89 protein-coding genes, 1 tRNA gene, 2 rRNA genes and 2 pseudogenes (2 of these 94 only partly in view) are annotated in these 115,343 nt (G+C 69.4%); 27 read left to right on the top strand and 67 right to left on the bottom strand.

The genetic code is table 11. The features are described 5' to 3' along the window. Nucleotides 1–1,147, bottom strand: partial view of a citrate synthase/methylcitrate synthase gene (locus tag OG507_RS30185; protein ID WP_442811041.1) — the 5' portion only. It extends 14 nt beyond the left edge of the window; only the first 1,147 of its 1,161 coding nucleotides appear in the window; its start codon is at nt 1,145–1,147; its stop codon lies off the left edge, out of view. A gap of 124 nt (nt 1,148–1,271) precedes the next feature. Here OG507_RS30185 and OG507_RS30180 point away from each other — a divergent pair, with 124 nt between their 5' ends. Further along, complete coding sequence (locus OG507_RS30180; RefSeq protein ID WP_327370279.1) at nt 1,272–2,588, top strand: citrate synthase; 1,317 nt, start codon at nt 1,272–1,274, stop codon at nt 2,586–2,588. A 29-nt stretch (nt 2,589–2,617) separates the two neighbouring features. Here the strand turns inward: OG507_RS30180 and OG507_RS30175 are convergent, their stop codons facing one another. Next, entirely contained in the window at nt 2,618–3,637 is a 1,020-nt protein-coding gene (locus OG507_RS30175) for a LacI family DNA-binding transcriptional regulator (protein WP_327370278.1), read from the bottom strand. Nucleotides 3,638–3,734: 97 nt separating this feature from the next. Here OG507_RS30175 and OG507_RS30170 point away from each other — a divergent pair, with 97 nt between their 5' ends. Together OG507_RS30170 and OG507_RS30165 are read left to right on the top strand one after the other, a co-directional pair. Beyond that, the gene (locus tag OG507_RS30170; protein ID WP_327370277.1) at nt 3,735–5,411 is read left to right on the top strand and encodes a sensor histidine kinase; all 1,677 of its coding nucleotides are present in this window, start codon (nt 3,735–3,737) and stop codon (nt 5,409–5,411) included. Then, complete coding sequence (locus OG507_RS30165) at nt 5,408–6,091, top strand: DUF7342 family protein (protein WP_327370276.1); 684 nt, start codon at nt 5,408–5,410, stop codon at nt 6,089–6,091. Before OG507_RS30170 ends, OG507_RS30165 begins: the two co-directional genes overlap by 4 nt. Nucleotides 6,092–6,130: 39 nt before the next feature. Here OG507_RS30165 and OG507_RS30160 read toward each other — a convergent pair whose 3' ends face one another. The 6 genes from OG507_RS30160 to OG507_RS30135 form a co-directional block, all read right to left on the bottom strand. Next, nucleotides 6,131–7,723 (bottom strand): solute symporter family protein, encoded by a 1,593-nt coding sequence (locus tag OG507_RS30160; RefSeq protein WP_327370275.1) that lies wholly within the window; start codon nt 7,721–7,723, stop codon nt 6,131–6,133. Beyond that, nucleotides 7,720–8,172, bottom strand: coding sequence for a DUF485 domain-containing protein (locus OG507_RS30155; protein ID WP_327372153.1), 453 nt, complete (start codon nt 8,170–8,172; stop codon nt 7,720–7,722). Before OG507_RS30155 ends, OG507_RS30160 begins: the two co-directional genes overlap by 4 nt. Before the next feature lie 131 nt (nt 8,173–8,303). Beyond that, complete coding sequence (locus tag OG507_RS30150; RefSeq protein WP_327370274.1) at nt 8,304–8,981, bottom strand: response regulator transcription factor; 678 nt, start codon at nt 8,979–8,981, stop codon at nt 8,304–8,306. Then, nucleotides 8,978–10,141, bottom strand: coding sequence for a sensor histidine kinase (locus OG507_RS30145; RefSeq protein ID WP_327370273.1), 1,164 nt, complete (start codon nt 10,139–10,141; stop codon nt 8,978–8,980). Before OG507_RS30145 ends, OG507_RS30150 begins: the two co-directional genes overlap by 4 nt. Further along, the gene (locus OG507_RS30140) at nt 10,138–10,656 is read right to left on the bottom strand and encodes a DUF1453 domain-containing protein (RefSeq protein ID WP_327370272.1); all 519 of its coding nucleotides are present in this window, start codon (nt 10,654–10,656) and stop codon (nt 10,138–10,140) included. The genes OG507_RS30145 and OG507_RS30140 overlap by 4 nt, the downstream gene beginning before the upstream one ends. A gap of 128 nt (nt 10,657–10,784) precedes the next feature. Beyond that, complete coding sequence (locus OG507_RS30135; RefSeq protein WP_327370271.1) at nt 10,785–12,905, bottom strand: DNA gyrase/topoisomerase IV subunit B; 2,121 nt, start codon at nt 12,903–12,905, stop codon at nt 10,785–10,787. A gap of 434 nt (nt 12,906–13,339) precedes the next feature. On the opposite strand from OG507_RS30135, the gene OG507_RS30130 reads away from it, so the two are divergent. Then, nucleotides 13,340–13,573, top strand: coding sequence for a DUF7455 domain-containing protein (locus tag OG507_RS30130; RefSeq protein ID WP_024489001.1), 234 nt, complete (start codon nt 13,340–13,342; stop codon nt 13,571–13,573). 103 nt (nt 13,574–13,676) lie between these two features. Here OG507_RS30130 and OG507_RS30125 read toward each other — a convergent pair whose 3' ends face one another. From OG507_RS30125 to OG507_RS30075, 11 genes are all read right to left on the bottom strand, one after another. Beyond that, complete coding sequence (locus tag OG507_RS30125) at nt 13,677–14,507, bottom strand: S1 family peptidase (protein ID WP_327370270.1); 831 nt, start codon at nt 14,505–14,507, stop codon at nt 13,677–13,679. 132 nt (nt 14,508–14,639) lie between these two features. Continuing rightward, on the bottom strand, nt 14,640–16,187 hold the full coding sequence (locus tag OG507_RS30120; RefSeq protein ID WP_327370269.1) for an RNA polymerase sigma factor: 1,548 nt from the start codon (nt 16,185–16,187) through the stop codon (nt 14,640–14,642). Nucleotides 16,188–16,511: 324 nt separating this feature from the next. Beyond that, nucleotides 16,512–17,399: a FadR/GntR family transcriptional regulator gene (locus OG507_RS30115; RefSeq protein WP_327370268.1), complete on the bottom strand. Its 888-nt coding sequence runs from the start codon at nt 17,397–17,399 to the stop codon at nt 16,512–16,514. Nucleotides 17,400–17,559: 160 nt separating this feature from the next. Then, a complete protein-coding gene (locus OG507_RS30110; RefSeq protein WP_327370267.1) occupies nt 17,560–19,308 on the bottom strand; it encodes an ATP-binding cassette domain-containing protein in 1,749 nt (582 codons plus the stop codon). A 111-nt stretch (nt 19,309–19,419) separates the two neighbouring features. Continuing rightward, nucleotides 19,420–20,184, bottom strand: coding sequence for an NUDIX hydrolase (locus OG507_RS30105; protein ID WP_327370266.1), 765 nt, complete (start codon nt 20,182–20,184; stop codon nt 19,420–19,422). A 237-nt stretch (nt 20,185–20,421) separates the two neighbouring features. Next, nucleotides 20,422–21,738: a DUF4192 domain-containing protein gene (locus OG507_RS30100; protein WP_327370265.1), complete on the bottom strand. Its 1,317-nt coding sequence runs from the start codon at nt 21,736–21,738 to the stop codon at nt 20,422–20,424. 567 nt (nt 21,739–22,305) lie between these two features. Beyond that, nucleotides 22,306–23,769 carry an HAD-IA family hydrolase gene (locus OG507_RS30095; protein WP_327370264.1) on the bottom strand — a complete coding sequence of 488 codons (1,464 nt, stop codon included), beginning with the start codon at nt 23,767–23,769 and terminating at the stop codon, nt 22,306–22,308. A gap of 55 nt (nt 23,770–23,824) precedes the next feature. Further along, complete coding sequence (locus OG507_RS30090) at nt 23,825–24,901, bottom strand: ABC transporter ATP-binding protein (protein WP_327370263.1); 1,077 nt, start codon at nt 24,899–24,901, stop codon at nt 23,825–23,827. A gap of 3 nt (nt 24,902–24,904) precedes the next feature. Beyond that, the gene (locus OG507_RS30085) at nt 24,905–25,717 is read right to left on the bottom strand and encodes an ABC transporter permease (protein ID WP_327370262.1); all 813 of its coding nucleotides are present in this window, start codon (nt 25,715–25,717) and stop codon (nt 24,905–24,907) included. Next, nucleotides 25,705–26,601 (bottom strand): ABC transporter permease, encoded by an 897-nt coding sequence (locus OG507_RS30080; RefSeq protein ID WP_327370261.1) that lies wholly within the window; start codon nt 26,599–26,601, stop codon nt 25,705–25,707. Before OG507_RS30080 ends, OG507_RS30085 begins: the two co-directional genes overlap by 13 nt. Beyond that, a complete protein-coding gene (locus tag OG507_RS30075) occupies nt 26,598–27,755 on the bottom strand; it encodes an ABC transporter substrate-binding protein (protein ID WP_327370260.1) in 1,158 nt (385 codons plus the stop codon). Before OG507_RS30075 ends, OG507_RS30080 begins: the two co-directional genes overlap by 4 nt. 221 nt (nt 27,756–27,976) lie before the next feature. On the opposite strand from OG507_RS30075, the gene OG507_RS30070 reads away from it, so the two are divergent. After that, nucleotides 27,977–28,720, top strand: a complete 744-nt coding sequence (locus tag OG507_RS30070; protein ID WP_327370259.1) for a GntR family transcriptional regulator — start codon at nt 27,977–27,979, stop codon at nt 28,718–28,720. A gap of 110 nt (nt 28,721–28,830) precedes the next feature. On the opposite strand, the gene OG507_RS30065 is transcribed toward OG507_RS30070, so the two are convergent. Further along, nucleotides 28,831–30,990, bottom strand: a complete 2,160-nt coding sequence (locus tag OG507_RS30065) for a RecQ family ATP-dependent DNA helicase (RefSeq protein ID WP_327370258.1) — start codon at nt 30,988–30,990, stop codon at nt 28,831–28,833. 451 nt (nt 30,991–31,441) lie between these two features. On the opposite strand from OG507_RS30065, the gene OG507_RS30060 reads away from it, so the two are divergent. After that, nucleotides 31,442–32,077, top strand: coding sequence for a hypothetical protein (locus OG507_RS30060; RefSeq protein WP_327370257.1), 636 nt, complete (start codon nt 31,442–31,444; stop codon nt 32,075–32,077). Nucleotides 32,078–32,143: 66 nt separating this feature from the next. Here OG507_RS30060 and OG507_RS30055 read toward each other — a convergent pair whose 3' ends face one another. From OG507_RS30055 to OG507_RS30030, 6 genes are all read right to left on the bottom strand, one after another. Further along, a complete protein-coding gene (locus tag OG507_RS30055) occupies nt 32,144–32,764 on the bottom strand; it encodes a hypothetical protein (RefSeq protein WP_327370256.1) in 621 nt (206 codons plus the stop codon). A gap of 60 nt (nt 32,765–32,824) precedes the next feature. Continuing rightward, nucleotides 32,825–33,535, bottom strand: coding sequence for a ribonuclease HII (locus tag OG507_RS30050; protein ID WP_327370255.1), 711 nt, complete (start codon nt 33,533–33,535; stop codon nt 32,825–32,827). A 195-nt stretch (nt 33,536–33,730) separates the two neighbouring features. After that, entirely contained in the window at nt 33,731–35,422 is a 1,692-nt protein-coding gene (locus tag OG507_RS30045; protein ID WP_442811040.1) for a DUF4153 domain-containing protein, read from the bottom strand. Between the two features lie 217 nt (nt 35,423–35,639). Next, nucleotides 35,640–36,542, bottom strand: coding sequence for an ADP-ribosylglycohydrolase family protein (locus OG507_RS30040; protein ID WP_327370254.1), 903 nt, complete (start codon nt 36,540–36,542; stop codon nt 35,640–35,642). A 12-nt stretch (nt 36,543–36,554) separates the two neighbouring features. Continuing rightward, complete coding sequence (locus tag OG507_RS30035; RefSeq protein WP_327370253.1) at nt 36,555–37,214, bottom strand: histidine phosphatase family protein; 660 nt, start codon at nt 37,212–37,214, stop codon at nt 36,555–36,557. 110 nt (nt 37,215–37,324) lie between these two features. Then, nucleotides 37,325–37,930 (bottom strand): YdbC family protein, encoded by a 606-nt coding sequence (locus tag OG507_RS30030; protein WP_327370252.1) that lies wholly within the window; start codon nt 37,928–37,930, stop codon nt 37,325–37,327. A gap of 213 nt (nt 37,931–38,143) precedes the next feature. Between OG507_RS30030 and OG507_RS30025 the strand changes: the two genes are divergently transcribed. Continuing rightward, complete coding sequence (locus OG507_RS30025; protein WP_327370251.1) at nt 38,144–38,680, top strand: TerD family protein; 537 nt, start codon at nt 38,144–38,146, stop codon at nt 38,678–38,680. Between the two features lie 143 nt (nt 38,681–38,823). Here OG507_RS30025 and OG507_RS30020 read toward each other — a convergent pair whose 3' ends face one another. Continuing rightward, nucleotides 38,824–41,733: a vitamin B12-dependent ribonucleotide reductase gene (locus OG507_RS30020; protein WP_327370250.1), complete on the bottom strand. Its 2,910-nt coding sequence runs from the start codon at nt 41,731–41,733 to the stop codon at nt 38,824–38,826. A 162-nt stretch (nt 41,734–41,895) separates the two neighbouring features. After that, nucleotides 41,896–42,408 carry a transcriptional regulator NrdR gene (gene nrdR / locus OG507_RS30015; RefSeq protein WP_327370249.1) on the bottom strand — a complete coding sequence of 171 codons (513 nt, stop codon included), beginning with the start codon at nt 42,406–42,408 and terminating at the stop codon, nt 41,896–41,898. Nucleotides 42,409–42,916: 508 nt separating this feature from the next. On the opposite strand from nrdR, the gene lexA reads away from it, so the two are divergent. Beyond that, nucleotides 42,917–43,711 (top strand): transcriptional repressor LexA, encoded by a 795-nt coding sequence (lexA, locus tag OG507_RS30010; protein ID WP_327370248.1) that lies wholly within the window; start codon nt 42,917–42,919, stop codon nt 43,709–43,711. A 94-nt stretch (nt 43,712–43,805) separates the two neighbouring features. On the opposite strand, the gene OG507_RS30005 is transcribed toward lexA, so the two are convergent. Genes OG507_RS30005 through OG507_RS29985 form a run of 5 tightly spaced genes read right to left on the bottom strand, consistent with a single transcriptional unit; the run spans nt 43,806 to nt 52,052 of the window. Next, nucleotides 43,806–45,776 (bottom strand): ATP-dependent DNA helicase, encoded by a 1,971-nt coding sequence (locus tag OG507_RS30005; protein WP_327370247.1) that lies wholly within the window; start codon nt 45,774–45,776, stop codon nt 43,806–43,808. A 50-nt stretch (nt 45,777–45,826) separates the two neighbouring features. After that, on the bottom strand, nt 45,827–47,842 hold the full coding sequence (locus tag OG507_RS30000; protein ID WP_327370246.1) for an IucA/IucC family protein: 2,016 nt from the start codon (nt 47,840–47,842) through the stop codon (nt 45,827–45,829). 60 nt (nt 47,843–47,902) lie between these two features. Then, entirely contained in the window at nt 47,903–48,709 is an 807-nt protein-coding gene (locus OG507_RS29995; protein WP_327370245.1) for a GNAT family N-acetyltransferase, read from the bottom strand. Between the two features lie 44 nt (nt 48,710–48,753). Next, the gene (locus tag OG507_RS29990) at nt 48,754–50,637 is read right to left on the bottom strand and encodes an IucA/IucC family protein (protein WP_327370244.1); all 1,884 of its coding nucleotides are present in this window, start codon (nt 50,635–50,637) and stop codon (nt 48,754–48,756) included. Between the two features lie 29 nt (nt 50,638–50,666). Next, nucleotides 50,667–52,052 (bottom strand): diaminobutyrate--2-oxoglutarate transaminase family protein, encoded by a 1,386-nt coding sequence (locus OG507_RS29985; protein ID WP_327370243.1) that lies wholly within the window; start codon nt 52,050–52,052, stop codon nt 50,667–50,669. Nucleotides 52,053–52,381: 329 nt separating this feature from the next. Between OG507_RS29985 and OG507_RS29980 the strand changes: the two genes are divergently transcribed. Beyond that, the gene (locus OG507_RS29980) at nt 52,382–53,602 is read left to right on the top strand and encodes a trypsin-like serine peptidase (protein WP_327370242.1); all 1,221 of its coding nucleotides are present in this window, start codon (nt 52,382–52,384) and stop codon (nt 53,600–53,602) included. A 345-nt stretch (nt 53,603–53,947) separates the two neighbouring features. Here OG507_RS29980 and hflX read toward each other — a convergent pair whose 3' ends face one another. The 6 genes from hflX to miaA form a co-directional block, all read right to left on the bottom strand. Further along, nucleotides 53,948–55,465 (bottom strand): GTPase HflX, encoded by a 1,518-nt coding sequence (hflX, locus tag OG507_RS29975; protein ID WP_327370241.1) that lies wholly within the window; start codon nt 55,463–55,465, stop codon nt 53,948–53,950. A gap of 142 nt (nt 55,466–55,607) precedes the next feature. After that, nucleotides 55,608–57,062, bottom strand: coding sequence for a M1 family metallopeptidase (locus OG507_RS29970; protein ID WP_327370240.1), 1,455 nt, complete (start codon nt 57,060–57,062; stop codon nt 55,608–55,610). Nucleotides 57,063–57,161: 99 nt separating this feature from the next. Beyond that, entirely contained in the window at nt 57,162–59,318 is a 2,157-nt protein-coding gene (locus OG507_RS29965; RefSeq protein WP_327370239.1) for a RelA/SpoT family protein, read from the bottom strand. A 140-nt stretch (nt 59,319–59,458) separates the two neighbouring features. Further along, nucleotides 59,459–60,331 (bottom strand): diaminopimelate epimerase, encoded by an 873-nt coding sequence (gene dapF, locus OG507_RS29960; RefSeq protein WP_327370238.1) that lies wholly within the window; start codon nt 60,329–60,331, stop codon nt 59,459–59,461. A gap of 114 nt (nt 60,332–60,445) precedes the next feature. Continuing rightward, the gene (locus OG507_RS29955) at nt 60,446–60,883 is read right to left on the bottom strand and encodes a hypothetical protein (protein WP_327372151.1); all 438 of its coding nucleotides are present in this window, start codon (nt 60,881–60,883) and stop codon (nt 60,446–60,448) included. A 107-nt stretch (nt 60,884–60,990) separates the two neighbouring features. Further along, nucleotides 60,991–61,929 carry a tRNA (adenosine(37)-N6)-dimethylallyltransferase MiaA gene (gene miaA, locus OG507_RS29950; RefSeq protein ID WP_327370237.1) on the bottom strand — a complete coding sequence of 313 codons (939 nt, stop codon included), beginning with the start codon at nt 61,927–61,929 and terminating at the stop codon, nt 60,991–60,993. A 239-nt stretch (nt 61,930–62,168) separates the two neighbouring features. On the opposite strand from miaA, the gene OG507_RS29945 reads away from it, so the two are divergent. Next, on the top strand, nt 62,169–62,417 hold the full coding sequence (locus OG507_RS29945) for an antitoxin (RefSeq protein ID WP_327370236.1): 249 nt from the start codon (nt 62,169–62,171) through the stop codon (nt 62,415–62,417). A 99-nt stretch (nt 62,418–62,516) separates the two neighbouring features. Here OG507_RS29945 and OG507_RS29940 read toward each other — a convergent pair whose 3' ends face one another. Both OG507_RS29940 and miaB read right to left on the bottom strand, forming a co-directional pair. After that, entirely contained in the window at nt 62,517–63,230 is a 714-nt protein-coding gene (locus tag OG507_RS29940) for a class III extradiol dioxygenase subunit B-like domain-containing protein (RefSeq protein ID WP_327370235.1), read from the bottom strand. 66 nt (nt 63,231–63,296) lie between these two features. After that, nucleotides 63,297–64,790, bottom strand: a complete 1,494-nt coding sequence (miaB, locus tag OG507_RS29935) for a tRNA (N6-isopentenyl adenosine(37)-C2)-methylthiotransferase MiaB (RefSeq protein ID WP_327372150.1) — start codon at nt 64,788–64,790, stop codon at nt 63,297–63,299. A 145-nt stretch (nt 64,791–64,935) separates the two neighbouring features. Between miaB and OG507_RS29930 the strand changes: the two genes are divergently transcribed. Continuing rightward, nucleotides 64,936–65,934, top strand: a complete 999-nt coding sequence (locus OG507_RS29930; RefSeq protein WP_327370234.1) for a TAXI family TRAP transporter solute-binding subunit — start codon at nt 64,936–64,938, stop codon at nt 65,932–65,934. 12 nt (nt 65,935–65,946) lie between these two features. On the opposite strand, the gene OG507_RS29925 is transcribed toward OG507_RS29930, so the two are convergent. Beyond that, the gene (locus OG507_RS29925) at nt 65,947–67,341 is read right to left on the bottom strand and encodes a sensor histidine kinase (RefSeq protein ID WP_327370233.1); all 1,395 of its coding nucleotides are present in this window, start codon (nt 67,339–67,341) and stop codon (nt 65,947–65,949) included. Between the two features lie 15 nt (nt 67,342–67,356). Continuing rightward, entirely contained in the window at nt 67,357–68,049 is a 693-nt protein-coding gene (locus OG507_RS29920) for a response regulator transcription factor (RefSeq protein WP_327370232.1), read from the bottom strand. A 374-nt stretch (nt 68,050–68,423) separates the two neighbouring features. Here OG507_RS29920 and OG507_RS29915 point away from each other — a divergent pair, with 374 nt between their 5' ends. From OG507_RS29915 to OG507_RS29880, 9 genes are all read left to right on the top strand, one after another. Beyond that, a complete protein-coding gene (locus tag OG507_RS29915; RefSeq protein ID WP_327370231.1) occupies nt 68,424–69,209 on the top strand; it encodes an amino acid ABC transporter ATP-binding protein in 786 nt (261 codons plus the stop codon). Nucleotides 69,210–69,278: 69 nt separating this feature from the next. Next, complete coding sequence (locus tag OG507_RS29910; protein ID WP_327370230.1) at nt 69,279–70,124, top strand: glutamate ABC transporter substrate-binding protein; 846 nt, start codon at nt 69,279–69,281, stop codon at nt 70,122–70,124. Nucleotides 70,125–70,199: 75 nt separating this feature from the next. Continuing rightward, nucleotides 70,200–70,865 carry an amino acid ABC transporter permease gene (locus OG507_RS29905; protein ID WP_327370229.1) on the top strand — a complete coding sequence of 222 codons (666 nt, stop codon included), beginning with the start codon at nt 70,200–70,202 and terminating at the stop codon, nt 70,863–70,865. Further along, nucleotides 70,862–71,773, top strand: a complete 912-nt coding sequence (locus tag OG507_RS29900; RefSeq protein ID WP_327370228.1) for an amino acid ABC transporter permease — start codon at nt 70,862–70,864, stop codon at nt 71,771–71,773. The genes OG507_RS29905 and OG507_RS29900 overlap by 4 nt, the downstream gene beginning before the upstream one ends. 218 nt (nt 71,774–71,991) lie before the next feature. Continuing rightward, a complete protein-coding gene (locus tag OG507_RS29895) occupies nt 71,992–73,614 on the top strand; it encodes an FAD-dependent monooxygenase (RefSeq protein WP_327370227.1) in 1,623 nt (540 codons plus the stop codon). A gap of 32 nt (nt 73,615–73,646) precedes the next feature. Beyond that, complete coding sequence (locus tag OG507_RS40495; RefSeq protein WP_311307652.1) at nt 73,647–73,733, top strand: putative leader peptide; 87 nt, start codon at nt 73,647–73,649, stop codon at nt 73,731–73,733. A gap of 103 nt (nt 73,734–73,836) precedes the next feature. Next, nucleotides 73,837–74,436: a cysteine dioxygenase gene (locus OG507_RS29890; protein WP_327370226.1), complete on the top strand. Its 600-nt coding sequence runs from the start codon at nt 73,837–73,839 to the stop codon at nt 74,434–74,436. Then, on the top strand, nt 74,433–74,858 hold the full coding sequence (locus OG507_RS29885; RefSeq protein ID WP_327370225.1) for a rhodanese-like domain-containing protein: 426 nt from the start codon (nt 74,433–74,435) through the stop codon (nt 74,856–74,858). The genes OG507_RS29890 and OG507_RS29885 overlap by 4 nt, the downstream gene beginning before the upstream one ends. Nucleotides 74,859–74,944: 86 nt before the next feature. Then, complete coding sequence (locus OG507_RS29880) at nt 74,945–75,109, top strand: hypothetical protein (protein WP_327370224.1); 165 nt, start codon at nt 74,945–74,947, stop codon at nt 75,107–75,109. Nucleotides 75,110–75,267: 158 nt separating this feature from the next. On the opposite strand, the gene OG507_RS29875 is transcribed toward OG507_RS29880, so the two are convergent. From OG507_RS29875 to OG507_RS29855, 5 genes are all read right to left on the bottom strand, one after another. Continuing rightward, complete coding sequence (locus OG507_RS29875) at nt 75,268–76,056, bottom strand: ABC transporter permease (protein WP_327370223.1); 789 nt, start codon at nt 76,054–76,056, stop codon at nt 75,268–75,270. Then, nucleotides 76,053–77,072, bottom strand: a complete 1,020-nt coding sequence (locus tag OG507_RS29870; protein ID WP_327370222.1) for an ATP-binding cassette domain-containing protein — start codon at nt 77,070–77,072, stop codon at nt 76,053–76,055. The genes OG507_RS29875 and OG507_RS29870 overlap by 4 nt, the downstream gene beginning before the upstream one ends. 84 nt (nt 77,073–77,156) lie before the next feature. Beyond that, nucleotides 77,157–77,999: a DUF4097 family beta strand repeat-containing protein gene (locus OG507_RS29865; RefSeq protein ID WP_327370221.1), complete on the bottom strand. Its 843-nt coding sequence runs from the start codon at nt 77,997–77,999 to the stop codon at nt 77,157–77,159. Nucleotides 78,000–78,082: 83 nt separating this feature from the next. Beyond that, nucleotides 78,083–78,601, bottom strand: a complete 519-nt coding sequence (locus OG507_RS29860) for a toxin-antitoxin system HicB family antitoxin (RefSeq protein ID WP_327370220.1) — start codon at nt 78,599–78,601, stop codon at nt 78,083–78,085. A gap of 709 nt (nt 78,602–79,310) precedes the next feature. Then, nucleotides 79,311–79,493 (bottom strand): hypothetical protein, encoded by a 183-nt coding sequence (locus OG507_RS29855; protein ID WP_327370219.1) that lies wholly within the window; start codon nt 79,491–79,493, stop codon nt 79,311–79,313. Nucleotides 79,494–79,601: 108 nt separating this feature from the next. Between OG507_RS29855 and OG507_RS29850 the strand changes: the two genes are divergently transcribed. Further along, entirely contained in the window at nt 79,602–80,243 is a 642-nt protein-coding gene (locus tag OG507_RS29850) for a DUF6197 family protein (protein WP_327370218.1), read from the top strand. Between the two features lie 77 nt (nt 80,244–80,320). Here OG507_RS29850 and recX read toward each other — a convergent pair whose 3' ends face one another. Together recX and recA are read right to left on the bottom strand one after the other, a co-directional pair. Then, nucleotides 80,321–81,052 carry a recombination regulator RecX gene (gene recX / locus OG507_RS29845; RefSeq protein ID WP_327370217.1) on the bottom strand — a complete coding sequence of 244 codons (732 nt, stop codon included), beginning with the start codon at nt 81,050–81,052 and terminating at the stop codon, nt 80,321–80,323. A 3-nt stretch (nt 81,053–81,055) separates the two neighbouring features. Continuing rightward, nucleotides 81,056–82,180, bottom strand: coding sequence for a recombinase RecA (gene recA / locus OG507_RS29840; RefSeq protein ID WP_327370216.1), 1,125 nt, complete (start codon nt 82,178–82,180; stop codon nt 81,056–81,058). A 267-nt stretch (nt 82,181–82,447) separates the two neighbouring features. Here recA and OG507_RS29835 point away from each other — a divergent pair. Then, nucleotides 82,448–83,157: pseudogene (locus OG507_RS29835) on the top strand (SDR family NAD(P)-dependent oxidoreductase). Nucleotides 83,158–83,180: 23 nt separating this feature from the next. Here OG507_RS29835 and OG507_RS29830 read toward each other — a convergent pair. Beyond that, nucleotides 83,181–84,353, bottom strand: a complete 1,173-nt coding sequence (locus OG507_RS29830; protein ID WP_327372149.1) for an AI-2E family transporter — start codon at nt 84,351–84,353, stop codon at nt 83,181–83,183. Nucleotides 84,354–84,554: 201 nt separating this feature from the next. Then, a complete protein-coding gene (locus OG507_RS29825; protein WP_266357346.1) occupies nt 84,555–84,749 on the bottom strand; it encodes a DUF3046 domain-containing protein in 195 nt (64 codons plus the stop codon). 79 nt (nt 84,750–84,828) lie between these two features. Between OG507_RS29825 and OG507_RS29820 the strand changes: the two genes are divergently transcribed. Beyond that, the gene (locus OG507_RS29820; protein ID WP_327370215.1) at nt 84,829–85,743 is read left to right on the top strand and encodes a hypothetical protein; all 915 of its coding nucleotides are present in this window, start codon (nt 84,829–84,831) and stop codon (nt 85,741–85,743) included. Between the two features lie 223 nt (nt 85,744–85,966). Here OG507_RS29820 and OG507_RS29815 read toward each other — a convergent pair whose 3' ends face one another. The 3 genes from OG507_RS29815 to OG507_RS29805 are packed head-to-tail and all read right to left on the bottom strand — an operon-like array spanning nt 85,967 to nt 87,973. Continuing rightward, a complete protein-coding gene (locus OG507_RS29815) occupies nt 85,967–86,272 on the bottom strand; it encodes an AzlD domain-containing protein (protein WP_327370214.1) in 306 nt (101 codons plus the stop codon). After that, nucleotides 86,269–87,093, bottom strand: a complete 825-nt coding sequence (locus OG507_RS29810; protein WP_327370213.1) for an AzlC family ABC transporter permease — start codon at nt 87,091–87,093, stop codon at nt 86,269–86,271. Before OG507_RS29810 ends, OG507_RS29815 begins: the two co-directional genes overlap by 4 nt. Before the next feature lie 10 nt (nt 87,094–87,103). Next, entirely contained in the window at nt 87,104–87,973 is an 870-nt protein-coding gene (locus OG507_RS29805) for an AraC family transcriptional regulator (RefSeq protein ID WP_327370212.1), read from the bottom strand. Nucleotides 87,974–88,054: 81 nt separating this feature from the next. Between OG507_RS29805 and OG507_RS29800 the strand changes: the two genes are divergently transcribed. The 3 genes from OG507_RS29800 to OG507_RS29790 are packed head-to-tail and all read left to right on the top strand — an operon-like array spanning nt 88,055 to nt 94,387. Further along, nucleotides 88,055–92,737 (top strand): Lhr family helicase, encoded by a 4,683-nt coding sequence (locus OG507_RS29800; protein ID WP_327370211.1) that lies wholly within the window; start codon nt 88,055–88,057, stop codon nt 92,735–92,737. Between the two features lie 48 nt (nt 92,738–92,785). Then, a complete protein-coding gene (locus tag OG507_RS29795; protein ID WP_327370210.1) occupies nt 92,786–93,586 on the top strand; it encodes a DNA-formamidopyrimidine glycosylase family protein in 801 nt (266 codons plus the stop codon). A gap of 36 nt (nt 93,587–93,622) precedes the next feature. Next, the gene (locus OG507_RS29790) at nt 93,623–94,387 is read left to right on the top strand and encodes an SDR family NAD(P)-dependent oxidoreductase (RefSeq protein ID WP_327370209.1); all 765 of its coding nucleotides are present in this window, start codon (nt 93,623–93,625) and stop codon (nt 94,385–94,387) included. Between the two features lie 217 nt (nt 94,388–94,604). Here the strand turns inward: OG507_RS29790 and OG507_RS40490 are convergent. The 9 genes and pseudogenes from OG507_RS40490 to OG507_RS29750 form a co-directional block, all read right to left on the bottom strand. Continuing rightward, nucleotides 94,605–94,784, bottom strand: a pseudogene (locus tag OG507_RS40490) (hypothetical protein); the annotation flags it as partial. Between the two features lie 397 nt (nt 94,785–95,181). Beyond that, complete coding sequence (locus tag OG507_RS29785; RefSeq protein ID WP_018105285.1) at nt 95,182–95,565, bottom strand: helix-turn-helix domain-containing protein; 384 nt, start codon at nt 95,563–95,565, stop codon at nt 95,182–95,184. 109 nt (nt 95,566–95,674) lie between these two features. Further along, nucleotides 95,675–96,184, bottom strand: a complete 510-nt coding sequence (locus OG507_RS29780) for a CinA family protein (protein WP_327370208.1) — start codon at nt 96,182–96,184, stop codon at nt 95,675–95,677. Next, nucleotides 96,181–96,948, bottom strand: a complete 768-nt coding sequence (gene pgsA, locus OG507_RS29775) for a CDP-diacylglycerol--glycerol-3-phosphate 3-phosphatidyltransferase (RefSeq protein ID WP_327370207.1) — start codon at nt 96,946–96,948, stop codon at nt 96,181–96,183. The genes OG507_RS29780 and pgsA overlap by 4 nt, the downstream gene beginning before the upstream one ends. Then, nucleotides 96,945–98,414, bottom strand: coding sequence for a 30S ribosomal protein S12 methylthiotransferase RimO (gene rimO / locus OG507_RS29770; RefSeq protein ID WP_327370206.1), 1,470 nt, complete (start codon nt 98,412–98,414; stop codon nt 96,945–96,947). Before rimO ends, pgsA begins: the two co-directional genes overlap by 4 nt. Nucleotides 98,415–98,571: 157 nt before the next feature. Then, nucleotides 98,572–99,372: a helix-turn-helix domain-containing protein gene (locus OG507_RS29765; RefSeq protein ID WP_327370205.1), complete on the bottom strand. Its 801-nt coding sequence runs from the start codon at nt 99,370–99,372 to the stop codon at nt 98,572–98,574. A 204-nt stretch (nt 99,373–99,576) separates the two neighbouring features. Next, nucleotides 99,577–102,339, bottom strand: coding sequence for a DNA translocase FtsK (locus OG507_RS29760; protein WP_327370204.1), 2,763 nt, complete (start codon nt 102,337–102,339; stop codon nt 99,577–99,579). Between the two features lie 244 nt (nt 102,340–102,583). Beyond that, nucleotides 102,584–103,261: a response regulator gene (locus OG507_RS29755; protein ID WP_327370203.1), complete on the bottom strand. Its 678-nt coding sequence runs from the start codon at nt 103,259–103,261 to the stop codon at nt 102,584–102,586. Nucleotides 103,262–103,505: 244 nt separating this feature from the next. After that, on the bottom strand, nt 103,506–108,935 hold the full coding sequence (locus OG507_RS29750) for a HAMP domain-containing protein (RefSeq protein ID WP_327370202.1): 5,430 nt from the start codon (nt 108,933–108,935) through the stop codon (nt 103,506–103,508). A gap of 403 nt (nt 108,936–109,338) precedes the next feature. Between OG507_RS29750 and OG507_RS29745 the strand changes: the two genes are divergently transcribed. Beyond that, entirely contained in the window at nt 109,339–111,966 is a 2,628-nt protein-coding gene (locus OG507_RS29745) for a SpoIIE family protein phosphatase (protein ID WP_442811039.1), read from the top strand. An 87-nt stretch (nt 111,967–112,053) separates the two neighbouring features. On the opposite strand, the gene OG507_RS29740 is transcribed toward OG507_RS29745, so the two are convergent. From OG507_RS29740 to OG507_RS29730, 3 genes are all read right to left on the bottom strand, one after another. Then, nucleotides 112,054–112,126: transfer RNA gene (locus tag OG507_RS29740), tRNA-Thr, on the bottom strand. A 231-nt stretch (nt 112,127–112,357) separates the two neighbouring features. Then, nucleotides 112,358–112,474, bottom strand: a 5S ribosomal RNA gene (rrf, locus tag OG507_RS29735). 77 nt (nt 112,475–112,551) lie between these two features. Beyond that, nucleotides 112,552–115,343 (bottom strand): 23S ribosomal RNA (locus OG507_RS29730) (it continues 330 nt past the right edge of the window).

The following is a 115,343-nucleotide window of genomic DNA, read 5'->3' as shown; positions in this document are numbered from 1 at the left end:
CCGGCTGCGGCGGTGGCGTACCGACGTAACGGGCCGCCGGGCGGATGATCTTGGTGTCCTCCGCCTGCTCCAGGATATTGGCGCTCCAGCCGACCACCCGTGCCGCGCAGAACGTCGGCGTGAACATCTCGCGCGGCAGCCCGCACAGCTCCATGACGACCCCGGCGTAGAACTCCACGTTGGTGTGCAGCTCACGGCCCGGCTTGAGCTCGGCGAGGATCGCCTCGACCTGCCGCTCGACCTCGACGGCGAAGTCGACGAGCGGGCCGCCGAAGCCCTGGGCGATGCCCCGCAGCATGCGTGAGCGGGGGTCCTCGGTGCGGTAGACGGGGTGTCCGAAGCCCATGATCCGCTCGCCCGCGAGCACCCGTTCGCGGATCCAGCCGTCGATGCGGTCGGGGGTGCCGATGGCGTCCAGGGTGTCGAGGGCGCGGCTGGGCGCTCCGCCGTGCAGGGGCCCCGAGAGCGCGCCGACGCACGCCACGAGACAGGCCGCGACATCGGCGCCGGTGGAGGCGACGACGCGGCCGGTGAAGGTCGAGGCGTTGAAGCCGTGGTCGATGGTGGAGATCAGATACTGCTCCACGGCCCTGACCCGTGCGGCGTCCGGCAGGGAACCGGTGAGCATGTAGAGGTAGTTGGCCGCGTACGGCAGATCGTCGCGCGGCTCGACCGGTTCGAGGCCCTGACCGAGCCGGTGCAGGGCCGTGAGCACGGTGGGGACGGCGGCGCAGGCGGCCAGGGCGTCGCTGCGGCGCCGTTCGGCGTCGATGTCGTACACCGGCCGGAAGCCGGCCGAGGCGCCGAGGAGCGAAAGGGCGGTGCGCAGACCGGCCAGGGGTCCGGATACGGCTCCCGCCCGGGCTATGGCGGGCAGGGCCTCGCGTACGTCCGCGGGCAGCCGGCGCAGGGGAGCGGTGCGGGCGGTGAATTCGGCACGGGCTGTCGCATCGGGGAGCGTGCCCTCGGACATCAGGTACCAGACGTCCTCGAAGCTGCGGGTCCGTGCGAGTTCGATCGCCGAGTACTGCCGGTAGTGGTAGAAGCCCTCGCGTCCGCGGACATCGCCGAGGGCCGTGTCGGTGACGACGACGCCCGCGAGTCCTCGGGGTACGTCGAGCGGGGTCCTGCTGGTCATGGTCGGCATCTCTTCCCTCTGTGAGCGTCCCGTGTGAGCGTTCCGACGGGTCTCATCAACATTGATGCGACCATCTATGATTGACTTCAATCCTGTCAACGTTGATTGAATCAATATGGATACGGTTGGCGACATGAAGGATCAAGCAGCTCCCGGTGACGGCCCCGGCACGACGGCCCCGCAGCGGCTCAGCACCCGGGAGACGGCCGAGCGGCTCGGCGTGAAGCCCGAGACGGTGTACGCCTACGTCAGCCGGGGCCAGCTGAGCAGCAGGCGCGCCCCCGGCGGACGCGGCAGCACGTTCGACGCCGTGGAGGTCGACGCGCTGGCCCGGCGTACGGGCCGCCGGGAGCCCTCCCCGGCCACCGGCGATCTGGTCTTCCGTACCGGCATCACGCTGATCGAGAGCGACCGCTACTACTTCCGCGGCGTCGAAGCGACCGAACTGGCCATGCGGTACGGCTACGAGGAGGTCGCCGAATGGCTCTGGACCGGCGATCTGAGGCCCGGCATCCGCTTCGCCGCGCCTGTCGAGACACTGGCCGCGGCGCGCCGGGCGGTCGGCGCGCTGCCCGCGCACAGCGGCTCGACGGACCGTCTGCGGGTGGCCGTGATCGCGGCGGCGACCGCCGATCCGCTCCGCTTCGACCTCTCGCGCGAGGCGGTGCTCGCCAGTGCGCGGAGCCTGATTCCGACCCTGGTCGAAGCGCTGCCCCTGGCCCCGGGTACACCGTCGACGCGTAACGAATCCGCACAAATGACGAACGGGAACGGGGCCGGGCTGGCACGGCGGCTATGGCCGAAGCTCAGCGCCCGGGCGGCCGACGAGCCGTCGGTCGCCGCGCTGGACACCGCTCTGGCCCTGCTGATCGACCACGATCTCGCGGCGTCGACACTGGCCGCCCGGGTCGCCGCATCCGCCCGCGCCCATCCGTACGCGGTGGTCTCCGCGGGCCTCGGAGTCCTGGAGGGTCCGCTGCACGGGGCGGCGAGCGGTCTGGCACACCGGATGCTGACCGAGGTGCTGGAGCGGGGCAGCGCGGTCCCGGTGGTCGCGGACCATCTCCGTACCGGACGCCGGGTGCCGGGGCTCGGTCACCGCCTCTACACCGCGCAGGACCCGCGGGCGCGGGCGCTGTTCGCCCTGCTCTCGGACGTCCCGCAGGCGGCTGAGGCGCTCGCCGCGGCTCGCGACGTGGTCACCACGACCGCCCGCCATGCGCCCCTGCACGCCAATGTCGATCTGGCGCTCGCCGTGCTCTCGGTCTCCTCGGGCATGGCCGCCGATGCGGGCGAGACGGTGTTCGCGGTGTCGCGAACGGCGGGCTGGATCGCACATGCACTGGAGGAATACGGGGAACGGCCGCTGCGTATGCGCCCCAGTGGCCTGTACGGAGGCCCCCGCCCCCCTCAGCCGCTGCCCACTGCCACGAGTGAGTCACCGCAATAGACAGTCCGTACAACGCAAAATCGCGACGGTCAGCGGGAGGCGGTGCGCGGCGGCTGGGCTGTGGAGCCCCGCACCACCAGTTCCGGTTCGAAGAGCAGTTCGTCGGACGGTACGGCATGCCCTCCTATCTGCACGGAGAGCAGCTCGACAGCGGCTCGCCCCATGGCTTCGATCGGCTGGCGGACCGTGGTCAGCGGAGGCTCGGTGCAGTTCATGAAGGCCGAATCGTCGTAACCGACGACGGAGACATCGGCGGGGACCGCGAGACCGCGGCGGCGCGCGGCGCGCACGGCTCCGAGGGCGAGCGGGTCGCTGGCGCAGATGATGCCCGTGATGCCCTGGTCGAGCAGCCGCATGGCGGCGGCCTGCCCACCCTCCAGCGAGAACATCGCCCGGGCCACCCACTCGTCCGGCACGGTGGTGCCCGAATCCTTGGCCATCGCGCGGGCGGCGGCCAGCTTGCGCTGCGAGGGGACGTGGTCGGAGGGGCCGAGCACCAGGCCGATGCGCTCGTGGCCGAGCGAGACGAGATGGCGCCAGGCCTGTTCCACGGCGACGGAGTCGTCGCAGGAGACCCCGGGGAAGCCGAGGTGGTCGATGGCCGCATTGATCAGGACGACCGGGATCCTGCGGTCGGCGAGCACCTTGTAGTGATCGTGCGGGGCGTCGGCCTGGTGGTAGAGCCCGCCGGCGAAGACCACGCCCGACACCTGCTGCTGAAGGAGCAGCTCGACATAGTCGGACTCGGAGACGCCGCCCTTGGTCTGGGTGCACAGCACCGGGGTGAGGCCCTGCTGGGCGAGCGCGCCGCCGACGACCTCGGCGAAGGCGGGGAAGATCGGGTTCTGCAGCTCGGGCAGGACCAGCCCGACCAGCCGGGCCCGCTCGCCGCGCAGCTGGGTCGGGCGCTCGTATCCGAGGACGTCGAGCGCGGAGAGAACGGCCTTCCGGGTGATGTCGGAGACGCCCGGCTTGCCGTTGAGCACCCGGCTGACCGTGGCCTCGCTGACTCCCACCTTCTGCGCCACCTGAGCAAGTCGTCGAGTCATGCACGCAAGATTAGCGCAAGAAGTGCAAGTGGATTGCGTGGATGTGGAAACGAGGAGAATTTCGGAAAGCACCGGAATGCCCTCTACCGTTCATACGATGAGCGCCCCACCGCCCACCGCCAGAAGAGCACGCCGGCTCGGATGGCCGCAGCGGGTCTTCTCTCAGGTCCTGCTGATGCAGTTGGCCATCGCCGCCGGCGTCACGGTACTCGCCACCGGCCTGTTCCTGGCACCCCTCAGCGCCCAACTCGACGATCAGGCGATGCGCCGTGCGCTCGCCATCGCCCAGAGCACGGCGGCCCAGCCGCAGATCACCGAGTCGTTGCTCGCCACGCCACCGGCGCCCACCGGGCCCGTACAGACCGCGGCCGAGCGGATCAGACGCGCCACCGGCGCCGAGTACGTCGTCGTCATGGACCGGCGCGGGGTGCGCTGGTCGCACACCGACAGCGACCAGATCGGCAAGGTCGTCTCCACCGACCCGAGCGACGCGCTGTCCGGCCGGGACGTCATGGAGATCGACAGCGGCACGCTCGGCCGCTCGGCCCGCGGGAAGGTACCGCTGCGCGACGAGACGGACCACATCGTGGGCGCGGTCTCCGTCGGAATCGCGTACGACAGTGTCCGCGCCCGGCTCCTCGCGACGATTCCCGGACTGTTCGCCTACGCGGGCGGCGCGCTCGCCGTCGGGGCGCTGGCCGCCTATCTGATCTCCCGACGCCTCCAGCGGCGGACCCATGACCTCGCCTTCTCCGATATCTCCGCGCTGCTGACGGAGCGCGAGGCGATGCTGCACGGCATCCGGGAAGGGGTCGTGGCACTGGACCGGAGCGGCCGTATCCGGCTCCTGAACGACGAGGCACAACGGCTGCTCGGGCTCGGCCCCGATGCCGCGGGCCGCCCGCTGGAGGCCGTGCTCGGCAAGGGGCGGACGGCCGATGTGCTGGCCGGGCGTGTGGTCGGTGACGATCTGCTGACGGTGCGGGGCTCCCGGGTCCTGCTCGCCAACCGGATGCCGACCGACGACGGCGGCGCCGTCGCCACTCTCCGCGACCGCACCGAACTGGAACACCTCGGCCGCGAGCTCGACTCCACCCGCGGCCTGATCGACGCACTGCGGGCCCAGGACCACGAGCACGCCAACCGTTTGCACACCCTCCTGGGGCTGCTGGAGCTGGACATGCACGAGGACGCGATGGAGTACGTCACCGAGGTGGTCGGCGTCCACCGGGCGACGGCCGAGCAGGTCACCGAGAAGGTGCACGACCCGCTGCTGGCCGCGCTCCTGGTCGGCAAGGCCACGGTCGCGGCGGAGCGCGGTGTCGCACTGCGCATGGCCCCCGGATCCCTGCTCCCGGACCGGCTGGTGGATCCTCGCGGGCTGGTCACCGTCGTCGGCAATCTCGTGGACAACGCGCTGGACGCGGCGGCCGGGGCGGAGGGCGCCCTGACCGAGGTGGGCCTGCGCGCCGAAGGCCGTACGGTGGTGCTGCGGGTCCGAGACAGCGGCCCCGGAGTTCCACCGGGGCAACGTGAATCGATCTTCACGGAGGGCTGGTCGACGAAGGAGCTCCCGGCGCACGGCAAGCGCGGCCTGGGCCTCGCACTGGTGCGGCGGCTGGCGGAACGGCAGGGTGGCAGCGTCACTGTCGGGAATGCGGTGGGCGGTGGCGCCGAGTTCACCGTCGTACTGCCGGAGGCCCTTGCCGACGCGGACGTGACGGACGCGGACATGACTGAACCGAAGACCGGCACAGTGGGAGAAGCTCAGTGATCGAGGTCCTGGTCGTGGACGACGACATCCGCGTCGCGAAGGTCAATGCGGCCTACGTCTCACGGGTGCCGGGATTCCGCGTGGCCGCCCAGGCGCACTCCGCTGCCGAAGCCCTCGCCACGATCGAGGAACAGCGCGTGGATCTGGTCCTGCTGGACCACTACATGCCCGACCGCAACGGTCTGACGATGGTGCGTGAACTGCGCAGGCTCGGTCACCACACCGACGTGATCATGGTGACGGCGGCGCGCGACGTCGCCACCGTCCAGGAGGCCATGCGTCACGGCGCGCTGCAGTACCTGGTGAAGCCGTTCACCTACGCGGGGCTGCGGACCAAGCTGGAGGCGTACGCCACGCTGCGCCACACCCTTGAACGCGGCGGCGAGGCCGAACAGGGCGAGGTGGACCGGCTCTTCGGCGCGCTGTGGGCAGCGGGCGAATCCGACCTGCCCAAGGGCCACTCACCGACGACGGCGGAGCTGGTCAGGCAGGCGCTTCGAGGCGCCGAAGGGCCGCTCTCCGCGCAGGAGATCGCGGAGAGCGCCGGGATGAGCCGGCAGACCGCCCAGCGCTATCTGAAGCTGCTGGAGAGGACCGGCAGGGTGCGGCTGACGCTGCGGTACGGCGAGACGGGCCGCCCGGAACACCGCTACACCTGGTCCACCGGCGGGCAGGCCTGAGCGGTCCGGCGCGTAGGTCCGTACGGTGCCGACGCGCCGCTACACGGCCCCGGCCCCGGTCAGCGCACGAACCTCGGTCTCCGCGTGCTTGGCGGCGTCGGGCGGCTCGGTGGAGGTGACCGTTCCGACCCAGCCGGCCAGGAAGCCCAGCGGGATGGAGACCAGGCCGGGATTCTCCAGGGGGAAGAGCTGGAAGTCGGCGCCGGGGAAGAGCGAGGTGGGGCTGCCGGAGACGACCGGGGAGAGCAGCACGAGCAGCACGGCGGGGATCAGCCCGCCGTAGACGGACCAGACCGCTCCGCGGGTGGTGAAGTTCTTCCAGAACAGGGAGTACAGCAGCACCGGGAGGTTGGCCGATGCGGCGACGGCGAAGGCGAGCCCCACCAGGAACGCCACATTCAGATCCTGGGCGACCAGGCCGAGCCCGATGGCGGCCACCCCGATCCCGGCCGCGGCGACCCGGGCCACGGTGACCTCGCTGTACTGCTTGGAGCCCGGGCGCCTGAGCGAGGCGTAGAGGTCATGGGCCACGGAGGCGGAAGAGGCGAGGGTGATCCCGGCGACGACGGCGAGGATGGTCGCGAAGGCGACGGCGGCGACCACGGCGAACAGGATCGTCCCCCCGGTGGATCCTTCACCGCCGCCCAGCTCCAGGGCCAGCAGCGGAACCGCTGTGTTCCCCGCGGGATTCGACGCCCTCACTTCGGCCGAGCCGACCAGTGCCGCCGCTCCGAATCCGAGCGCGATCGTCATCAGGTAGAAGCTGCCGATGAGCCCGATGGACCAGACGACCGAACGGCGGGCGGCGCGGGCGGTGGGCACGGTGTAGAACCGCGACAGGATGTGCGGCAGACCCGCCGTACCGAGTACCAGGGCCAGGCCCAGACTGATGAAGTCGACGCGCGACGTCCAGGTTCCGCCGTACCGGAGACCGGGCGCGAGGAACCGGCTTCCGTGCCCGCTCCGTTCGGCGGCGGAGTTGAGCAGGGCATTGAAGTTGCCGTGGAAGTGGACCAGGACGAGCACTGTGAGCACGACCGCTCCCGCCATCAGCAGGACGGCCTTGACGATCTGGATCCACGTGGTGGCGCGCATTCCGCCGAGCGATACGTAGATCACCATGAGCGCCCCGACACCGATGACGGTCCAGGAGCGGGCGGCGCCGCTCGTACCGCCGAGAAGGAGCGCGACCAGGCTGCCCGCGCCCACCATCTGTGCGACCAGATAGAGCACGGAGACGGTGACGGACGAGGTGCCGGCCGCGATCCGGACCGGGCGCTGTGCCATCCGCGCCGCCACCACGTCCGCGAGTGTGAACCGGCCGCAGTTGCGGACCAGTTCGGCGACCAGCAGCAGGACGACGAGCCAGGCGACGAGGAACCCGACCGAGTAGAGCATGCCGTCGTAGCCGAAGAGGGCGATCAGGCCGGAGATGCCGAGGAACGACGCGGCCGACATGTAGTCGCCGGCGATGGCGAAACCGTTTTCCATGGGGGAGAACAGCCGGCCGCCCGCATAGAACTCCTCGGCGGAGCCGTGTCTGTTACGGCTCACCCAGGTGGTGATGGCGAGCGTCACTGCGATGAAGGCGCTGAACAGCACGAGCGCCAGGGTCTGGTGGTTCCCGTTCACTGCCCGATCCCCCGCGTCATCTCCTGTGTCTCCCAGCGCAGATCGAGCGCGGCGCGGTCCCTGCGCAGCCGTGCGTGGCGTGCGTACGCCCCGGTCAGAAGGAATGTCGTGAGGAACTGGCCGAGCCCCGCAACCATCGCGACATTGACCGCTCCGGCCACCGGACGGGCCATCAGCCCGGGTGCGGTGATCGCAGTGACGACATAGGCGAGGTACCAGACGAGGAAGGCGAGAGTGGCGGGGATGACGAACCGCCGGTACCGGCGGCGCACCTCCTGGAAGGCCTCGCTGCGCTGCACCTCCAGATAGATGTCGGCCGCGCTGTGGCCGCGCTGCGGGTCCGCGGGCCCGGGGGGTCCAGGGGGTCCGGCGGGAGCGAAGCTCCCCGTGCCGTCCAGCTCGCCCCATCCGGAGGCCAGCGCGTCGTACCACGGGTCGTCGAGCCGCATCGCTGCGGCCTCACGCCCTGCTTCCTTCTCCACCGAACAACTCCCCTTGTCCACGGACCACTTCGGCCGCGTACCCAAGAATGGGCAGATCGGGAAGATCCAGGGCACTTCATTCGCCGGTCTTCACCTCTTCAGGTGAAGGTTGATCCGGGCGGCTGTGCGAGGCCCCGAACGTACGCATAGCGAACGGCTTGTGCCCGGTCGCGCACTCCAGCCTTCGCGAAGAGGTTGTTGATGTGGCTCTTCACGGTGGCCTGCGAAATATGCAGCTTGCGGGCGATCTCCAGGTTCGACAGCCCCTCCGCGATCAGGACCAGCACTTCCAGCTCACGTGGCGTCAGGCCGTCGGGAAGCTGTGGCTCGGCCGCCGGGCCCGACGGCAGGGGCTGTGCGGTGACGCGCTCCAGCAGACGGCGCTGCACGGAAGGCGAGAGTCCGGCCTCGCCCGACAGCACGGCCTGGATGGCCCGCACGATCTCGTCGCCCCCGGCGTCCTTGGTGAGATAGCCCCGGGCCCCCGCCTGCAGGGCGGGGAAGAGTGAGTCGTCATCCGCGAAGGTCGTGAGCACCACCACCTGCGTTCCCGGATACTCCTTGCGGATCCGCCGTGTCGCCTCCGCCCCGTCGCAGCGGGGCATCCGCAGATCCATCAGAACCACGTCGGGAGCCAGCTCCGCCACCAGCGCGACGGCCTCTTCACCGTCCTTCGCCGATCCGACCACCTCGATTCCGGGCAGCAGCCCCAACAGCATCACGATTCCTTCGCGCACCACCGACTGGTCATCGGCGACCACGACCCGCGCGTTCACGCGGGCACCCGCAGACTCACCACGAAACCCTCCTCTCCGGGACCGGCCTCCAGCGTCCCGCCCATCAGCTCGGCCCGCTCCCTCATCCCCAGCAGACCGTATCCGGAGCCGCTGGTGGCGAGTTCGCCCTCAAGGCTGTGTCCACCCGAGTCCCTGACCTCCAGGGCGATTTCGTCCGGCAGATACTCCAGCCGTACGAGGACCCTGGCCCCCGGCGCGTGCTTGCGCACATTCGTCAGGGCCTCCTGCGCCACCCGCCGGACGGTCTGCGAGGCCTCCGCGGTGAGCCTCCGCTGCTCACCCGTCACACTGACCTCGGCAGGCTCCGCGGCCACCAGTTGCCGCAGGAAGTCCTCCACCGGGGACACCTCCCCCCGGAGCGCCGATAGAGCCTGGCGAGTCTCCGCAAGCCCCTCACGCGCCATGGAGCGCGCCGCCACCACCCGCTCCAGCACCCGGTCCCGGAACTCCCCCGCGGGCTCCCGCTCGATCAGCAGCCGCGCCGCCTCCAGATGCACCAGCTGCGCCGAGAGGCTGTGGGCAAGCACATCGTGGATCTCCCTGGCGATCCTTGCCCGCTCGTCCAGCACGGCCGTCCTCGCCTCCGCCACGCGGGCCGCCCGCTCCTGCGCGAGCAGTCTCTGGGCACTGCCACGGGCCTCCGCATCCAGCCTGATCACGTAACCCGCCAGGGAGAGGCCCGCTGTGGTCATGGCCGTGCTCAGCCAGTTGTCGGTGTTGACGGCGACGTACGCACCGAGCGCGACAGCCGTGGCCGGGAGGCCCGCCACGAGCGGCAGCCTTTCCAGCGCGACGACCGCGCAGCCGCACCAGAGGACCACGGCGGGCACACTCGCACCGGCCTGCTGCGCCCCGAGCGCCGCCACCATCAGCAGCGCGAGAAGTCCCAGTGACGGCCACAGCCGGTGGTCAAGGCTGGTCCGGAAGAACGCCCAGGCGGCGACCGCACAGCCCAGCACGCCCACCAGTCCGAGCGCGATCTCCCAGGGCCCGAACCGTCCGCCGGTGAATGTGCCCCAGAGCATGGCGGTGAGCAGACCCAGCCGGACGGACCAGGTGATCACCGCCCGCGGGCGGGTGCGGCTGGCTGCCAAGAGTGCTTCCCTGGACGGCCAGCTCGTCCAGATCGTGCGGGTCACACGCGGTCCTTCCACGCCGACTGCGACGGCATCCCGTCGCCACAGCCACCGTACGCCGGACGCATCTGCCTGGCCCGCCACATCAGCACACCGCTGCGCACCGCCAGCGTCACCGCGAGAGCCGACAGCAGCGCGGCACTGCCCTGGTGTATGCCCGTCAACGCGGCAGCCCCGTAGAGGGCGGTCCGCAACGCCAGTCCCCCTGTCCAGACGAGGACGGTGGCCTTGGTGCCCTTGCTCCACAGCGAGCCGTCCGCCTCGCGCCACAGCCGGGAGGTCCAGCCCCAGCCCGCGCCGGTCACCAGCGCCACCGCCAGCTCCGCGCCCAGGACCACCACGGACAGCACTTCGTGACGCGGATCCACCAACCCGGGCTCGCGCAGCGATATGACCAGGAGGATGCCCGGCAGGATCCACCAGCGCTTGTCGTCGGAGATCCGCCGTGCAGAGCACTGGCGGACCACGACGACAGTGATGACGGCGACGATCACCAGGGCGTTGACGAGCCCGGACATGGCTGCCTCCGAGATGCGGGAAGACTGAACGCCTTCGACGCTACGGAAACGGCCGGGCCGTGAGATCGGCTCAGGGGTTGATCATGGGTGGAGTCGCCGTCTCCACCCGCGGGTGGAGACGGCGTCGCTCAGACGTCGATGCGCGAGCGGTCCAGGGTGGCGGCCGAGCTGGTGATGAACTCCTTGCGCGGCGCCACCTCGTTGCCCATCAGCAGATCGAAGACCTGCTCGGACGATTCCAGGTCGCCGATGTTGATCCGCCGCAGCGTGCGGTGCCGGGGGGCCATCGTGGTCTCCGCCAGCTGGTCGGCGTCCATCTCGCCCAGACCCTTGTAGCGCTGGATCGAGTCCTTGTACCGGACGTTCTTCTGCTGGAGCTCCAGCAGCCGCTGACGCAGCTCGCCGTCGGAGTAGGTGTAGATGTACTTGTCCTGGCCCTTCTTGGGCTGGACGAGCTCGATCCGGTGCAGCGGGGGTACGGCGGCGAAGACCCGGCCTGCCTCGACCATGGGCCGCATGTAGCGCTGGAACAGCGTCAGCAGCAGGATGCGGATGTGCGCGCCGTCGACATCGGCGTCCACCAGCAGGACGATCTTCCCGTAGCGAGCGGCGTCGATGTCGAAGGTCCGCCCCGATCCGGCTCCTATGACCTGGATGATCGCACCGCACTCGGCGTTCTTCAGCATGTCCGAGACGGACGCCTTCTGAACATTGAGGATCTTGCCCCGGATCGGCAGCAGCGCCTGGAACTCGCTGTTCCGCGCGAGCTTGGCCGTACCGAGCGCGGAGTCGCCCTCGACGATGAAGAGCTCGCTGCGGTCCACGTCGTCACTGCGGCAGTCGGCGAGCTTCGCCGGCAGCGAGGACGACTCCAGCGCTGTCTTGCGGCGCTGTGCGTCCTTGTGCTGGCGGGCCGCGATGCGGGTGCGCGCGGCTGCCACCGCCTTGTCCAGGACCGCCCTGGCCTGGGCCTTGGCATCGCGCTTCGTCGAGGTGAGGAACGCCTTGAGTTCCTTGGCCACGACGTTGGCGACGATCCGGTTGGCGGCGGAGGTGCCGAGCACCTCCTTGGTCTGGCCCTCGAACTGCGGCTCCGCCAGCCGTACGGTGACGACCGCGGTGAGGCCTTCCAGCGCGTCGTCCTTGACGATGTCGTCCTCGGCGACGCGGAGCAGCTTGGCGGAGCGCAGCGCCTCGTTGACCGTCTTGGTCACGGAACGTTCGAATCCGGTCACATGCGTGCCGCCCTTGGGGGTGGCGATGATGTTGACGAAGGACTTGAGGTTGGTGTCGTATCCGGTGCCCCAGCGCAGGGCGATGTCGACGACGAGTTCACGGGTGACCTCGGTCGCCGTCATGTGTCCGCGCTCGTCCAGGACCGGCACGGTCTCCTTGAACGTCCCCTGCCCGGTCAGGCGCAGGACGTCGCAGACCGCCTTGTCCTGCGCGAGGTACTCGCAGAATTCGCTGATCCCGCCGTCGAAGCGGAAGGTCTCCTCGGTCTTGCCCTCGCCGTCGAGACCGCGTTCGTCGCGGACGACGATCGTCAGGCCGGGGACGAGGAAGGCCGTCTGCCGCGCGCGCTGGTGGAGCGTCTCCAGGTTGAGCTTGGCGTCCTTGAGGAAGATCTGCCGGTCCGCCCAGTACCGCACCCTGGTGCCGGTGCGCGCCTTCGGCACCCGCTTGCCCTTGAGCAGGCCGTTGGCCGGGTCGAACGGGCTGTCCGGCCCCTGCTCGGTGAACATCCCGGGGACTCCGCGCCGGAAGCTGATCGAGTGGGTCGCGCTGTTGCGGTCGACCTCGACGTCGAGCCGGGCGGAGAGCGCGTTGACCACGGAGGCGCCCACGCCGTGCAGGCCGCCCGACGCGGCGTACGAGCCGCCGCCGAACTTTCCGCCGGCGTGCAGCTTGGTCATCACGACTTCGATACCGGACAGGCCCGTCTTGGGCTCGACATCGACGGGGATGCCGCGCCCGTTGTCCCGGACCTCCACGGAGTTGTCGTCGTGGAGGATGACCTCGATGTGATCGCAGTAACCACCCAGGGCCTCGTCGACGGAGTTGTCGATGATCTCCCAGAGGCAGTGCATGAGGCCGCGGCTGTCGGTGGACCCGATGTACATCCCGGGGCGCTTGCGAACCGCTTCGAGCCCCTCAAGTACGAGCAGGTGCCGCGCGGTGTAGTTGGAACCGTCTCGGTCTGCTCCGGTCAGCAGCGCAGTGGACGGCACGGACGTATCGGCGGTCACGCGGTTCGCTCCTCGCTGAATTTCATTTGGGGCCCAGTGGGTAACGGGCTCGGCTTCGGTCGCCGCTGAGAGGGTACCGAGGCCTGGTAGAGCGGTTGTAACGCCACCCACCGAGAACCCTCACACTAGTCCAGCCTCGTATACACGTTCGATCCCTCGTACGAGTGAAGCGCACATCACGTTCCCTTCCAGGCATGAACCATTTAGGCTCCGGGCACGTCCTCATGAACAAACCGGCAAGCCGGCCGGGAGGATCCACCAAGACAAGCAACGCGAAACCGTAGCGCTACGCAATACGGCACATTCGCCGCCAATCGGCAACAGACAGCCATCTTGAGAAGAAGTTTCGAAGAAAAGCCACGAGCGGGAACGTTTTCGGCCTGGTTGGATGTTGACCCTGGTACGACAGCTCGTCGAGCTAGAGAAGAGGCGACGTGACTACTGTTCTGACCCCCGCGAGCCCGCTGACCGCAGCAGACCGCTGTGACCGTTGCGGCGCCCAGGCATATCTGCGCGTCGTCCTCATCAGCGGCGGTGAACTGCTCTTCTGCGCCCACCACGGGCGCAAGTTCGAGCCGGAACTCAAGAAGATCGCCGCGGAAATACAGGATGAGACGGACCGACTGACGGCCGTACAGGCCCAAGCCGCCGAAGAGGAACAACACTGACACCTCGCATCCACGACGAGCCAGGGTCAGGTCCCGGACCTGACGGCGGGCGGCTTCCCGGAGGGGGAGCCGCCCGTTCTCGTACAACTGCGTGGTGAAAGCGTCAGCCGCTGCCCGGCATCCAGCCGATCGCAGCGGAGATCCGCGTGTACACGCCGGGGCTTCCGACCCGGCCGCAACCGTTCCCCCAGGACACCAGGCCGATGAGCCGCCCACGGGCCACCAGCGGTCCCCCGCTGTCCCCCTGGCATGCGTCGTGCCCGCCCAGCAGTTCGCCCGCGCAGAGCATCGCTGAGGCGTCGTACGTACCGTCTGTGCCGCCCGGGTAGGCCTGTCGGCACAGGCTGTCCGGCAGAACGCTCACTTCTGCGGAGCGGAGTGACGACGCGTAGTCGCCGCCGCCGCTCGTGTCACCCCACCCGTATACGACGGCGCCGGTACCCGGCTGATATGCCGCGTCACCGGATTCGGCCATCGGGATCACGCTCTGCGCGGGCAACGCCTCGGCCAGAGTCAGTACCGCCAGATCCCCCGTGTTCGTTGTGGGATCAAAACCGGGGTTGCTCCATGCCTCCTGTACCGGTGTCTCCTGCCCGTCGGTCCCGCGCAGAGCGTCCCGGCCGGAGATGACCCGCAGATCGCGCAACTTGCCCACATCGACACCGAGAGCCTCCCGGCTCAGGCAGTGTGCGGCGGTCAGAACCTTCTTCGGGGCGACCGCGACCCCGCCGCAGAACTGTCCGGCGCGGGTGTCTCCGAACCGGTCACGGCTGGACAGTGCCACCACCCAGGGGCTGTCCTTGACGTGTGCGGGCTGACCGCCGATGACGATGCTGTCCGCAACAGCCGGGGCGGGGACTCCGAGCGGTATCGCAACCGTGGCGGCAACCAGAGCGAGCACCCCGGTCATGGCACGGAAGACGGTACGGGACATGCGCACTCCTGACTCTGTGGTGAACCATTCCCACCCAGAGTCATGCCGCTCATCGCCCACCGCACCCTCAGATAGGCCGAGGGCCCGGATCCTCCACGGGATCCGGGCCCTCGGCCTGTGTACTCCTACGACCTAGTCGAGGTAGTCGCGCAGCACCTGCGAGCGCGACGGGTGGCGCAGCTTCGACATGGTCTTCGACTCGATCTGACGGATGCGCTCGCGCGTCACGCCATAGACCTTGCCGATCTCGTCCAGCGTCTTCGGCTGACCGTCGGTGAGACCGAAGCGCATCGAGACCACGCCCGCCTCACGCTCGGAGAGCGTGTCGAGCACGGAGTGCAGCTGCTCCTGGAGGAGCGTGAAGCTGACCGCGTCGGCCGGCACGACTGCCTCGGAGTCCTCGATCAGGTCACCGAACTCGCTGTCCCCGTCCTCACCCAGCGGGGTGTGGAGGGAGATCGGCTCACGACCGTACTTCTGGACCTCGATGACCTTCTCGGGGGTCATGTCGAGTTCCTTGGCCAGCTCCTCCGGCGTGGGCTCGCGGCCCAGGTCCTGAAGCATCTGACGCTGTACTCGGGCGAGCTTGTTGATGACCTCGACCATGTGCACCGGGATACGGATGGTGCGGGCCTGGTCGGCCATGGCGCGGGTGATCGCCTGACGGATCCACCAGGTGGCGTACGTGGAGAACTTGTAGCCCTTGGTGTAGTCGAACTTCTCGACCGCGCGGATCAGACCGAGGTTGCCCTCCTGGATGAGGTCCAGGAAGAGCATGCCGCGGCCGGTGTAGCGCTTGGCCAGCGAGACCACGAGACGGAGGTTGGCCTCCAGCAGGTGGTTCTTGGCGCGGCGGCCGTCCTCGGCGATGATCTCCAGCTCGCGCTTGAGCTTCGGCGCCAGCTTGTCGGAGTTGGCCAGCTTGTCCTCGGCGAACAGACCGGCCTCGATGCGCTTGGCGAGCTCGACCTCCTGCTCGGCGTTGAGGAGGGGAACCTTGCCGATCTGCTTCAGGTAGTCCTTGACCGGGTCGGCGGTGGCGCCGGCGACGGCGACCTGCTGCGCAGGCGCGTCGTCCTCGTCGTCGTCGGAGAGGACGAAGCCCTTGTTCTCGCCCTCGCCCTCCTCTTCCTCGCCCTTGCCGGCCTTTACTTCCTCGGCCGCCTCGTCGCCGTCGAGGAGGTCGTCGTCCTGCTTTCCGGACTTCTTCGTAGCTGTCTTCTTGGCCGCCGTCTTCTTCACGGCGGTCTTCTTGGCAGCCGTCTTCTTGGCTGCCGCCTTCTTCGCAGGGCCGACCGCGGCAGCGTCGTCAGCCACCACGTCCACGGTCTCTGCCGACGGGGCGGCAGTGGCCGCAACGGTCCTGGTCACGGTCGTCTTGGCCGCGACAGTCTTGGTGGCGGTGCGCTTGACCGGGCTCTTTGCTGCGACGCTCTTGCGGGCACGCTTTGACGGCTCCGCGGCACTGACCATCAGCGTCACACCCTCTTCCTCGAGGATCTGGTTGAGGCTGCGCAGAACATTCTTCCACTGGGTTGGCGGAATCTGGTCAGCCTCGAAGGCCCGACGCACGTCATCGCCGGCGATCTGCCCATCAGCCTTTCCCCGCTCGATGAGCGCCATCACAGACTCGGACTCGGCGATCTCCGGCGGGAGCGTACGGGATGTGCTGGCCGACACGAACAACCTCTCGGAACGATGGAAACGGCTTCCGGCCCGGCCCTGGAGAGGGCTGGTGCCGACGACCGTCGGGCTGGGAATGTACCGACGGCGCGGGTATCGCCTCAGAACTGCACAGCGCACTTAATGGCTGCTGTATTCCTTCCGCGACGGTCACCTCTTAAGTCATCGCACTGTTTCGAGGAGTGTTACGCCCAATCCGCGTGGCCCGAGTCACACCTCAATTGCGACGAACGTAACCATGGGTGCCATCCCACCACAATTGTGCCGCCGGACCACTGGGGCCCGGCGACACATGGTTCGTACACCCTGGCCGTGCCGCGCTCAGTGCTCGCGGGGCGCGGGCACCACTCGCTCCACCTCGTGGTGGACGACGAGCAGTTGGCGCATGGCGGCTTCGGCGCCCGCCGAGTCACCGGATGCGAGCGCGTCGACGATCCGGGCATGGTGGCCGAGGGATGTCTCGCTGGGACGGTCGCAGCCAGTGACGGGACCGCCCGAGACCTGCAGGGCCGCGGAGACGATGCCGGAGAGGTGCTCGAGCATGCGATTGCCCGCCGCCTGGATGAGCAGGGAGTGGAATTCCGCGTCGGCCCGGGAACAGGTGATCCCGTCGCCCTGCCCGAGCGCGTGCCCCATGATCTCGACCATGTCGCCGAGGCGCTGCTGAATGTCCTCGCGGCCGTGGCCCGCGGCGAGGCGGGCAGCGAGCGGCTCGATCGTCCACCGGAGCTCCCCCAGCTCACGGCGCTGATCCTCACGCTGAGGACCGAAAGCCCGCCATTCGATGATGTCGGGGTCCAGCAGATTCCAGTCACTGACGGGACGAACCCGGGTGCCCACATTGGGCCGGGCGCTGACCAGGCCTTTGGCCTCAAGGACGCGCAGCGATTCGCGTACGACGGTACGGGAGACCTCGAAGCGCTGACCGATCTCTTCCGGCACGAGGGGGCGGTCGGCGCCCAGATCGCCGGAGACGATCATCTGACCCAGCTGCTGAACGAGTTGGCCGTGGAGGCCGCGGCCCCGGCTGGCTGAGCCCCGTCGGCTCGCGCGGCCGAGCTCGGCATCGGGGCCGTCCCAGGAACGAAGAGCGGCACGCTCGCCGGCCGGCGCCTCCGCGTACGGGTAGCGGTCGAGTTCACCCGGGCCGGCGTGGCCGGAATCGGCGGAGCGGGCGGCGGTCATCATGGTGTGCGCAAGGGTACTCACGCATCCTTTGTCGGCGCAGCCCAGCCGCCCCTTGAGGTCTTTGGTGAAAAGCACACGAAAGGGTGATCGGCACCCACCCCCCAATTGACGCGTTATTGGTTGAAATCGGGCATGCCGAAGGAAGTTGCGCGGCTCGGGGCGATCCGTCACCGCCCTCTGATCACCAACGGACTCTGCCGCGAACGCCGGTGAACAGATACGCGCAGATCAGGACCGACAACGACAATGACAACGCGGCCCCCACGGGGTGCGCCACCACATGCACGACAGCTGCCACCCATCGGTCCACCTCCTGCGGCCAGCGCGGCCACACCAGCCCGCGCAGCCCGGCAGGAAGCCCTGTCGCCGGACGGGAGGCCGGGCCGGTCGGCAAGCTCCGGACGAGTGGAACGACGAGCACGGGAATGGCCAGTACCGCGGCAACACCGGCCGCAGTCACCCTGAAGACCCCGGCAGCCAGGAGGCCCGCCCAGGCGCAGCCCACGGTCAGCCCTGCCCAACTCGCGCCCAGGTGCACCGAATTCGATGGAACCTTGATCAAATCATTGCCGTACACCAGATGAACGGCCTCGGCCGAGGCCAGCACGACGACCAGAGCGAGCACCAGGCCGACGCACGCCGACACCACCAGCTTGGCGAGAAGCAGACCCAGGCGGCGGGGGACGTTGCCTCGGCCCGCCGCCAGCGCGGGATAGCGGAACTCGTCGCCGAACGAGAGCGCACCGATCACTCCGGCTCCGACCGCCGCGGGCGGCAACGGCAGCACCGACGGCCAGGCCGTCAGCACCTCGGTCAGCCGAGCGTGACCGGAGCGGGCAAGGAGGACGGAGAGCCCGACCGAGACGACCAGAACAGCAGCCATGATCAAGGTTGTTGTTCTGACACCGAGGAGGCGGCGCAGTTCGTATCGCAGCGGGTGGAGCGGGCCACGGGATGGGCGACGTCGGATCGGCGGCAGCAGTTCCGAGCCGGACGCCCGCGCCCGCGAGGCCGGACGCGGTTCGGCTTCCGCTTCACACACAGCAGGGCCGGTGTCGCCGGTGTCGCCGACCTCGTCGGCGAGTTGGTGCACTGGGAGCCTGTGCCGGAATGCCGCGTCGCCGATCTCCGCACAGGTGGAGCCGTACACGGAGAGACGGCCGCTCGCTTCGGTGACCACCTCGACCGAGCGTCTGGCCGCTCGGGCCTCGCGGCTGACGACGGCTGCGAGGCGGGCCGCGTGCGGGGTGCGGACGGCGACCCGGGGGCGTAGGCGGGTCCGGGAGAAGTCGCCGGAGCTCTGGTCGGCGACGAGGCGTCCGCCGTCGATGGTGACGACATGGTCGGCCGTCCGCGCGGCCTCCTTGGGATCGGTCGTGGTGTACAGAACGGTCCCGCCCTTGGCGGCATGGGCCTGCAGCAGCTCGTGCAACCAGGCCGCCTCGCGCGCGGAAAGACCTTCTGCGGGGTCGTCGAGGATGAGCGTGTGCGGGTCGCCCAGCAGCGCCGAAGCGAGGGCGAGCAGGCGGTCCATGCCGAGCGAGAGCGTGCCGATGCGCTGGTCCCGGAGTCCGGCAAGGCCGACGGCTTCGAGCAGCTCGTCGGCCCGGGACGCCGGTACGCCGGCGGCCGCGCACAGCATGCGGAGCTGCCCTCGGACGGTACGGGCGGGATGGCCCGGCACCTCCCCAAGGAGCACGCCCACCTCACGCGCGGGGTGCGGAATGCGGTGCAGCGGTCTGCCCCGGAAGTGGGTGACCCCCCGCCCCGGGTCGAGTTCGAGCATCAGGCGGAGGGCCATGGTCTTGCCCGACCCGGAGGCACCCAGAAGTACGGTGACGCCACCGGGCCGGGCTTCGAAGGTGAGATCGTCCACGGCGGCCGGAAGGCCACGGCGGCGGGCACTGGTGAGTCCGATGGCCTGGAGCATCGCTTCTCTCGCGGAAGGTGAGACCGCTCGGCGGCAGGGCGGGTACCGCAGCAAGATAACGCGACATGTCCGACTTTTTGCGCAGCGCCGACCTTGCGGGCGTTCCGCAGGTCAGACTTCCGGCCTCAGCATCGGCGGGTTGAGAACCGTGGCCGCACCGGCCCGGAAGAGCTGGGCGGGGCGGCCTCCCTGTCGAGTGGTCGTTCCCCCGGCAGGCACCAGGAAGCCGGGGGTGCCTGTCACCTTGCGGTGAAAGTTCCGCGGGTCGAGAACCACGCCCCACACCGCCTCGTACACCCTCCGAAGCTCACCGACCGTGAACGCGGGCGGGCAGAAGGCCGTGGCCAGCGAGGAGTACTCGATCTTGGAACGTGCCCGCTCGACGCCATCGGCCAGGATCCGCGCATGATCGAAGGCCAGCGGGGCCTGGTTTTCGCCCTCATGGCCGAATCCGGCCTCCGGTCCGAGCAGATCCCCCACAGGCGCCCAACGCGCGCTGTTCGCATCGCCGCCCGCCCGCGGGGCCGGAAGATCGGGGGCCAAGGCGAGGTGAGCGACGCTGACGACCCTCATCCGCGGGTCACGCCCCGGGTCGCCGTAGGTGGCGAGCTGTTCGAGATGGGCGCCGTTGCCGACCGCCGGGGCTGCCGGATCCTGGGCACACAGGCCGGTCTCCTCGACGAGCTCGCGCGCTGCTGCGGCTCCGAGATCCTCATCGGCTCTGACGAACCCGCCGGGCAGCGCCCATCGCCCCTGGAACGGCGGCTCACCGCGGCGTACCACCAGCGCGCAGAACGCATGACGGCGCACCGTGAGCACGACCAGGTCGACGGTGACAGCGAACGGCGGGAAGGTCGACGGGTCGTAGGGCGGCATGCGGTGATCATAGTCGTCTGCCTGACGATAAACACTCCCTTCGCCGTGCTCTTCGTCCGTCGTTACGCCGGACTCCTTGTGCGGCCCGGGCTGCCGCTCCCCAGGTCTGTCCCGGGCGGTCGGCCACCGATGCCCTGGAGATCACCAGGCCGCGCACCATGACTCCGACGCCGGCCCCCGCCAGAAAGGGAGGGCGCTGCTGAATTCGGAGCGACGAGGTAGCGACGAGGTGTGGAGTCATCGGCCGCTCCTGGACCCGCGCCGGCTGGGGAAGGCCTGCCCGGAGCGTCGCCGGGCAGCGGCCGTTGCGGGGCGGGCGGAGCCGGATGGCGCCTTCCTTCGCCGAGGGCCGGTAGGGCGCCGAGCAACGGCCGGGCGTGCCCTCCGGGGCCGCGTGTCCGGGTCCGTACGGTGGTCGTGCGGGCCCGTCCTGGCACTGCGCTCACCCCGCAGACAGCGGCGCAGGGTCTCCGGATCAAGGCCTTGGTTGCACGCCTCGTGAAGGAGTTGAGCGAAGGTGTACCCGGGATCCACCCGCAGGGCGAGACCGAGCGCGACCCGTGCAGCCGGTTCGTCGCCCGTCGACCACGAGACCCACCCGGCCAGCGTCAACGGCGCCGCGGCATGCTCCTCGTACGGCGCGACGCAGCGACGGGAGAGCGCCCGCCAGAGCCGCAACGCGGATTCGGCTTCGGGGCCCTCCATCCATTCCGCGGCCTTGTCACGGGTTTCCCTGTCCTGCAGGCCGAGGATGACCGCGGCGGCCTCGTCATGGCTGATCAGCCGGTCGTCACTGAGGTCCGACGCGGAGGGCGCCGTCACCGGCGCCTCCCTGAGGCGTTTCATGAGCCTTCGGGCAAGCTCCAAGGTCTCACGGGCCACGTACTTGCGCCCCGTCTCGTCGAGGATCTTCGGCACCAGCTCGGCCCCGGCCGAGTCGAGTGCCCGTTGCTGCTCTGCAGCCACCGTGGTGTTCAGGGGTGCGAGCCTGGCCTCCATCTCCCGCAGCGTTCCCCGTACTTGAATGCCCGCGTATGCGGCGGCGGCCGCCATCACCGAAGTGCCGGGCAGCGCCAGCTGGTTCCCCTCGGCCGGGCAGCAACGCTCGTCCGGGCAGCAGTAGGACCAGTACCGGCCGTCGGAGATGCAGAGCGCTTCGAGCACGGGCACGTCGAGCGCGCCGCAGGCCGTACGCAGCCGCTGGGCAAGGGGACGCAGCCGCTCCATGACCTGGCCGCCGCTCTCGCCCTCGGCGGGATCCTGGCAGAGGAAGATGACGATCGCGTCAGGACGCTCCCCACGTCGCTCGCTCCCCTTGATCAAACACTCGGCAAGCTGCTGGGCGACGGGTGGCCATTCCTGGGGTGCCTGTGGGATGCCGAGCCTGAGCCTCCCGCCGAAGCGGCCCCGGCCGCCGTGCAGGGCGACCATGACCACACTGTCGTTCGGGTGGAACCCCATGAGATACGGGAGGGCATCGGCGAGTTCGGCAGGCCCCCGCAGGGTGATCTGCTGCTCGTCGACCGGACCGGTGGATTCGTGGTGCTGGTTCATTGCACGACCGTCCCGCAGGCGGCGAAAATCCGCGACCCCTGTGGATAACGTTATCCACAGGGGTCGCAGGGCCGTTCGCGGTTTGTCGTAGCCATCGGGTTGCATGAGGTCATGACCGACGACGACTCGTGCAGAGTTCGGGGCTTCGGCCGGTATCGGGTGCCGCTGATGGTCACCCTGTCCGGCTTGCCGAAGTGCGGCATCGGTCGGCCGTGCTGCAACTCACCGTATTCGACCATGAGTTGGCGACCGGGCCGGTGGTCGCCGACGGGCAGCCTGGCGCGCCGCCCGGTCGCCCCCGGGTCTCCCGGAAGTCAGTCGAACTGTGCTGCGTCAGGACCGTTTCACCGAGCACCTGCGTTTCACCAAGCACCTGCGTTTCGCCAAGCACCTGACTGCGCAGGCCGACGACGTACGCCTCGTCACTGTCGTCGCTGTTCCCCAGGATCGGGTATGGCGCCACCTGCCGCTGGCAGTCAGGCGCCCGGTTCCGTAGGCACAGTCCCGGGAGTGCCGGGCCGGAGCATCGGCTCTCTGAGCGGACGGGTGGACGGTGGACGCCGCGGGTCACTCCACCCGGCCCAGGGTGAAGGTCGTGAGCACCGCCGCGTGGTCCGACGGCCAGTCGTTGCCGGCGACGTCGGGCCAGGCACGCGGAGTGCCGGTGACGACGGTGCGGGAGTCTAGGACTCCCAGGCCCCGGCCGTTGTGGAGGACGTAGTCGATGCGGTCCTGCGGCTCGGGGCGGCCGCTGCCGTCCTCGTGTTCGGCGTGGATGGGGGACCAGGTGTGGCCGGGGTCGGCGATCGGGTCCGGGTGGGCCTCGCGGTAGGAGTCGCGCAGGCCGGCCTCCTCGGCGGCTCTCGTCACCGGCCAGGCGACGTCCGGCCGGTCCAGGTGGGAGGGCGCGTTGAAGTCCCCGACGAGCACCACGGGCGTCGTGGCGTCGGACGCCTCGGCGATTCGCCGCAGCGCGTCCCGCATCTGCGCGAGCCGCACCTCCTCGTGAGCGATCAGCTCGGCCGCCGGGAGTCCTTCGAAGGCGGCCTCGTAGGGCCCGTACGGCGTGTAGTGGAGGTGGGCGGTCCACACGTCCAGCTCGTACGCTCCGTCGATGCGGATGCGGACGCCCGCCGCTCCGTAGAAGCCGACGTCGGGGTCGCCGAGGCGAGTGATGACCGGGTGGCGGCTGATGATGCCGAGGTTTTCGCCCGCCCGGTGGTGGTACCAGCCGAGCGCCTCGGCGAGTTCCTGGGCCGCGGTGCCGCCGGTCTCCTGCAGTCCCACGACATCGGCCTCGGCGTCCAGGATGACCTTGAGCTGTTTGGACCGGTGGTCCTCGACCATCGTCCCGCCGTGCCAGAGGTTCCAGCTCAGCACGCGCAGCCGAGGGGCGACCAGGGCGCGCAGCTGCTCGGGAGTGACCCCTTCCAGGCTGGCCAGCACCGTCCGTCCCGCCGCCGTCTCGATCGGCGCCAGTGACGGGACCGCGAGCACCGCGCACCCGGCCGCCTCGGCGGAGTCGACGCCGGTCCGGGTGTCCTCGACCGCCACGCAGCGGGTGGGGTCGGCGCCGAGGGCGCTGCAGGCGGCCAGGTAGGGGTCGGGGGCGGGCTTGGTGCGCTCGGTGTCGTCGGCGGTGACGGACACGGCGAACCGGTCGGCGCCCAGGGAGGCGAGGACGATGTCCGCGACGGCCCGGGAGGAGGCGGTGACCAGCGCGGTGGGGGTCCCCTCTGCGGCGAGGGCGTCGAGGAGGGCGAGTGCACCCGGGCGGGCAACGATGCCGGTACGGACGCGGTCGGTGAACTCCCGGTGCAGTGCGGCGGCGACGTCCGCGAACGGCCTACCCGTGGCCGCGCCCAGCCACGCGGCGGTGTGCTCGACCGGCCGGCCGAGCACCTCCGGCTGGTCCGCCTCGGTCAGGGAGCGCCCGGCGACCTGTTCCACCGCCTCCCACCACAGCCGCTCGGTGTCGACGAGTGTGCCGTCCATGTCGAACAGCACGGCCTGGAGTGGGGGTCGGGTCACGGTGCGCTCTTTCACGTGGGGTGGGTTCTGTCTCGTGCGTGAGGGGTTTGGGCTGTCAACGCGTGCGTTCGGCCACCAGCACCGGACGCTGCGGCAGTGACACGCTCACTGCGGCCCCGGAGCCGAGTGCGGCGGCCTCGTGCGTCGGCAGGTCGGCCTTCACCTCCGTGCCGTCGGCGAGCCGTACCGTGATCCGGGTGGCCGCGCCGAGGAACGCGGTGGCGACCACGCGCGCGTCCCCGTCGCCGTCGGCGCCTACCTCCACGGCCTCGGGCCGCACCAGGACGTCCACTTCGGTCGCCGTCGGCGCCTGCCCGTCCACCGGCAGGCGCTGCCCCAGCACCTCGACGGTCCCGTCGGCCAGCCGTCCCGGAATCCGGCTCATCGTGCCCACGAACTCGGCGACGAAGGCGGTGGCGGGACGTCCGTACAACTCGGCCGGGGCGGCGCACTGTTCGAGCCGGCCGGCGTGCATCACGGCGACCCGGTCCGCCGTGGACAGGGCCTCCTCCTGGTCGTGGGTCACGAACAGCGTGGTGATGCCGAGCTCCTGCTGAAGCCGCCGGATCTCCTCGCGGAGCGTCAGCCGTACCTTGGCGTCGAGCGCGGACAGCGGTTCGTCGAGCAGCAGGACGCGCGGGCGCAGCGCGAGGGCGCGGGCCAGGGCGACACGCTGCTGCTGGCCGCCCGAGAGCTGGTGCGGAAACCTCCCGCCCTTGTCGGCAAGGCCGACGAGCTCCAGCAACTCGCCGGCGCGCGCCCGCCGTTCGGCCGTGCGCACTTTGCGCATGCGCAGCCCGAAGGCCACGTTGTCGAGCGCGTCGAGGTGCGGGAAGAGGCTGTACGACTGGAAGACCATCCCGGCGTCGCGGCGATGGACGGGGATACGGCTGACGTCCTCGCCGTCGACCAGCACGGCACCGGCATCCGGCTGTTCGAACCCGGCGAGCATGCGCAGCGCGGTGGTCTTGCCGCAGCCGGACGGACCGAGCAGAGCCAGCAGCTCGCCCGGCCGCACGGTCAGGTCGAATCCGTCGAGAGCGAGCGTCGGCCCGAACTCCCGGCGCACGCCCTGGAATTCGACGGTGGCCGCCTTCTCGCCGGCCTTCTTCTCAAGCGTGGTGACGGTCATGGTTCATCCCCGGGAAGTGGTACGGGAACGCCCGCCGACACCGGCGAGCGCGAGGAGCAGTGCCCAGGTGACGAGCAGGCTGAGCACGGAGACGGCAACGGAGAGCTGGGCCTGCGAGCCGCTGACGTTCACGATCCACACGGCGAAGGGCTGGAAGCCGAGCAGCTGGGCGACGGTGAACTCGCCGAGGACCAGGGCGAGGGTGAGGAAGGAGGCGTTGAGCAGTGCGCCGCGCAGGTTGGGAAGGACGGCCTGCACGAGTGCCTGCGGCCAGCCTGCCCCGCAGCTGCGGGCAGCCTCGACGAGGGTGCGTACGTCGACGGCGCGCAGGCCCGCGTCCAGGGCGCGGTACACGAACGGCAGCGCCATCACGACGTACGCCAGGACGAGGATCACGGGAAAGTCCGGGTTCTGGATCGCCACGAACGTCTGGAACAGCGGTGTGCGCGAGAGGTGTTCGGGCCCCCACTTCAGGACGGTGCCGATGCCGGCGACGAACGCGATCGGCGGCACGACCAGCGGCAAAGAACACACCACTTCGACGACCGGCCGCAGCCGGGGCGCGCCGAGCCGCAGCGCGACCATGGCGGGCACCATCAGCAGCAGGACGACGGCGATCGTCGCCAGGGCCAGCTCCAGCGAGAGGAGCAGACTGGCGCCGAAGCCGTTCGTGGAGAAGATCCGGCTGTAGGCGTCGAAGGTGAGGCCCTGCCCGGGCACGTCGACCGTGAAGACCACGGACGCGGCCAGCGGCACCAGGAAGTACAGTCCGGCGAGGCCGAACACGCCCCACCGCCACGGGTTCAGGCGAGCCATCGCGCGCTCCGTCGTTGCAGGGGCAGGTACACGGCCATGACCAGGCCCGCCACCAGGACCATGTCGAGGCTGAGGGCGAGCGCCACGTTCTCCTGGCCGACCAGCACATTGCCGGAGATCGCATCGGCTATCTGCAGGGTGACCAGCGGGATGGAGCTGCCGACCATGGCGGCGGCGGTGGCGTACGCGGCGAAGGCGCTGCCGAAGAGCAGCACCAGACCGCCGAGGAGTGAGGGCGCGAGGACGGGCAGGGCGACGTGCCGCCAGTACTGCACCGGAGTCGCGCCGTTGTTCTGCGCTGCCTCGCGCCACTGGGTGCGCAGGCCCTCCAGTGCGGGGGTGATGGTGAGGACCATCAGCGGGATCAGGAAGTACAGGTAGACGATCACCAGTCCCCAGAAGCTGTAGAGGTCCCAGCCCTTGTCGGTCAGGCCCAGGTGCCGGGTCAGCACACCGGCGTTGCCGAGTGTGGCGACGAAGGCGAAGGCCAGCGGGACACCGCCGAAGTTGGCCAGGACCCCGGACGCGGTGAGCACGGCCTCGCGCAACGCGCGGAAGCGGGAGGTGACGACGGCCTGGGCGAGGGGCAGTCCGAGGAGGGCCGCGAGGGCGGCGGAGACCGCGGACAGCTTGACGCTGCCGATCAGCGCCGTCAGGTACGCACCCTGCAACGACAGGGTCAGGTTGGCCGTGCTGTAGGAACTGGTCCCCGTGGCCTGGTTCTTGACGGTGAAGGCGCCGTCCAGGATGGCCCAGGCGGGCAGCCCGAAGGCGAGCGCGGTGAAGGCGAGCAGCGGGACGACGGCGAGCGGGCCGAGCGGGCGGCGCCGCCGCTTCACAGGAGCGGCGGTCGCCGTGTCGACCCGGGTGAGGGTGTCCGTCATTCGGAGACGGCCTTCGCCCAGCCCTCTCCGAGGACCGTCTTGGCCTTGCTCTGCTGGGCCTCGGTCGGGAAGGTGGGCGTGCCGGAGACCTTGGGCAGCTTGGCCGCGGCCGTCTTGTCGAGGGTGCCGGCCTTCTCCATGGAGGTCATCAGGGCCGGGCGGGCGTAACCCTTGAGCCACAGGTTCTGGCCCTCGGTGCTGTAGAGGTACTCCTGCCACAGGCGGGCAGCCGCCGGGTGCGGGGCGTCCTTGTTGACGGCCTGGGAGTAGTACTGGGAGAACTGGCCGTCACTGGGCACCGACACCTTCCAGTCCACGCCCTTGGACTCGAACTCGTCGGCGTAGCCGGCGTTCAGGTAGTCCCAGTCGATGCTGATCGGCGTCTCGCCCTTCTCCACGGTGGCCGGAGTCGACTCGACGGGCGTGTAGTTGCCGTTCTTCTTCAGCTTCGCGAAGAAGTCGAGGCCGGGCTGGATGTCGTCGAAGGAGCCGCCGGACGCGAGCCCGGCCGCGTACACCCCGCCGAAGGCCGAACCGGACTTGGTGGGGTTGCCGTTGAGCGCAACCTGGCCCTTGTACTGCGGCTTGAGCAGGTCCGCGAAGGTCGTCGGGCACGTCTTCACGCGCTTCGCGTCGCAGCCGATGGAGATGTAGCCGCCGTAGTCGTTGTACCAGCGCCCCTGCGCGTCCTTCTGCCCTTCCGGGATGTCGCCGAACGCGGTCACCTTGTACGGCGCGAGCAGCCCCTGCTGGGCGGCGCTGAGCGCGAAGGAGCTGCCGAGGTCGAGGACGTCCGGCGCGCGGTTCTGGCCCTTGCGGGAGGTGACGGCGTTGATCTCGTCCTGGCTGGAGCCGTCCGGGTTCTCGACCTCGATCTTGATGCCGTACTTCTTCTCGAAGCCGTCGATGAGAGCGCCGTAGTTGGCCCAGTCGCGGGGCAGCGCGATGGCGTGCAGCGTGCCCTCCTTCTTCGCGGCGGTGACCAGTTTCTCCATGCCGCCGAAGTCGGCGGCGGAGGTGGCGGTGGCGGCGCTCTTGCCGTCGGCGGTGGTCGACGCGTTGTCGGGGGCGGCGCCGCAGGCGCTCAGGGCGAGCACGGCGACGACGGCAAGGGAACCGCTGAGCACGGCTGCTCGCGGAAGGGACACGGTCACGACTGCTCCAGGGGAGACGGGAGGGATGCAGAACAGACATAGATTGCACATAACTTGTCTGAACAAGTTGGCCCCAGTAGGCCCGCCTCAGATGTCGTTCTCGTGAACTCCGGCAAAATGATGCCTCTAGATTTCCCGAGGAATCGCACCCGGAACGCAGCACCGCCGGATCTCGATTAGGCTGCTCACGCTGTGCACAGCGACAGACTCAGAGGGGAAGCATGCCGGCGCGACACGAACAGATCGCCGATGAGCTGCGGCGGGCGATCGACCGCGACGAGTACACAGTCGGCAACCGATTGCCTTCGGAGACGGAGCTCGCCGCCCACTACGGCGTCTCGCGCGGCACCATCCGTCAGGCCGTCGCGGCCCTCACCGCCGAGGGACTCATCGGCTCCCGACAGGGCGCCCGCCGCGTGGTGCTGGCCAGCCGCCGCAGCCAGAGCTTCGCCGAACTGCACAGCTTCGCCCAGTGGGCGCGTGCGATGGGGCGGGAGGCGACCGGACGCGTCATCGCCCAGGAGTATCGCCCAGCGACCCAACAGGATGCGGCACGCCTCCAACTACAGGCGAGTACGCATGTGTTGCACGTTCTGCGACTGCGCGGCCTGGACGGCGAGCCGGTATTGATCGAGCGGACCGTGTACGCCGACTGGATCTCCCCCGCCGTGGCGACGATAGAGCCCGACTGCCCCTCCGTCACCCAGCGGCTCTACGACGACACGGGCCTGGTCTTCGCCTACGGCGAGCATGTCATCGACGCGGTGGCGGCCGGAGCCCAGGACGCCGAACTGCTCGCCATCCGCCGTACGAGCCCACTCCTGCGCATCCGTCGGCTCACCACGACACGCGAAGGGCGGCCGGTGGAGTGGTCGGACGACCGCTACCGCCCGGACGCAGTGAGCTTCAGCGTGCACAACTCGACCGGGAACAACGCGCTGGCCCGCGAAACAGCCGATCAATAACGGAGCGCCTGTGGATCCCGCGGCCAGGAAGGCGATGCAGAGTCCGGCGTGCCACGGCTGCAAGCTCGGCAAGTCGCAGCACAGATCGCCTGGTGGCCGGCGGGAGTCACCTACCCGGCCAGGGCAAGGACGAACGGGAGCACTTGGTCGGCCCCGCTCTGGCGCAGCAAGCGCGCGCCTACGGCCAGGGTCCAGCCGGAGTCGGAGTAGTCGTCGACGAGCAGGACCGGGCCCGGAGTGGCGGCCAGGGCTGCGGCGAGCTCGTCGGGCACAGTGAACGAGGCGGCCAGGGCGCGCAGCCGCTGGGCGGAGTTACTGCGGTACGCGGCATGCTCGTCGGCCTGCGGGGTGTAGGCGAGGCTGCCCAGCAGCGGGAGCCTGCCGACACGGGCCAGGCCCCCGGCCAGTGAGGCCACCAGCTGCGGGCGGGTCCGGGACGGCATGGAGACAATCCCCACCGGCCGCGCCACCGCGTCGGGAGAGGCACCGGCCCAGCCACCCGGCGAGCGTGCCCAATCGGCCACCACCGTCACGACGGCAGCCAGCACGTCGTCCGAAACCGGCCCGTCCGCCGCCTGCGCCGACAGGATCGGCCGCAGGCGGTTGCCCCAGCCGATGTCCGACAGCCTTCCCAGCGCACGCCCGGTGACCGCCAGCTGGCCCGCAGGGATGCGGCCCTTGAGGTCCATTCCGACCGCGGCGAGTCCGGTCGGCCACATCTTGCGCGGCTCGACCTCGACTCCCGGGCGGTCCAGCTCGCCTGTCGCTGCCGCGAGGGCTCCGGGAGAGACGGCGGGATCGAGCCACGGTCCGGCGCAAGAGTCGCAGCGACCACACGGGACCGCCTTCTCGTCGTCCAGTTGCTGCTGCAAGAACTCCATCCGGCACCCCGCGGTCGCCACATACTCCCGCATGGCCTGCTGCTCCGCCTCGCGCTGCCGGGCCACCCACACGTAGCGCTGCGCGTCGTACGCCCACGGCTGCCCTGTCGCGGTCCAGCCCCCCTTCACGCGCTTGACCGCCCCGTCCACGTCCAGGACCTTCAGCATCGTCTCCAGACGCGAACGCCGAAGATCCACCAACGGCTCCAGCGCCGGCAGCGACAGCGGGCGACCCGCCTGCTCCAGAACCTCCAGCGTGCGCCGCACCTGTTCCTCGGGAGGGAAGCCCACCGAAGCGAAGTACGCCCAGATCGCCTCGTCCTCCCGCCCCGGCAGCAGCAGCACGTCCGCGTGGTCCACACCACGCCCCGCGCGCCCCACCTGCTGGTAATAGGCGATCGGGGACGACGGCGAACCCAGGTGCACCACGAACCCCAGGTCCGGCTTGTCGAAGCCCATGCCCAGCGCCGAGGTCGCCACCAGCGCCTTCACCCGGTTCGCCAGCAGATCCTCCTCCGCCTGCAACCGATCGGCGTTCTCCGTCTTCCCCGTGTAGGAAGCCACCGGATACCCGCGCTGCCGCAGGAACGCCGCGACCTCCTCCGCCGCCGCCACCGTCAGCGTGTAGATGATCCCCGAACCAGGCAGATCCCCCAGCCGCTCACCCAGCCACGCCAGCCGATGCGCCGCGTCCGGCAACTCCAGCACCCCCAGCCGCAAGCTCTCCCGGTCCAGCGGCCCCCGCAGAACCAAAGCGTCCCCGCCCCCCGTGCCCAACTGCTCGGCCACATCCGCGGTCACCCGCGCGTTCGCGGTCGCCGTCGTGGCCAGCACCGGCACGCCCGCCGGCAGCTCCGCCAGCATCGTGCGCAGCCGGCGGTAATCAGGCCGGAAGTCGTGCCCCCAGTCGGAGATGCAGTGCGCTTCGTCGACCACCAGCAGACCGGTCGTGGCGGCGAGCTTGGGCAGCACCTGATCGCGAAAATCAACAGAATTAAGACGTTCCGGACTTACGAGGAGAACGTCGGTCTCACCGCGCTCCACCTCCCCGTAGATCGTTTCCCACTCCTCCGGGTTGGCCGAGTTGATGGTGCGCGCCTGGATACCGGCCCGCGCCGCCGACTCGACCTGGTTGCGCATCAGCGCCAGCAGCGGCGAGATGATCACCGTCGGTCCGGAGCCACGCCGACGCAGCAGAGCGGTGGCCACGAAGTACACCGCCGACTTGCCCCACCCGGTCCGCTGCACCACCAGCGCACGCCGCCGCTCCTCGACCAGAGCCGCCACCGCCTGCCACTGGTCCTCGCGCAGCCGCGCCGAACCCCCGAAGTCGCCGACAAGCTCAGCAAGGATGGCATCGGCTTCAGTGCGGAGCTCCAGGTTGTCCATGCCCCCATGCAACCCGATGACAAGGACAATCGGCCACTTCACCCCGCGTGACAACCGACTCACAAACGGTCCGCAGGTCACGCGCCATCGAGGATGCAGGAGGCGGATCCTGGTCCCGTACTGCTCGTGGACGATCTCCCGGACACCGGCCGGACCCCGGCCGTGGCGGTACGGCTGTCGCGCCGGGCCGGGGCGGAAGGGGTGTTTCCGCTGGTCCTCGCCGTTCAGGCGTGACCTGAGGCGTCATTCGGGCACGGCGTGGGCAGGGATATCAGAGTCATTCCGGCTGATTCCCGTCAGCTGCGCCAATTGCTCGTTGCCGCCTGCCGATACGCCAGGAAGAATTGGACTCGCTCCCCGCACGGTCCTTTCGCGGCCCGGAAGGGCTGTGCCGCGGTGCGCCCCCACCCGACCCTGCCCGCACCGTGGGCGCGTATGCGAAGGGAGGATCGTGACCTTCGGATTCGCTCCGTCCGCAGCCACTTCGATATCGGCGGCCTCATCCGCCGATTCCGCCAACCGCCTTGCCAGGATGCTCGAACCGGCCGAGTGGGCCGAAGCGGGCATACCGTTGCTGCGCAGCCCCCGCGAGGTCGTCAGCGGTCTGCACGCCCGGCACCGGCCGACCCCGGCGACGGCTGTCATCGCCGTGCTCGACCACGAGGAACGCCTCACGGCCAGCGCCTCGTTCGCCCGCCGCGCCATAGCAGCGGACGGCTGGGAGTTCCGCAACGCGCTGCTGGCGCATTTGCGCCGGGTCATCCCGCACGACCTTCGACGCCGCACTCCTGTCCGTACCGCGGTGCTGCTCTACTGCCGCGAGGGCGACGAGCGTTGGACGGAGGAGGACGGAGCGTGGATGTGGGGCCTGCGGGACGCCTGCACCTTGCACGGCCTCCGGTGCGGCGCGTACATCACGCTGACCCGCGGCGGCTGGCAGGTGCTGGGCGAGGGCCGGGGCGGGCGCCGGCCCAGCTCCGTCTCGCAGCCGTCCGATCTCGCCGACACGGCGCTCGACCATGATCCGGTGCCGCTGCGCACCGGCGGCGGTGCGGCTCAGGCGCTGCGCCGCACCGCGGCACGCTGACCCGTGACACGGGCCCGGCCGCCCTCTCGGGCAGCCGGGTCACCACGGTCCGGTGTGCTCTGCGACTCAGACGCCGGCGCCGAGCACCGCGTTGATCCGCTGCGGGTCCCCGCACACGATCAGCAGGGCGCCGGCGCGTTCCCGGGCGTCGGACAGCGCACCGGCAACGGCGTCGTCGCCGTCACCGTTGACAGCGACGATCACCACGGGCCGGGACTTCATCCGGTCCATGGCCGCAGCACCGGCGAAGAAGACGTCGTCACCGGCTTCGTGCTGCGCCCAGTAGGCGGTCTCACCGAAGGAGAGTTCGTGCGCGGCCCACGGGTGCTGCTCACCGGTGGTGAGCACCAGGATGTCGCCCGGTGCGCGTCCGGAGTCGAGCAGCAGGTCCACCGCTTCGTCGGCGGCGTCGAGTGCGCCGGCGGCCGAGGCGGGGATCAGCTGGATCTGCGGTGCGGAACGATTCTCCGGCCGGGCCGCCTGCGGCTGGCCGGAGGTGGAGTGCGGGCGCTGCGCCGGGGGCGCGGGCCTCGCGGGGCCGGGTCCCGGACGACCGGGGCGCGGCATGGCCGCTGAACGCGGACCGGGTACGGGACGGGGGGTCGACGCGGTGCGGCCTGTGGCCGGGGTGACGCGGGGACCCTGGGCGCTCTCGTGAATCTGAGGCTCCTCGGGGATGAGAGGCATGAGTGGTTGTCTATCAAACGCCGACACGCGAGGCATCAGCGGGTGGGTGCATGTGCGCGATCAGAAGTCGAAGCCGAGTTGGCCCCCGCTTTCCAGTGCAGCCGCCTCGGCGGAGAAGCGGACCTTCTTGAGGTGCTGCCACCTGGGCAGCGCGTCGAGGTAGGACCACGAGAGGCGGTGGTGGGGTGTGGGTCCCCACTCCTCCAGCGCGGCCCTGTGCACGGGCGACGGGTAGCCGGCGTTGGCGCCGAAGGCGAAGGCGGCGTACTCGCCGCAGTCCCCGCCCAGTTCGGCCATCATCGTGTCCCGTCGCACCTTCGCGATCACCGAGGCAGCCGCGACCGCGATACAGGACTGATCGCCCTTGATCACGGTGCGGACCTGCCAGGGCTGTCCCAGGTAGTCGTGTTTGCCGTCGAGTATCACCGCGTCGGGCCGCACGGGCAGGGCTTCGAGGGCACGCACAGCGGCGAGACGGAGCGCGGCCGTCATCCCCAGGTCGTCGATCTCCTGAGGAGAGGCATCGCCCAGACCGAACGCGGTGACCCAGCGCTCCAGCAGCGGGGCCAGCTCCGCGCGGCGCTTGGGGCTGATCAGTTTGGAGTCGGTGAGTCCGGCGGGAGGTCTGCGAAGGCCGGTGACGGCCGCACACACAGTGACCGGTCCCGCCCACGCTCCGCGTCCGACCTCGTCGACACCGGCGACGGTCTTGGCACCAGTGGTAGCGCGAAGCGAGCGCTCGACGGTGTGCGTGGGTGGTTCGTACGGCATGGCGCCTGTCAGCGTACGCCGATGGGGACGCCGACAACACCCCGGGGCACCCACTGACGAAGACGGTGCCCACAGAGGGCCGTTCCTGCGCCAGGAACGCGCTTGCGGATTCGTGAAGCACGGAAGGGAGCACGCAGCAGGTGCGGACCGCCCCGCGGGTGGCAGTACGGCCCGCGCCTGTGCGGCTCAGCCCAGTCAGTACGGGTCGTAGGGGTCATACGTTTCGTCGCGGTCGCTGTCTCCGCCCCCATTGCCTGTGCGCGAGGCACGGCATGCCTGCGCCAGATCGTTCGAGCTCCGCTTGCTCAGAATGTCCCGGGCCCGCGCCTCTCCCCAGCTGGTGGCGTACCAGGGGTCGTCGGAGTCCCGCAGCGATCGTTCGATGTCCATGAGGGCGCAGGAGCGCAGTGGCTCGGGCAGCGTGTCCAGGGCCGGTACGGCGTCGGCCGAAAGGCCCCGGAGGTAGGCGATGTCGATCGAGTGGTCGTTGCGGTACCGCTGGACGTTCTGCTCCGCGACCAACGCGTCCGGCGAGATCAGTCCGAACGCGAGCACGGCGACGGCGGCGCTCGCGGCGACGGCACGCGGCAGCAGGCGGGCGCCGAACGCTCCGGCCGCCATGATCAGGACGAGCACCACGCCGAGCCAGAGCTCGACCGCGGCCACGGATATCCGCAGTCGGGTCAGGCCGTACGCGTCGACGTACAGGTCCATGCGCCTGAGTGCGGACGCCACGACGATGAGGGTGAGCAGGCACAGCGCGCCGAGCACGCTCCGTACGAGAGTGCGGTCGCTCGACCGTCCGCGAGGCGCCCAGCGCAGGGCGAGGGCGATCACCAGCAGCGTGAGGAGTGTGGCCCAGAGAAGCTGCCAGAAACCCTGCCGGGCGTATTGCGAGTAGCTGAGATCGGTCTCGGCCATCACCTTGTCGTATCCGCCGAGCAGCACCGTGAGCTGGATGGCGATGAAGGCGGCGAACAGCAGATTCAGCACGATGAGCGGCAGCGCCCATTCCAGCCGTCCGCGGGCCCTGCCCGGACGGACTGCGATGCCGTCCCAGCGCACGGGGGCGGCCGCGGTGTACGCGGCGGCGAGCGCTCCGACCAGGCCGACGACGAAGAGGAACACGCGCCAGGGACTGTCGCCCAGGGACACATCGGGGATCAGGTTGCCGAGCACATCGGCGAAGGCGGCATCGGCGCTCGCGAACAGCGCCCCGAACACGATGAGCAGGACAGCCGCCACCGCGGTGGTGCGGAACGCGGTACCCAGCCGGCCCCTGGAGCCCGCCATGCGCTCGCGCACGCCTCGCCCGCCCCAGGCCAGCCCTTCGGCGATGGAGCTGAACAGGCCCAATGAGCCGAGGAACACCCCGAGCCAGCCGCGGCTGCCGTGCAAGGCGAGCGAGCCCAGTGCGACGGCCGACACGACGGCGAGGAAGGTGGGCCATCCGGCATCCCTCAGGGCCGGGACGACGAGGAGCGCCAGGCCACCGACCGCCCAGACAGCCGTCCACGGTCGGAGACGGCGACCGGCCGCCTGTGCGGCGAAGTAGGCCGCGAGCACCGCGGGCGCCGCGACGATCAGCAGATTCAGGCCGAGGCCGTCACCCAGCAGCAGGGCGCTCAGTAGCGCGGTGGCGAGGACGCAGTAGAGCGTCGCGCTCCGAATGGTGGCGGGCTTGGCAGGGCGCAGCCGCGAGAGGGCGGGGGCCTGGGCCTGCGCCTGGGGGCTGCCTTGCTGCCAGGGGTTGGGCGCGTGCTGCTGCGTGCCTTGTTGCGCGTACGTCGGCACTTTGGGCGGCTCGGGGGCATCCTCCGGCCGGGGCGCTTCTGACGTGTGATCGGACAATGGGACCCCTCCCCCACCGGGGTCTGCACGCACCACCGCTGGGCGGCGCAGGGGACCCCGGAGTCTCTTTTCGGTGCACGCCCGTCAGGATGATCACCGAGGGCGGCGTGGCCGAAAGAGTAGCTGCCCCCTACCGCCTCCGACCGCGTGGGAAAGGGCTGTGGCAGTACCGTGACAGTCGAAGGGCCCGGCCGGCGCGCGCTTCATGAGTTGCGCGCGCCGCTTCGTGGGCGGCGCTGTCCTCGCCTTCGCCCTAGCGCGGGAGCCAGCCCGGCAGCTTCTCCGTCTGCCCCGACCAGTCGGCAGGCGGTGTGCCCGACTTGGCCCCTGCGACGATCCCGCCGACGATCGCACAGGTCGTGTCGACATCGCCGCCGGCCTGAGCCGTCACCCAGAAGGCCTGCTCGAAATCGCCGAGGCTCCGTGCCGCCGACCAGAGGGCGAACGGAACGGTGTCATGTGCACTGGTACGCCGGCCGTTGCCGAGGACCGCGGCGACCGTCCCGGCATCGTCGTAGTCGAGCATGTCGCGTGCCCGGCGCAGTCCGGCACCGACCGCGCTGCGCGGTACGAGCGCGATCACGCCGTCGAGAAGCTCTGCCGGGGTGGGCGGCCCCGTGGTGGCCGCCGCGAGCGAGGCGGCGGCCGCGACCGCCATCGCGCCCACGACCGCCTCGCGGTGCTGGTGCGTGGTGTACGAGGAGATCTCGGCCTGGTGTGTGGCCTGCTCCGGGTCGTCCGCATACCAGGCGCCGAGCGGCGCGATGCGCATCGCCGAACCGTTGCCCCAGGAGCCCTGGCCCTTGAACAGTGCCGACGCCAGCTCGCGCCAGTCGCCGCCTTCCCGCACCAGCCGGAGCAGCCGGTTCACGGCAGGACCGTAACCGCGGTCGAAATCATGATGCTCGGCGAAGGAGCGGGCGAGTGCGTCCTGGTCGATGCGCTCGTGCCCCACCAGCACGACCAGCACGGAAGCGGCCATCTCGGTATCGTCCGTCCACTGCCAGGGGCCGGGTGGCAGCGCGCGCTGCTTCAGCAGCGGATAGTTGGCCGGCACAAAGAACTGTGAGCCCAGTGCGTCACCGACGGACAGCCCTCGCAGGCTGGCCAGGGCGCGTTCGAAACGTTGGTCGGAAGCGGAGTCAGCGGTTGTCATCGCCCCTCCACTCTATCCGGTGATGCCGTACGGCTCAGGGGTACGCCAGCGCTCGAACGGCCGGTCAAGGGTGTAGCGCCCGTCCTCGCCGAGTATCAGCGTCCTGGTCTCCCCGTTGCCCGGATTGGACAGCGATTCGAACTCGGCCACCGACCAGTGGAACCAGCGCATGCAGAACAACCGCATGGTCAGTCCGTGCGTGACCAGCAGAACGTTCGGCGGGTGGTCGGGGTCCTCGAAGCTCCGGTACAGACTCTCCAGAAAGGCTCCGACCCTGTCGTACACATCGGCCCCGGACTCCCCCTGCGCGAAGCGGTAGAAGAAGTGACCGTACGCATCCCGGTAGGCCTTCTGCAGCCTCACATCGTCCCGGTCCTGCCAGTTCCCCCAGTCCTGCTCCCGCAGCCGCGGCTCCTCCCTCACCCTCACCCGGTCGAGGTCCAGCCCGAGGGCCCGGAATGTCTCGTGGGTGCGGCGGTAGGGCGAGACGTACACGCTGACCCGCTCGCCGTCGAACACTTCGCGCAGCCGCGCACCGGTGTCCCTGGCCTGCCGCAGCCCTGTCGTGGTGAGCCTCAGCGCGTGGTCCGGTTCGCGCTCGTACACCGTGTCATCGGCGTTGCCCTCGGACTCCCCGTGCCGGACGAGGACAATGCGTTGCGGTCGTGCCATGTACCGACCCTAGATCGGCTATGTCTCATTCGAGCAGCTGTCCGGACTCCATCCGACGGATGTCGCCGGTGCAGCGGCCCGGGCGAGCGTCTTTCCTTCGTCGCGGCCGGTCACACCGTCCAGGACGGTTCGAGCTGCACGACGTCGCCCGTCACAGCCGCCACATCGTCCTCGGTCTGTGCCCGCTGTGTGAGCCGCTCGATGCTCCCCGCCCGGTACTTGCCGCGCTCGGCGCTCGACTGCCACATGGACAACACGAGGAACTCATGCCCCGGCGCCTCCCCGAACACCCCGCGCAGCATGCCGGGCGACCCGGCCATCGCCGGATTCCAGACCCTCTCCTGCATCAACGCGAAATGCTCGACCCGGTCCTCGTGCACCTTGCTGTGCGCCACCCTGACGACGTCCGCGTCGGTGAAGCGCGGCTCGAAGCCGGTCTTCACATCGAAGCGGTACTCGAACAGCTTGACCTGGATGCTGCTGTACGTTCCGGACTGTGCGGCAGCCAACTGGTCATGGGCGCGCGCCATGAACGAGTCGTAGAAGACACGGTTCTCCCAGAAGGCGAAGACGTGCGCCACTTCCGGACGCCCTCGGCTCCACCCTCCGCCCTGTCCCCTGAACCCCGGCTCACCCAGCAGCCCCGCCCACTTTCGCTGTCCCCGTTCAAAACCTCGACGGTCCACCACGGTGCAACGAATCCACTTGACCAGCACCGCGCCATCGTACGGCGCCGAACGTGGCGCGGGTCACGCTCTGGTGGAGTGCGCCCGAATTCACGGCCGGGAAGCACGAAAGCACCGAACCGACAGTGGCCCGATTCCGTCGCTGCCCGCCAAGCCGGTTGGATCCACGGCCGGTTACGGACATGATCGGGTGGCATGAACAGCCCGACGACGGCCCAGCGGCAAGCCAGGGAGGCAAGTCCGATGAGCACGCCCAACAAGGACATCGAGAAGGTCGAAGTCAGGCTCAAATGGGATCCCAGTCCTCAGGGTGCCCCGGCCCATGACCTCGACATCATCGCGGCGACCTACCTCGCGGAGGCGCCGTACGGCAGTCCTGCGTATCTCGTGCACTTCGACAGCCGCTCACCGGACGGCACCATCACCCTCAACCGCGACAGCAGGACCGGACTGGGCCTCGGCTTCGACGAGGTCATGACTCTGGAACTGCACCGTCTGGCGCCCAGGTACACCCGGGTCGTCGTCGGAGTCGCCATTCAGCAGCGCGACGGCCGCAGGACATTCGCCGAAATAGCGCACACCGGCGTCCAGGTCCGGGAGGGCTACACGAATCTCGCGGAGGACAACTTCTCCGCCGTCGGCGCCGCCACCGCGGCAACGGTCGCCGAGTTCATCCGCGACGCCTCCGGCGCCTGGGAGTTCCGCAGTGCGGTCCGGGGCTTCGACGGTGACCCCGGTTCGTTCGCCGGAGCGATGGGAGGCCGCACGCCCGGGGCCTGACGCGTCGCAGAAGACGGCCCCGCCATCGCGGCACGACGAAGGGGACCGACCGTCGGTCGGTCCCCTTCGTACTGGCTCAGCTGCTGATCAGCCGGGCGCGCAGGCTACGTCAAAGCGTCGTCTCCCACGCGACTGGCCCGAAATCAGCTGCAACCGCTGGTCGAGCCGCAGCCCTCGCAGATGTAGCAGGATCCGGCGCGCTGCATCTTCGTACCGCAGGAGAAGCAGAGCGGCGCGTCCGCGCTGATGCCCAGCTGCATCTCGACGAGCTCCGCCGAGGTGTGCGCCGTCCTCGGGGCCGGCTTCTCGGCCTCCTGCACGGGGGCGACCGCCTTCAGCGGCTCCGTACGCACCGGCGCGGACTGGGCCAGGCTTTCGACGTCCAGCTCCTCGTCCTCCAGGGAGGGCTCGTACGAACCGGTGTCGAGGTGACGCTGGCGCTCCTCGGCCGAGTGGATGCCGAGTGCCGAGCGGGTCTCGAAGGGCAGGAAGTCCAGCGCGAGGCGGCGGAAGATGTAGTCGACGATCGACTGTGCCATCCGTACGTCCGGGTCGTCCGTCATGCCGGCCGGCTCGAAGCGCATGTTGGTGAACTTCGAGACGTACGTCTCCAGCGGGACGCCGTACTGCAGACCGACCGAGACGGCGATGGAGAAGGCGTCCATCATGCCCGCGAGGGTGGAGCCCTGCTTGGACATCTTCAGGAAGACCTCGCCGAGACCGTCGTCCGGGTAGGAGTTGGCGGTCATGTAGCCCTCGGCGCCGCCCACCGTGAAGGAGGTGGTGATGCCGGGACGGCCCTTGGGGAGGCGCTTGCGGACCGGGCGGTACTCGACGACCTTCTCGACCGCACTGCGGATGGTCTCCTCGGCCTTGGCGGTGACCGCGGCCTTCTCCTTCTCCTTCTCCTTGGTCTTCGCGGAGAGGGGCTGGCCGACCTTGCAGTTGTCGCGGTAGATGGCGAGCGCCTTGACGCCCATCTTCCACGCCTCGAAGTAGACCTCTTCGACGTCCTCGACGGTGGCCGTCTCCGGCAGGTTCACCGTCTTGGAGAGCGCGCCGGAGATCCACGGCTGGATCGCGGCCATCATGCGCACGTGGCCCATCGCGGAGATGGAACGCTCGCCCATCGCGCAGTCGAAGACCTCGTAGTGCTCGGTCTTCAGGCCGGGGGCGTCGATCACGTTGCCGTGCTCGGCGATGTGGGCGACGATCGCCTCGATCTGCTCCTCCTGGTAGCCCAGGCGGCGCAGGGCCTGCGGGACGGTGCCGTTGACGATCTGCATCGAGCCGCCGCCGACCAGCTTCTTGAACTTGACCAGGGCGAGGTCGGGCTCAAGGCCGGTGGTGTCGCAGGACATCGCGAGACCGATGGTGCCGGTGGGCGCGATGACCGAGGCCTGCGCGTTGCGGAAACCGTTCTTCGCGCCGAGGCGGATCACATCCTGCCAGGCCTCCGTCGCGGCGGCCCAGATCGTGTTGTCCAGGTCGTCCATGTGGACGGCCGCGGCGTTTGCGTCGGCGTGCTGCTTCATGACGCGCTGGTGCGGCTCGGCGTTGCGGGCGTAGCCGTCGTACGGGCCGACGACCGCGGCGAGCTCGGCGGAGCGCTTGTACGAGGTGCCGGTCATCAGCGAGGTGATGGCACCGGCGAGGGCGCGGCCGCCGTCGCTGTCGTACGCGTGGCCGGTCGCCATCAGCAGGGCGCCGAGGTTGGCGTAACCGATGCCCAGCTGACGGAAGGCGCGGGTGTTCTCGCCGATCTTCTGCGTCGGGAAGTCCGCGAAGCAGATGGAGATGTCCATCGCGGTGATGACCAGCTCGACGACCTTGGCGAAGCGCTCGGACTCGAAGGACTGGTTGCCCAGGCCATCGTCCTTGAGGAACTTCATCAGGTTCAGCGAGGCGAGGTTGCACGAGGTGTTGTCCAGGTGCATGTACTCGCTGCACGGGTTCGAGCCGTTGATCCGGCCGGACTCCGGGCAGGTGTGCCAGGCGTTGATGGTGTCGTCGTACTGGATGCCGGGGTCTGCGCAGGCCCAGGCCGCCTCGGCCATCTTGCGGAAGAGGGACTTGGCCTCGACCTCTTCGATGACGTCACCGGTCATCCGGGCACGCAGCCCGAACTTGCCGCCGGACTCGACGGCCTTCATGAACTCGTCGTTCACGCGGACCGAGTTGTTGGCGTTCTGGTACTGGACGGACGTGATGTCGTCGCCGCCCAGGTCCATGTCGAAGCCCGCGTCACGCAGGGCGCGGATCTTCTCCTCCTCCTTGACCTTGGTCTCGATGAAGTTCTCGATGTCGGGGTGGTCGACGTCGAGAATGACCATCTTGGCCGCGCGGCGGGTGGCGCCACCGGACTTGATCGTTCCTGCGGAGGCGTCGGCGCCGCGCATGAAGGAGACCGGACCGGAGGCGTTGCCACCGGAGGAGAGCAGCTCCTTGGAGGAGCGGATACGGGAGAGGTTCAGGCCTGCGCCGGAGCCGCCCTTGAAGATCATGCCCTCTTCCTTGTACCAGTCGAGGATCGACTCCATGGAGTCGTCGACGGACAGGATGAAGCAGGCGGAGACCTGCTGCGGTTGGGGCGTACCGACGTTGAACCAGACCGGGGAGTTGAAGCTGAAGATCTGGTGCAGGAGGGCGTACGCAAGCTCGTGCTCGAAGATCTCGGCGTCCGCGGGAGAGGCGAAGTAGCCGTTGTCCTCGCCGGCCTTGCGGTACGTCGTCACGATCCGATCGATCAGCTGTCGCAGACCGGTCTCGCGTTGCGGGGTGCCGACGGCCCCGCGGAAGTACTTGCTGGTGACGATGTTGACCGCGTTCACCGACCAGAAGTCGGGGAACTCGACGCCACGCTGCTCGAAGTTGATCGAGCCGTCGCGCCAGTTGGTCATGACGACGTCACGGCGCTCCCACGCCACCTCGTCGTACGGATGCACGCCGGGGGTGGTGTGGATGCGGTCGATACGCAGGCCCTGCTTGGTCGCAGTCGACTTGGATCCCTTGGCTCGGGAACCTCGTGCCGGGCCGCTCGCCGTCTCTGTCATGCCGCCTCCCATATGTGGGCAAAAACGCCCTGAAGTGCCCAGAACTTCCCGGGGCACAGTCTGTCTCTGATGCTTCGGGCGCCACGCACAGCGCCCGGAGCGGGTCTATATGCAGCCGCCCTGTCGCCGATCCACGGATCTGTGTCGATCGGCCGGTGTCGCTCAGTCGGCGGCGACCGCGGGAACGGGGACCTCAAGGGTCTCGCCGGTCCCGCGCTCCTCCACGGGAGGCCGCCGTTCGCGGAGTTCCGCGATGGCGGTCTCGAAGTCCTCAAGTGTGTCGAACGCCCGGTACACGGACGCGAAACGCAGGTACGCGACGAGGTCGAGTTCCTGCAGGGGGCCGAGGATGGCCAGACCCACGTCGTGGGTGGTCAGCTCGGCGCTGCCGGTGGCACGCACCGCCTCCTCGACCCGCTGGCCGAGTTTGGCGAGGGCGTCCTCGGTGACCGGCCGCCCCTGGCATGCCTTGCGCACGCCGGAGATGACCTTGGTACGGCTGAAGGGTTCGGTCACGCCGCTGCGCTTCACCACCATCAGCGAGCAGGTCTCCACCGTCGTGAAACGGCGGGAGCAGTCGGGGCACTGCCGACGGCGGCGGATCGACGTGCCGTCATCGGTGGTGCGACTGTCGACGACCCGGCTGTCGGGGTGCCTGCAGAAGGGGCAGTGCATGGCTCCCAACCCTCCTTCACAGCACGACTGAATAGCCTCTTCAGGGCCCGCCAGGGCCCCTCGAAGCAGTCACAAGCATAGGCGATCGCCGCATCCCCGGTGGACCGGGGACCACAACTTCTGGGCGGCTGGAACAATCCAACCACTAGATCTTGGGTTTGGCCGCGCATTCGGCCCTAGCGCGTGTCGCGCAGCGCGGGCGGACCGCAGGCAGCCTACGGCCGACGACGAGGTTACGGGAACCGCGCGGCTGCCAGGATCGCGGGGCCCCCGCTGTCAGACTCCGACAACGGCGCGAAGGCACCCCGCGTGGCGGGGCCGCGCCGGCGGACGCTACCGTAATAGTCCGAATTGAGCAGGACCCCGACCGCTCCGGCCATCACGCATACACCCGGCAGTGAACACACGACACACTTTTATTCGTTTTTCACTCGAACGTGTGTTTGGCGCAACCTTTCGAAAGCTACTACCGTTGTCCAGCTAGGGAGACCATTCGAGAGGGGCCGACGTGACCACCACCGCAGACAGTGCCACCATCACTGCCCAGGACCGCTCCCAGAGCCGACTCGAGCCGGTGCATGCCATGAACGACTCAGTCACGAACACGGAGGGGCCGGAGCCCGTGCGTCCAGCGCGCTCGTTGCCCGGCCGACCTCCAGGCATCCGGGCGGACAGCTCGGGGCTCACGGACCGGCAGCGGCGAGTGATCGAGGTGATCCGGGACTCCGTGCAGCGGCGTGGATACCCGCCCTCGATGCGGGAGATCGGCCAGGCGGTGGGCCTGTCCAGCACGTCCTCCGTCGCCCATCAGCTGATGGCCCTGGAGCGCAAGGGCTTCCTGCGCCGCGACCCCCATCGCCCGCGGGCGTACGAGGTCCGCGGTTCGGACCAGCCCACCTCGCAGCCCACCGATACGACAGGGAAGCCCGCGGCGTCGTACGTGCCGCTGGTCGGCCGGATCGCGGCCGGTGGCCCGATCCTCGCCGAGGAATCGGTCGAGGATGTCTTCCCGCTCCCCCGCCAGCTGGTCGGTGACGGAGAGCTGTTCGTCCTCAAGGTCGTCGGTGACTCGATGATCGAAGCGGCGATCTGTGACGGCGACTGGGTCACCGTTCGCCGCCAGCCCGTCGCGGAGAACGGCGACATCGTGGCGGCCATGCTGGACGGCGAGGCCACGGTCAAGCGCTTCAAGCGGGAGGACGGCCATGTATGGCTGCTCCCCCACAACTCCGCGTACCAGCCGATCCCGGGCGACGAGGCGACGATCCTCGGCAAGGTGGTGGCAGTGCTGCGGCGGGTGTGAAGACTCGCCGGTTCCGACCGGGCCCCGGGATCCGCTGCGCCGATCCCGGGGCCCTGCTTGTGCCGTGCCGGTGCCTCCGGGCCCGGGGGCGGGGCTACTGATCGTTGGCCTTGGCCGCCGCGTCGATCGCCGCCAGTGAGCGCCGCGCCTGGTTGCCGTCGGTGGTGTACCAGAAGTCGGGCAGCGAGGCGCGCAGATAGCTGCCGTACCTGGCATTGGCCAGCCGGGGATCGAGCACCGCGACCACGCCCTTGTCGCCCGTGGCCCGTACGAGCCGGCCGGCGCCCTGAGCCATCAGCAGCGCGGCGTGCGTCGCCGCAACGGCCATGAACCCATTGCCTCCCGCCTCCTCCACCGCCTTCTGGCGTGCGCTCATCAGCGGGTCGTCGGGGCGTGGGAACGGAATCCTGTCCATGACCACCAGCTGGCAGCTGGCTCCGGGCACATCGACGCCCTGCCAGAGCGACAGCGTGCCGAACAGACAGGTCTCGGGGTCGGCCGCGAAGTTCTTGATCAGCTCTCCGAGGGTCTCCTCGCCCTGCAGCAGGATCGGCTTTTCGAGGCGGCCGCGCAGCTCGTCGGCGGCGGCCTGGGCCGCCCGCATGGACGAGAACAGTCCGAGGGTGCGCCCGCCCGCCGCCTCCACCAGTTCGGCCAGCTCATCCAGCATGTCGGTGCGGGAGCCCTCCCGGCCGGGCGTGGCCAGATGCCTGGCGACGTACAGGATCCCCTGCTTCGGGTAGTCGAACGGCGATCCGACGTCGAGCCCCTTCCACTGCGGGATGTCATCCCCCGCAGTGCCTTCGGGAGCGAGTCCGAGCGATGCACCCACCCCGTTGAAATCCCCGCCGAGCTTGAGCGTGGCAGAGGTGAGGACGACGGACCGGTCGGCGAAGAGCTTCTCGCGCAGAAGTCCGGAGACGGAGAGCGGGGCGACCCGTACAGAGGCGCCGAAGCGGTCATGGCGCTCGTACCAGACGACGTCGTACTCGGAGCCCTGGGTGATGCGCTCGGCGACGCCGTGGATCGTCTCCACCGATGCGAGTGCCTGCTTGCGCACGGCGTCCTCGTCCTGGACGGACTTGTCACGCGTGGCGCCCAGCGCCGAGATCACCGTACGCGCGGCGTCGCGCAGCGCCAGCAGTGCGTAACCGAGGTCTTCGGGGACCTCTTCCAGACGGCCGGGGAGCGCCAGCTCCATGACTCGCTCGAAGCCCTCCGACGCCGTCTGCAGGGCGTCGGCCGCCTTCTCGTTGACCAGCTTCGCCGCTCGGCGCACCGCGCGGTTGACCTGACCGGGCGTGAGCTCCCCGGTGGCCACTCCGGTGACCCTGGAGACCAGCTCATGGGCCTCGTCGACGATCAGTACCTCGTGCTGCGGGAGCACCGGGGCGCCCTCGATCGCGTCGATGGCGAGGAGGGCGTGATTGGTGACGACGACATCGGCGAGCTTGGCACGCTCACGAGCCTGCTCCGCGAAGCACTCCGCGCCGTACGCGCACTTGCCGGCGCCCAGGCATTCGCGGGATGAGACGGAGATCTGCGCCCAGGCACGGTCCGAGACGCCCGGGGTGAGGTCATCACGATCGCCGGTCTCGGTCTCGTCCGACCAGTCCCGCAGCCGCAGCAGATCCTGACCGAGCTTGCTCGACGGGGCCGCGGCTTCGAACTGGTCGAAGAGGCCCTCCTCCTCTTCCTGCGGCACTCCTTCATGGAGCCGGTGCAGACAGAGATAGTTCGAGCGGCCCTTGAGCATGGCGAACTGGGGCCGTCGGCGCAGCAGCGGATGCAGGGCGTCGACCGTACGCGGAAGGTCGCGCTCCACGAGCTGGCGCTGCAGTGCCAGGGTCGCCGTCGCCACCACGACGCGCTCCCCGTGCGCCAGCGCGGGCACCAGGTAGCCGAGGGATTTGCCCGTGCCGGTGCCGGCCTGGACGAGCAGATGGGCATTGTCGTCGACGGCCTCGGCAACGGCCTCGGCCATGGCGGCCTGGCCAGGCCGTTCCGTACCGCCGACGGCGGTCACGGCGGCGTGCAGGAGCTCGGGGAGGGATGGCTTTGTCATAGCCAGACCACCCTACGGGGCACCACTGACAACGGCGATCACTCCCGGACTCAGGCGGAGGGATGGAGCGGGTTGGGCACGGTCCCGTGGATGGCGGCGTGCGGGCGCTGTGGGCGGTCCCGGTAGCCGTCGACATGCAGGCGGTTGCGGTTCAGACAGAGACGTTCGATGCGTGGCGTCAGCATGTCGAACATCTCGAACCGCTCCTTGAGCTCGGGAAAGCGCGCGTGGTGCCGCAGGATCTCGGCCCGTACGAGTGACCAGAAATCGGCCTCCGGAACCCCCAGCTGTTCCTCGCACAGCGGCGACAGAAATCGGAAGACACCGATGAACAGTCCGGAGTGGATGAACTGGGTGAGGAAGGAGGGCTCCTCGGTGAGCAGGATGCGGCGTACGTCCTGCGGCATCGACGCGTGCTCAGGCAGCGGCTGGGCGCTGACGTTCACATCGTCCACGAAGTCCTTGATCGCCAGGCGCACCGGTACGTCCTGCTCGTCGAAGACGACGATGGCGTTCTCGCCGTGCGGGGAGAACACGGTGCCGTAGCGGTACAGGAAGTGCAGCAGCGGCGGGAGCAGTGCGGCGAAGAGCCGGGTCAGCCATGCGGTGGGCGTCAGCCCCGAGCGGGCGACGAGCTCGGCCGTGAAGGCGCGGCCCCGGGGATCGGTGTGGAGCAGCGAGGCCAGGGTCCTGGCCCGTTCGCCCGGCGCGAGCCGGGGCTGGAGGGGTTCTCGCCAGATCGCTCCGAGGATTTCCTTGAACTGGTACGGGGCCTCCGGGAGTCGGTCGTAGAGCGGATGCTCGACGGTCACCGAGGCCACCTCGCCGAGCAGGATGACCTCGCAGGTGTCGCGCAGAAAGGCGTCCCGGTCGCGCAGACCCTGGACCCAGGTGGTGACGGCGGGGGCCGCGAGAGTGCGCTCGGTCGGCAGGCCCCGCCAGACCAGTGTGTTGAGGATCGACAGCGGCAGCTTGACGGTGTGCCGGTCGGGACGGGCCACATTGGCGAAGGAGCGGATGGACTGCTGCGGCAGCCGGAGGTCGGCGTCGCTGTGGAGCGGAACGATGTCGCCCGCGGCGATGGCCGGGGCGAAGACCGGAACGATCCATTCGTCCCACTGCCAGGGGTGCACGGGAAGGCAGAGATAGCCGGCGGGGTCGAGACCGCGGGCACGGAGCACAGCGGCGAAGGAGTCGCGGACCGACGGGTCGAGTTCCTGTGCGTACAGCTGCTCGGGCGTGGCCAGGCCTGCCACGCCGCGGTAGGCGGCGATCCTGGTGGAGACGGCGATCCACGGCAGTCTGACCGGCTTGCGGGCCTCGGGTGTGTAGCGGGAGGCGTCGGTGGCGGAGAAGCCGAGGCGCCCCTTGTTGGCGACGAGCCAGGGGTGTCCCGTCTGGTGCCCTTCCAGCTCGGCGTAGTCGAGGTCGGCCAGCCGGGCGGCGGAGAGCGCGGTGTGATCGAGCCGGGCATCGGCGGCGAGGGTGGTGGTGACCTCGCGGATGAGGTGGCCGAGGGTGGCGCCGTCGATCCCGAGAAGATGGCGGGCACGGGCGAGGAACTGCAGTGGGTCGCGGAAGGGGACGACGGCATCGACACCCCCGCCGCCACCCCGCAACGGCTCGGTGCCCCGGTCACTGCCCTGCGGCGGCTCGACAGGTGCGCCTCGGTCACTGCCCTGCGGCCGCTCGGCGCGTGCACCCTGACCGCTGTCCCGCAGTGACTCAGCCCGTACGCCCCCGTCACCGCCCCGCATCGATTCGGGCGGTGCCTCTCGGGCGCTCCCGGATGTTTCCCGGATCGAATCGGGGGCGACGTGCCAACCGCCGTACACGCCGCGCCGGGCGCTGAAGCTCAGGGTTCCGTCGTCGTCGAGCCGGAGGCTGTACGTATCGGCCCCGTCGGCCTGCCGGACCGGCTCGATGACTTCCTCGTAGGCGAACTGACCGAGCATCTTCGCGAGAAGTCGGGCGGCGGCCGCGTCCCAGACCATCCCGTTCAGTTCTGGCGTCCTGAGCAGGGCGGCAGACTCCGCTGAATCATGGCTCGCAGGATATTTCGGCACGGGGACTCCTCGGGATGGAACCGATGGGGTTCGAGCGGTGTACGCAATACAGCAGATCGTTCACAGCTGGCCACGGTGGATTCGGTCGCGGACCATCAGGGCGGCTCGTTTGTCGGGGAGTTCGATTTCGGCGGAGAAGCGGAAGCCTGCGCTCAGGAAGGCGGAGACGGAGGGGGTGTTACGCAGGTCGGGCTCTGCCACCACCCGCGCGCACAGGGGGCGGTTGTCGAGTACAAGATCGGAAACGGCCCGGAGCAGGGTGGTGCCGACCCCACGTCCGCGGTTGTTCACACCACCGATGAGGAGGTGGATTCCGGTGTCGTGCGGTCGGGCGGGGTAGTGGCGGGCCAGCGGATCGAGATCCGCGCGGTAGATCTCCCAGTAGCTCATGGGGATGCCGGCCAGCACTCCCAGGCACGGGACGCTGCGTCCGTCGCCGTCGAGTTGGGGGCGCAGATGGTCGGCGGTGACGGCTTCGGGTCCGGCGAGTTCCCAGAAGGCGGCGACCGCGGGATCGTTCATCCAGTGGCTGATCACGGCGAGATCGCGTTCCACTCGTACAGGGACGAGCTGGAACACTCCGGCCGGGGTGGTGACCGGCCCCCAGTCGCCCGGGTGGTCGAGCAGTTCGGAGTCGGCAGGCATTTTCATGGCTGCCCGACCGGCCACGGCCGGGCCCGCGTCGTCCGGTTCGGATGACGCGGACGCGTCCGTGGACAGGGGATGTTTCGCGGTGACCGGTGCGTCCTCGCCGAACAGGGCGAGGACTTCTTCGGAGAGCGGCAGGTCCAGGGTGTCCTCGGCGCCCGTGTCGGCCTGTGCGGCGGGGCCGGTACCGGCGTCGGTGTGCGCATCGGCGGGAGCCACGGTGTCGCTCTCCTCTCGGCAGTTCAGGCAGTGGTCATGTTCCCTCAGGCACACAGGGGGTTGGCAATGGTGACGTAGACGGACTGGGTGTCGACCGGACCGACGAGTTCATCGAGGCCGTGCAGACGGGTCAGCAGATTGGCCTTGCACCGCAGGTGGGAGTTTTCCAGCAGATGCGCGGGCAGCGGGGAACCCAGCGCGGTGGCCGAGCCGAGGAATCGACGGAACGCGGCGATGAGCACGTGCTCGTCTGCGAGGTCCTGGGCACCGAATGCCCCGATCAGTCCGAACACATTGTTGATGCCGAGGTAGTAGGCGAACCGCTCGTCGGTGACCGCGTCGGAGACGAAGGTGTCGCTGGCCGATCCGATGCCGGGGAGCCGGCGCTCCAGTGCCGCGCGGTGGGACTCGCGGAAGTAGTAGCCCTGGTTGTCACGGTAGCGGCCGCCGACGGGCCAGCCGTGGGGGTCGAGCAGCACGAGGGTGTTCTGCTGGTGGGCTTCGAGTGCCACGCCCGCGTGGGCGTCGAGCCAGAGCACGGGGCGTACGACGCGGTCGAGGTAGCGCAGGAACCACTCGGTGGCGACGGCTCCTACGGCCCTTCCGGTGGCGGCGGCCAGGGAGAGAACGATCTCGGCGAGGCGTGAGTGCACGCCCGTCCGGCCGGGCCAGGGGCGCGGGGCGGTGAGCGCGGCGATGCAGACCGCGTCGTCGTACGGGCCGAAGGGGTTGTGACGCAGCATCACGTCGAGGCCCGCGACGGGTTCGCCGTCCGGGCCGTCGACGGCGAGCCAGGCGGGGTCGCGGACGATGTCGAAGCCGGGGTGGGCGGCGTGCCACTGCGCGGCGAGTCCGCTGCGGAGCAGCCGGTGGACCTCGACTCCGCGGTGGAGTTCCTTACGGAGGTTCTCGCGACGGGAGTTGGTGATGCGGACGCCCAGGGAGAGCTTGAGCATGACCTCGGCGCCGGGCCGGTGCACGGTGCGGACGGAGGAGGTGGGGTGCCAGTGCTTCCCGTGCGGCCCTAGGTCGTGGAGGAGTCCGGCGTCCAGCAGGGCGGCGGTCTCGGGCCGGTGCCCGAGTTCGCGGGCCTGCCAGGGGTGGAGCGGAATCGGTGCGGTGTTGTCGGGGAGGCGCAGACCTTCGGTGTGGGAGACGACCAGTTCCGTGGCGGGCACGGGGCGGCCTCCGTCGGTCCAGGCGGAGTCGGTGGCCAGCAGGGAACGGTCGACCGCCATCCAGTGCAGCGGGAAGGAGCCGTGCAACTCGGGTGAGTAGAGGCGGGATTCGGAGTCGGAAAGGCCTTCGCGGCTCTTGGGGGTGGGGTGGAGCGGGTGTCCGAGGAGCAGTGACTGCTCGGCGGTGAGGAAGAAGTCCGCTTCGGCCGGGGCTTCGGGGGTGCGACGCCGCTCGGCGATGAAGCCGGCCGTTCGCCGTACCGAGTCGGCGACCCTGGCCACCATGTCGGCGCCTTCATGGCGGTCGGCCTCGCGGCCCAGGAGGGCGGCGACGGTGACGGCGTCGGCGGGCGGCGCTCCTTCGGGTGCCCCCTCCAGGGCAGGCATGCCGAAGCGGTGCCAGCCCGTGGCGGACCAGTAGTGGACGGGGACGAGCAGTGCGGTTCCGCTCGCGGGGAGGGAAATGCGGAGGGTCTCCCCGTCCGGCCGGGGCAGGTCGCTCTCCCGCGCCCAGCAGCGGAGCAGATTCTCGACGCCCGCCATGTCGGCGGCCCGCAGCGGGTCCGGGTGATCCAGGAGGTCGGCCGATGCCGCGCGGGTGGCCTTCGGGGTGTACCGCCCCTCGCCCGGTGCCGCCTTCTGGCGGGGCACGGTGGTCTGCTCGACGACGAGGTTGCCGGTGTGCCCGGCCTCTCCTCGCTGCTGGGCGGGGGGAGGGCCGTCGGCCCGGGGCGCGGGGGTGGTGTTCACGGCGGTCTTCCTTGTGAGGGTGTCCGGGGTCAGCGGATCGACCCGGTCGTGGTCCGGCGGTGCGGCAGCGGCAGGCGTTCGGCCGCTGCCAGGGCATCGGCGAGGCGGTCCACGACCGCTGTTGCCTGTTCGTCGGTGAGGGTGAGGGGCGGGAGGAGGCGTACGACGGTGGAGTGGCGTCCGCCCAGTTCGACGATGAGTCCGCGGCGCAGGCATTCCTGCTGGACGGCGGCGGCGAGGACCGGGGCGGGCGGTGGCTCGGGGCTGTCGCCGCTCGGGGCGGCTTCGGGATCGACGAGTTCCACCCCGATCATCAGGCCCCGTCCGCGAACGTCTCCGATGGACGGGTGGTCCGTGGCCAGCGCCTGGAGCCGCGCGACCATGCGGGCGCCCAGGGTGGCGGCGCGCTCGGCGAGGCGGTTCTCCCGTACGAAGGAAAGGGTGGCCGTGCCGGCCGCCATCGCGAGCTGGTTGCCCCGGAAGGTACCCGCGTGGGCGCCCGGCTGCCAGGTGTCGAGTTCGGAGCGGTAGACGATCACCGCGAGCGGGAGGGAGCCGCCGATGGCCTTGGAGAGCACCATCACATCGGGCACGATCCCGCTGTGCTCGACGGCCCAGAAGGCACCGGTGCGGCCGACGCCCGTCTGCACCTCGTCGGCGATCAGGGGGATGGACCGGCTCCGGGTGATCTCTCGCATCCGGCGCATCCAGGTGTCGGGGGCGGGGTTCACACCGCCCTCCCCCTGTACCGGTTCGAGGATCATCCCGGCCGGCGCGGGGGCGCCTCCCTTGGGATCGTCCAGGAGGTTCTCGGTCCACCGCGCGGCGATCTCCGCGCCGCGCTCACCGCCGATACCGAAGGGGCAGCGGTAGTTCTGCGGGAAGGGCAGCCGTGTCACGCGTACGTCCTCGGCACCGCCCGAGGCGGCCAGGGCTCCGGCCGACATCCCGTGGTAGGCGCCGGTGAAGGCGAGGAGTCCGCCGCGGCCGGTCGCGGCGCGGACCAGCTTGAACGCCGCCTCGACGGCGTCCGTACCGGCGGGTCCGCAGAACTGGATCCGGGCGTTGTCGGCGAACTGCCGCGGCAGGGTGGCGAACAGCTCCGTGGTGAAGGCGTCCTTGACCGGGGTGGCGAGGTCGAGCACTTGCAGCGGTGCGCCCGAGTCGATCACCTTCTTGATCGCCTCCAGCACCACCGGATGGTTGTGCCCGAGCGCCAGTGTGCCCGCCCCGGAGAGACAGTCGAGATATCGCCGCCCGTCCGCGCCCTCGATGGTCATCCCACGGGCCCGTACCGGCACGATCGGCAGTGAACGCGCGTAGGTACGAGCGGCGGATTCGCGCAGCGACTGGCGGCGCAGGATCCCCTCGTGCACCGTCGGTGCTGCCACCGGAGCTGATTCGGTCACGGCCACGGCTGTTGGTCCTCCCGCTGTAACAGTTGCGTTGCACGTCAGTACGTTGACGCACGGACGGACTGCGGGGATGAACGCTGTCCCCGAGTCCCTCGTACGTACCAACGACGCCGGGCGCATTGGATCACGGGTAAATCCGAAGATCCTTGCGGGGGCGGAACCATGGCCCTGCCGCGGACCGTCCCCATCGGCACCGGCATAGTGGGGGCCGCACGGAGGGATCGGACAGCTTTCCGGAAGTCCGCTGGGCGTTCGGAACAGATGGCTCGCAAGAGTACCCAAGTGCAGTACAGAAGTGTTGAGTTACGAAGTCCCAGGGGGATCACCACATGCGACTCATTCGACCAGTTCTCACCGCACGTCAGGGGAGCGCACGTCGCACGCGTTCCTCGGCGCTCGCCGTGGCCTCGGTCACCGCGGTCCTCGCGCTCACCGCCACTGCCTGCGGTCCGGGCGAGGACAACGCGAGTGACAAGCCGACGAGTTCCGCGGGCCAGTCCTCGGACGGCAAGATCACCATTCCGGACGATCTGAAGGACCGGCTCAAGGAACACGGGATCGACCTCGACCAGTGGAAGGACGGCGAGTGGAAGAACTGGGACAGGGACAAGTGGCTGCGCGAGGCCAAGGACTTCGTCAACCCGATCATCGAGGGCCTCTGGGACCCGGACCGGATGCGGGATGCCGACAAGTCGCCGGAGAAGCCGGTCGACAATGACATCTCGGGCGATGCGGGCGTGACGGACCCGACGCCGGTGCCCGTGCGGGCCGCCGGTGTCCGGACGCCGTACCACGCCAACGCCGCGGAGTCCGGGAAGCTGCTCTTCGACAGCCCCGAGGGCTCCATGGTCTGCTCCGCGACCGTGGTGAAGGACCCGGCGCACCCCGGAAAGTCCAACCTGGTGTGGACCGCCGGACACTGTGTGCACGCGGGCAAGAAGGGCGGCTGGTACCGCAACATCGCCTTCGTGCCGTCGTACAACAACGGCGGCCTGTCGACGGCCGAGCTGCAGAAGGCGACCAAGCAGGAGATCGCCCCCTACGGCGTGTGGTGGGGCCAGTGGGCCCAGACGTCCGAACAGTGGATCTCGCAGGGGTCCTCGGTCGGCGGGCTTGGCGCCCCGTACGACTTCGCGGTGCTGCGCGTCACGCCGGAGAAGGGTTCGACGGGCAAGTCCCTGGAGGAGACGGTCGGCTCCGCGCTGCCCGTCGAGTTCGACGCCCCGGCCGTGCCGAAGATCGCCGCCATGACGGCCACCGGCTTCCCGGCCGCTCCGCCGTACGACGGGCAGAAGGCGTTCCAGTGCACGGACAGGCCCGGCCGGCTCTCGCTGACCGCGCAGGATGCCACGATGTACCGCATCGGCTGCACCATGACGGGCGGTGCCTCCGGCGGTGGCTGGGTCGCGGCGGGCCGGGACGGCAAGCCCGCGCTGGTCTCGAACACCTCCATCGGCCCGGTGACGGCCGGCTGGCTGGCCGGGCCGCGCCTGGGCAAGGAGGCCGAGGGCATCTACGAGTCGGTCAGCAAGAAGTACGCGGGACAGTGACGACGGACCGTCACCCGGCGTGATTCGGGTGACGGTGACGGCACATCAGGGCCCCGGTGCGGCAGTTGCCCGCCGGGGCCCTTCCTGCGCCCCCGGATCGGCCGCGCCCGTGCGGCAGCAGGAGGCAGGGTCCGCACCGTCATGGGGTGGCCCCGCGCCTTCGGTGGCCGTTGGCCAGGCCACCGTTTCGCACGACACGTCCATGGCAAGTACAAGGGCGCGCAGGACGTCTTCACCGCGATGAGCGACAAGGCCGGCGGCCGGTAGCAGCGGCCGCCGGAACGCCCGAAGGCCCGCTCCGACGAGGGAGCGGGCCTTCGGTCCGTACTGGATACCGCGCCGCGGTCAGTGCGCCACGGGGACGAACGAGGAGAGGTCGGCTGCCAGTTCCTCGTGTACCCGCGCCTTGAGCAAGGTGCCCTCCGACGTGTGCTCCTCGGAGATCACCTCGCCCTCGGCGTGCACCCGGGAGACGAGGCCTCCCCGGGTGTAGGGCACGAGCGCCTCGATCTCGACCGAGGGCCTGGGCAGTTCGGAGTCGATGAGTGCGAGCAGCTCGTCGATACCGGCACCGGTACGCGCCGAAACGGCGATCGCATGCTTCTCGATGCGCAGCAGCCGCTGCAGCACCAGCGGATCGGCCGCATCCGCCTTGTTGATCACCACGATCTCGGGCACGTCCACCGCGCCGACGTCGCGGATCACCTCGCGCACCGCCGCGAGCTGCTCCTCCGGCACCGGGTGCGAGCCGTCCACCACATGCAGGATCAGATCGGATTCACCGACCTCCTCCATGGTGGAGCGGAACGCCTCGACGAGGTGGTGCGGCAGATGCCGTACGAACCCGACGGTGTCGGCCAGGGTGTAGATCCGGCCGCTCGGCGTCTCGGCCCGGCGCACGGTCGGGTCCAGGGTGGCGAACAGCGCGTTCTCCACCAGGACGCCCGCACCGGTCAGCCGGTTGAGGAGCGAGGACTTGCCCGCGTTGGTGTAGCCGGCGATGGCGACCGACGGCACCCTGTTGCGCTTGCGCTCCTGGCGCTTGATCTCGCGGCCGGTCTTCATCTCCGCGATCTCCCGGCGCATCTTCGCCATCTTCTCGCGGATCCGACGCCGGTCCGTCTCGATCTTGGTCTCACCGGGGCCACGCGTTGCCATGCCGCCACCGCCGCTGGAACCGCCGCCGCCCATCTGACGGGAGAGCGACTGACCCCAGCCGCGCAGCCGCGGCAGCATGTACTGCATCTGGGCCAGGGAGACCTGCGCCTTGCCCTCTCGGGACTTGGCGTGCTGGGCGAAGATGTCGAGGATCAGGGCGGTCCGGTCGACCACCTTGACCTTGACTACGTCTTCCAGATGGATCAGCTGGCCCGGGCTGAGCTCACCGTCGCAGACGACGGTGTCGGCTCCTGATTCGAGGACGATGTCACGCAGCTCCAGTGCCTTGCCCGAGCCGATGTAGGTGGCCGGGTCCGGCTTGTCACGGCGCTGGAATACGGCATCGAGCACCTGGGCGCCCGCCGTCTCCGCGAGTGCGGCCAGCTCCGCGAGGGAATTCTCCGCGTCCTGCGCGGTCCCCGACGTCCAGACACCGACCAGCACCACACGCTCCAGGCGCAGCTGTCGGTACTCGACCTCGGTGACGTCCTCGAGCTCGGTGGAAAGTCCTGCCACACGCCGCAGCGCGGCGCGCTCGGAGCGGTCGAACTGCTCGCCGTCCCGCTCTCCGTCGATGGCGTGGCTCCAGGCGACGTCCTCTTCCATCAGGGCGTCGGCCCGAAGGCTCTCTGTGAGGCTCTCGGTGACATTCTCCGTAGCGCTCTGCGCGTCCTGCGCGTCCTGGGGAAGAGAAGAGGAGGTCATTGGATCCTTACGTCGATGGAAGTCCGTTACGTCAGTCACAACGCGTGACCTCTCCCGATGATTCCCGCTGTCGGGAACCCGGTCCGGCCGCCGCGGCGACCCCGTCGATAGTGGCATGGTCCGCCAGGCCCGTCATCCGGGTTTATCGCTGCTTCGCGGGCTTGTCACTGTGCCAATCCGGATGTCCCGGCATCGGCGGAGTCTTCTTCTTGTACAGCCAGCCGTCGAAGAACGGGGTCAGGTCGCGGCCCGCGGTCTGCGACGCCAGCCGGACGAAGTCCGCGGTGGCCGCGTTGGAGTCCCGGTGCTTGCTCACCCAGCTGCGCTCCAGCCGGTCGAAGGCACTCTTGCCGATCTCCTGGCGCAGCGCGTAAAGGATCAGTGCGCTGCCGTCGTACACCACCGGCCGGAACAGGCTGAGCTTCTGTCCGGGCGCCGGAACGCCGGGGCGGGCCGGCGGGCCGCCCGCCGCACGCCAGCCGTCGGACCTGATGTATGCCTCACGCATCCGGCGTTCCAGCGGCTGGTCGGCGTGCTCCTCGGCGTAGCGGGCCTCGTACCAGGTGGCGTGTCCCTCGTTGAGCCACAGATCGGACCATGTCCGCGGGGTGACGCTGTTGCCGAACCACTGGTGGGCGAGCTCGTGCACCATGATCGAGTCGACGTACCACTTGGGGTAGGCGGTATTGGTGAACAGGGTCCGTTCGAAGAGCGAGAGCGTCTGGGTCTCCAGCTCGAAGCCGGTTTCGGTGGCGGCGACCAGCAGCCCGTATGTCTCGAAGGGGTAGGGGCCCACCTGCTTTTCCATCCATTCCAGCTGACCTGATGTCTTGCTGAGCCAGGGTTCCAGCTGCTTGCGGTCGGCGCTCGGCACCACATCGCGTACCGGCAGTCCGTGCGGCCCGGTCCGTTTCAGGACGGTGGAACGGCCGATGGTGACCTGAGCCAGTTCGGTGGCCATCGGATGTTCGGTCCGGTAGGTCCAGGTGGTCTGGGCGCCGTGCCGGGCGGTGCCGGCAGGCAGGCCGTTGGCCACCGCCGTGAGGTCCTTGGGCGCGGTGATCCGGAAGGTGAAGTACGCCTTGTCGGCGGGGTGGTCGTTGCTCGGGAAGACCCGGTGTGCGGCATCGGCCTGGTTGGCCATGGCCAGGCCGTCGGCGGTCCGCAGCCAGCCGCCGCTGCCCCGGTCTCCGCCCGGTTCGCTGGTGTGCCGGACGGTGATGCGGAGCGGCACTCCGGCGGAGAGCCGGCCGGGGGGCTTGATGACCAGGTCCTCGTCGGCCATGGCGAAGCCGGCGCGCTGACCGTTGATTTCGACCGCGCTGACGGTGCCCCGGGTGAAGTCGAGGTTGATCCGGTCCAGAGGCCCGGTCGTCCGCGCGTCGATCGTGGTGACGGCGTCCAGTGGCTTGCTGTTGCTGCCGTGGTAGGTCAGGCCGATGTCGTAGGAGAGGACGTCATACCCGGGGTTACCGAGATGCGGGAAGAGTGGATCGCCGATGCCGAGCGGCACGGGCGAGGGGAGGGCGGCGGCGACGAGGGTGGCCGATGCGGCGGCCAGCAGAGCGGCCCGCAGTCGGCGGGAGATGAACGGCATGAACTACCGCTACCAGCGACTCCCGTCCGGGCAGGGCGCGGCGCGCGCCGCGCCACTCGAACGAGATCGCTGGGGCAGATGGCGCTGCGTGCGGCGGGATCAGACGGTGGTGGCGGGGTGCTGGGCGCGGCTCACGTCGTACACACCGGGTACGTCACGCATCGCGCGCATCAGCGCCGGCAGTCCGGCCGCGTCGGGGAGCTGCAGTGTGTAGGTGTGCCGGACCCGCTGTTCGCTGGGCGGTTCGACGGTGGCGGAGATGATCGCCGCGTCCGCCGTCGCAATCGCCTCGGTGAGGTCGGCGAGCAGCCGGGACCGTCCGAAGGACTCGGCGACCAGGGTGACCCTGCACCCGGCCGTGTCGCCCCAGCTCGCCGAGACCGGCACCCGGCCGACGGCCTGCATCCGGGCTACCGCGGGACATTCCAGCCGGTGCACGGTGACGGCGCCGCCTCGCACGACGAATCCGGTGACGGCGTCCGGTGGTACGGGGGTGCAGCAGCCCGCGAGACGTACGGCGGCGTCCGGCCGGTCCACCACGGCGCTCGCGCCGCGTCTCCTGGGCCGGGCGGGCCCGGGGTCGGCGCTCTCCTGGGGCTGTGGTTCGGGCCTGGGCTCCGCGGGCCTGCCGCTGTGCGCGCCCTGGGCGTCCTCGGGGTGGGCGTCCAGCCAGCCGGTGATGGCGATGCGGGCGGTGGGTGTCCGGGCGTGGTCGAGCCAGTCGGGCGAGGGGCCGGATGCGGCGTCCTCGGCGAGCAGCAGCTGCACGGTGTCGCCGTCGCTCAGTACGGTGCCGAGGGTGGCCAGGCGGCCGTTGACCCGGGCGCCGATGCAACTGTGCGCCTCGTCGCCGTACTGCGCGTAGGCGGCGTCGACGCAGCTGGCTCCGGCGGGCAGTCCGAGTGTGCCGCCGTCGGTGCGGAAGACCGTGATCTCCCGGTCCTGGGCGAGGTCGGCGCGGAGCGTGGTCCAGAAGGTGTCGGGGTCCGGGGCGGCCTGCTGCCATTCGAGGAGCCTGGAGAGCCAGCCGGGCCGGGTCGGGTCGGCGCGCTCTCCGTCCGCGGGCTCGTCGGACTGGAGGGCGCCGCCGCTGTCCGCGGTGTACGGATTACCGAGGGCGATGACACCCGCCTCGGCGACCTTGTGCATCCGGTGCGTACGGATGAGGACTTCGGCGACCGCGCCGTCGGGGCCCACGACCGCGGTGTGCAGTGACTGGTACAGGTTGAACTTGGGGGCGGCGATGAAGTCCTTGAACTCGGAGATCACCGGCGTGAAGCAGGTGTGCAGTTCGCCGAGGACGGCATAGCAGTCGGCGTCCTCGCCGACGAGGACCAGCAGCCGGCCGAAGTCGGTGCCGCGCAGTTCGCCGCGTTTGATCCTGACGCGGTGCACGGAGACGTAGTGGCGGGGCCTGATGAGGACTTCCGCGGGAATGCCGGCCTCCCGCAGCACCGCTGCGACGCTCTCGGCGATGGCGACGAGCGGGTCCTGGGCGGCCGCGGCGCCGGAGGCGTCCGGCTGCGCCGACGCGGTGGCGATCAGCGCGCGGGTGTGTTCGTACTCCTCGGGGTGGAGGATCGCGAAGACGAGGTCCTCCAGCTCGGTCTTGAGGGCCTGTACGCCGAGCCGTTCGGCCAGCGGGATCAGCACGTCACTGGTGACCTTGGCGATCCTGGCCTGTTTCTCGGGGCGCATCACACCGAGGGTGCGCATGTTGTGCAGCCGGTCGGCGAGCTTGATCGACATCACCCGGACGTCGTCCCCGGTGGCGACCAGCATCTTGCGGAAGGTCTCGGGTTCGGCCGCCGCTCCGTAGTCGACCTTTTCGAGTTTGGTGACGCCGTCGACGAGGTAGCAGACCTCTTTGCCGAACTGCTCCCGTACCTGATCGAGGGTCACCTCGGTGTCCTCGACGGTGTCGTGGAGCAGCGAGGCCGTGAGTGTCGTGGTCTCGGCGCCGAGTTCGGCGAGGATCAGTGTGACGGCGAGGGGGTGCGTGATGTACGGCTCGCCGCTCTTGCGCATCTGTCCGCGGTGGGAGGACTCCGCGAGTACGTAGGCCCGGTGCAGGATGGAGAGGTCGGCATCCGGGTAGTGGGCACGGTGGGCCTCGGCGACATGGCCGATCGCGTCGGGCAGCCGGTCGCGGGAGACGGGGCCGAGTAACGCGACGCGGCCGAGCCTGCGCAGATCGATCCGGGGACGGCTCCGTCTGCGGATGGGAGCACCCGAGTTGGTGGCCTCTGCACTCATGGGGCACCTCCGGCGACATTGACCGGCGGTGGGGAGGTGCGGTCGCGCCTCCGGGCCGGTGCTTGATGCTACCGAGCCCACCACGTGGCGGAGTCCGGCTCTCGCTCAGCGTGAAACGGATCACCCATTCGAGCGAAGCTCTAGCCGATCGCCGTTTCGAGCCAGGCGGAGTCGATCACACCTTCGGCGACGATCACGGCGGCTCCGGTCATCTCGACCTCGCCGTCCGGCCGCTCGGTGATCACGAGAGTGCCGCCGGGGAGATCCACCGTGTACGTGACCGGGGTGCCGGTCTCCGTGGGGTCGGCGCCGTCCCTGCGGGCCGTGGCGACGGCCACGGCGCAGGCGCCCGTGCCGCAGGAGCGGGTCTCGCCGGAGCCGCGCTCATGGACGCGCATGGCAACATGGCGCGGTCCGCGGTCCACGACGAATTCGATGTTGACGCCGTCGGGGTAGACGGCCGGGGGGCTGAACGGCGGTACGGATCGGAGATCACCGGCGTGCGCCAGGTCGTCGACGAAAGCGACCGCGTGCGGATTGCCCATGTTCACATTGCGGGCGGCCCAGCTGCGGCCGTCCAGGGTGACCGTGACGCCGCTCTCGGGGAGGATCGCGCGCCCCATGGAGACCGTGATGTCACCGCCCTTGTCGATGTGCACCTGCTTCACGCCGCCCCGGGTCGCGACGGCGAGGTCGCCCTCCTCGACGTGCCCGGCACGCTGCAGATAGTGGGCGAAGACCCGTACGCCGTTGCCGCACATCTCGGCGATCGAACCGTCGGCGTTGCGGTAGTCCATGAACCACTCGGCCTCGCCCGCCATGGCCCGCGCCTCCGGATGCGCGGCGGACCGTACGACGTGCAGCAGCCCGTCACCACCGATACCGGCCCGGCGGTCGCACAGCCGGGCGACGAGGGTGGCGGGCAGGTCGAGGGCGTTGTCCGGGTCGGGAACGATCACGAAGTCGTTCTCGGTGCCGTGACCCTTGAGGAAGGCGATCTGCGAGGTGCTCACAGAGCAACTGTACGAGGCACCACCGCCACCCGCCGAAACCGGGCCCCGCGCCGGACGCAGACCCGGCATCGTGTCCGGCGGGGCCGCGTAGCAGTGGTGGGGCCGGCTCGTTCGTCAGCGAAGGCGTGCCACGCGCCAGACCGCCAGGGCGACCAGGGCGGCACACACGGCGACGTACAGGGCGATCACGCGCCAGTCGGACCGCTCACCCGCGCCCCTCTGCGGCAGCCCGGGCCAGGTGTATCCCACGCGGCGGGCGGCCATCATGCCCCAGCCCGCGGCGCAGCAGCTGATCAGCAGGCCCAGCATGGCGACGACCGCGCCGCCGTCGCCGAACTCGAAGGCCAGCGGGAACGCGAACATCAGCGATCCCACTGCGGCGAGCATGACGATCGGAGCGAGCTGCCAGACGCGCAGACGCCGTGCGGGCCGCAGCTCGACCTCGACCTCGGGGGTCACTTCGAGCTCATCGGGCCCGTCGGGGCTCAAGCGTCCTGCCTCGTGCAGCGTGTCCGGTGCGTCTTGTTCCGTGTCGCGAGGGCCGGCCTCCATCGCCACGCGCCCTCCCAACTCGGACTCCACTGGTCGATCGATGCTCGATGATGGCACGCCCCCGGTCACCGAAATGACGGGCAGGGCGTCCCGATGCCATCACGTGATCAGGCTGTAACCGCTCGTTCGACCAACGCCAGCGCCCGTTGCGGAAGTTCTCCGCGATGCTCCGCGGCACCATTGAGCCAGTGGACCCGGGGGTCGCGGCGAAACCATGAGTCCTGACGGCGCGCGAATCGTTTGGTGGCGCGCACGGTCTCGGCGCGCGCCTCTTCCTCGGTGCATTGCCGGGCCAGCGCGGCAAGCACCTGCTGGTAGCCGAGCGCCCTGGCCGCGGTCCGCCCCTCGCGCAGACCGTGCGCCTCCAGGGCGCGCACCTCGTCGACGAGTCCGGCCGCCCACATGCGGTCGACCCTCAGGGCGATGCGTTCGTCGAGTTCTGGGCGGGCCACGTCGACGCCGATCTGGACGGTGTCGTACACCGCATCGTCACCCGGGAGGTTGGCGGTGAAGGGCTTGCCGGTGATCTCGATGACCTCCAAGGCCCTGACGATGCGGCGGCCATTGCTCGGCAGGATGGCCCGGCCCGCTTCGGGGTCGGCGGCGGCGAGCCGGGCGTGCAGCGCTCCGGAGCCGCGTTCGACCAGCTCCTCCTCCAGCCTGGCCCGTACGCCGGGGTCCGTGCCGGGGAACTCCAGGGCGTCGATGACGCCCTTCACGTAAAGCCCGGAGCCGCCGACCAGCACGGGAGTACGGCCCGCGGCCAGCAGCCGGTCGATCTCGGCGCGGGCCAGCCGCTGGTACTCGGCGACGCTGGCCGTCTCGGTGACGTCCCAGATGTCCAGCAGGTGGTGCGGAACGTTCCCTCGTTCGGAGAGCGTCAGCTTCGCGGTGCCGATATCCATCCCCCGGTAGAGCTGCATGGAGTCGGCGTTGACCACTTCGCCGTCGAGCTGCTGAGCTAGAAATACCCCCAGATCGGACTTTCCGGCTGCAGTGGGACCGACGACGGTGATGACCCGCGGCGCGGGAGCTGTACTTCTCACCGCCCCAGTCTCGCAAACCTCCGGCCTTCTTCCCGAACGAGTGAGGTGTCCGGCCCCGGCGGGGAGTCGTTCGCCGCCCCGGGCGGCGCGGATCATCGCCCGTGCCGGTAGAATTCATTAGTGAATACGGGCGTTTTTTCACGGTTTGCCGTTCACCATCAGGGCTGCCTGCCAAGGCCGCCGACAGCAAGGCCGGGGAGGGCGCCCGACCCCAGTCCCCCCAGCAGGGAAGGTGCCCGATGGGCTTCCTGGACAATTTGAAGGCCAAGCTGAGCCCCGCCAAGGAAAAGGTCGGCGATCTCGCGCATCAGCACGGGGACAAGATCGACCAAGGGCTCGACAAGGCCGCACGGACGGTCGACCAAAAGACCAAGGGCAAGTACAGCGACAAGATCGAGTCCGGCACGAGGAAGGCCAAGGACGCGGTCGAGCGCCTGACCCACAAGCACGAGGGTGGTACGCCGCCGGGTACGCCTCCCACTTCCTGAACAAGAACCGATCAACGGCCGTGGAGCGAAGACGCTGCACGGCCGTCATCCGTTTACGCCCGGCTACGGCTGCGGCTCCACGACTGCGGACAGGGAGGCTCAGGACCAGGCGGCGACCAGGTAGCCCACGCCGTACGGCGCGTCCTCGTACAGCAGCTGCCCGCCCAGGCGCGCCCCCTCGGCCGCGCCGGCAAGCACCTGCCAGGGTGCCCGGCCCGCCGCCTTGAGTTCGTACGCCAGCGACTCGTCCAGTGCGATCAGCGCGTCGAGATCCGCCGCACCCAGCGCACGGGCGGCCGCAGCGTCGAACGCTTCGGCGCGGTCGTCCAGATAGCCGGGGGCCTTGACCGTGCGGCAGGCGCTGGCGTCGCCCATCACCAGGAGCGCGACCCGGTCCGCCCCGGCCGCCAGGTCCCGTCCGGTGCTCGCGCAGCGCTCGGTGCCGAGCGGCTCTCCCACGCCGAGCCCTTCGACCGGCGCGCCGGCCCATCGGGCGCGGGTGAGCAGCCAGGCACCGACGGCCAGGGACGGCGGAAGCCGGCGGTCCGCCACCGGACCGAGATCGCGCCCCAGCCGTACGCCGAGGCCGACCCCGAAGCCCTCGAAGGTGCCGGTGGACCCCTCGGGGTGCGGGCCGCGCCCCGCCTCGTCCGCGGGGCCGATCACGATCAGCAGATCGGGCCGGGCGGCGGCCAGCACGCCCAGGGCATCCGCGCAGGCGTTCCGCAGGGCGTCGAGCTCGGGCGCGGCGCCGGCGGCGACCTCGGGGACCAGCAGGGGCGGGCAGGGGCAGACAGCGGCGGCGACAAGCATGGTGGGCAGCGTACTGCGTACGCCCGCTGCGGCCGTCGGCTGCCGTCCGCGTCCTTCCGGTGCGGGTCAGTCGCAACCGCAGCCGGGGGCCGCGGCGGCCGCCAGCGGCGCCGGGGCGCCGATACCGGGCAGTCCCAGCATCACTCCGGCCGGCTTCGCGGCCTCGGCGGTGGTGCGCTTCTCCCAGGCGTCACCGGCCCGGGTCCGGCGTACGCCCACCGGAGCACCCTCGGCGAGGAGGTGGTGCGGGGCCGCGTAGGTGACCTCGACGGTCACCACGTCGCCCGGGCGCACGTCCTCGTCCGGCTTCGTGAAGTGGACCAGGCGGTTGTCGGGGGCGCGACCGGAGAGACGGTGGGTGGCGCCGTCCTTGCGGCCCTCGCCCTCCGCGACCATGACCTCAAGCGTCCGGCCGACCTGCTTCTTGTTCTCCTCCCAGGAGATCTCCTCCTGGAGGGCGGACAGGCGCATGTACCGCTCCTGGACGACCTCCTTGGGGATCTGCCCCTCCATCTCGGCCGCCGGGGTTCCGGGGCGCTTGGAGTACTGGAAGGTGAACGCGTTGGCGAAGCGCGCCTCGCGGACCGCGTGCATGGTCTGCTCGAAGTCCTCCTCGGTCTCGCCGGGGAAGCCCACGATGATGTCGGTGGAGATGGCGGCGTCCGGCATCGCGGCGCGCACCTTCTCGATGATGCCGAGGAAACGCTCCTGCCGGTACGAGCGCCGCATCGCCCTGAGGACCGTGTCCGAGCCCGACTGCATCGGCATGTGCAGCTGGGGCATCACATTCGGCGTCTCGGCCATCGCCGCGATCACGTCGTCCGTGAAGTCGCGGGGGTGCGGCGAGGTGAAGCGGACCCGCTCCAGCCCCTCGATCTTCCCGCAGGCGCGCAGCAGCTTGGAGAAGGCCTCGCGGTCGCCGATGTCGGAGCCGTACGCGTTCACGTTCTGGCCGAGCAGGGTGATCTCCGAGACGCCCTCGGCGACCAGTGCCTCGATCTCGGCGAGGATGTCGCCGGTACGGCGGTCCTTCTCCTTGCCGCGCAGCGCCGGGACGATGCAGAAGGTGCAGGTGTTGTTGCAGCCGACGGAGATGGAGACCCACGCCGCGTAGGCGGACTCGCGACGGGTGGGGAGCGTGGAGGGGAAGGCCTCCAGGGATTCGGCGATCTCGATCTGCGCCTCTTCCTGGATACGGGCGCGCTCCAGCAGCACCGGCAGCTTGCCGATGTTGTGCGTACCGAAGACGACGTCCACCCAGGGAGCCCGCTGGACGATGGTGTCGCGGTCCTTCTGCGCCAGGCAGCCGCCCACGGCGATCTGCATGCCCGGCCGCTTGGTCTTCATCGGGGCGAGCCGGCCGAGGTTGCCGTAGAGCTTGTTGTCGGCGTTCTCGCGGACCGCGCAGGTGTTGAAGACGACGACGTCGGCGTCACCGTCGGAGCCGTCGGCGGCACGTACGTAACCGGCGTCCTCCAGCAGCCCCGACAATCGCTCGGAGTCATGGACGTTCATCTGGCACCCGTAGGTGCGCACCTCGTACGTCTTCAAACCGTCCACTACTCCACCAGCCACGTCGTTGCCGCTCACCCGTCCAGGGTAAGGGCTCCGGTCGGGCCTCGATGATGAAGACCTCTCCGGCGGGCTCACCGCCCCCGGGCTCCGGCCCTGGTCATCGCCGGAACGGGCTGGCAGGATCGCCGTCATGCTCCAGGCACTGTCCCGCATCGGCCGGCTCCGCACCCTTCAGGCGTGCGCCGCCCTCGTCGTCGTGTTCGGGCTGCTGCTGTGGTGGCTGCTCCCGCTCGGGGACCCGGCTCCGAGCGGCACGCTGACCTTCAGCACCGGCGTACGCAGCGGGGTCTACCAGCGCTACGGCGAACGGCTCAAGGGGGACCTGGCGGGGGATCTGCCCCAGGTGTCGATACGGCTGCTGACCAGCGAGGGCTCGCAGCAGAACATCGCGCGGGTGGCGACCGGGAAGGCCGACTTCACCATCGCCACCACCGATGCGCTCGCCACCTATCTGCGCAGCGGCAAGCCCGGCGCCGACCGGCTGCGGGGCTGTGTGCGGCTGTACGACGACTACATCCAGCTGGTCGTTCCCCGGGACTCGGAGGTACGGAAGGTCTCGGACCTGCTCGGCAGACGCGTCGGGGTCGGGCAGCCTGGCTCGGGCGTACGACTGGTCGCGGACCGGCTGATGACGGCCGCCGGGCTCGATCCCGCAAACGATGTGACGCCCGTTCCCAACGGCATCGACACCATGCCGAAGCAGCTGGAGAACGGCATGCTCGACGCCTTCTTCTGGTCCGGCGGACTGCCCACCTCCGCCGTGCAGGAGCTGTCGGACCGGTTCGCCATCCGGCTGGTGCCGCTGGAGGCCCCGCTGATCAAGGAGCTTCAGGCCGTGGGCGGGTCCGCCCGCTACTACCGGTCGGCCGTGATGCCCGCCGACGCCTACCGCAACGCGCAGCAGGGGCAGGCGGTGCCGACGGTCGCGGTCGCCAATGTGCTGGTGACCACTGACCGTACGGATCCGGCGATGACCGAGGCGTTCACCCGGACCGTGATCGACAGCCGGGACCGGATCGGGCGCGAGGTGCACTCGGCCCAGCTGGTGGATCTGCGTACGGCGATCTACACCGATCCGCTGCCGCTGCACGAAGGGGCCAGGCGCTACTACCGCTCGGTCAAGCCCTGATCCCGGCCCCGCTCAGCCCTGCGGGCCCCGGCGCGGCACCGACACCGTCACCCGCAGCCCGCGCGGCTCATGGGCGGCATAGCCGATGGAGCCGCCGCCCGCGGCCAGGAGGGCCTGGCAGATGGAGAGGCCGAGACCGGAACCCTGTACGTTCTGATGCCGGGCACTGCGCCAGAAGCGGTCGCCGACGCGCTCCATCTCCTTCGCGGTGAGGCCCGGTCCGCGGTCGGCGACGACGACCGTGACGTCGTCGCGGCCGGAGGCGACCGTGACGAGGACCTCTTCGTCGGCCGGGGTGAACTTCAGGGCGTTGTCGATGACGGCGTCGAGGGCGCTCGACAGGGCGATGGGGTCCGCCCAGGCGGTCACGGCCGACGAGCCGTCCGTCCTGAGCCGTACTCCCTTCTCCTCGGCGACCGGCCGCCAGGAGGCCACTCGTTCGGCGGTGAGCGCGCCGATGTCCGTGAGCTGCAGATCGGCCGCGGCGTGTTCGGCCAGCGCCAGGTCGAGCAGGTCGTCCAGCACCTGCCCCAGGCGCTTGCCCTCCGTGCGCACGGAGGCGATCTCCTCGCTGCCCTCGGGGAGTTCGAGCGCGAGGAGCTCGATCCGCAGCAGCAGCGCGGCGAGGGGGTTGCGCAGCTGGTGCGAGGCGTCGGCGACGAAGGCGCGCTGCTGCTCCAGCACGTCCTCGACGTTGTCGGCCATCTCGTTGAACGAACGGGCCAGGCGCCTGAGTTCCGGCGGTCCTCCGGAGGCCACGACACGCGATCGCATCCGGCCACTGGCGATGTCGTGGGTGGCCGCGTCCAGGGTCCGTACGGGCAGCAGCACCCAGCCGGCGAGCCGGATCGCGGCACCGACCGCCACCAGCATCGCGACCACTTCGCCGGCCGCGATGAGCAGCCAGCCGCGCAGCGTGCGTGCGCGCATCTCGGAGGTGGGCGAGTCGATGACCACGACGGCGACGACATCACCGTCGCGTACGACGGGTGAGGCGACGACGACCCTGCCGCGCTCCCAGGGCCACACCTGCGGCGGGTCGTGGCTGCGACGTCCCAGGAGCGCCTCCTTGAAGGCCTTTCTCCCCTCGCCCTCGAAGGGGAGCTGCCAGGTGGCCGGGGCCTTGGCCATGGCACTGTCGTCGCGGTAGAAGACACCGGCGCGGATGCCGTACACCGATGCGTAGGTGTCGAGTTCATTGCGCAGGATGCGGCGGCGCTCGTCGTATCCGGGGGTCCGCTCGGCGATGAACTGGGCTAGCGCGGCGAAGCGTGCGGTGTCGTCGATGCGGTCGATGACGACGCGTTGCTGCTGGGCGGCGGCCACGCTCATGGCCAGCGGGAAGCCGAGGGCGAGCAGCACGCTCGCCATGAGGACTATGAGCAGCGGAAGCAGCCGGGTGCGCACCTGGGACGTACGCCTCTACGCAGACGGGGCGACGAGGCGGTAGCCGACCCCGCGCACGGTCTCGATCAGTGCCGGCAGCCGCAGTTTGGAACGCAGGGAGGCCACGTGCACTTCGAGCGTGCGCCCCGTTCCCTCCCAGCTCGTGCGCCACACCTCGCTGATGATCTGCTCCCGGCGGAAGACCACGCCGGGGCGCTGGGCGAGCAGCGCGAGCAGGTCGAACTCCTTGCGGGTGAGCTGGACTTCGACACCGTCGACGCTGACCCGGCGGGTCGGGAGCTCGATGTGGACGTGCCCGAGGCGCAACGCGGCGACAGGAGTGGGAACGGTGTCCTCGCCGGCCGATTTGCGCCGGCTGACGGCATGGATACGGGCGAGGAGCTCGCCGGTGTCGTACGGCTTGACCACGTAGTCGTCGGCCCCGAGGTTGAGGCCGTGGATCCGCGACCGGACGTCGGCGCGCGCGGTCACCATGATCACCGGGGTGGAGGTGCGCTTGCGGATCTTCCCGCACACCTCGTAGCCGTCCTGGTCGGGCAGGCCGAGGTCGAGGAGCACGACGCCGAAGGGCTCCGTGTCCGCGGGCAGCAGCGCCTGCAGCGCCTCCTCGCCGCTGCGCGCGTGCACGACCTGGAAGCCGTGCCGGGCGAGGATCGCGGAGAGGGCGGCCGCGACGTGGTTGTCGTCCTCGACGAGCAGCAGTCTCATGGCCCCCCCCCTTTTTTCCGTAGGTGCGTTTTTTCCATCGGTTCGGTGCCGGTTTCCCGAAGGCGCGGTACCCGTGTGTGTCGGTGCCTCCTCTCGTACGCCCCTCGTCACTTCCCCGTATCGAGGTGTTTCACATCATGGCGTACCAGGGCATCCACTCCGATGACCAGTACGCCAGTCAAGGGCCCACCCGTTGCATCGAGCCATCTGTTATCCACCCGGTACGCCCCGGGCGTCCCGCACGACGTCCCGTTCACACGGAGTGTCCGGTTGCCGCCGGATCGTTATGCTCAATTTCCGCTCAGATGTAATGACGCTGGTCGCACTGCGTCACTAGGGTCCTTCCCAACCGAGGAGGACGGAGCAAGAAGCCGATGAGCGGAGTTTCAGTGACCAAGGGCGCCGAGGACGCCGCACCTGCGGCGGACGACCTTGTCGTCCTGAGCAACGTCAACAAGCACTTCGGCGCGCTGCATGTGCTCCAGGACATCGACCTGACGATCGCCCGTGGCGAGGTCGTGGTCGTCATCGGGCCCTCCGGGTCCGGGAAGTCCACGCTGTGCCGCACGATCAACCGCTTGGAGACGATCGACTCGGGCGCCATATCGATCGACGGCAAGCCGCTGCCCGCGGAGGGCAGGGAGCTGGCCAGGCTGCGTGCCGACGTCGGCATGGTCTTCCAGTCGTTCAATCTCTTCGCGCACAAGACGGTGCTCGAGAACGTGATGCTGGGCCAGCTCAAGGTCCGCAGGACGGACAAGAAGGCGGCCGAGGACAAGGCACGTTCACTGCTGGACCGGGTGGGCGTGGCGACGCAGGCCGACAAGTACCCCGCCCAGCTCTCCGGCGGCCAGCAGCAACGCGTGGCGATCGCACGGGCGTTGGCGATGGACCCCAAGGTCATCCTCTTCGACGAGCCGACGTCCGCGCTCGACCCGGAGATGATCAACGAGGTGCTGGAGGTCATGCAGCAGCTCGCCAGGGACGGCATGACGATGGTCGTCGTCACCCATGAGATGGGTTTCGCGCGCTCTGCGGCGAACCGGGTCGTCTTCATGGCGGACGGAAAGATCGTCGAAGAGGCCACGCCCGACCAGTTCTTCAGCAATCCGCGCAGTGACCGGGCCAAGGACTTCCTGTCGAAGATCCTTCACCACTGATTGATCCTTCACCACCGGTTCCCGCACCGGCCAATCGCTCACATCGCGTCAACTCTAGGGAAATTCATCATGCAGCTTCGTAAGGTCACCGCCGCCTCGGCCGCCGTGCTCGCCCTCGCCCTGACCGCCACCGCCTGTGGTTCCGACGACAAGGACGGCGGCTCGGACGGTTCGGGCGGCGGCAAGAAGATCACCATCGGCATCAAGATCGACCAGCCCGGCATCGGTCTGAAGACCCCGGACGGCAAGTACACCGGCTTCGACGTCGATGTCGCCACGTACGTCGCCAAGGAACTCGGCTACGACGCCAAGGACATCACCTTCAAGGAGACCAAGAGCGCCGACCGCGAGACGGCGATCGAGCGCGGTGACGTGAAGTTCATCGCCGCCTCCTACTCGATCAACGACGAGCGGCTGCAGAAGGTCGACTTCGCGGGCCCGTACCTGCTGGCGCACCAGGACATCCTGGTCCGTGCCGATGACGACTCGATCAAGTCCCCGGCCGACCTGAACAGCAAGAAGCTGTGCTCGGTCACCGGCTCCACCTCGGCGAAGAACGTCAAGGACAAGCTGGCGCCCAAGGCCGACCTCCAGGAGTTCGGCGGTTACTCGGAGTGCCTGACCGGTCTGGAGAACAAGGTTGTCGACGCGCTGACCACCGACGACAGCATCCTGGCCGGTTTCGCCTCGCAGCAGAACTTCCAGGGCAAGTTCAAGCTGGCCGGCTTCAAGATGAGCAATGAGAACTACGGCATCGGTCTGAAGAAGGGCGACGCCGACCTCAAGAAGAAGATCGACGACGCGCTCACCAAGATGGTCTCGGACGGTTCCTGGGAAAAGGCCGTGACGGCCAACTTCGGTCCGGCGAACTACAAGAACGAGCCCGCCCCGAAGATCGGCAACATCGTCAAGTGAAGCAGGGCCCATCCGGCGCGCCGTCCGTGAACGACGGCGCGCCATGCCCTCCTACACGCGGAAGCGCGGGAGATCGTGTTCGACTTTCTTGAAGGTTACGACCTGTTGGGGGCCTTCTGGGTGACGGTGCAGCTCACCGTCTACTCCGCCCTCGGCTCCCTCATATGGGGAACGCTGCTGGCCGGCATGAAGGTCAGCCCGGTCCCCCTGATGCGTGGCTTCGCCACCACCTATGTGAACGTGGTCCGGAACATTCCACTGACCGTGGTCATCGTGTTCTCGTCGCTGGGTCTCTACCAGACCCTGAGCATCAGCCTCGGTGCCAGTGCTTCCAAGGACATCAATTTCCGGCTCGCGGTGCTCGCCCTCATCGCCTACACGTCCGCCTTCGTGTGCGAGGCCCTGCGCTCCGGCATCAACACCGTCCCGGTCGGCCAGGCCGAGGCGGCACGTGCCCTCGGACTGAGCTTCTCCCAGGTGCTGCGGTTGGTCGTCCTCCCGCAGGCGTTCCGCGCGGTCGTCAACCCGCTGTCCAATGTGCTGATCGCGTTGACGAAGAACACCACGGTCGCCTCCGCGATCGGGGTCGCCGAGGCCTCGTACCTGATGAAGGGCATGATCGAGGCCGAGGCCCAGCTGATCCCGATCTCCGCCGTCTTCGCGTTCGGCTTCATCGTCCTGACCCTCCCGACCGGCCTGATTCTCGGCTGGGTGAGCAAGAAGGTGGCGGTGAAGCGATGACTTCCGTTCTCTACGACGCCCAGGGGCCGCGCGCCAAGCAGCGAAACATCCTGTACACGGTGCTGTTCGTCCTGTGCGCGGCAGTCGTGGTGTGGTGGGTGTACGACGGCCTCGCCGAGAAGCACCAGCTCGACTGGATCAAGTGGAAGCCCTTCTTCACCAGCTCCCAGCCGTGGGAGACGTACATCTGGCCGGGCCTCCAGAACACGCTCAAGGCAGCATTCTTCGCGCTGATCATCGCGCTGCCGCTCGGCGCCCTGTTCGGGATCGGCAGGCTCTCGGACCACCGGTGGATGCGGATGCCGGCCGGGGCCGTCGTGGAGTTCTTCCGCGCCATCCCGGTGCTGATCCTGATGATCGTCGCGAACGCGGTGTACTCCGAGTACACCAACATCAGCGCCGACGTACGTCCGCTGTATGCCGTGGTCACCGGCCTGGTCCTCTACAACGCCTCGGTACTCGCCGAGATCGTGCGGGCCGGCATCAACTCCCTTCCGCAGGGCCAGACCGATGCGGCCAAGGCGATCGGTATGCGCAAGGGCCAGACCATGGTGTTCGTGCTGCTTCCGCAGGCGGTGACCGCCATGCTGCCCGCGATCGTCAGCCAGCTCGTCGTGATCGTGAAGGACACCGCGCTCGGTGGTGCGGTGATGACCTTCCCCGAACTGCTGGCCTCGGTCCGCCCGATGAGCGCGAACTACGGCGCGAACACCATCGCGTGCTTCACCGTCGTCGCCGTGATCTTCGTCGCCGTGAACTTCGCGCTCACGTCTTTCGCGAGCTGGCTGGAACGGTGGCTCCGGCGCACGAAGAAGGGCACCGGTGCAGCGGCCGGTGCCGGGCCCGGGGGCGGTCAGGAGACCATCGGTGCTCCGGCGCTCGTCGTCGATGACGGGCGCGCCGCCTGACGGATCGTCGATTTTCGCCCCCGAGGGGCGGTGGCGCGTCTGCCACCGCCCCTCGCCGCGTTCCGGTCTCGCTTGACGCAAGCAGCGGCAGTGGGTTGCATACGTTCTGTGATCGCGCACCGAGCCCCCGCCGCCACACCTCCTCCGCCGCCTACACCGATCCCGCACTGTTCGCTCCTGCCGTCCGCGTCGTCCGTACGGATCCGAGGAGCCGCGTCGTGGACCCGGTGATCGTCGTCGGCGCCGGGCCCGTCGGTCTGGTGCTGTCGCTCGCTCTCGCCGCCCAGGGCGTCCCCTCCGTCCTTCTCCACGAGGATCCGGCCAAGGCCGAGACACGTCCCGCCCGTACGGTGGTGCTGCGCGAGGACACCGCGGCCCTGGTGGAGCGGCTCGGCTGCAAAGCGCTCAGGCACAAGAGCATCCGGTGGTCCGGCTGGCGGTCCATGCGGCGCAGGCAGCTGGTGCGTGAGCTGCCGCTCGGTGAGGCTTCCCGCGACGGCGATCCGCTGCCCGCTCCCGTCCATCTGCCGCAGCACGTCCTGACGAGCGGACTGCGGGACGCGGTGGCCGCACAGGAGCTGGTGCAGGTCGCCCCGTACAGCCGGATCGACAGGCTGGAGCAGGACCCTGCCGGGGTCACGGTGCACACCAGGGAGCCGAACGCGACCTGGTGGCGCGGGAGTTATCTGGTGGGCTGCGACGGCGCCAGGTCCACCGTACGCAAGCTCCTCGACATCCGTTTCCCCGGGCGTACGGCGGTGGAGCGGCATGCCGTCGCCGCGCTGCGCACCGAGCTGCCCTGGCCCGGGCAGGCCGTGCTGCACCGGCTGCCGCCATGGCGCACCGGCGGCGCCGAGGTCACCGCACGGCCGCTGCCGGACGGCGCCTGGCGGCTGGACTGGCTGCTGCCGGCGCGTAGCGAGCTCGTCACCCCGGACGCCCTGATCACCCGGATCCGGGACACCCTGGCGGGCTGGTGCGGCGAGACACCGCCGTACGAGCTGCTGGACACGGGCGTCTACACGCTGCACCACCGGCTCGCCCTGCGCTGGCGGGTCGACCGGGCGTTTCTGGCCGGGGACGCCGCCCATCTGCTGGGCGCACTCGGTACACAGGGGCTCGACGAGGGACTGCGGGACGCCGAGAACCTGGCCTGGAAGCTGGCCCTGGCCTGGCATCAAGGCGCCTCCGACGTACTGCTCGACAGCTATCAGGCGGAACGCCGGACCGCGGTCGCCGCACGGCTGCGCGCCGCAGACCAGTCGCTGCCGATACTGCGTGGCGGCGGCGGTCTGCGGACCCTGGTCCCGGGGAGCGCACGGGGGCACGACTCGCTGCTCACCGACGGACATCTGGGATCGGGCCCCCTCGGTGCGCCCCCCGCGTACTCGCACTCGCCCCTTGCGCCCCCACGCGCCGAGGCGCACACATTCGTGGGTACGCCCCCGGGTGCGCCGGTCAGTGATGTACGGGTGACGGCGCCCGACGGCACGACCGTGCGGCTGCGCGAGCGGCTGGGGCAGGGGCATCTGCTGGTGGTCCTGGTGGCGCCGGGGACCGGGGTGTGGGACAGGCGGCACTGGATGACCGCGGGCGTCATGCCCCGCCTCGTCGCGGCTGTCGACGCACTGCCGGTGAAGGGCGAGCTGCTGGTGACCGAGAGCTATCCGGGGGCATCGGCGCACACCGTGCTGCTGATCAGGCCGGACGGTCACCTGGTGGCGTCGTTCGGCGGGGTACGGCCCCGGGAGCTCTACGCGGCGGCGGACGCGGCACGCGGCGGCGCGGCACGCAGCTCCGTGCGTGCCGAGCGTTCCGACCAGACGGCGGACATCAATTGACCATCGCAGGCGCACATGGTGTACTCCGAAACGTGACCGACACCGATGTGCGCCTGTGGCGGAGGGTCCATATGGACCTCCTCCGCTATGCGGGCTGCGTGTGTCGCCCGTCCTGCTGAATCGCCTCTTCCTGCCGCGCCGTGCGCTCCGTCGTACGGCTGTGCATCCGCGCGAACCCTCAGGACGGTCTCTGTGTCTGCCCCTTCGTCACCTTCTGTACGCGTGTCCGGCTCTGCTATCGCCGCTGCCGGTGCCTCTGTCCGTGCATCTGCTTCTGCTTCTGCCGCCGATGAGGCCCCCGCCGCCGGTGGTGGTGGTGGTGGTGCTTCCGGTCCGACGGCCGCGGAACTGCTCGACTTCGTCCGCCGTGTCGCCGCCGACGCCGCAGTCATCGCCTCGCTCCCGCTCGATCCCGAGGGCCGCACCTGGGTGCCGCTCGAAGGTCCCGATGGCAGCGAGGCCTGGCTGATCGGCTGGCCGCCGGGCACCGGCACCGGCTGGCACGACCACGCCGACTCTATCGGCGCCTTCACCACGGCGGTCGGCACCCTCAAGGAGCTGTCGCTCGCCGCCCGGCTGCCCACCGACGGCTGGACGACCCTCGAACTCGCCGAGGGCATCGACCGTTCCCGGCAGTTGGCCACCGGCCAGGGCAGGGCCTTCGGCCACCACCACGTCCACGAGGTACTGAACGAGTCCGGCACGGAGCACGCCGTCTCCGTCCATGCGTACTACCCGCCGCTGCCGCAGATCCGGCGCTACAGCCGTACCGGTGCGGTGCTCCGTCTTGAGCAGGTCGAACGGCCGGAGGACTGGCAGTGAGCGACAGCCGTCGTTGTGGTGGTACGGGTGGTACGGCTGCGGAGCCGGTCGGGATCGACGAACTGCTGGAACGGGTCCGGGCCGGGTTCGTCCGGGTCGGTCCGCAGGAGGCGGCCACCGCCGCCGCGGACGGGGCACTGCTCGTGGACATCCGCTATGCGGAGCTACGGGAACGGGACGGGCTGATACCGGGGGCGCTGGTCGTCGAGCGCAATGAGCTGGAGTGGCGGCTCGACCCTCAGGGAAGTCATCGGGCTCCGGAGGCGGTGAGCCACGATCTCCAGGTCGTGGTGGTCTGCAACGAGGGCTATGCGTCGAGTCTCGCCGTGGCATCCCTGCGGCAGCTGGGGCTGCACCGGGCGACCGACCTGATCGGTGGTTTCCAGGCGTGGCGCGCGGCAGGGCTTCCGGTCGAGGCCTGACGAGCGGGCGGGGGAACGGGGCGGGGGCATCCTTGTCGCGTGAGCAGGTCCACCGGCTGGTGACGCATCCGCCGCGGCGGATGAGCATGGACGCTCCGATAGCCCCGATCGCGCTGTGCGGCATCTTCCAGCGCACGCCCGACGACCTCATCGAGCCGATCGTCGTCGACGCGCAGGTGAAGAAGACCGGCGGCTCGATAGCAGCCCGGTGCTGCCGCTGCTCGTTGAGGCCGGGCATGGCGACAAGGTGAGGCTGGAGGCCTGCGCCGATTGCGGCCGGACCAATCCACGGCCCACCCGGTCCGGTGCGGAGGGGCGGCGTACGCCGACGCGGTGCCGGAGTACGCCGCCCTGGAGTGGGACGAGCTGCGGGCCGCGGCCCCCAAGCTGCTGCCCGGTCCTTGTCCCGCTACTTCGGGTCGCGGTTGAACAGCGACTTGGACCAGAAGTAGCCGAGCACGGCCAGCCCCAGGCACCAGACGACGGCCAGCCACCCGTTGTGGCCGATCTCGGTGCCCAGCAGCAGCCCACGCAGCGTCTCGATGGCCGGGGTGAACGGCTGGTACTCGGCGATCGGTTGGAACCAGCCCGGCATCGCGTCGACCGGCACGAAGGCGCTGGAGAGGAGCGGCAGGATCATCAGCGGCAGGGCGTTGTTGCTGGCCGCCTCGGCGTTCGGGCTGGACAGGCCCATCCCGACCGCGATCCAGGTGAGCGCCAGAGCGACGAGCGTCAACAGACCCAACGCCAAGATCCACTCCAGGGCTGTGGCATCGGTCCTGAACCCGATGGCCACCGCGACGGCCCCGACGAGGACCACGCTCATCACGCACTGCAGCACGCTGCCGACGACGTGCCCGATGATCACCGACCCGCGGTGGATCGCCATCGTGCGGAAGCGGGCGATGATGCCCTCGGTCATGTCGTTGGAGACGGACACCGCGCTGCCGATCGTGGTGCCGCCGATGGTCAGCAGCAGGATGCCCGGGACGATGTACGCGATGTAGTCGGACCGGTCCGCCCCGCCGTCCCCGATCCCGACGCTCATCACATCGCCGAAGATGTAGACGAAGAGCAACAGCAGCATGATCGGGGTGAGCAGCAGGTTCAGGGTGAGGGACGGATAGCGCCGCGCGTGCAGCAGATTCCGCCGCAGCATCGTGGACGAGTCGCGCACGGCGAGGGAGAGGGAACTCATCGGGCATCCTCCTTGGGCTGGCTGGGCTGGCTCAGCTGGTTGGGCTGGTTGGGCTGGCTCGGCACGGTGGAGCCGGTCAGGGCGAAGAACACGTCGTCGAGGTCGGGGGTGTGGACGGTCAGTTCGTCTGCCTCGACGCCGGCGGAGTCGAGCCAGTCGAGGAGGGAGCGCAGTTCGCGCTGGCTTCCGTCGCTGGGGACGGACAGCGACAGTGCCTCGTCGTCCCGGGTGACCTCGCGCAGGGCGACGGCGGCGGACTGGTACGCGGCCGGGTCGGTGAACCGCAGCCGCACGTGCCCGCCCGGGATGAGCCGCTTCAGCTCCTCGGCGCTCCCCTCGGCGGCGATCCTGCCGTCGTTGAGGACCGCGATACGGTCGGCGAGTTCGTCGGCCTCATCCAGGTACTGGGTGGTGAGGAAGACGGTGACGCCGTCGGAGACGAGCTCGCGGATGATGCCCCACATGTTGTGGCGGCTGCGCGGGTCGAGGCCGGTGGTCGGCTCGTCGAGGAAGATGATCCGCGGGTTGCCGACCAGCGTCATGGCGAGGTCGAGGCGGCGCTTCATGCCGCCGGAGTAGCTCTGCGCGGGCTTCTTGGCGGCATCGACGAGGTCGAAGCGCTCCAGGAGTTCGGCGGCGGTGCGCCGCCCTTCGCTGCGGGAGAGGTGGTGCAGGTCCGCCATGAGGAGCATGTTCTCCTCGCCGGTGATCAGCCCGTCGACCGCGGAGAACTGGCCGGTGACGCCGATCGCGGCGCGCACCCCGTCCGGTGACGTGGCGACGTCGTGGCCCGCGACCTGGACCTGCCCTCCGTCGGCGCCGATGAGCGTGGACAGGATCTTCACGACGGTGGTCTTGCCGGCGCCGTTCGGCCCGAGCAGCGCGAACACGGACCCGGCCGGGATGCGCAGATCGATGCCGTCGAGCACGGTCTTGTCGCCGTACGACTTGCGCAGACCGACGGCGGAGACGGCGGTCGGCGGCGAGTGACCGTCACCCATTCTGGATGTGGGCATGACAGAAGAAGGCATGAGGCCCTCCTATTTCGGGGGCTGAAGTGACTGGGGAAGTAAGTGAGTTGAGGCCGGGTTCTTCTGGGGTCAGGCCTTGGCACGGCGGACATCGATGTTGCCGTACCTGGTGCGGGCACGGACCTTGACGGTGTCCTCGGTCTTCTCCGGGGTCTCGGACGCGGTGAGCGTGTTGCGAACCTGGCCGGAGCCCGAGCTGACGTCGAGCCATGCGGCCGTGCCCTCGCGGACGCCGACCTCGATGGCGCCGTAGGAGGTCTCCAACTGGACAGTGCCGCGGGCCACTTCGCCCACGCGCAGGGTGCCGTGGGCGGTGGTGGCGGTGACCGAGTCCTCGGCGCGCCGGATCTCGATGTCACCGTTGGCGCCGCTCACCCGCAGCTCGCCGGTCGCGGCGCCGACGGTCGTGGTGCCGTGCGAGTTCTTCAGGACGGCGGGACCATCGACGAGGCCGACGCGCAGACTGCCGGAGCTGGTGGTGATCTCGGCCATGCCCTCGACCCGGTCCACGGTGATCGAGCCGTGCGACGCGGTCAGCTTCAGCGGGCCGGTCGTGTCGAGGCGGACGTCACCGGACGAGGTCTTCACGCGGACCTCGCCGAGCCGACCCTCGCCCAGCACCTGGGCCCAGGCGCCGGTCATGTCGATGCGCGAGCCCGTGGGCAGTTCGACCGTCACGTCGGCGGTGCCGGTGCGGCCGAACAGACTGGACTTGGGCGTCCTGACTGTCAGTGCGCCACTCGCGTACGTGACCTCGGTCTGGTCGGCCGTCCGCACATCCTGGTCCTTCTTCGGGTCGCGGGGCCGCACCTCGACGACGGTGTCGAGGCGGTCGCCCGCGGTGAACTGGATGGAACCGGCCTCCACGTGCGCGGTGACCGAGATCGGTTCGGGAGTGTCGAAAGAAGGCATGGCTGTCCCGTCCTCTTGGGTCTTTGGGACGTCCCCGCTGGTGGGACGTGGTGTGGGCGAAGTGGTGCGGGCGGGGGGCGCGGCTAGCGCACCCAACCCGTGAAGCTCTGTCCGATGGTCTGGGTCTTCTCCGTCGTACGCGGCCGGGTGCCGCCGTCGACCGCGGCCGACACGGTGCGCACCAGCCACGCGTTGACCGACAGGCCCTCGCGGGTCGCGGCCTCCTCGGCGCGGGCCTTGAGGTGGGCCGGCAGACGCAGGTTGACGCGGGCGGTGCCGCCCTCGTCGCCGTCGGCATGGGCCGGGGTCTTGAGGGGTTCGACGGGTGCGGCCGACTCCGCGGGGACACCGCCGCCGATGGGCGGCAGTGTCACCACGAAATCGGGATCGAGCCCGCGCAGCCGTACGTCGACCGAGCCGGGGGCGAGTTCGCGGGTGATCTCGTCCATCGCGGCGGAAAGCACATTGAGCATGGTCAGCCGGGTCGCCGACTCCAGGGGAGCGGTGAGCCTCTCGGCCAGCTCGCGGGCTTCGTCACCGCCGGCCTCGGCGGCCACCGCGAGTTCGCGGCGGAGGGTGTCGACATACGGAGTGAGGTCCATGACGCCATCATGGCACCACAATGGCTCCACACGCAAGCCGCGATGCAGCACCTCGGGGGCGGTAATTGACGCAACTACCCTGACCTGCGAAAACACCATGGCACTTACCTCGGCGATTGTGACACCATGCACGCTCATGCGCCCTCGGGGGCACAGAATGGCACCGAGTGGCACCGGATAGCGCCAAGCCGCGCCACCCGACACCATGTGATGCCATGCGATGCCGCAAGGGGGTGGCCTGCCCTGTCCGGCCAGGGCATGTGTGAGGTCGCGATCCCACGCGCCGACCCGGACCCGCCCTGCGGGTGGATCCGGCAGGAAGACGCAGGCAACTCCCCGATGAGCAATGGACGTTGACCGAGCCGCACCTGCCGATGGGCGACTACGTCCTGCCTCGGTCTGCGCCACTCCCAGTTCCGCATTCACCAGCCGTACCCAGTAGGCGTCCTCGCCTCCGAGCCGGGCCACCTCCGCCGCAGGATCCGAGACGCTCCCCGAATACCGCGGCTTTCAAATACGAACGCTTCACTAGGACGGCAGGGCCTCGATACGGAGCATCCGCAGGACCTGACGCCGGATCGCGTCGACCAGCCGCCTTCGCCGGAGAGCGCGGAGATGCCGATCACCGCCGGGAGGGACGTACCCACCCATGGAGACCAGCCTGGTACGGGCCCCCGCGGCGTCCAGGAATTCGACGGGCGCGGGGTCGTCACCGGTGGCGACCCCGCGAGGTGGTGCCCTTGAGCGCCTGCTCGATCCGCTGCTCGATCCACTGTTCCAGCCGGGTGGGGTCGTTGCCGGGCCCGGACACCACGCCGAGGACGATGATCCGGTCGGGGCGGGCTGCGAGGCACTCGGCCCAGGGCTGCCCCACACACCGTTCGCCAGTCATCCGATTCCGCGCCGACACACCCGAACGCCCCGCTCCGGTGGAGCGATCCCGCTGTCCGACGGACATTCACCTCAACGCAAAGGACCGACGTGACGGAGACCGCGCCCCATGCCGACCCCCACCGCCCTCACCCCTGATCAGCTCGATGCCCAGGTCGCTCGCCTCCATGACACCGAGGCGTGGCAGCAGATCGTCTCCGGCTGGGACCTCACCACCGTCGAGCCCGCGCTACCCTCCTCTCCCGGCGTCGAGGAACAGCTGCCGGACAGCCGCCCGGCCGATTGGCGCGACCTGCTGTCCGTATCGGTCGACCAGCTCATCGCCGACTCCGTCCGCGCCCTGCCGCCGCCCCCTCCGCGCGAGCGGCCCCTCCCCGGGCGCCTTGGGGCGATCCTCCCCGACAGGCTCCACTCCTGGCGGCGTATCGGACAGCCCGAGGTCCGGCCCTCGACCCATCTCGCCCACGCACGGCAGATCCTGGCCGATTGGGGCTGGCAGAACACGGCGTACCGGCTGCGCAACGCCCGCGGCGCGCGGTGCATCTGCGGCGCCCTCCTCACCGCACACCGCCTGGGCTACGGCTCCCTGGACACCGTGGACCGGGCAGGCGCCTGGCTCATCGCCGAGCTCCGTTCCCAGGGCTGGACCGGGCTGATCGGCCCCTGGAACCGGCACCCCGACCGCACCGCCGCCGATGCGCTCGCCCTGATCGACGCCACCATCAGCCGCGCCGCCCGCGCCGGGCAGTAACGCGTCGGACCGTCGCGCGTCCCCCTCCCCCGCGCGTGCCGCTCTCTCCCCCTGTACGGGCCCGGCCCGTTCGTTCATCAGAAGGGCTCGTCCAGGCCTTCCGTGTCTTCGCCTTCCTCCTCCAGCGCCTGCCGCACCACGCGCAGGGCCATGCCTTCCCCGTACCCCTTGCGGGCGAGCATGCCCGCAAGGCGGCGCAGCCGCTTGTCGCGGTCGAGGCCGCGAGTGGAGCGCAGCTTGCGCGCGACCAGCTCACGGGCGGTCGCCTCCTCCTGTTCGGAGTCGAGCTGCCCGACAGCCTCGTCGATCACTGCGGAGTCCACCCCCTTGGTGCGCAGCTCACGGACGAGGGCACGGCGGGCCAACCCTCGGCCGTGGTGCCGGGACTCCACCCAGGCGTCCGCGAACGCGGCATCGTCGATCAGCCCGACATCCTCGAAGCGCGACAGCACCTCTTCGGCCACCTCGTCCGGGATCTCCCGCTTGCGCAGGGCGTCCGCGAGCTGCTTCCGGGTGCGCGGGGTTCCGGTGAGCAGCCGCAGACAGATGTTGCGCGCCTGCTCGACCGGGTCTCGCGGCTCCCCCTTCTCGGCCCTCGACGAGGAAGGGGAGCCGCTGCTCCTGGAGCGGGAGCGGGCACGACGGCCTGCCCCCTCGCCGAATCCGGCGCCCGAGCCGGTGCCGTGACCGTGACCGGCCTCCGGCTCGTACGCGCCCTCGGACTCGGCCGTGGGTCCGGCGGCGGATTCGCGGCCGGGGCCGACGCCATGGCCAGGAGCGCTGACTGGCCACTCCGTACGACGCGTCACGGTTTAGCTCTTGGCCGCCGCAGTCTTGGCCGGCTTGGCCTTGCCGGCCGGAGCGGGCACCGACTTCGCACTGTCGGCCGCAGCCGCGGCGCCGCCCGCCGCATCCGCACCGGGCTCGGCGTTGGCATCCGGCCTGACGCCGATGCCCAGCTTCTCAAGGATCTTCTTCTCGATCTCATTGGCGAGATCGGGATTGTCCTTGAGGAAGTTGCGGGCATTCTCCTTGCCCTGGCCGAGCTGGTCGCCCTCGTACGTGTACCAGGCGCCCGCCTTGCGGACGAAGCCGTGCTCCACGCCCATGTCGATCAGACCGCCCTCGCGGCTGATGCCCTGGCCGTAGAGGATGTCGAACTCGGCCTGCTTGAAGGGCGGCGCGACCTTGTTCTTCACGACCTTGACGCGGGTGCGGTTGCCGACGGCGTCGGTGCCGTCCTTCAGCGTCTCGATCCGGCGGATGTCGAGGCGCACCGAGGCGTAGAACTTGAGCGCCCGGCCACCGGTCGTGGTCTCCGGGGAGCCGAACATCACACCGATCTTCTCGCGGAGCTGGTTGATGAAGATCGCGGTGGTCTTGGACTGGTTGAGCGCGCTGGTGATCTTGCGGAGTGCCTGGCTCATCAGACGGGCCTGCAGACCCACGTGCGAGTCGCCCATCTCGCCCTCGATCTCCGCGCGCGGCACGAGCGCCGCGACGGAGTCGATGACGATGAGGTCGAGGGCGCCGGAGCGGACCAGCATGTCCACGATTTCGAGGGCCTGCTCACCGTTGTCCGGCTGGGACAGGATGAGGTTGTCGATGTCGACGCCGAGCTTCTTCGCGTACTCGGGGTCGAGCGCGTGCTCCGCGTCGATGAAGGCCACCGAGCCGCCGAGCCGCTGTGCATTCGCCACCGCGTGCAGCGTCAGCGTCGTCTTACCGGAGGACTCCGGTCCGTACACCTCCACCACACGGCCGCGCGGCAGGCCGCCGACGCCGAGAGCCACGTCGAGGGCAGTCGACCCGGTGGGGATCACCTCGATGGGCTCGTTCGGACGCTCACCGAGGCGCATCACCGCGCCCTTGCCGAATTGCCGTTCAATCTGTGCGAGTGCGGCGTCCAACGCCTTCTCGCGGTCGGTTCCTGCCATGGGTTCCACCCGATTTGCTTGAGTCGATCGCTTCACGTCAAAGACGCTAACCCCTGCCACTGACAATGGGCCTCGACGTCCTCCCGGCCTGTGGACAACTCCACGGTCGGGCCCGGGAAAACCCGGCCGGAATCCCATGAGAATGGATGTTCGATTTTGGTGTCAAGCACACCACGCCGGACCGGACTGCCCCCCAGCGTAGCGCCCTAGCACTCCGCTCCCAGAGGGTCAAGATCAGCGGTCGACGCCATGCTGAATTCCTTCCATATGGGGACAGGGCTGGCAGGCAGAGCGGCCGGGGCGACGCGGGGAGCGGGCCATGGCATCGCCGTTCAGCTGGGGGGCAAGCGGGGCCACCGTCTACATCACGGGACGGACGAGCGGGTCGGAGCGCTCCGAGATGAACCGCCCCGAAACCATCGGGGAGACCGCGGCGCTCGTGGACGAGGCCGGCGGCCAAGGAATCCCGGTCCGGGTGGACCATCTGGTTCCCGAGCGGGTCAGCGCACTCGTAACCGCATCCGAAAAGAACAGGGCCGTCTGCATGTTCTCGTGAACGACATCTGGGGAGCGGGGATCGAGTGGGGCAGGCCGGTCTGGGAATCGACCCTGGGAGCCGGGTTGCACACCCTGCGCCGGGCCGTGGACACCCACGCGATCACCAGCCATTACGCGCTCCCGTCTCCCCCATCGCTGGCTGACGCCCCACGGCGTCACCGAGGCGAATTGGCGTGAAGCGATCGCGCACCCGCCCCACTTCGCCATCTCCGAGAGCCCCGTGTTCGTCGGCCGGGCGGTGGCCGCGCTCGCGCAGGACCCCCGGGTGTCGCGTTGGAACGGCACGTCCCTGTCCAGCGGGCAGTTGGCGAAGGTCTACGGCTTCACCGCCCTCGGACGGCAGTCGGCCCGATGCCTGGAGATACGTCACCGAGGTCCAGGACCCGGGCCGGCCGGCCGATGTGACGGGCTATCGCTGAGACGGGCTCCGCCACCGAGGCGGTCAGGCGCGTTCCGGATGCTCCGGCTCCACGGCGCCGCCCCGCCCTTCCCTGCCCTCGCTGCTCCCGGCGGCCCGCCAGGACCGGCGCAGCCGAGCGAGCACCGGCTCACCACGCTGCCGCCGACGGCCGTGCACCCGCGGGTCGTCCGTCACCTCGTACCGCTTCACATAGGCACCGAGGAACGCCTGGAGCGTGGCGACGGCCGGGATCGCGATCAGCGCACCCACGGCACCCATCAGCGCCGTGCCCACGATGACCGATCCGAAGGCGACCGCCGGATGGATGTCGACGGTCCTGGAGGTGAGCTTGGGCTGCAGCGCATAGTTCTCGAACTGCTGGTAGACCACCACGAAGCCCAGCACCCACAGCGCGTACCAGGGGTCGATGGTGAAGGCGATCAGCATCGGCAGGGCACCCGCCAGATACGTACCGATCGTGGGGATGAACTGGGAGACCAGGCCGACCCAGATGGCGAGCGCGGGCGCGTACGGAACATCCAGGATCACCAGCAGGATGTAGTGCGCGATCCCGGAGACGAGCGCCATCAGGCCACGCGAGTAGAGGTAGCCGCCGGTCTTGTCGACCGCGATCTCCCAGGCCCGCAGGACCTCGGCCTGCTTGGCGGGCGGCAGTACGGAGCACAGGGCGCGCCGAAGCCTGGGGCCGTCGGCGGCGAAGTAGAACGAGAACAGGAAGATCGTCAGAAGGCGGAACAGTCCGCCAAGCACGGTGGTGGAGATGTCGAGCACTCCGGTCGCGCTGTTCTGGACGTACTTCTGCAGCCAGTCGGAGTGCAGCACGCTGTCCTGGACCTCGACCCGGGAGAGCTCGGTGTGGAAGCTCTGGTTGACCCAGTTGATCACCGAGTCGAGATACTTCGGGAAATCCTCGACCATGTCGACGATCTGGCCCGCGACCATCGAGCCGAGCAGCACGACGAAACCGGCCGCGGCTACCAGCACGCCGAGGAAGACCAGGAAGGTGGCGAGGCCGCGGCGCATGCCGCGCGCCGACATCCGGCTCACCGCGGGCTCGATGGCCAGCGCCAGGAAGAACGCGATCAGCACATTGATCAACAGCCCGATGAGCTGGTCGAACGCCCAGCTGCCGAGCCGGAAACAGGCGTAGAGCGCCAGGGCGAGCACCATGGCGCGCGGCAGCCACGAGGGCATGCGGGCCGGGCCGGTGCCGGACGGCGGCGCCGACGGAGCGGGCCCGGTGACGGGCACCCGGGTCTCGGCCGGCTCGGTCAGCGGTGTCTGGGTCTGGGCTGTCTCGTCTGTCGATGACACGGCTCCAGTCTCGCCTACGCCTGTGACAAGCAGCCGCCTGCCCCGGACAACATCACGGGTCCGGCCGTCGACGGGCGGGGGTCAGCGCTTGTCGGCGGGGATGCCGACCGCGGTGCAGACACCGCGCCAGACGTCCTTGGCCTCCCAGCCCGCGGCCAGTGCCTGGTGCACCGTCTGCCCACCGAGCTCGGCCATCACATGATCACGCGCGAAGGAATCGGCGTACCCCGCGCCGAAGTGGTCCGCCATCCGTTCCCAGAAAATCGTCAACCGCATGACCTCAGTATCCCGCCCCTGAGAGTGCAGCCGGGCCGGTACGTCTTGCCAAGAGCGCTTACCGCCCTACGGTCGATCCATGGCTGGAACCGGAACAAGTCCCCTCAACCGTGCCGAGCAGTTCATGTGGCTCACGGCCCGTGTCCTGGAACAGCGGCGGTTCGCCCATCACTTCCTGAAAGGAAGTGCGGACGCCGTGGAGACCGCACTCGCCGCCTACCTGAACGAGGACGGCGGGTACGGGCACGCGCTCGAACCCGATCTCCGCGGCCCCGTCAGTCAGCCACTGCACACCGCACACGCGCTCAACGTCCTCGACTCCATCGGTCGCTGCAACGGGCTGCGGGTGGAGCGGATCTGCCGATTCCTGACCGAGGTGTCGACCAGGGAGGGGGCGCTGCCCGCCCTCCTGCCGTCGCAGCGCGGCTATCCGGCCGCTCCGTTCATCCCGATCGCCGACGACCCGCCCGCGGAGCTGCTGGCCACCGGACCCGTTGTCGGGCTCCTGCACCGCAATGCGGTGTGGCATGCCTGGCTGTTTCGGGCCACCGACTTCTGCTGGGCGGCGGTCGACGCTCTGGAACGGTCGCATCCGTACGAGATCGAGGCGGCGCTCGCCTTTCTGGACGGTGCTCCGGACCGGTCTCGTGCGGAGGCGGCGGCCGACCGGCTCGGGCGCATGGTGCGGGAGCAGCGGCTCGTTGTGCTGGATCCGCAGCAGCGTGCGGAGTATCCGGTCTCGGCCGGGTACGCTCCGGGCGAGCAGCACTTCCCGTACGACTACGCCCGTACGCCCAAATCGCTCGCCCGCCGCTGGTTCACCGACGAGGAGCTGGCCCGCTCGCTCGACCATCTGGCGGCCGAGCAGCAGGCGGACGGCGGCTGGCCGGTGAACTGGCGGCAGTGGGCACCGGGGACGGCTCTGGAGGGGCGTCCCCTCGTGACGCTCAAGGCTCTCCTGACACTGCGGTCCCACGGACGCAGCCTCGACTGAGACCGGACGTGCACGGATCGAGTCCGGTCAGCCCGGTGAGTCCGGCCAGCCGGTTGCCGACGGTGTTGGGGTACCGACCCAGCAGCGCCGCGGTGAGGCGTCCGCCCTGGTGCTGTGCCAGGTGGGTGTGGAGGATCCGCAGCAGTTCGGGTCTGCGCGAGGATTCGGGGCAGGGCGGACCGGAGCGGGACCGAGCCCCTTACAGACGCGTCTCACCGGGTGCCTAAGCGAAGGCACGTACCCCTGCTGTGACGACGACGGCGGACCCCACGACCACGAGGAAGGGGGCGCGCAGGACCAGTGCGAGGGCCGCTGCGGCGAGCCCCGCGCCCCTGGCGTCCAGCGTCAGGTGCTGCCCGTCGCCGAACGTCTGCTGTGCGGTGAGGGCCGCCAGGAGCGCCACGGGCAGCAGCGCGGCGAGACGCTGTGTGAGCGGTCGTTCCAGCACACCGGCGGACACCAGCAGTCCGAGCAGTTTGGCGAGGTAGCAGCCGACGGCGGTCAGCGCGATGGCGATCCAGATGTTCATCGGTTCTCCTCCGTCGTGGCCGTACCCCGGCTCGTTCCCTTGCGGCGTCCGCTCAGGAAGAGGACCGCGGGTGCGGCGAGCGCCGACAGCAGGACGGGGACGCCCGCTGGCAGTACGGGCAGCAGTCCGAGCGCGAGCAGGACCGCGACCGCGGCGGTGACGCGCTCCGTCGTGCTCTTCAGCATCGGCGCGAGCAAGGCGAGGAAGACCGCGGGCGATGCCGCGTCCAGCCCCCAGGTATCGGTGTCGCCGAGCGCCTTGGCACCGAGGGCCCCCAGCAGCGTGGTCAGGTTCCACAGCACATAGAGGGTGAGTCCGGTGACGGCGAAACCGATCCGGGCCGCCCGCCGGGTGGGCTGTGGCAGTGTCACGGCGGTCGTCTCGTCGATGACCCACTGGGCGGCGAAGGGGCGGAGCGCGCGCGGGAGGGTGAGGAGCTGCGAAAGCCGCAGGCCGTAGAACGAGTTGCGTACGCCGAGGAAGAAGGCCCCGGCAGCCGCGGTGTACGGATTGCCGCCCGCCGCGAGAGCGCCCACGAGGGCGAACTGCGAGGCGCCGGTGAAGACGGCGAGGCTGAGCACACAGGTCTGCAGCAGGGTCAGTCCGGATCCGGCCGAGGTCACGCCGAAAGCGAAGCCGGAAAGTCCGACGGCCATCCCGACACCGAGTGCGTCGCGCACGACGGCGGCGTCCGACTTCGCCGCGGCCGCGTCCGACTTGGCCCCGGCCGCGTCCGGCTGCGTCCCGGGGACGGCCGCGCTGCCGTGCGGTGCGCCGGCTGCTTCGCCGACGCCCTCTGGGAGTGTTTTCTGTTCTGCCACGACCGGAACGCTACGTGGGCAGGCCGCGACCGGTCTTGTACGTTCTTGCACGTTCACGCCGGTACGCGCCGGGCGGCACCCCCACGATCCGGGTGAAGTGGCGGTTGAGATGCGGCTGATCGGTGAAGCCGACCTCGGCCGCCGCCTGTGCGGGCGCCGTCCCCGCGTCGAGCATGCGGCGCGCCGCCCGCACCCGGGCATCTGTCAGCCAGGCGTGCGGAGGCATCCCGTACTGCTTCTTGAAGGCTCTCAGCAGCGCGAACGGGCTCGTGCCCAGCTCCGCGGCCAGCGCCTCCAGGGTGGGCGGCCGGGCCATCCTCCCCTCCAGCACCGCCCGGGCGCGGGCCGCGTCGCGGGCACCCGCCGAGCGGGGCACGCGGGCGGGAAGCGCGCTGCCATGAAGGCTGAGGAGCCGCGCGACCATCACCCGCAGCACGGTGTCCGCGGCGAGTGCGTTGCCCTCCTCGGCGGCCCGGTGGACCTCGCCGATCAGCCGGGCCGCGTGCGGGTCCACGACGCTGGTCTCGGTGAAGCCGACCGTGCCGCGCAGACTCGTCGTCTCGGCAGCGATGTCGTTGATCACCTGCGAGGACGGATACAGCGTGGCGTACACCCAGCCCTCCGGAACCCCCGCACGGGCGCTGTGCGGCACCTCCGGATTGATCATGACCACGTCGCCGGGGCCCGCGTGCACGGTGCCGCTCGGCAGGCCCACGTCCTCCACCCCGCTGGTGATGGTGGCGAAGACATAGCCCTCGTGGCTGTGGCGCGGAAAGGTGTGGCGCAGGTACCGGGCCCGCAGCAGGTCGAGATCGGGCAGCTCCGCGTACTGCCAGTGCCTCGCCCACTCCCCCGACCCCGACTCCGGTATTGCCGCCATGGACGGATTCTCGCAGCTCCCGGACGGGGTCGCCGATGGCCGTCGCGTCCATTGTCAGTGGCGGGGTGCACGATGGGGGACATGGCCGGCTCTGCGCTCGACTCGTTCTCCCCTGCGACCCGCAGCTGGTTCGCGGGTGCCTTCAGCGCGCCCACCGCCGCGCAGGAGGGCGCCTGGCGCGCGATCGGCGAGGGCTCGGACGTGCTGGTCGTCGCGCCGACCGGCTCCGGCAAGACCCTGGCCGCGTTTCTCGCCGCGCTGGACGGGCTGGCCTCCGTCCCGCCGCCCGCCGAGGCGAAGAAGCGCTGCCGCGTGCTGTACGTGTCGCCCCTCAAGGCCCTCGCGGTCGACGTCGAGCGCAATCTGCGCTCACCGCTGACCGGCATCCGCCAGGAGTCGGTGCGTCTGGGGCTGCCCGAGCCCGAGGTCCGGGTGGCGATCCGCTCCGGTGACACCCCGCCCGCCGAGCGCCGCTCGATGGCGACCAGACCGCCGGACATCCTGATCACCACACCCGAATCGCTGTTCCTGATGCTCACGTCATCGGCCCGGGAGGCGCTGTCCGGCGTGGAGACAGTGATTCTCGACGAAGTGCACGCCGTGGCGGGTACGAAGCGCGGCGCCCATCTCGCCGTATCGCTGGAGCGTCTGGACGAGCTGCTGCCGCGGCCCGCACGACGGATCGGCCTGTCGGCCACGGTCCGTCCGGTCGACGAGGTGGCACGCTTCCTCTCACCGCAGCGGAAGGTGGAGATCGTCCAGCCGCCGTCCACCAAGCGGTTCGACCTGTCGGTGGTCGTGCCCGTCGAGGATCTGGGCGAGCTCGGCGGCTCCCCCGCCGCCGACACCGACCAGGCGGGCCAGGCGGACAAGCCCTCGATCTGGCCCCATGTCGAGGAACGCATCGTCGATCTGGTCCAGGAGCACCGCTCCACGATCGTCTTCGCCAATTCCCGCCGCCTCGCGGAGCGCCTGTGCAACCGGCTCAACGAGATCGCGTACGAGCGGGCCACCGGCACCGTGCTCGATGAGCACGGCTCCGCCCCGGCACTGCCGGAATCACACTCCCCGGCCGAGATCATGGCTCAGTCGGGTGCGGCGAAGGGCGCCCCCGCACTGCTCGCCCGCGCGCACCACGGTTCGGTCTCCAAGGAACAGCGCGCCCAGGTCGAGGAGGACCTCAAGGCGGGCCGGCTGCCGGCCGTGGTCGCCACCTCCAGTCTGGAGCTGGGCATCGACATGGGTGCGGTCGATCTGGTGGTCCAGGTGGAGTCGCCGCCGTCGGTCGCCTCCGGACTGCAACGGGTCGGCCGGGCAGGGCATCAGGTCGGCGCGATCTCCACCGGAGTGGTCTTCCCGAAGTACCGGGGCGATCTGGTGCAGGCGGCCGTGGTCACCGAGCGGATGCGCGAGGGCTCCATCGAGGCGCTCCGGATCCCGTCCAACCCCCTGGATGTGCTGGCCCAGCAGCTCGTCGCCATGGTCGCCCTGGACAGCTGGCAGGTGGACGATCTGCTGGCCGTGACCCGCCGCGCCGCCTCCTTCGCCTCCCTGCCCGAATCGGCGTTCACCGCCGTGCTGGACATGCTCGCCGGCCGCTATCCGTCCGACGCCTTCGCCGAGCTGCGCCCACGTGTGGTCTGGGACCGGGTGGCCGGTACGGTCACGGGCCGCCCCGGCGCCCAGCGGCTGGCCGTCACCTCCGGCGGGACCATCCCCGACCGCGGGCTCTTCGGGGTCTTCCTCGCCGGTGCCGACCCCAAGAAGGGCGGCGGCCGGGTCGGCGAGCTGGACGAGGAGATGGTGTACGAGTCCCGGGTCGGCGATGTCTTCACGCTGGGCACCACGTCCTGGCGGATCGAGGACATCACCCGCGACCGGGTCCTGGTGTCGCCCGCCCCCGGGGTTCCCGGGCGGCTGCCGTTCTGGAAGGGCGATCAGCTGGGCCGTCCCCTGGAACTGGGGCGCGCGCTGGGCGCGTTCCTCCGAGAGATCGGCGCAATGTCCCAGAACGATGCCCGCCGGCGCCTGCTCGCCGCCGGTCTGGACACCTGGGCCGCCGACAACACCCTGTCGTACATCGACGAACAGCGCCGCGCCTGCGGTCACGTACCGGACGACCGGACCATTCTCGTCGAGCGTTTCCGCGACGAGCTGGGCGACTGGCGGGTCGTCGTCCACTCCCCGTTCGGCGCGCAGGTGCATGCCCCGTGGGCGCTGGCGCTCAACGCCCGCCTCGCCGAGCGGTACGGCATGGACGCCCAGGTGATGCATGCCGACGACGGCATAGTGCTGCGGCTGCCCGACGCCGATCTGATGGGCCTGGACCTCCTGGACTTCGATCCGGTGCAGGACCCCGCCCGGGATCCAGCACCGTTGCCGGACCCCTCGTACGACAGCGGACAACCTCCCGTCGGCGCCGCGGATGTGACATTCGACCAGGGCGAAATCCGTCAGATCGTCACCGACCAGGTGGGCGGTTCGGCACTGTTCGCCTCGCGGTTCCGCGAATGCGCGGCGCGCGCCCTGCTGCTGCCGCGCCGCAGTCCCGGCAAGCGCACCCCGCTCTGGCAGCAGCGCCAGCGCGCCGCACAACTTCTCCAGGTGGCCTCCGAGTTCGGCTCCTTCCCCATCGTTCTGGAAGCGGTCCGCGAATGCCTCCAGGACGTCTTCGACGTCCCCGGGCTCACAGAACTCATGGGCGACCTCGAAGCACGCCGTGTCCGGCTGGTCGAGGTGACCACCCCGGAGCCCTCGCCCTTCGCCCGCTCGCTTCTGTTCGGCTATGTCGCCCAGTTCCTGTACGAGGGCGACTCGCCCCTCGCCGAACGGCGGGCCGCCGCCCTCTCCCTCGACTCCCACCTCCTGGCGGAGCTCCTCGGCCAGGCCGAACTGCGCGAGCTGCTCGACGCCGACGTCCTGACCCAGCTGGAGCAGGAACTCCAGTGGCTGACCGAGGACCGCCGGATCAAGGACATCGAAGGGGTCGCCGATCTCCTCAGGGTCCTCGGACCGCTCACCGACGGCGAGTTGGCCGAGCGCGGTGCCGAGCCGCCATGGGCTCCGGAGCTGTCCACCGCCCGCCGGGCCATCCGGGTCCGGATCGGCGGGGCGGAGCACTGGGCCGCGATCGAGGACGCGGGGCGGCTGCGCGACGCACTGGGCACCGCACTCCCGGTCGGCGTCCCCGAGGCCTTCACCGAGCCGGTGAAGGACCCCCTCGGCGATCTCCTCGCCCGATACGCCCGTACGCACGGCCCGTTCACCTCCACCGAGGCAGCCGCCCGTTTCGGCCTCGGCACCGCTGTCACGGACGGCGCGCTGCAGCGGCTCACCGCGGCCGGCCGGATCGTCCAGGGCGAGTTCCACCCCGCGGGCATCGGCCAGGAGTGGTGCGACGCCACCGTGCTGCGCCGACTGCGACGACGCTCGCTCGCCGCGCTCCGCCATGAGCTGGAGCCGGTCCCGCCCGCCGCCCTCGCCGGGTTCCTTCCGCAGTGGCAGCACCTGGGCAGCAACAGCCTGCGCGGAATCGACGGACTGGCCCGCGCCATCGAGCAGTTGCAGGGTGCGCCCGTCCCGGCATCCGCTCTGGAGAAACTGATCCTGCCGGGCCGGGTCACGGGCTACACCCCCGCGATGCTCGACGAGCTGACCACCACCGGCGAGGCCGTCTGGGCCGGTGCGGGGGCCCTCCCCGGCAAGGACGGCTGGCTGTCCCTCTACCTCGCCGACAGCGCATCCCTGCTCCTCCCGCCCCCGCACCCGCTCGAACCGAGCGCGTTGCACGAATCCGTCCTGACGGCCCTGAGCGGCGGATACGGTCTGTTCTTCCGGCAGATCGCCGACCGGGTCCGCGCCACCACGCACCCTGACTGCACCGATCCGCAACTGGCCGACGCAATCTGGGACCTGGCCTGGTCGGGCCGGCTCACCAATGACACCCTCGCGCCGCTGCGTTCGCTCCTCGGTTCCGGTCGTACGGCAGGATCGACCGCCCACCGCGCCAAGCGGAGCGTCCCGCGCGGGCGTTACGGATCGCTCACCGCCGCCGCCCGGCCCGCCTCCCGCACCGGCCCGCCCACCGTCTCGGGCCGCTGGTCCCTGCTGCCCGCCACCGAACCCGACCCCACACACCGTGCGCACGCCCTGGCCCGCACGCTCCTGGACCGCCACGGGGTGGTGACCCGCGGCGCGGTCCAGGCCGAGGGCGTCGAGGGCGGCTTCTCCGCGACGTACCGCGTCCTCTCCGCCTTCGAGGACAACGGCCAGGCCCGGCGCGGCTATGTCGTCGAGGGCTTGGGGGCGGCCCAGTTCGCGATGGACGGCGCCGTCGACCGACTGCGTGCCACATCCACCGCCCGCGACCGTACGGAACCGGGCGCCACCCCTCACGCCCTGGTGCTCGCCGCGGCGGACCCGGCCAATGCCTACGGCGCGGCCCTGCCCTGGCCCGAGCCGCCGGACGGCGCCGGGCACAAGCCGGGCCGCAAGGCGGGCGCCCTGGTGGTGCTGGTCGACGGCGAGCTGACGATGTACATGGAGCGTGGCGGCAAGACCCTGCTGGCCTGGCCCACCGACCCGGAGGACCCGGCGCTCCTCGCGGCCGCCGGAGCGCTCGCGGCAGCGGCCCGCGCGGGCTCGCTCGGTACGGTCACGGTGGAGCGCACCAACGGCGCCTCGTCCCTGACCTCCCCGCTCGGCCGCACGCTGGAGGCGGCCGGATTCCTGGCCACCCCGAGAGGTCTCCGCCTGCGCGCCTGAAACCTCCCACCACGCCGCACTCCCCACCCGACCCCGCATCATGGAGGCATGCCCGAAGGAGACACCGTCCTGCAGACCGCCAAACGTCTGCACACCGCACTCACCGACCAGGTCCTGACCCGCTCCGACCTGCGTGTTCCGCGGTTCGCCACTGCCGACCTCACCGGCCGGACGGTCCTGGACGTCACCTCGCGCGGCAAGCACCTCCTCACCCGTATCGAGGGCGGCCTGACCCTCCACAGCCATCTGCGGATGGACGGAGCGTGGCGCATCTACGCCCCGGGCGAGCGCTGGCGCGGCGGCCCCGCCCACCAGATCCGCGCCGTCCTCGCCAACGCGGAGCACATCGCCGTCGGCTACCGCCTCCCCGTCCTCGAACTCCTCCACACCCGGGACGAGGAGCAGGCGGTCGGCCATCTCGGCCCCGATCTTCTGGGCCCCGACTGGAACCCCGACACCGCTCTGCGCAACCTGCTCAGCGACCCCGCCCGCCCGCTGGGCGAGGCCCTCCTGGACCAGCGCAACCTGGCCGGAATCGGCAACATCTACAAGGCCGAGCTCTGCTTCCTCGCCCGCGCCACCCCCTGGCTCCCCATCGGCGACCTGGCCGCCCCCACCGCCGCCCGCCTCGTCACCACCGCCAAGCAGCTCCTCGAAGCCAACCGCGACCGCCCCATGCGCACGACCACCGGGGCCACACCCCGCGGACACGGTCCGGGCGAACGGCTCTGGGTCTACGGCAGGACCAACCGCCCCTGCCCGCGCTGCGGCACACCCATCCGCACGGCGGATCAGGACAACCGCCCCACCTACTGGTGCCCGCGCTGCCAATCCGGCCCCACAAGCTAGTTGACTGGCCGTCAGATACGGTCGTACCGTCCGGTCATGTCCCTCATCGCGTACGACCTCACAGGCCGCTCCGCGTTCATCACCGGCGCGGCAGGTGGCATCGGCCGCGCCGGCGCCGTCCTGCTCGCAGCTGCGGGCGCCACCGTGCACTGCGCGGACCTCGACGAGAAGGGCCTGCTGGAGACCCAGGACCTGATCACCGAGACGGGTGGCACATCCCACATCCACACCCTCGATGTCACCGACCGCAGTCGGATCAGGGCCGCGGTGGCCGCCGCGGGCGACATCGACATACTGGCCGCCGTCGCCGGAATCATGCATACGAGCAGCGTCCTGGAGACGGCGGACGACGACCTCGATCGCGTCCTCTCGGTCAATTTCAAGGGCGTTCTGTACGCCTGTCAGGAAGTGGCCCGCAGCATGATCGCGCGTGGCGCGTCCGGCTCACTGATCACCATGGCCTCGGGAGCGGTCGACGCCGCGAGTCCGGGACTGCTCTGCTACAGCGCGGCCAAGGCGGCGGTCGTCCAGTTGACGAAGACACTCGCGACCGAGCTGGGGCCCCATTCCATCCGTGTCAACGCCGTCGCCCCGGGCTGGATCCGTACGCCCATGACCGCCCGCCACGACGCGGGCCAGCAGCTCCGGGCAGAGGCCACGATGGCGAGGATCTCCCCGCTCGGCCGGGTCGGCGAGCCGGAGGACGTCGCCCACACCCTGCTCTATCTCGCATCCGACGCGTCGGCCTTCATGACCGGTCAGATCCTCCGCCCGAACGGCGGCGTAGCCATGCCCTGGTAGTCCGCCACACCCGCCCACCGCACCGCGTCGCGACCTCGGACCATCGGCTCACACACCGCGCTCCCACATCGGACCACCGCTCCACGTACCGCATCCCGACATCGGACCACCACTTGGCCAACCGCATCCCAAGAGCAGTCCCCCACCCCACGCACCGCACCCCCGCAGCGGACCGCCACCCCGCACACCGCACTCCCAGGGCGGACCACCGCCCCGCATCCGCCCCAGCCGGCCCAGCGGTCGTGGCCACATGCACGGGCAGGAGGCTCAGCCCCCATCCGCCCGCCGCCACCGCACCCTCGACAAGCCCCGCATGAGCCGGTTCCAGAATGAGCCGCAGCACGGCCCACCACCACACCCCGCCGAGAACGAGCGCCGGCACCCATCGCCGTACCATGGCTGCCTCCTCCGGCCGAACCTAGTCCGGCCCGCTCGCCCAGCGGGAGGGCGCACCGGTGCACCACCGGCGCGCAATGCGCTGCCGCAGACCGTTGTGCGCTCTCCGCCCGGGACATCCGGGCTTGCTCCGGTTCGCGGCTCCGCCCGGGCCCGAGGCCCTTCGGCACCCCGGCACAGGCCGCGTGATCAGGCCGCATCGAGACACATCAGGCCACGTCAGACCGTGTCCGGCCGCCCGTGATCCGCTTGATCGATGCCTCTTACTCGCAGTCTCGCCCAGACACTCCCGGGCCGCATCCGAAACGGACCGCACCCGCCTGCCCCCGCCCACGCAGAAGCCCCGGCCGCCCCCTGAGGGGCCGACCAGGGCTCCACTGCACACCGGACCGCGAGGGTCAGGCGGCGACGACATCCACCGCTTCCGCGGGCGCCTTGATGGTCACCCGTCCCGTCGGCACACCTGCCACCGACGTCACGGAGACGGAATTGAGCATCGGGCGTACCGGCACAGGCACCGGATCGCTGGCTGCTGCCGACTCGGCCAGTTCGGCCAGCGACAGCTCATCGCTCACTTCACGCATGAGCTCGGACATCCGTACGTCAAGCGCGTCGCAAATAGCGGAGAGCAGCTCGGAGGATGCCTCCTTCTGCCCCCGCTCCACCTCGGAGAGATAGCCGAGCGAGACTCGGGCGGACGAGGAGACTTCGCGCAGAGTACGGCCTTGGCGCTGGCGCTGCCGACGCAGCACGTCACCAAGCAGGCGACGGAGCAGAATCATCGGTGGCTCCCTCCTCGGACCGCGTAGCCGCATCCTTCACGCCCCACCGTACCGCCTTGCGCGGCGGCCGTGCGGGGAGCGATGTCGTGTTCACTCAGGGCTGCAAACATCAATTCCCCCCGTTCTGTTCCGTATCCTGTGCGCCTGCATTCTTGCCGAGTTCGGCTGAGAGCAGTGCAAGCACGCTCCGTACGCTCTCTCTACGGATGTCCGCACGCCCGCCGTTCAATCGCAGCGCGGTCACATTCTCCGCGCCGTCCGGCCCGGACACCGCGACATAGACCGTGCCCACGGGCTTGCCGTCCTGTGACTCGGGGCCCGCGACGCCTGTGGTGGCCATACCCCAGTCTGCCCCGAGAACGCGGCGTACACCTGCCGCCATCTGCCGCGCCACCTCCGGGTCGACCGCACCGCGCTCCGCCAGGAGGGCGCCGTCCACGCCCAGCAGTTCCCGCTTCAGGGGTGTCGCGTACGCCGTCACGGACCCGCGGAAGGAGTTCGAGGCACCCGGTACGGAAGTCAGCTCCGCCGCGACCAGACCGCCGGTCAGCGACTCCGCGACGGCGAGAGTCTCACCGCGCTCCACGAGCAGCTCCAGCACCCGGGCCGCGGCAGTCACCGCTCGGCCTCCGCCGAACCACGGGTATCCGCCGAACCGCGGGCCCCGGAGACCGGCCCCGCAGCCCCAGCAGCCCCAGAGCCGACAGCCACCTCAGCAGCCTCCGCCTCCGCCGCGGCCCGCTCGGCCGCGAGCCCCTTGCCTCGCAGCACGACGGCCTGGCGCACATAGTCCAGCCCCGTGACGACCGTCAGCACTACGGCCACCGCCATCACCCAGAAGCGCAGGGTCGCAAGTGGACCGGTCAGCGCCAGGACGTACATCCCGACGGCGATCCCCTGCGCCAGCGTCTTCATCTTCCCGCCACGACTGGCCGGGATCACCGCGTGCCGTATCACCCAGAACCGCATCAGCGTGATGCCGATCTCGCGGAGGAGAATCACGCCCGTGACCCACCAGGGCAGATCACCGAGATACGACAGACAGATCAGCGCCGCACCCATGATCGCCTTGTCCGCGATCGGGTCGGCGATCTTCCCGAAGTCGGTGACCAGGTTGTACGTGCGCGCGAGATGACCGTCGAAAAGGTCGGTGATCATGGCGACGGCGAACGCCGCCCAGGCGAACGACCGCCAGGCCGGGTCGTAGCCGCCGTTGTGCAGCAGCAGCATCACGAAACCGGGCACCAGCACCAGCCGGAGCATGGTGAGGAGGTTGGCAATGTTCCACAGACTGGCCTGATTGACGGCCGCAGCACCCAGCTTGCCGCCGCGGACCGGCTTCGCGCCGGAGCCGCCTGCCGCGGATGCCGGGACTCCCGTCATCTGGCCGCCTCCACGAGTTCGGAACACTCGGCCACCAGGTCCACTCCTTCGGTGCCCACGACCTTTGCCTCGACCATACGGCCGGGCACGAGGCCCTCGCGTGCGGTGAAGACCACCTGGCCGTCCGTTTCGGGTGCCTGGTGCGCCGCGCGTCCCACCGCACCGTCCTCCTCGTCCACGGACTCGACCAGCACCTGCAGGCTCTCCCCGAGGCGCTCCTCGGCGCGCTGCGAGGTCAGCTCCTCGGCCAGCTGCGAGATGTGCGCGAGCCGCTCCGCGATGACGTCGGCGTCCAGCTTGTTCTCGTAGCCGACCGCCTCGGTGCCCTCCTCGTCGGAGTAGCCGAAGACGCCGATGGCGTCGAGCCGGGCGCCGGTGAGGAAGCGTTCCAGCTCCTCCAGGTCGGCCTCGGTCTCGCCGGGGAAGCCCACGATGAAGTTGGAGCGGGCACCGGCCTGCGGCGCCTTGCCGCGGATGGTGTCCAGGAGCTCCAGGAAGCGGTCGGTGTCACCGAAGCGGCGCATGGCCCGCAGCACGCCGGGGGCCGAGTGCTGGAAGGACAGGTCGAAGTACGGGGCGACCTTCGGGGTCGAGGTCAGTACGTCGATGAGGCCGGGCCGCATCTCCGCGGGCTGCAGATAGCTGACCCTGATCCGCTCGATCCCCTCGACGTCGGCGAGCTCCGGCAGCAGCGTCTCCAGCAGCCGGATGTCGCCGAGGTCCTTGCCGTAGGAGGTGTTGTTCTCGGAGACCAGCATGACCTCCTTCACGCCCTGCTCGGCCAGCCAGCGGGTCTCCTGCAGGACGTCCGAGGGGCGGCGCGAGATGAAGGAACCGCGGAAGGACGGGATGGCGCAGAAGGAGCAGCGGCGGTCGCAGCCGGAGGCGAGCTTCACCGAGGCGACGGGGCTGGTGCCCAGTCGGCGGCGCAGCGGCGCGCGCGGCCCGGAGACCGGAGCCACTCCGTCCGGAAGGTCCGCGGGGGCCGGTGCGGCCTCCTGCGCGTGTCCCGGCAGGGCCACAGCGGCGTCCTGCCGCTCGGCCGGGCTGATCGGCAGCAGCTTGCGGCGGTCGCGAGGGGTGTGCGAGGCGTGGATGCCGCCGTTGAGGATGGTCTGGAGGCGGTCGGAGATGTCGGCGTAGTCGTCGAATCCGAGGACGCCGTCCGCCTCCGGCAGGGCCTCGGCGAGGTCCTTGCCGTAGCGCTCGGCCATGCAGCCGACGGCGACCACGGCCTGGGTTCTGCCGTGGTCCTTCAGATCATTGGCTTCGAGGAGGGCATCGACGGAGTCCTTCTTGGCGGCCTCGACGAATCCACAGGTGTTGACGACGGCGACATCCGCGTCGGAGGCATCCTCGACGAGCTCCCAGCCGTCCGCTGCCAAGCGGCCTGCGAGCTCCTCCGAGTCCACCTCGTTACGGGCGCAGCCAAGAGTGACAAGGGCGACGGTACGGCGTTCGGGCATGGGCTCAAGACTACTTTGTCCCGGCACTCGTCCTGCCGTGCAGGGTTCCACCGTCACACCGAGTGACAAAGGCGGCGAGCGCCCGGCAGGATTGCCGGGCGCTCGCCGTGTTGCCGATACCGCTGCCGATGCCGCTCGGGAACGGTGCGTGTGCGGGTCAGCCGACCGCCGGGTCGCCCTTCGTGTACGAGAGCCGCTCGACCTGGCCCGGCTGGAACTTGTCCTCGACCTTCTTGCCGTTCACGAACAGTTCGATGGATCCTGCGTCGCCGAGGACGAGGTCGACCCGCTCCTTGTCCTGGAAGGTCTTGGACTGGCCCTGAAGCAGCAGCCCGTCGAAGAGCAGCCGTCCGTTGTGGTCCTTGGCCGAGATCCAGCTCTTGCCCTGGCTGGCACTGAGCTTCACCGTCACCTTGTCCCTGGGTGCCGCGGCAATGGCACTGTCGGAAGGCGCCGGCTTGGGGTCGACGGGTTTGCTGGTCTTCGGCTTGGGGCTCTTCGTGTCGGGCGTCGAGCCCTCCGCGACCTGTGTGGTCGTGGAGGCGTCGTCGCCGCCCTTGAAGAAAGTGAAGCCGACGAAGCCGACGACGGCGACGATCGCGGCGACCATGGCCGCCGTCCAGTTGGGTCGGCGGGGTTCGGAACGGATTCTCTCGGCCTCGAACAGCGGCGCCGCGGGTGTGGGTGCGGGACGGCCGCCGTGCTCGGCGTCGTACTGCGAAACCAGCGGTTCCGGATCGGTCCCGACGGCACGCGCCAGGGTACGGATGTGGCCGCGCGCATACACGTCGCCGCCGCAGCGGGAGAAGTCGTCCTCTTCGATCGCGTGCACGATGGGGATGCGCACCCGGGTGGACGAGCTGATCTCTTCGACCGTGAGACCTGCGGCGATACGAGCCTGCTGAAGCACTCGACCGATCGAAGGCCGGTCGTCTTCGGGGAAGTTGCCGATGGACACGGGGGCGCCTTTCGAGCGTGAGCCACCTGCTGGGTGTTCAGTCTAGGGGGGGTACGAAAGGGTGGGGCAACCGGGAGGAAGCACTTTGTACGCCATCGGACTCGAACGCTGTCCGATTTTCCGGGCCGCCCCGGGAAGGACAATTTTGCCGTCCTTCCCTTCAACTTGACGTACGACCCGACGAAACGGTTGCCCTTACTTCATCTATGAAGCGGATTCCCCCCGGATCAGCGCCAACACCCCGTCCAGCTCGTCCGGTTTCACCATGACATCGCGCGCCTTGGATCCCTCGCTCGGCCCGACGATGTTCCTCGACTCCATCAGGTCCATCAGCCGTCCGGCCTTCGCGAAGCCGACCCGCAGTTTGCGCTGGAGCATCGAGGTGGACCCGAACTGGGTGGAGACGACCAGCTCGGCGGCCTGACAGAGCAGGTCCAGGTCGTCGCCGATGTCCTCGTCGATCTCCTTCTTCCTTGCGGTGCCGACCACCACGTCCTCGCGGAAGACCGGCGCCATCTGGTCCTTGCAGTGCTGGACGACGGCCGCGACCTCGTCCTCGGTGACGAAGGCACCCTGCATACGGGTGGGCTTGTTGGCCCCCATCGGCAGGAACAGACCGTCACCCTTTCCGATGAGCTTCTCGGCGCCGGGCTGGTCGAGGATGACGCGGCTGTCGGCCAGCGAGGACGTCGCGAAGGCGAGCCGGGAGGGCACATTGGCCTTGATCAGACCGGTGACGACATCGACCGAGGGCCGCTGGGTCGCGAGCACCAGGTGGATGCCGGCGGCGCGGGCCAGCTGGGTGATACGGACGATGGCGTCCTCCACATCGCGCGGAGCGACCATCATCAGGTCGGCCAGCTCGTCGACGATCACCAGCAGATAGGGGTACGGCGAGAGCTCGCGCTCGCTGCCCTCCGGCAGCTTGACCTTGCCGTTGCGGACGGCCTGGTTGAAGTCGTCGATGTGCCGGTACCCGAACGCGGCGAGGTCGTCGTACCGCAGGTCCATCTCCCGTACGACCCATTGGAGGGCCTCGGCCGCGCGCTTGGGGTTGGTGATGATCGGCGTGATCAGGTGCGGGATGCCCTCGTACGCGGTCAGCTCGACCCGCTTGGGGTCGACCAGCACCATCCGTACGTCGTCCGGCGTCGCCCGCACCATCACCGAGGTGATCAGGCAGTTGATGCAGGACGACTTCCCTGAACCGGTGGCACCGGCAACCAGCACGTGCGGCATCTTCGCCAGGTTGGCCATCACATAGCCGCCCTCGACGTCCTTGCCGAGCGCGACCAGCATCGGATGGTCGTCCTCCGCGGCGTCCGCGAGGCGCAGTACGTCGCCGAGGTTGACCATCTCCCGGTCGGTGTTGGGGATCTCGATGCCGACCGCCGACTTGCCCGGGATCGGGGAGATGATCCGGACGTCGGGACTGGCGACGGCGTACGCGATGTTCTTGGCGAGCGCGGTGATCCGCTCGACCTTCACGGCCGGGCCGAGCTCCACCTCGTACCGCGTGACCGTCGGGCCGCGGGTGAAGCCGGTGACGGCGGCGTCGACCTTGAACTCAGTGAAGACGTTCGTCAGGGAGGCGACGATCGCGTCGTTGGCGGCGCTGCGGGTCTTGCCGGGCCCGCCGCGCTCCAGCAGGTTGAGCGAGGGCAGCGAGTAGGTGATGTCGCCGGAGAGCTGGAGTTGCTCGGCGCGGGCCGGCAGCGGCTGGGACTGCGAGTCGGGCACGGACTTCGTCAGATCGGGTACGCCGACCGCGGGCGCCGCCGCCTTCTCCGGCCGCCCTCCCCCGGCGGCGGGCTCGCTCGTCCTGGCGCCGGGCACCGGCGTGCCCGGGCGCTCGCGCTCGACGGAGACGCCCTGGGTGAGGTCGGCGACGATCGGCGAGGGCGGCATGCCGTTGAGCACTGCCCCGTCGAGCGCGGCGGCCGCGGCGGCGGCGACATCCACCGCGTCCATGGTGCGGTTCAGCGCGGGCTGCACGGAGGGCCTGCGTGGCCTGCGGCGCTTGGAGAGCGCATCGGTCTCCGCCCGGTCGGGGTCGTACTCCGCGGGCGCCTCGGAGCGGCGTGCGGAGGAGCGGCGGGAACGTGCCGGCAGCGCCTCGCGCCACTGCTCGTCGTAGCGCTCGTCGTCGCTCTCCTCGTCCGTCTCGGGGTCGTACACCGGATCGAGGAGACCCAGCTTGGTGCCGAGCAGCCGGAGCCGTTGCGGAATGGCGTTCACCGGGGTGGCGGTGACGACCAGCAGTCCGAAGACGGTGAGCAGCAGAAGCAGGGGTACGGCGAGGACCTCGCCCATCGTGTAGACGAGCGGTTTGGAGGCTGCCCAGCCGATGAGCCCGCCCGCGTTCTGCATGGCCGTGGTGCCGTCTCCCCGGCCGGGCGATCCGCACGCGATGTGGACCTGCCCGAGCACCCCGAGGACCAGGGCAGAGAGTCCGATGACGATACGGCCGTTGGCCTCGGGCTTCTCCGGGTAGAGGATCAACCGTACGGCGATGGCGCCGAGCAGTATCGGTACGAGCAGATCGAGCCGGCCGAACGCTCCGGTGACGAGCATCTCGACGAGGTCGCCGACGGGCCCGCGCAGATTCGACCAGGTGCCCGCGGCGACGACCAGCGCGAGGCCGAGCAGCAGCAGCGCGATGCCGTCCTTGCGGTGCGCGGGGTCGAGTCCCTTGGCGCCACGCCCTATGCCGCGGAACATCGCGCCGACGGCGTGGGCCGCACCGAGCCAGAGAGCGCGCACCAGGCGGTAGACACCGCCGGTGGGCGAGGGTGCCGGTTTGGGCGCGACCGCCTTCTTGGCCACCGCCTTCTTCGCGGGCGCGGCCTTCTTCGCCGCGGTCTTCTTGGCGGGCGCGGCTTTCTTGGCCGGCCCCGAGGTACGGCCGACGCGCTTCGCGGTGCCCGCCGTGCCCTGGGAACCCTTGCCGGACGTACGTGAGGCCATGGTGCCGAGGTTACCGGTGTCGACGGCCGTGAACACGTGCGACTGCCGCTTCACCCGACCGTGTCGCCGTACAGAGGCAGGAAGGTGACGCGCCCTCACACCTACGTGCCCTCGCCCCGGCGCATCGCCGGATGTCCCGCCCCCGAAGCGTCGAACCGCCGAACGGCCCGGACGGCGGGCAAGTTGGGCCGGGTTTCCGGACAACCACCCGCGCCCCGCCGTGGAACCGCGCGGCAGTGCGGCGTTACGAGGGAAGGACGGCCGCGCCGCTGCCGGTGCCGGGCTCCAGTGCGTCGAGTGCCCTGCGCAGGCCGGTCAGCTTGCGTTCCAGATGGGCGGCGGTGGCCACGGCCGCGGCATCCGCCGACTCGTCGTCGAGCTGCTTGGAGAGCGCTTCGGCCTGTTCCTCGACGGCAGCGAGCCGTGCCGAGAGCTCGGCCAGCAGTCCTGCGGGCTCCCTCTCGTGGCCCGCGCCGCCGTTGGCATCGCCTTCCAGCTGGAGCCGCAGGAGCGCCGCCTGCTCGCGCAGCTTGCAGTTCTTCATGTAGAGCTCGACGAAGACCGAGACCTTGGCCCGCAGCACCCACGGGTCGAACGGCTTCGAGATGTAGTCCACCGCGCCCGCCGCATAACCCCGGAAGGTGTGATGCGGACCGTGATTGATCGCGGTGAGGAAGATGATCGGGATGTCCCGGGTCCGTTCCCGCCGCTTGATGTGCGCGGCGGTTTCGAAACCGTCCATGCCCGGCATCTGGACGTCCAGCAGAATGACCGCAAAGTCATCCGTGAGCAGCGCTTTGAGCGCTTCCTCCCCTGACGATGCCCGCACCAGTGTCTGATCGAGCGCAGAGAGGATGGCCTCCAGCGCCAGCAGATTCTCCGGCCGGTCATCGACCAGGAGGATCTTGGCCTTCTGCACCATGGCCCGTCCTCCTCGCCCCGGAATTGCACCGGGCGCCGCCCCGGGGGACGGCTCCCTTACGCCGTCCGTCCTTGTGCCGGTCATGGTAGCCGCACCCCGCCCGTCACCACACCCTGTCACCGCGATGTCACTGTGCACACAGCAGAAACGCGGTGGAAGACCAGAAGGTTCCCCGTACAGCGCCTTGTCACACCTCTGCGAGCACAGCCGATCATCAACTCGACCTGATTCCCTCAACCAATGATCACTCTCCGCGCATCCACTGCTCCATAACGGAAAGGAGATGATCAGGATCGACGGGCTTGGTGACATAGTCGGAAGCACCGGATTCGATCGCCTTCTCCCGGTCACCCTTCATCGCCTTCGCGGTCAGCGCGACGATCGGCAGCCCGGCGAACTGCGGCATCCTGCGGATCGCCGTCGTCGTCGCATAGCCGTCCATCTCCGGCATCATGATGTCCATCAGTACGACCGTCACATCATCATGCTGCTCCAGGACTTCGATGCCCACACGCCCGTTCTCCGCGTACAGCACCGAAAGACCGTGCTGTTCCAGCACGCTGGTGAGCGCGAAGACGTTACGGATGTCGTCGTCGACGATCAGCACCTTCTCGCCGCGGAACCGGAAGGTCCTGCGGACCTCCGGTTCCTCCTGTCCGGCGAGCGTCCACGGCTCCTGCGCGGCAGCCGGGGCGGCGCCGCGCGGCGGCAGCGCGGGACGCCTCTCCGAGCCCCCCAGCGCCTTGCGACGACGCCGCATCAGCCCGGCGGCACCAGCCGAATCGCGTGCGGTGTGCGCCGGGTCGGGGCCCGTACCGGCCTGTGGACGCAGCCCTTCCTCGGCCGTGGCACCGTGCGCCTCGATGGGCCCGGGGCCGATCTGCGGATAGCCCTGCGGAGGCAACTCGCTCGGGTGCAGCGGCAGATACAGCGTGAAAGTGGAACCCCGGCCCGGCTCGCTCGCCGCGTGGATCTCGCCGCCCAGCAGCCGGGCGATCTCCCGGCTGATGGACAGGCCGAGCCCAGTACCGCCGTACTTGCGACTGGTCGTACCGTCCGCCTGCTTGAACGCCTCGAAGATCACCAGCATCTTGCTGGACGCGATCCCGATGCCGGTGTCGGTGACCGAGAAGGCGATCAGATCGGCATCGGCGTCTCGCAGCGAGCCGGCCTCCAGCAGCTGCTCGCGGATGGCGTTCGGCACATCCTCGTTGGCGTGCCGGATGACCAGCTCGACCGCGCCGCTGTCGGTGAACTTCACCGCGTTGGAAAGAAGGTTGCGCAGCACCTGGAGCAGCCGCTGCTCGTCCGTGTGCAGTGTCGCGGGCAGCTCCGGCGAGACCCGTACGGAGAAATCGAGCCCCTTTTCCGCGGTGAGCGGCCGGAACGTCGCCTCCACGTAGTCGACCAGCTGGACCAGTGCGATCCGGGTCGGACTGACATCCATCTTGCCCGCCTCGACCTTCGTCAGATCGAGGATGTCATTGATCAGCTGAAGCAGATCGGAACCGGCTCCGTGAATCGTCTCGGCGAACTCCACCTGCTTCGGCGAGAGATTGCCCTCGGCGTTGTCGGCGAGCAGCTTCGCGAGAATGAGCAGCGAGTTGAGCGGGGTGCGCAACTCGTGCGACATGTTCGCCAGGAACTCCGACTTGTAACGCATCGAGACCGCGAGCTGCTCGGCGCGCTCCTCCAGGACCTGCCGGGCGTCCTCGATCTCGGTGTTCTTGACCTCGATGTCGCGGTTCTGCTGGGCCAGCAGCTCGGCCTTCTCCTCCAGTTCGGCATTGGAGGCCTGAAGTGCCTTCTGCCGGTTCTCCAACTCCTGTGAACGGTCCCGCAACTGTTCGGTCAGCTCCTGCGACTGCTCAAGGAGCTTCTCGGTCTTCGTATTGACGCTGATGGTGTTGACGCTCGTCGCGATCATCTCGGCGAGCTGGTTGAGGAAGTCCCGCTGGATATGGGTGAACGGCTGGAAGGAGGCCAGCTCGATCACACCGAGCACCTTCCCCTCGAAGAGCACCGGCAGCACGATCACATGCGCGGGCGGCGCCTCGCCGAGCCCGGAGGAGATCTTCAGATATCCCGGCGGAACGTTGTCCACCTGGATGGTCCGCTTCTCCTCCGCGGCCGTCCCGATGAGCGTCTCCCCGGGCCGGAAGGATGTCGGCATCGATCCCGCCGAGTATCCGTAGCTGCCCCTCATCCGGAGTTCGTAGAGGCTTTCCTTGTCGCTGTCCGAGCCCACCGCGTCGGTGTCACCGGTCGGCATGGCCAAGAAGAACGCACCGTGCTGCGCGGAGACGACCGGGGTCAGCTCGCTCATGATCAGCGAGGCCACGTCGTCGAGATCGCGCCGCCCCTGCATCAGGCCGGAGATCCGGGCGAGGTTCCCCTTGAGCCAGTCCTGCTCCTTGTTGGTGGCCGTGGTGTCACGCAGGTTGGCGATCATCGTATTGATGTTGTCCTGCAGGGCCTGGATCTCGCCGGCCGCATCCACATCGATCTTGAGGTTGAGATCGCCGCGGGTCACCGCGGTGGCGACGGCCGCGATGGCCCGCACCTGACGGGTGAGGTTCCCGGCCATCTCGTTCACGGACTCGGTCAGATCACGCCAGGTCCCGTCGACGTCGCGGACCCGGGCCTGACCGCCCAGCTGCCCCTCCGTACCCACCTCGCGGGCGACCCTCGTCACCTGCTCGGCGAACGAGGACAGCTGGTCGACCATCGTGTTGATGGTGTTCTTCAGCTCCTGGATCTCACCGCGCGCATCGATGTCGATCTTCTTGGTGAGATCGCCCTTGGCGATGGCCGTGGTGACCGTGGCGATCTGGCGCACCTGACCGGTCAGATTGGACGCCATCGAGTTCACGGACTCGGTGAGGTCCTTCCACGTACCGGAGACGCCCGGAACGCGCGCCTGGCCGCCCAGCTCCCCTTCCGTACCCACCTCGCGGGCGACTCGCGTCACCTCGTCGGCGAACGAGGACAGGGTCGTCACCATCGTGTTGACGGTGTCGGCGAGCTCGGCGACCTCACCGCGGGCCTCGACGGTGACCTTCTTCGTCAGATCGCCGTTGGCGACCGCGGACGAGACCCGGGAGATGTTCCGCACCTGACTGGTCAGGTTGTTGGCCATCAGGTTGACGTTGTCGCTGAGGTCCTTCCAGATGCCGGTCGCCCCGCGAACCCGGGCCTGACCGCCGAGAATGCCCTCGGTACCCACCTCGCGGGCCACCCTCGTCACCTCGTCGGCGAAGTTGAGCAACTGGTCGACCATCGTGTTGACCGTCGTCACCAGTTCGAGGATCTCGCCCTTGGCGTCGACCGTGATCTTCTTGGAGAGATCGCCCTTGGCGACCGCCGTGGTGACCTCGGCGATGTTACGGACCTGCAGGGTCAGGTTGTTCGCCATGCCGTTGACGGACTGCGTGAGGTCCTTCCACGTACCGGACACCCCCTGCACCTCGGCCTGGCCGCCGAGCATGCCTTCCGTGCCCACCTCGCGGGCGACCCGCGTCACCTGCTCGGCGAAGTTCGAGAGCTGGTCCACCATCGTGTTGAGGGTGTTCTTCAGCTCAAGGATCTCGCCGCGCGCGTCCACATCGATCTTCTGCGACAGATCACCCCGCGCCACCGCGGTCGCGACCTGCGCGATGTTACGGACCTGAGCGGTGAGGTTCCCCGCCATGCCGTTCACCGAATCGGTCAGATCACGCCACACACCAGCCACGCCGGGCACCTGTGCCTGACCGCCGAGCCGACCGTCGGTGCCCACCTCGCGGGCCACCCGGGTCACCTGCTCGGCGAAGGCGGAGAGCTGGTCGACCATCGTGTTGATGGTGTTCTTCAGCTCAAGAATCTCGCCACGCGCGTCCACATCGATCTTCTGCGACAGATCACCCCGCGCCACCGCCGTGGTCACCTGCGCGATCTGGCGCACCTGATCGGTCAGGTTCCCCGCCATGAAGTTGACGGAGTCGGTGAGCTCCTTCCACGTACCGGAGACGCCGTCGACCCGCGCCTGGCCACCGAGGCGGCCCTCCGTGCCCACGTCTCGCGCCATCCGCGTGACCTGGTCGGCGAAGGACGAGAGCTGCGCCACCATCGTGTTGACGGTGTTCTTCAGCTCCAGCATCTCGCCCGCCACATCGACGGTGACCTTCTGCGAGAGATCACCGTTGGCGACCGCGGTCGTCACCTGCGCGATGTCACGCACCTGGCCCGTCAGGTTCCGGAACGCCGTGTTCACCGAGTCCGTGAGGTCCTTCCAGGTCCCCGCAGCCCCCGGTACCTCGGCCTGACCGCCCAGCCGGCCCTCGACGCCGACCTCCCGGGCCACCCGTGTCACTTCCGAACCGAAGGACTGGAGCTGGTCCACCATCGTGTTGACGGTGTTCTTCAGCTCCAGCATCTCGCCCGCCACATCGACGGTGACCTTCTGCGTCATGTCGCCACTGGCCACCGCGGTGGTCACCTGCGCGATGTCACGCACCTGAGTCGTCAGGTTCCGGAAGACCGTGTTCACCGAATCGGTGAGGTCCTTCCAGGTCCCTGCCGCCCCCGGAACCTGCGCCTGACCACCGAGCAGACCCTCGCCGCCGACCTCGCTGGCCACGCGCGTAACTTCGTCCGCGAAGGTCCGCAGCGTCTCGGTCATCTGGTTGATCGTCTCGGCCAGCTGCGCGACCTCGCCACGGGCGCTCACCGTGACCTTCTGCGACAGGTCACCACTGGCGACCGCCGTCGTCACCTCGGCGATACCGCGCACCTGCGAGGTCAGGTTCCCGGCCATCGTGTTGACGGAGTCGGTCAGGTCCTTCCACACACCGGCCACGCCGGGCACGGTCGCCTGCCCGCCCAGCTCGCCCTCCGTACCCACCTCGCGGGCCACCCGGGTCACCTCGGAGGAGAACGACGACAGCTGGTCGACCATCGTGTTGACGGTGTTCTTCAGCTGGAGCATCTCGCCGGCCACATGGACGGTGACCTTCCGCGACAGATCACCCTTGGCGACCGCCGTCGTCACCAGCGCGATGTCGCGCACCTGCGCGGTCAGCCGGTACGCCATGGTGTTGACGGAGTCCGTGAGGTCCTTCCACGACCCGGACATCCCGCGCACCTGGGCCTGCCCGCCCAGCTTGCCCTCGGTACCCACCTCGACCGCGACCCGCGTCACCTGCTCGGTGAACGCCGACAGCTGGTCGACCAGGTTGTTGACCGTACGGGCGACCTTCAGGAACTCGCCGCGCAGCGGCCGTACCGTCTCGTCGGCCGTGTGCGACCGCAGCTCCATCCGTTGTTCGAGATCACCGTCGGCCACCGCCGACAGCACCCGCCCGACCTCCGAGACCGGGCGCGCCAGATCGTCGACCAGCTCGTTGGAGGCGTCGATCGCGGCGGCCCAGGAGCCCTCGCAGGCCCCCGTCTCCAGCCGCTCGGTGAGCTTCCCCTCACGTCCGACGACCCGCCGTACCCGGGCCAGCTCACCGGTGAGATGCAGATTGCGGTCGGCGACCTCGTTGAAGACTGCCGCGATCTCCGCCATCACGCCGTCGCCCGAGACGGTCAGACGCCTGCGGAAGTTCCCGTCGCGCATCGCCACCAAGCCCGCCAGCAGTCTGTTGAACGCTGCCGCGTCGACGTCGATGGTTCCGTTGCGCTGCTTCTTCACGGACTGTCCGCCTTTTGTACGCGTGCCTGTTCCACGCGCCGCCGCGCCAGACTCCACCGTGATCCCTCCCGCAGGGGTTGACCGTATCGCTCGGGCCTTATCTGGGAGCTTGCCCAGTTCCTCATTGGCTCACCGCCACAGCCCACCGTCGACGGGTGACCATGCGGACGTCAAATCGTTGAAACGTACCAGGCCCGAACCCGGCGGCGTGCAGCCTCCAACGGTTGTCCCACATCGCCTCCTTGGGAAGCCCACACTTGTCCGATCACATGCCTGTTCCTGGTCGGTTCCTGCCCGAAGTCGGCCCTCGTGTACCCGGCACCGTGACCGAGCGTCTAGCCTGGCAGGCGAATCGAAGCGGCGAGAAACGGGCACAGGACTCGGGGAAGCGACGAGACACCATATGGGGAGTGCTGTGATCACCGCGCGTGCGGCCGCCACCTTCGACCCGGTCGGCCGCTCCGTCGCGACCGCCCGTGCCTTTGTGCGCGACACCCTCCAGGGGTGGGGATACAACGATGTCGTCGACGACGCCGTCGTCCTCACCAGCGATCTCGTGACCAACGCGGTGGTGCACGCCGGCACCGCGGCGAACGTACTGTGCCTCCGTACGGAGGACGGCGTCCGGATCGAGGTCTCCGACCACTATCCGGAACGCGAGATCCCGCTTCAGAGCACCGGACTGGACTTCGGCAGCCCGGACCGCGAGAACGGCCGCGGACTGCTGCTGTGCGCGGCGCTCGCCGCCCGGTGGGGCGTCGAGTATTCGCCCACCCACAAGCACGTCTGGTTCCAGCTCGACCTTCCCGAGCGCCCGGTGGGCATCCGCTCAGCCGGCCCGCTGCTCCCGGTCGGTCTGCTCCCGGTCGCCGACGAACACGTCCGGGTGGCTGTCGTCCAGATCGACAGCACCGGCTCCATCGCCGCCTGGAACGACGACGCCGCGTTCCTCTTCGGCTACAACGCCGACCAGGTCACCGGCAAGCAGCTCACCGACTTCACCGCCTGGCCGCAGACGCCCGGCACCAACACGGGCATCGTGGACGCGCTGCAGCTCTCGCGCTGGGAGGGCAGTTACGGAATCCGGGGCGCCGACGGCCGCACCATCCCCGTCTACGCCTCGCATCTGAGGGTCCGCGACACCCACGGCGAACCCTCCACGGTCTGTCTGCTCGTCCGCGACTACGAACGGGCGGTGCTCCAGTCCCCGGTACGTGCCCCGGTCTCCGACACGAACGCCGAGAGCCACAAGACGGACCCGTTCGAGATCTTCATCGGCTCCCCCGCCCCCGACGACCTCGACGGCCTGCTCCAGCGCACGGTCGAGCGGGCCCGAGACATGCTCGACGCCGATTCGGCCTTCCTGCTCCTGGCGACGGACGACGAAACGGAACTGGAGGTACGAGCCACGACCGGCCTGCCCTCCGCCCGCCAGCGCTTCGCCCGCGTACCGGTGGAAGCAGGTACCGGACGTTACGGCTCTGCCCGGATGCCCGCCGTCCACGAAGACCTCGACAACGTTCCCGGCGCCGTCCCCCTGCTCGGCGGCACGGGGATGCGCTCCGTCGTCACCGTCCCGCTGAAGGTCGAAGGCCGCCTCACCGGCTCGCTGGGGGTCGCCACGGAGGCGGCCGGCCGCTACTCCAACGAGGAGGCTCTGCGCCTCCAGTTCGCCGCGGACCGCATCGCACTGGCCGTCGAATCGGCCCGCCTGGGCGAGCTGGAACGGCTGCGCCGCGGTTCCCTCTCCTTCCTCGTCGAGGCCTCAGACCTGCTCGCCGGCACCCTGGACCGGGACCAGACCCTGGCGCTGATGGCCCAGATGACGGTCCCCACCCTGGCCACTTGGTGCGCTGTCTACACGATCGCGGACCAGTCCTCTGAGCCGTACCTCTCCTATGTGCTGCACGAGGACGAGGAACGCATCGACGGCCTCAAGGCCCTGCTCTCCAAGATCGCGCCCCCGGACCCGGTACCGGCCCCCGGCGCCCGTGTCTGGGCGGCTCCCTCCGAGGCCGCCCACCAGGCAGCCCTGCGCACCTCGATGCGTACGCTCGGCCTCGGCGAACCCCGCGGGCTGGGCTCCGGCATCCATACGACGCTCGCCACAGCGGCTGCCGTGGGCGGTGAGACGGTGGTCCTGCCGCTCGTCGCCCGTAACCGTGTCATCGGCATGCTCACACTCGGCAAGCCGTCCGACGACCACTTCCGCCAGGAGATCCTGGAGCTGGCCGAGGACCTCTCCCGGCGCGCCGCCCTCGCCCTCGACAACGCCCGTCTCTACTCGGAGCGCATGGCGATCAGCCAGTCCCTGCAGCGCAGCCTGCTGCCGCCGGGCCTCCCCGAGGTCCCCAATGTCGAGATCGAGGTCATCTACCGGGCGGCGGGCGAGGGCAACGAGGTCGGCGGCGACTTCTACGACGTCTTCCCGATCCGCGACGGCGCCTACGGCTTCGCCATCGGTGACGTCTGCGGTACGGGACCGGAGGCCGCGGCCGTCACGGGCCTGGCCCGCCACGCCCTGCGCCTCCTCGCCCGCGAGGGCTTCGGCGGCCCGGCCGTCCTGGAGCGCCTCAACGCCGCCATCCTGGACGAGGGCGCCCGCAGCCGCTTCCTGACCCTCCTGTACGGCGAGCTGTGGCCCCAGGAGGACGGCAGCGCGCTCCTGAAGGTGGTCTGCGCGGGCCACCCGCTGCCGCTGCGCCTGCGCCAGGACGGCTCGGTGGAAGCAGCGGCCGAGCCTCAGCCCCTGCTGGGCGTCATCGAGGACCTCGACCTGTACGAGCAGACGGTGACCCTCGCCCCGGGCGATGTCCTGCTGTGCGTGACCGACGGCGTCACTGAACGCCGGGAAGGCACCCGCATGCTCGGCGACGACGGCCTGGCGGATGTCCTGTCCACCTGCACCGGTCTCACGGCCGGCGCGGTGGCCGGACGCATCCTGCGCGCGGTCGAGCGCTTCGCCGCCGAGCCGGCCTCCGACGACATGGCCATCCTCGCCATGCGCGTCCCCGAACCGCCCACCATCTGACCGCACTTCGTCGGCACCGGATCCTCTGCAACACCCCGAGACATGCGAAAGGCCCCCGCCGAGTGGCGGGGGCCTTTCGTCTTGCCGAGCCCCAATGCGGAATCGAACCGCAGACCTTCTCCTTACCATGGAGACGCTCTACCGACTGAGCTATTGGGGCCTGCTGCGCTGTGGCAACGAGGTAAAGCATACCCCGAACTCAGGGATACTCAGAACCACTGACCGCACAAGGTTCTGACTGACTCTCAACGCGCCTCACGGTTCCACCTCACCACGACGCAGGCCGGCCGTCTCGCCCCGCCTGCGTGCCCAAGCCGGGCGACCGCACGGGGTCCGGGCAAACGCAGAAAAGCCCCGTGCCACAAGGGCACGGGGCTTTCCCGTAAAAGGAGTTCGGCGGCGTCCTACTCTCCCACAGGGTCCCCCCTGCAGTACCATCGGCGCTGAAAGGCTTAGCTTCCGGGTTCGGAATGTAACCGGGCGTTTCCCTAACGCAATGACCACCGAAACACTATGAAACAAACAAACACCGGAACAACACGGCCGTTCGTTATTTCAGAACTAACACAGTGGACGCGAGCAACTGAGGACAAGCCCTCGGCCTATTAGTACCAGTCAGCTCCACCCGTTACCAGGCTTCCACATCTGGCCTATCAACCCAGTCGTCTACTGGGAGCCTTAACCAATCAAGTTGGTGGGAATACTCATCTCGAAGCAGGCTTCCCGCTTAGATGCTTTCAGCGGTTATCCTTTCCGAACGTAGCCAACCAGCCATGCCCTTGGCAGAACAACTGGCACACCAGAGGTTCGTCCGTCCCGGTCCTCTCGTACTAGGGACAGCCCTTCTCAATATTCCTACGCGCACAGCGGATAGGGACCGAACTGTCTCACGACGTTCTAAACCCAGCTCGCGTACCGCTTTAATGGGCGAACAGCCCAACCCTTGGGACCGACTCCAGCCCCAGGATGCGACGAGCCGACATCGAGGTGCCAAACCATCCCGTCGATATGGACTCTTGGGGAAGATCAGCCTGTTATCCCCGGGGTACCTTTTATCCGTTGAGCGACAGCGCTTCCACAAGCCACTGCCGGATCACTAGTCCCGACTTTCGTCCCTGCTCGACCCGTCGGTCTCACAGTCAAGCTCCCTTGTGCACTTACACTCAACACCTGATTGCCAACCAGGCTGAGGGAACCTTTGGGCGCCTCCGTTACTCTTTAGGAGGCAACCGCCCCAGTTAAACTACCCATCAGACACTGTCCCTGATCCGGATCACGGACCCAGGTTAGACATCCAGCACGACCAGAGTGGTATTTCAACGACGACTCCACAACCACTGGCGTGGCCGCTTCAAAGTCTCCCACCTATCCTACACAAGCCGAACCGAACACCAATATCAAACTGTAGTAAAGGTCCCGGGGTCTTTCCGTCCTGCTGCGCGAAACGAGCATCTTTACTCGTAGTGCAATTTCACCGGGCCTATGGTTGAGACAGTCGAGAAGTCGTTACGCCATTCGTGCAGGTCGGAACTTACCCGACAAGGAATTTCGCTACCTTAGGATGGTTATAGTTACCACCGCCGTTTACTGGCGCTTAAGTTCTCAGCTTCGCCGACCCGAAAGTCAGCTAACCGGTCCCCTTAACGTTCCAGCACCGGGCAGGCGTCAGTCCGTATACATCGCCTTACGGCTTCGCACGGACCTGTGTTTTTAGTAAACAGTCGCTTCTCGCTGGTCTCTGCGGCCACCCCCAGCTCACCGAGTAAATCGGATCACCAGTGATGGCCCCCTTCTCCCGAAGTTACGGGGGCATTTTGCCGAGTTCCTTAACCATAGTTCACCCGAACGCCTCGGTATTCTCTACCTGACCACCTGAGTCGGTTTAGGGTACGGGCCGCCATGAAACTCGCTAGAGGCTTTTCTCGACAGCATAGGATCATCCACTTCACCACAATCGGCTCGGCATCAGGTCTCAGACTTAATGTGTGACGGATTTGCCTATCACACGCCCTACACCCTTACCCCGGGACAACCACCGCCCGGGCTGGACTACCTTCCTGCGTCACCCCATCGCTTACCTAATACAAGTCTGGTCCGTCGGCTCCACCACTACCCTCAACTCCGAAGAGATCGGGCCGGCTTCACGGACTTAGCATCGCCTGATTCAGTACTGGGCGTTTCAAAGCGGGTACCGGAATATCAACCGGTTGTCCATCGACTACGCCTGTCGGCCTCGCCTTAGGTCCCGACTTACCCTGGGCAGATCAGCTTGACCCAGGAACCCTTAGTCAATCGGCGCACACGTTTCTCACGTGTGTATCGCTACTCATGCCTGCATTCTCACTCGTGAACCGTCCACAACTCGCTTCCGCGGCTGCTTCACCCGGCACACGACGCTCCCCTACCCATCCACACTCCCGTTGGGGATATATGTGTGAATGACACGACTTCGGCGGTACGCTTGAGCCCCGCTACATTGTCGGCGCGGAATCACTTGACCAGTGAGCTATTACGCACTCTTTCAAGGGTGGCTGCTTCTAAGCCAACCTCCTGGTTGTCTCTGCGACTCCACATCCTTTCCCACTTAGCGTACGCTTAGGGGCCTTAGTCGATGCTCTGGGCTGTTTCCCTCTCGACCATGGAGCTTATCCCCCACAGTCTCACTGCCGCGCTCTCACTTACCGGCATTCGGAGTTTGGCTAAGGTCAGTAACCCGGTAGGGCCCATCGCCTATCCAGTGCTCTACCTCCGGCAAGAAACACACGACGCTGCACCTAAATGCATTTCGGGGAGAACCAGCTATCACGGAGTTTGATTGGCCTTTCACCCCTAACCACAGGTCATCCCCCAGGTTTTCAACCCTGGTGGGTTCGGTCCTCCACGAAGTCTTACCTCCGCTTCAACCTGCCCATGGCTAGATCACTCCGCTTCGGGTCTTGAGCGTGCTACTAAAACGCCCTATTCGGACTCGCTTTCGCTACGGCTTCCCCACACGGGTTAACCTCGCAACACACCGCAAACTCGCAGGCTCATTCTTCAAAAGGCACGCAGTCACGACATGCAAGCAAGCTCGCATGCGACGCTCCCACGGCTTGTAGGCACACGGTTTCAGGTACTATTTCACTCCGCTCCCGCGGTACTTTTCACCATTCCCTCACGGTACTATCCGCTATCGGTCACCAGGGAATATTTAGGCTTAGCGGGTGGTCCCGCCAGATTCACACGGGATTTCTCGGGCCCCGTGCTACTTGGGAAATCCTCAAACGAGCCGTTGATGTTTCAGCTACGGGGGTCTTACCCTCTACGCCGGACCTTTCGCATGTCCTTCGCCTACATCAACGGTTTCTGACTCGTCGACCAATCGGCAGATTGATCAA

It is taken from the genome of Streptomyces sp. NBC_01217, assembly GCF_035994185.1.
GTDB lineage: Bacteria > Actinomycetota > Actinomycetes > Streptomycetales > Streptomycetaceae > Streptomyces.
The sequence above is the reverse complement of the archived record's forward strand: the minus strand, read 5'-3'. Positions and strand labels throughout refer to the sequence as shown.

Coding starts and splice junctions, on each gene's coding strand:
- OG507_RS29965 (WP_327370239.1), bottom strand. CDS start 59,318: ATGAGTGCAGAGGCCACCAACTCGGGTGCTCCCATCCGCAGACGGAGC.
- OG507_RS29870 (WP_327370222.1), bottom strand. CDS start 77,072: ATGCCCACATCCAGAATGGGTGACGGTCACTCGCCGCCGACCGCCGTC.
- OG507_RS29945 (WP_327370236.1), top strand. CDS start 62,169: ATGGGCTTCCTGGACAATTTGAAGGCCAAGCTGAGCCCCGCCAAGGAA.
- OG507_RS30105 (WP_327370266.1), bottom strand. CDS start 20,184: ATGCCGCCCTACGACCCGTCGACCTTCCCGCCGTTCGCTGTCACCGTC.
- OG507_RS30055 (WP_327370256.1), bottom strand. CDS start 32,764: ATGCCTCTCATCCCCGAGGAGCCTCAGATTCACGAGAGCGCCCAGGGT.
- OG507_RS29800 (WP_327370211.1), top strand. CDS start 88,055: ATGGCCGGCTCTGCGCTCGACTCGTTCTCCCCTGCGACCCGCAGCTGG.
- OG507_RS30155 (WP_327372153.1), bottom strand. CDS start 8,172: ATGCGGCTCGACGACCCGTGGTACGACGCGCTGGCCTCCGGATGGGGC.
- OG507_RS29920 (WP_327370232.1), bottom strand. CDS start 68,049: ATGAGACTGCTGCTCGTCGAGGACGACAACCACGTCGCGGCCGCCCTC.
- OG507_RS29855 (WP_327370219.1), bottom strand. CDS start 79,493: ATGACTGGCGAACGGTGTGTGGGGCAGCCCTGGGCCGAGTGCCTCGCA.
- OG507_RS29880 (WP_327370224.1), top strand. CDS start 74,945: ATGGACGCTCCGATAGCCCCGATCGCGCTGTGCGGCATCTTCCAGCGC.
- OG507_RS29915 (WP_327370231.1), top strand. CDS start 68,424: ATGAGCGGAGTTTCAGTGACCAAGGGCGCCGAGGACGCCGCACCTGCG.
- OG507_RS29875 (WP_327370223.1), bottom strand. CDS start 76,056: ATGAGTTCCCTCTCCCTCGCCGTGCGCGACTCGTCCACGATGCTGCGG.
- OG507_RS30020 (WP_327370250.1), bottom strand. CDS start 41,733: ATGACAGAGACGGCGAGCGGCCCGGCACGAGGTTCCCGAGCCAAGGGA.
- recA (WP_327370216.1), bottom strand. CDS start 82,180: ATGGCAGGAACCGACCGCGAGAAGGCGTTGGACGCCGCACTCGCACAG.
- OG507_RS30175 (WP_327370278.1), bottom strand. CDS start 3,637: ATGACTCGACGACTTGCTCAGGTGGCGCAGAAGGTGGGAGTCAGCGAG.
- OG507_RS29900 (WP_327370228.1), top strand. CDS start 70,862: ATGACTTCCGTTCTCTACGACGCCCAGGGGCCGCGCGCCAAGCAGCGA.
- nrdR (WP_327370249.1), bottom strand. CDS start 42,408: ATGCACTGCCCCTTCTGCAGGCACCCCGACAGCCGGGTCGTCGACAGT.
- OG507_RS30040 (WP_327370254.1), bottom strand. CDS start 36,542: ATGACAACCGCTGACTCCGCTTCCGACCAACGTTTCGAACGCGCCCTG.
- OG507_RS29755 (WP_327370203.1), bottom strand. CDS start 103,261: ATGGTGCAGAAGGCCAAGATCCTCCTGGTCGATGACCGGCCGGAGAAT.
- OG507_RS30085 (WP_327370262.1), bottom strand. CDS start 25,717: ATGGCTCGCCTGAACCCGTGGCGGTGGGGCGTGTTCGGCCTCGCCGGA.
- OG507_RS29940 (WP_327370235.1), bottom strand. CDS start 63,230: ATGCTTGTCGCCGCCGCTGTCTGCCCCTGCCCGCCCCTGCTGGTCCCC.
- OG507_RS30080 (WP_327370261.1), bottom strand. CDS start 26,601: ATGACGGACACCCTCACCCGGGTCGACACGGCGACCGCCGCTCCTGTG.
- OG507_RS29820 (WP_327370215.1), top strand. CDS start 84,829: ATGGCTGGAACCGGAACAAGTCCCCTCAACCGTGCCGAGCAGTTCATG.
- OG507_RS30025 (WP_327370251.1), top strand. CDS start 38,144: ATGAGCACGCCCAACAAGGACATCGAGAAGGTCGAAGTCAGGCTCAAA.
- OG507_RS29825 (WP_266357346.1), bottom strand. CDS start 84,749: ATGCGGTTGACGATTTTCTGGGAACGGATGGCGGACCACTTCGGCGCG.
- OG507_RS29795 (WP_327370210.1), top strand. CDS start 92,786: ATGCCCGAAGGAGACACCGTCCTGCAGACCGCCAAACGTCTGCACACC.
- OG507_RS29760 (WP_327370204.1), bottom strand. CDS start 102,339: ATGGCCTCACGTACGTCCGGCAAGGGTTCCCAGGGCACGGCGGGCACC.
- OG507_RS30100 (WP_327370265.1), bottom strand. CDS start 21,738: ATGAACCAGCACCACGAATCCACCGGTCCGGTCGACGAGCAGCAGATC.
- OG507_RS29980 (WP_327370242.1), top strand. CDS start 52,382: ATGCGACTCATTCGACCAGTTCTCACCGCACGTCAGGGGAGCGCACGT.
- OG507_RS29745 (WP_442811039.1), top strand. CDS start 109,339: ATGGGGAGTGCTGTGATCACCGCGCGTGCGGCCGCCACCTTCGACCCG.
- rimO (WP_327370206.1), bottom strand. CDS start 98,414: ATGCCCGAACGCCGTACCGTCGCCCTTGTCACTCTTGGCTGCGCCCGT.
- OG507_RS29815 (WP_327370214.1), bottom strand. CDS start 86,272: ATGAACATCTGGATCGCCATCGCGCTGACCGCCGTCGGCTGCTACCTC.
- OG507_RS30110 (WP_327370267.1), bottom strand. CDS start 19,308: ATGCTCCAGGCCATCGGACTCACCAGTGCCCGCCGCCGTGGCCTTCCG.
- pgsA (WP_327370207.1), bottom strand. CDS start 96,948: ATGACGGGAGTCCCGGCATCCGCGGCAGGCGGCTCCGGCGCGAAGCCG.
- OG507_RS29850 (WP_327370218.1), top strand. CDS start 79,602: ATGCCGACCCCCACCGCCCTCACCCCTGATCAGCTCGATGCCCAGGTC.
- OG507_RS29790 (WP_327370209.1), top strand. CDS start 93,623: ATGTCCCTCATCGCGTACGACCTCACAGGCCGCTCCGCGTTCATCACC.
- OG507_RS29830 (WP_327372149.1), bottom strand. CDS start 84,353: ATGCCCTCGTGGCTGCCGCGCGCCATGGTGCTCGCCCTGGCGCTCTAC.
- hflX (WP_327370241.1), bottom strand. CDS start 55,465: ATGACCTCCTCTTCTCTTCCCCAGGACGCGCAGGACGCGCAGAGCGCT.
- OG507_RS30050 (WP_327370255.1), bottom strand. CDS start 33,535: ATGCCGTACGAACCACCCACGCACACCGTCGAGCGCTCGCTTCGCGCT.
- OG507_RS30090 (WP_327370263.1), bottom strand. CDS start 24,901: ATGACCGTCACCACGCTTGAGAAGAAGGCCGGCGAGAAGGCGGCCACC.
- OG507_RS29930 (WP_327370234.1), top strand. CDS start 64,936: ATGCTCCAGGCACTGTCCCGCATCGGCCGGCTCCGCACCCTTCAGGCG.
- OG507_RS30140 (WP_327370272.1), bottom strand. CDS start 10,656: ATGTCCGGGCTCGTCAACGCCCTGGTGATCGTCGCCGTCATCACTGTC.
- OG507_RS30065 (WP_327370258.1), bottom strand. CDS start 30,990: ATGGACAACCTGGAGCTCCGCACTGAAGCCGATGCCATCCTTGCTGAG.
- OG507_RS30070 (WP_327370259.1), top strand. CDS start 27,977: ATGCCGGCGCGACACGAACAGATCGCCGATGAGCTGCGGCGGGCGATC.
- OG507_RS30180 (WP_327370279.1), top strand. CDS start 1,272: ATGAAGGATCAAGCAGCTCCCGGTGACGGCCCCGGCACGACGGCCCCG.
- OG507_RS29910 (WP_327370230.1), top strand. CDS start 69,279: ATGCAGCTTCGTAAGGTCACCGCCGCCTCGGCCGCCGTGCTCGCCCTC.
- OG507_RS30125 (WP_327370270.1), bottom strand. CDS start 14,507: ATGTCCCGTACCGTCTTCCGTGCCATGACCGGGGTGCTCGCTCTGGTT.
- OG507_RS30170 (WP_327370277.1), top strand. CDS start 3,735: ATGAGCGCCCCACCGCCCACCGCCAGAAGAGCACGCCGGCTCGGATGG.
- OG507_RS29860 (WP_327370220.1), bottom strand. CDS start 78,601: ATGGACCTCACTCCGTATGTCGACACCCTCCGCCGCGAACTCGCGGTG.
- OG507_RS29970 (WP_327370240.1), bottom strand. CDS start 57,062: ATGCCGTTCATCTCCCGCCGACTGCGGGCCGCTCTGCTGGCCGCCGCA.
- OG507_RS29955 (WP_327372151.1), bottom strand. CDS start 60,883: ATGGAGGCCGGCCCTCGCGACACGGAACAAGACGCACCGGACACGCTG.
- OG507_RS30035 (WP_327370253.1), bottom strand. CDS start 37,214: ATGGCACGACCGCAACGCATTGTCCTCGTCCGGCACGGGGAGTCCGAG.
- OG507_RS29805 (WP_327370212.1), bottom strand. CDS start 87,973: ATGGCGGCAATACCGGAGTCGGGGTCGGGGGAGTGGGCGAGGCACTGG.
- OG507_RS29865 (WP_327370221.1), bottom strand. CDS start 77,999: ATGCCTTCTTTCGACACTCCCGAACCGATCTCGGTCACCGCGCACGTG.
- OG507_RS30005 (WP_327370247.1), bottom strand. CDS start 45,776: ATGACAAAGCCATCCCTCCCCGAGCTCCTGCACGCCGCCGTGACCGCC.
- OG507_RS29785 (WP_018105285.1), bottom strand. CDS start 95,565: ATGATTCTGCTCCGTCGCCTGCTTGGTGACGTGCTGCGTCGGCAGCGC.